Below are 115,343 nucleotides of genomic sequence, written 5' to 3'. Positions count from 1 at the left end.
GAAGAAGAAGGGATCCCCTTTGTGATTCAGGAGAGCCCGTCAACTGACGTTATCCACAACGCATGGCTGGCGGCTTGCCAATCGCCGCTGCTGGTTGGCATTGGCTGCAGTCGCGAAAAACTGGTCGTGCACTATAAAAACTTACCCACATCAGCGCCACTATTTACGCTGACGTATCAACAAGATAACCACGCCCGACGCAGCATTGGTAATAACGCTGCGCGGCTGGTTAAAGGCATTCCGTTTCGGGAATGCCACTCATAACCCACAGGAGAAAAGCAGTATGAATAACGCACTGGGACTGGTTGAAACAAAAGGGCTCGTCGGCGCTATTGAAGCCGCTGATGCCATGGTGAAATCCGCAAACGTGCAGTTGGTTGGTTACGAAAAAATCGGCTCAGGCCTTATCACCGTTATGGTTCGCGGCGATGTCGGCGCAGTGAAAGCTGCCGTAGATGCAGGAAGCGCTGCAGCAAGCGCCGTTGGCGAGGTGAAATCCTGCCACGTTATCCCGCGTCCGCACAGCGACGTTGAAGCCATTTTACCTAAATCCGCATAAGTCGTTGCAACCAAGGAGCACAGCGTGAAGCAATCACTGGGATTACTTGAAGTTAGTGGTCTGGCATTAGCCATCAGTTGCGCGGACGTCATGGCGAAAGCCGCCTCCATCACGCTGGTGGGCCTCGAAAAAACCAACGGTTCAGGCTGGATGGTGATCAAGATAATCGGGGATGTGGCCTCCGTCCAGGCGGCCATTTCCACCGGTGTCAGTTTCGCTGACCAGCGAGATGGACTGGTGGCTCACAAAGTCATATCCAGACCAGGGGATGGCATTCTGTCACATAGCGTCATCCCGGAGTCTGAGCCAGCGCCCGCCCCGACACCGGTCGTACCACATGAAGAGATGCCTGAGGACCATGCAGCGCCCGAAGTGCCGCAAGATGCAGAGTTGATTAGCTGCAATCTGTGTCTTGACCCTGCCTGCCCCCGTCAAAAAGGCGAGCCGCGCTCTCTTTGTCTGCACTCAGGCAAACGAGGTGAAGCGTGATGGATAAACAGCAACTTGAGACAACGGTCACCAAAGTTCTGGATGAAATGCGTGAGCGCCCTATTCCGCTAGGGATCTCTAATCGTCATATTCATCTATGCGCTGAAGATTACGACCGCTTGTTTCCCAATCACCCTATTAGTGAGAAAAAAGAGCTGCTGCAGCCCGGACAATATGCAGCAGACCAGACCGTCACACTGGTGGGACCAAAAGGTCAGTTAAAAAATGTGCGCTTACTCGGCCCACTGCGTAGCACCAGTCAGGTCGAAATTTCTCGTACCGACGCTCGTACGTTGGGAATTGCTGCTCCACTACGGATGTCAGGCAGTATCGAGGGCACGCCAGGCGTTCGCCTTATCAGTCCATTTGCTGAACTGGACTTAGCATCCGGGGTAATCGTCGCCCAACGCCATATCCATATGTCGCCGCTCGATGCCCTAATCCTGCGCGTTTCCCATGGCGATAAAGTCTCTGTTGCCATTAATGGCGATGAACGTCGACTGATTTTCGATAACGTCGCCGTACGCGTTTCGCCGGATATGCGCCTTGAGATGCATATCGATACCGACGAAGCCAATGCTGCGGGCGCAGATAATCCGCAGGCATTTGCCACACTGGTGAGCCCACGATGAACAACGAACTGCTGCAACGCATTATCGAGGAGGTTGTTTCCCGATTAAAAAAACGCGCGGAAAGCACGCTCTCGCTTAGCGTCGCGCAGTTACGCGAAATCGAACCACGGACATTGTGCTGCCAGTACTCGTCGCTCCACCTCCTGCAGGCGGACCTGCCATTGCTGGAGCAAATTGCCGAGGGCTGCGCGGACAACATGTCGGTGGTAACGATCCACGAAGCGCTGGCATGCGGAGTCCGCGTGAAAATTTCACTACAACACCGATTGTTACCCGCAATCCCCGTTAGAAAACTCGCGCGTCTGCCTCTGGAGTTCAGTGACGAGCTGGGGCGAATCATCGTTTTGCATCCTGACAAACTTCTCAGCTATGCCGACGTCGCCCAACTGAAGGGGGGCGTTCTGGTGCTACGTCGTCGATGTGTCGTGACGGCTCTGGCTCAGGACGCCGTCGGTACGCGAAATGTCCAATTAATTAAGCAGGAGTGAGCTATGCATCTGGCACGGGTTACAGGCGTTGTGGTTTCCACGCAAAAATCTCCATCACTGGTGGGGAAGAAACTGTTGCTGGTACGTCGGGTGAGTGCGGACGGAGAACTTCCCGCGTCCCCTGTGAGTGGAGATGAAGTCGCGGTTGATTCTGTCGGCGCTGGAACTGGAGAACTGGTATTACTCAGCAGTGGCTCCAGCGCCAGACACGTTTTTTCCGGCCCTAATGAGGCCATCGATCTGGCTATCGTCGGCATTGTCGACACGCTTTCTCGTTAGGAGGAACTATGGCGATTTATACCCGCACTGGCGATGCCGGCACAACGGCCCTCTTTACCGGGCAACGCGTGAGCAAAACGCACCCGCGCGTCGAGGCTTACGGTACGCTGGACGAACTTAATGCGGCGCTTAGCCTGTGTGTTTGCGCAGCGAAAAAACCGCAGCACCGCCAGTTACTCGAAAACATTCAACTGCAGCTTTTTTGGTTCAGCGCCGAGCTGGCAAGCGAAAGCGAACAGCCAGCGCCAGAGCAGCGCTACATCAGCTCAGAAGAAATTGCCGCGCTGGAGGCCGCTATCGATACAGCGATGGGAAGAGTCCCCTCCCTACGCAGCTTTATTTTACCTGGCCGCAGCGAAGCCGCCAGCCGTCTGCACTTTGCCCGCACGCTGGCCCGCCGCGCAGAGAGGCGACTGGTCGAACTCTCCACCGAGATTTCCGTCAGACACGTGCTGATGCGTTATATCAATCGCCTGTCCGACTGCTTATATGCGCTTGCACGAGCAGAAGATCATGACGCCCATCAAAACAACATTATTCAGAAAGTGGCGGAGCGTTATCTCGCAGCCATCCGTACATCAGCTACCAGGGAGCCGGCTATGTCTCTGTCTTTTCAGGAACTCCACCAACTCACTCGCGCTGCGGTAACGAGAGCAGAAGAACTTCAGGTTCCGGTCGTCATCAGCATTGTTGATGCGAATGGGACCCAAACGGTGACCTGGCGCATGCCTGACGCATTACTCGTCAGTAGCGAACTGGCACCGAAAAAAGCCTGGACCGCCGTGGCAATGAAAACCGCCACGCATGAGCTGACATCGGCAGTGCAGCCAGGCGCCGCGCTTTACGGTCTGGAAAGCCATATGCAGGGAAAAGTCGTCACCTTCGGTGGCGGGTACGCATTATGGCGTGAGGGGTTACTCCTTGGGGGTCTTGGCATCAGCGGGGGAAGCGTTGAGCAGGATATGGACATTGCAGAAACGGCCATTGCGGCAATTAACGTGAGAACACATCAATGAACACTTCAGAACTTGAAACCCTTATTCGTAACATTTTGAGTGAGCAACTTGCCCCGGCCAAAGCAGAAGTTAAGGGTAATGGAATTTTTCCGTCCGTTAGCGAAGCGATCGATGCCGCTCATCAGGCTTTTCTGCGTTATCAGCAATGTCCATTGAAAACCCGCAGCGCCATCATTAACGCCCTGCGAGAAGAGCTGACGCCTCACCTTGCTTCATTGGCTGCTGAAAGCGCTGCCGAAACGGGAATGGGCAACAAAGAGGATAAGTTCCTTAAAAATAAAGCTGCGTTGGACAATACCCCGGGCATCGAAGATCTCACCACCACGGCGCTTACCGGCGACGGCGGCATGGTGTTATTCGAGTATTCACCCTTTGGGGTGATTGGTTCCGTCGCCCCCAGTACCAACCCGACGGAAACCATTATTAACAACAGCATCAGTATGCTGGCTGCGGGAAATAGCGTTTATTTTAGCCCACATCCAGGTGCAAAAGCGGTCTCACTGAAGCTGATTACCATGATTGAAGATATTGCTTTTCGCTGCTGCGGGATTCGGAATCTTGTCGTCACGGTCACAGAACCAACTTTTGAGGCTACCCAGCAGATGATGGCGCACCCTAAAATCGCAGTTCTGGCGATTACCGGTGGTCCAGGCATTGTTGCTATGGGCATGAAAAGCGGGAAAAAAGTCATTGGCGCAGGCGCAGGCAATCCTCCCTGCATTGTTGATGAAACAGCCGACCTGGTTAAGGCGGCGGAAGATATCATCAATGGCGCATCCTTTGATTACAACCTCCCCTGCATTGCTGAGAAGAGTCTGATTGTTGTTGATGCCGTTGCCGAACGACTGGTTCAACAAATGCAGTCTTTTGGCGCGATGCGACTCAATAGCGAAGAGATAGACAAACTGCGCGCAGTTTGTCTGCCAGAAGGAATAGCCAATAAACAACTGGTAGGGAAAAGCCCGGCAACCTTACTGGAAGCCGCGGGAATACCGGTTCCGGCAAAAGCACCTCGATTACTGATAGGTATCGTCAAGGCTGACGACCCATGGGTTACCAGCGAGCAACTGATGCCAATGCTCCCCATCGTAACGGTGAGCGATTTTGACAGCGCGTTAACGTTGGCCCTGAAGGTTGAAGAGGGATTGCATCACACCGCCATTATGCATTCGCAAAATGTGTCACGTCTGAACCTTGCCGCGCGCACGCTTCAGACCTCCATTTTTGTGAAAAATGGCCCCTCTTATGCTGGGATTGGCGTTGGTGGTGAAGGCTTTACCACCTTCACCATCGCAACGCCGACCGGTGAAGGAACGACATCTGCGCGCACTTTCGCACGCTCTCGTCGTTGCGTGCTGACAAACGGTTTTTCTATTCGCTAATGGGGCCGTTATGAAAAGCTTTTCACTGCAAACTCGATTGTACAGCGGCCAGGGAAGCCTGGATGTGCTTAAGCGCTTCACGAATAAGCATATCTGGATTATCTGCGATGGTTTTCTCGCGCGTTCTCCCCTGATTGAAAAGCTGCGCGACGCGCTGCCAGCGGATAACCGCATCAGCATTTTCAGCGATATCACCCCCGATCCCACCATTAGCACGGTAGTACAAGGGATTGCGCAAATGCAGTCCCTACGACCGGACGTCGTCATTGGTTTTGGCGGTGGATCTGCACTGGACGCCGCAAAAGCCATCGTCTGGTTCAGCCGACAGTTCGGTATTGAGATTGAAACCTGCGTTGCAATTCCCACCACCAGCGGCACGGGATCGGAGGTGACCAGCGCCTGCGTGATTAGCGATCCGGATAAAGGCATTAAGTATCCATTATTTAATAATGCGCTTTATCCGGACATGGCCATCCTTGATCCGACGCTGGTCGTCAGCGTTCCACCAGCCATAACAGCGAATACCGGCATGGACGTATTAACGCATGCGCTGGAGGCTTACGTATCCACGAAAGCCAGCGACTTCACCGATGCGCTGGCTGAAAAAGCGGCACAAATTGTCTTCCAGTACCTGCCTGTCGCCGTCAGCAAAGGCGACTGCCTGGCAACCAGAGGAAAAATGCACAACGCGTCAACGCTCGCGGGAATGGCATTCAGTCAGGCTGGTCTGGGTATCAATCATGCGATTGCCCATCAGTTGGGCGGCCAGTTTCATCTGCCCCACGGACTTGCCAATGCGCTGCTGCTGACCCATGTCATTCATTTTAATGCCCGCGATCCGCGGGCTGCGAAGCGATACGCCCGTTTCGCTAAAGCCTGCCACCTATGTCCGGATAACGCGAACGATACGGCGGCACTGAATGCGCTAATTCGTCATATAGAGCTACTCAAAAAACAGTGTGCGTTACCTTCTTTTGCTGACGCGCTTAAAGACGGAAAGCAAGCCTGGTCACAACGTATACCGTCGATGGTTCAGGCCGCGCTGGCTGATGTCACGCTGCAAACCAATCCTCGTGTTGCCGACGCCAGCGCCATGCAGGAACTGCTTGAGGAATTATTATGAAGACAGCCATGACGGCAGAGTCCACGCTTTATGATGTGCAGACAATTCGCGAACGCGTTCGCGCAGCGGGTGTTGTCGGGGCCGGAGGCGCTGGCTTTCCTGCTCACGTAAAATTACAGGCGCAGGTCGATACGTTTCTGGTCAATGCGGCAGAATGTGAGCCGATGCTGAAAGTTGACCAGCAATTGATGGCCGTTCAGGCTGAGCGACTTATCCGTGGCGTTCAATATGCCATGACGGCTACCGGGGCCAGGGCCGGTATTATTGCGCTCAAAGAGAAATATCAAAAGGCTATCAATGCGTTAACGCCCCTTCTGCCTGCCGGGATCCGCTTACATATTTTGCCTGATGTCTACCCGGCTGGTGACGAGGTTTTGACCATCTGGATGGCAACGGGCCGGAGAGTTCCGCCTGCCGCGCTGCCGGTCAGCGTCAGCGTGGTGGTCAATAACGTCCAGACTGTACTCAACATCGCCAGAGCCGTTGAGCAGCAATACCCGGTTACGCGTCGTACCCTGACCGTTAACGGCGCGGTCGCCAGACCAATCACTCTTACCGTCCCTATCGGAATGTCTTTACGTGAGGTTCTGGCGCTGGCCGGTGGTGCTACCGTTGACGATCCCGGTTTTATTAACGGTGGCCCGATGATGGGCGGCCTGATTACCTCACTGGATACCCCAGTCAGCAAGACCACCGGGGGACTGCTGGTTTTACCAAAGTCTCATGCGTTGATTCAGCGGCGGATGCAGGATGAACGCACCGTGCTTTCCGTCGCAAAAACCGTTTGCGAGCAGTGTCGTTTGTGTACGGATTTGTGCCCAAGACATTTGATCGGCCATGAATTATCGCCGCACCTGCTGGTTCGCGCGGTTAATTATCAGCAGGCGGCCACACCGCAGTTACTGCTCACGGCCCTGACCTGTTCAGAATGCAATGTATGTGAAAGCGTAGCCTGTCCGGTTGGGATTTCACCGATGCGAATCAACCGCATGCTTAAACGCGAGCTACGGGCGCTCAACCATCGTTATGAAGGGCCGTTAAATCCTGAGGATGAAATGGCGAAGTATCGGCTTATTCCGGTGAAGCGCCTTATTACCAAACTGGGCCTTAGCGACTGGTATCACGATGCGCCACTGACTGAGACTGATTTTCCCACGGATAAAACGACGCTGTTGCTACGCCAGCATATTGGTGCCAGCGCCATCCCATGTGTACTGCAGGGCGAACACGTTGTTCGCGGTCAATGCGTTGCCGATGTGCCGTCCGGTGCATTAGGCGCACCTGTCCACGCCAGTATTGACGGTATTGTCAGCGAAATTACTGAGCAATCCATCACGGTAATAAGAGGTTAATCATGTCTCAGGCTATAGGGATTTTAGAACTCACCAGCATTGCCAAAGGAATGGAAGCGGGCGATGCCATGTTAAAAAGCGCGAATGTGAATTTACTGGTCAGCAAGACCATCTGCCCGGGTAAATTTCTGCTCATGCTCGGTGGTGACGTAGGCGCAGTACAACAGGCGATCGCCACCGGAACTTCTCTTGCTGGCGATATGCTCGTTGATAGTCTGGTACTACCCAACATTCACGCCAGCGTACTTCCTGCGCTCAGTGGACTTAACAGCGTGGATAAGCGTCAGGCCGTTGGCATTGTTGAAACATGGAGCGTTGCGGCCTGCATCTGCGCCGCCGACCGTGCGGTTAAAGCCTCCAATGTCACGCTGGTACGCGTCCATATGGCATTTGGTATTGGCGGCAAGTGCTACATGGTTGTCGCTGGCGATGTGTCTGATGTGAATAACGCAGTGACAGTTGCCAGTGAAAGTGCAGGTGAAAAAGGTCTGTTGGTTTACCGTTCGGTCATCCCTCGTCCGCATGAAAGCATGTGGCGACAGATGGTGGAGGGATAATGGAAAGACAACCCACCACGGATCGTATGATTCAGGAATATGTTCCTGGCAAGCAGGTTACGCTGGCGCATCTTATCGCTAATCCGGGTAAAGATTTGTTCAAGAAACTGGGATTACCAGAGTCGGTTTCCGCAATCGGTATTCTGACGATTACCCCCAGCGAAGCCTCAATCATCGCCTGTGATATCGCCACGAAATCCGGGGCGGTAGAGATTGGTTTTCTCGACCGTTTTACCGGCGCAGTGGTGCTGACGGGCGATGTTTCCGCCGTTGAGTACGCGCTGAAACAGGTAACCCGGACGCTGGGCGAAATGATGCGTTTTACCGCCTGTCCCATCACCCGGACATAATCTCATGAAACGCATAATGCTAATTGGCCCCAGCCAGTGCGGTAAAACGTCACTCACGCAGTGCATGCGGGGAGAGGCGCTTCACTATCAGAAGACCCAGGCCATTGTCTGGTCTCCCACAACGATAGACACACCGGGTGAGTATCTCGAAAACCGCTGCCTGTACAGCGCGCTGCTGGCCAGCGCCTGTGAAGCAGACATCATCGCGCTGGTTCTCAATGCTGACGCGCCGTGGTCACCTTTTTCTCCAGGTTTTACTGGTCCGATGAACCGACCCGTTATCGGCCTCGTCACCAAAGCCGATTTAGCCAGCCCGCAGCGTATTTCTCTCGTGGAGAGTTGGCTAGTTCAGGCTGGCGCGCAACAAGTATTTGTCACCAGCGCGCTGGAGAATACCGGGGTCGATGAGATGTTCATTTTTCTGAATGCAAAGGAACCTTCATGTCTCACAAAATAATGGCCATTAATGCAGGCAGTTCCTCGCTTAAGTCTCAGCTTCTGGCGATGCCGCAGGGTGAAATGATTTGCCAGGGACTGATCGAGCGTATCGGTATGTCTGATGCGCAAGTCACCCTAAAAACACCAGCGCAAAAATGGCAGGAGACTTTGCCCGTAGCCGATCACCGTGAAGCAGTAACGCTGCTACTGGAAAAACTGCTCAGCCACAATATTATCAGCAGTCTGGAAGAGATCGACGGCGTAGGCCATCGCGTCGCACACGGTGGAGAATCCTTCAAAGATTCCGCGCGGGTAACCGATGAAACACTGGCGGAAATCGAACGCCTTGCGGAACTGGCACCGCTTCATAACCCGGTTAATGCGTTGGGGATTGCGGTATTTCGCCAGCTACTGCCGAAAACGCCGGCTGTTGCGGTTTTTGACACGGCTTTTCATCAGACCCTTGATGAGCCTTCTTTCATCTATCCCCTGCCCTGGCGCTACTACTCAGAGCTGGGTATTCGTCGTTATGGTTTTCATGGTACCAGCCACAAGTATGTCAGCGCTCAGCTTGCTGAAAAGCTGGGCGTGCCGCTCAGTGCCCTGCGGGTTGTTTGTTGTCATCTGGGCAACGGTAGCAGCATCTGCGCTATCAAAGGCGGACACTCGGTGAATACCTCCATGGGCTTTACGCCGCAGTCTGGCGTAATGATGGGCACGCGAAGTGGCGATATTGATCCATCCATTCTGCCGTGGATTGCCCTGCGTGAAGGCAAAACCCCGCAGCAGCTCAACCAATTGCTCAACAATGAGTCCGGATTACTCGGAGTTTCTGGTGTTTCACCCGACTACCGGGATGTTGAACATGCCGCAGATACGGGCAATCACCAGGCAGCACTGGCATTGACGCTTTTTGCCGAGCGGATTCGCGCCACTATTGGCAGCTATATTATGCAGATGGGCGGTCTGGATGCGCTGGTGTTTACCGGGGGAATTGGTGAAAATTCAGCGCGGGCTCGCGCCGCGATTTGCCACAATCTGAATTTCTTAGGTCTGGCCGTTGATGAAGAAAAAAATCAGCGTAACGCCACCTTTATTCAGACGGAAAATGCGGTGGTTAAAGTGGCGGTGATTAATACCAATGAAGAGCTGATGATAGCCCAGGACGTTATGCGTTTAGCGATATCAGAAACTGTGACATTGGGCATTCCCGCCTGATATTGCCGCACCGCAAATTGCGGCAAATCATGGTAATAGCGCGATCGCCATGACACTATGCGCCGAGGATTGCTGAACACAAAGGTGAAGACGTGGCTGTTGCGCAATGTCCCGCATCGTGCGGAGAACTTATCCAGGGCTGGATTCTGGGCAGTGAGAAACTGGTCTCCTGCCCGGTCGAATGGTATAGCACCGTTGAGGTCACTTCAGGCTCACCGCTGACAGATGAACGTCCACTTTCTCGGGCAATGGTTGACAGGTTATTACAGCACTGGCAGTACCCGGCGCATCTCAGTCAGGATATCCGGATAGATGTTCAGTCAACCATTCCCATCGCGAAAGGAATGGCCAGCAGCACTGCGGATATTGCCGCCACGGCCATCGCTACGGCGCATTATCTGGGCCATCAACTGGACGAGCCAACACTGGCGCAGCTTTGCGTTTCGCTGGAGCCGACCGACAGCACCGTGTTTCGTAAGCTAACTCTTTTCGACCATAACAACGCCTCCACGCAAATTGGTTGTGAAGCTCAGCCTCAACTCGATCTGCTGGTTCTCGAAAGCCCTGAAACATTGCGCACCGCGGATTATCACCGTATTCCACGTCATTCCGGCTTGCAGGCGGGAGCTGCGGCCCTCCAACGGGCATGGGAAAAAGTACAGGAAGCCTGTATTAGCCAAAATCCTTACCGGTTGGGAGAAGCGGCTACGCTTAGCGCAATCGCCAGCCAACTGCTGTTACCAAAGCCAGATTTTGATTCACTATTAGCACTGGTGGAAGAATGTGATTTATACGGCGTCAACGTCGCGCACAGCGGCAGCGTAGTCGGACTGATGCTGGACAGAAATCGTCATGATGTGGATTACATTAAATGGATGCTGACGCAGAAAAAACTTACGATTCACTGGCCAGAACAGCATTTGTTACGCATGGTAACGGGCGGGGTCGAACTGCAATAAGGGTCGCCGCACGGCAGCGACCCGGACAAGCATAAAATCGTTACTCGGCTTTCGCTTCGCCGTTTTTCACTTCGCCCATGGCTTTCAGCTTTTTAGAGATATCGCGGCGTTCTTTAGAGATCTCGGCGTTTTTGATGATGTAGTCATCAACACGATCTTCATAATCGCTTTTCATGCTGGCAATGATGCCCTGAATCGCTTCCACGCTCATACCAGGCTTGATGTAGTCGCTCAGGTTGTCCAACAGCAGAACGCGTTTCTGGTTGTCACGGATCTTTTTCTCAACGTCCTGGATTTCACGTTGCAGTTTGTTTTTACGACGGAACAGACGAACAAATTCCAGCACGTCCTGGAAAGAAGGCTTGGTAGTTTCCATTTTTACACCCCTGATAATGTGAGATTCGGATTCGTTAAAACAACGGCTAAAGTGGGTCAACATTACTTTCATGCCCGCCATACTTCAAGTTGCATCTGCATCGACAATGCATGGTTGAAACCTGAGTTATCGAGGGTAAAGCCATTGCAGTTACCAATGGTTTTAGCCTTTTTCAGTATCATACCTCTAATCTTTGCTGAATCGAAGCAGCAGTAGAACCAATCCCCTCATCTGCTCTTTATTTGCGCAGTGCGCGACAGATTAAATGTGACAGTAACTCCAGCTGTCGAGCCATCTCCATGTTCAACCAAACGTAGCCGTGAATGGGCGTTTCTGCGACATTATCGCCTTTATGCTCAGCAATAAGCTGACGCAGCTCTGCCACGGTGTCATTGAGCTTTTCCGTATTGGCAAGCACCGGCTGCGGATTACCTTCATACAAGGCGTGGGTTATTGTCAGTAGTGCCTGCTGGGTCCTGAGCTGAGTTTCACGCAGCGTATGCGCATTCAACATGACAAAGTGGCTGGTACGGCTGGCCCACAGCGCATTAATTTGCAGCTCGAGCATGCAGACCAGATTGCGATTCACCGTCTGAATAGCCTCAAAGATCGATTTTTGAATGCGGGTTTCCTTGCTGGCAGGAGCGATGAGCCCACGCATTTTGACAACGTCGCTCAACAGTTGTTGTAAATGTTTTTCCAGCCGCGGTTGCTCGAGCAGATTGGGGGATAGCGCGGCCTGATACACCCGATTGTACCCCGTGACGCAATGCGCCAGTTGGATACGCCAGTGTATAAATGCCCGCTGCGGCCAGATGCCGGTAAACAGCATCGCCAGTAACGACCCCAGAATAACATCACCACCGCGCCATAACGCGGTATTCATATCTCCGGCAGGCGCACCCACGACCACAGCAAGCGTTATGCCAATCAGCAGCGCCTGATACGGCCTTTTACCCAGCGCCAACCAGCCGCAGAGAAACATCGCTACCGCGCACCATATCAGCATTAACGGCAGCGAGAAGAGTTCCAGACGCAGGGCAACCAGTCCCAGGACCGAGCCCAGGATCGTGCCGCCTATACGTTCAAAGGCCCTGGGAACAACGTTACCCCAAAAAGATATTGGCCCCATAATCACCACCAGCGTGATCAGAGGCCATGTACCTTCGGGAATGTTTAACAGGCGTACCAACAGAAAAGTAAGGAGAAACGCCAGCGCAATGCGAATACCATGCACCACACGATAATGACGATACAAACGAATTTCAAAAGGACTCAGCGATTTGTCTGCACGCACTCATGCACTCCGTCAGGGAATAGCAAAGAAGCGAATTGTACCTGTTTTTAGCGTGAAAAGATCATCCTGATTTACACCCCAAACAGTTACTTCGTCTGCACTGGCACGTACATTTCAATGTCCCAGTAACCGTCCTCCATGCCATTGTTCATATAAACTTCAAAGCAGGGTTTAGCGGCTATCGCATAAGTCGTATCCTGCAACAGGCGCTCGAAGAACTGATACCAAGGCGTCGCAAAATCGTGATTCTCAACGCGCGCAACGGCGACAGCATAGTCGCCACCCGCCAGTTCGGTGAGGATCACCCCTTCGCTGTTTTCCGGGATTTCAAAACCTTGAGGCACAGAAACCACGGTATCACAGCGCAGTTTTTCCGCAGGAACAACATCAGGGTTGTCGTAATAAACAGCAATCCATTCCAACGGCACAATCTGTTTACCGTCGACCCACTTCATTAATTGCTCAAACCCCTGCTTCACCGTTTGTTCCCACGGTCCAACCATATGGAAACCGGCAATCATGCGTTTTTCGACCAGCTTTATCTCGTACTCCATACAACCTCCACTGTTACACTGTATTTATATACAGTGTAATTTCTGGCTATGTCGGCCACAAGGAAATAGTGATTATTATGTGAGCAGATTCGCACTCTTGCCAGTCAGACGCATCAGGAAAAACTACGCCTTGTGGTGGAAATAATCGCTCAGGCGCGAGAAAACGCCGCCTTCGCCGACGGATTCCAGCGTAACCAGAGGCCAATGCGCCACCAGCTTATCCCGATCGTAGAGTTCAATTTCCCCCACACGTTGATGCGCAGCGATGGGAGCAACCAGCTCTTTCTTATCAAGGACATATTTTGCTTTGATGTTAGGGACTTCTGCTTTAGGCAGGGCCATCCAGAAATCCTGCTCGGTTCCGAGGCTGATTTTTTCTTTATCGCCATACCAGATCCGTTCAGTGCCAACCTGCTTACCGCTACGCAAAACCTGTACTGTATCGAAGTTGTGTTGCCCCCATTGCAGCAGTTTACGCGCCTGATCTTCGCGCCCCTTCGCACTCTCCGCGCCCATCACCACCGCAATCAGGCGGCGCTGACCATCGACGGCGGAAGCAATCAGGTTAAATCCGGCACCGGACGTATGCCCTGTCTTCAGGCCATCTACGTTCATGGTTTTATCCCACAACAAACCGTTACGGTTTTGCTGTGTGATGCCGTTCCAGGTAAGGCTTTTCTCACTGTACATATGGTAGAAATCCGGTTCTCCGTGGATGATAGCGCGGGACAGCACGGCCAGGTCGTACGCGGAGCTATGCTGACCCGGCGCATCCAGACCATGTACCGTTTCAAAATGGGTGTCCTGCAGGTTCAGTTTTTGCGCATAGTTGTTCATCATCGCGACAAACTGCGGCTGCCCTCCGGCGATGTAATCCGCCAGTGCCACGCAGGCATCATTACCGGAATCAACAATTAACCCACGGCTGAGGTCGCGTACCGAAACGCGATCCCCTTCTTTCAGGAACATCAAGGATGAACCGACAAATACCGGATTATCTTTTGCCCATGCATCGCGCCCGACGGTCACAATATCTGTCGGACTAATACGCTTGCTGTCAATTGCACGATCGACAACATAGCCAGTCATCAGTTTCGTCAGGCTGGCAGGATTGCGCTGCTGGTGTTCATTACCGGCTGTCAGGATTTGGCCCGTGGTGTAATCCATTAACACCCATGCCCCGGCAGTAATCGCAGGAGGTTGTGGGGCGAAGCTCACGGCATCGCTCGCCCAGGCGGGCGAAAAACTCATCGTTAATAGTGAAGCGGCAATAAACAAACGGCGTTTCAACAGCATGTCCTCAGGAAAGGGAGAAATAGCCGTTCTTTTTACGGAAGTTCTGTCGAAGAAACATGGATAAATTGCAAGAAAATGTGACATAAGGCACATTTTCTTGCTATCAGGAAAGGGTTTCAGAGACAAATCTCGCCGGAACTACCCTTTACGCGGCGCGGTCTCTGCGTGATGACTGCGATGGCGGTGATAACCATCGATCATACTGCGAAAAATTTGCCCTGGCGTGTCACCCAGCGTGCACAGGTAAATATGCGCGCAGATGAACAGTAAGCCCACAATCGCTAACGCCATATGCAGCACCAGCATCACCGGCCCCGCCCCTACCACCTGTGGGTAGAGACATAGCAACCCGGTGATGATCAGTAGTGGAACCAGTGCGTACATGATGGCCAGGTAGGCCAGCTGTTGCAGCGGGTTAAATTTGTCCTCTGCCGTTGCGGCAAACGGGTGCGGCTCACCTTTCATAATGCCATACAGATAAAAGCGTGTTTGCAGCAGGCAGCGTGATATCAACCCGCTAAATTTCACGCGATAATGGCAGCCGTTGCCGCTGGTTGCGTTTATTAACACAAAGCCAATCCAGAAGGCCAGCAATGCGAAGCCACACCAGGTATGTACCTGCACCATTAAGGCCACCGGTCCGACAGAAAAGTGCCCAAACAGGCCGCTTAGCAGAAGCAGGATAAAGAGCAGCGCATTACCCCAGTGCCAGCGGCGGACCGCCAGCGAATAAAGGTAGTCCCGATGCTCTTCCCCGGTTGCCGTTTTGGGCGCCAGCATCCGACGTAACAGCGCGTGCGTGACCAGGCCCGCAATCATCAGCACAATAATAACGCCTGCATAAATGAGCCACAGCGGCCAGTAGTCCGGCGCATAGTTAAGCTCTGCTCCCCAGATAGAATTCATACATTACCCTCCTGATGGATCTCTTTACGCCGATAGACACTTACCGGGCCGCTACGCGTATCCTGCTGGCGATAAACCTCTTTTTGATTAATCCAGTGCTGAATTTCCGGGTCATCGCGACGACCAAATTTCAGCGCATCCGTCGGACAAACGGAAACGCAGGCTGGCGATTGTCCGACCTCCAGGCGAGTATCAGCGCAGAAGTTACATTTGTCGGCAATCCCCGTTTGTGGGTTGAGGTAGCGGACATGGAACGGGCAAGCGGCAACGCAGTAGTCACAGCCAATACAGCGAGACTTATCCACTTGTACAATGCCATTTTCGTCACGAAATGAAGCGCCGGTAGGACAGACGCTGACGCACGGCGCATCTTCACAATGCTGACAGGAAACGCGAACAAACTGGAAGTGGGACAGCACCTCAGGTTCATGTTCGGGTGAACGGATCTGCACTTGTAGGCGACTAAATCCCTCCGGCACGTCATTCAGTACCTTGCAGGCAACCGTACACGCCTGACAGCCAATACAGCGTTTCTCGTCATGCAGCATGACATAAGGGTTTGTTGATTGATTCATGATGTTCTCCTTTCTCATGCCCGACGAAGCGTGACGCCAGCGGTGTGCACCACCGTACCGGAAACAGGACTGGTAACATGCGGAAGCAAATTACCGCAGTGAATACCGTGCGTCGTCGCCGCTGTTTTAGCTCCCGCCTTGGCGCCAAATCCCATATAAACGAACAGCGTATCGGGTCGTATTCCGGCAGTAACCAGCGCTTTGCCTTTTTCCTTACCGGTCGCATTTTCCAGCCAAATCTCATCGCCGTTTTTGATGCCTTTTTCACGGGCCGTTTGCGGGTGGATCCACACCGCGTTATCCCACATTAGCTCACTCAGCAGTGGTACATATTGCGTCGCGCCGTTGGTATGCACCGCCACTTTTCCCTGAATAAAATAGAGTTCATTGTCGCCTTTGAGGGCAAAATTGCGGGCGCGCGGAATACCGTAGCCAGGCAAAAGAGATTCCAGCTCTTCAGAGTAGAGTTCAATTTTTCCAGACGGGGATTTAAAGCGCAGTTGCTCGCCATAGGTACCGTCGCCATCAACCGCCACTGCGCCCGGATAACGCGCCACAAACTGACGCACTGCTTCAGGTTCCCGCAGCAGCAGCGGAACACCCCACTCCCGATATCCTTTCTGACGCAGTTCAGCGGAAAGCGCATGATCACCATTAAGCTGGTACAGCTGCCGCGTCTGCATATCCTGCCAGGGGTAGAACTGCCCAAGGCCTAACTGCACGGCCAGCTCTTTCCAGATTTGCCAGCTCGGACGCGCATCCCCAATCGGCTCTACAACCTGCTGGCGCAGGGCATAGGCCGGATTCAGGCCCGACATGTCAGAGACTTCTTCATCGCGTTCAAGGTAGGTGCATTCGGGTAACAGATAATCGGCATATGCCGCGCTTTCGCTTAAATAGACATCGCAACTGACCACCAGATCGAGTTGTTCGACGGTTTTGACCAGATCAGGCCGACAGGTCACGGTTTGGAAAGGATTGTGGCGGGACATAATCCATCCCTTCACCGGATACGGCGTCTGGTTTAACACGGCATCGATGATGCTTTGCACCACGCCGCCGCCCGCCGCGATGTACTTGAATTGTGGGGCAACCAAATCTATGCGCTGCGCCGTTGGCTTGGGCAATTTGGCATCAGGTTTTGCCAGCACCGGAGCGACCTTCTCTCCGGCCAGCTTATTGTAGGTCGCCGCGGCTTTTTTCTGGTACAAGCCGCCTTCACGCTCAATATTTCCCAGCAGCGCATTGAGGGTGAAAATCATACGCCGCATATCAATTTCTTCTTGCGAAAACGTCGCGCGATGGCCAGGGCTGACGATAGCATGAGGCGCACAGGCGGCCATTTCGCGGGTGACCCGAACAATAACATCGGCAGGCACATCAGCCTGCTTTTGCGCCCATTCCGGCGTGGTCTCTTGTACCGCTTCTGCCAGTTGGTCAAACCCTGTGGTGTAGCGCGCAACGAAGTCCGCGTCATACAGATGTTCATTAATCATGACGTGACACATGGCCATTAACACCGGCAAGTCGCCGCCCGGCTTGAGCGCATGCCATTCATCCGCCTTGCTGGAGAAAACTGACAAACGGGGATCGAAGCTGACCATTTTTGCGCCCTTTTCCTGCGCGGTCATCAGTTCATGCGTTTCGGCAACCTCAATACCTTCATAGAGATTGTGGCCAAAAGAGACCATATAACGGGTATTGGCGATATCCATAGCCAAATCGCCGCCCATCATCACTTTGGCGGCAATCGATTTTCCGGCAGGGCATGTCGACGCATGCGTAAAGGTGTTTGGCGATCCAAACGCCGTTGCCAGCTGAAATAAATGACCCGAAAGCGAACCGGATTTGGAAGAGAATACGACCCCCTGAGGGCCATGCTGCGCTTTTATTGCCGCCATTTTTTCGGCAATTTCTTTGTAAGCCTGTTCCCAACTAATAACCTGCCATTCTCCGCTCCCGCGAGGCCCTGTGCGTTTCATGGGTTTGACAATACGGTGCGGGTCGTTGACCAGGCTAACACCACTGCCTCCGCGCGCGCAGACACGCGTGCCTTGTTGAGGCGCATTAGGGTTCCCCTGAATAAAAACCGTCTTGTTATTAATTACCTGTGCCTGTATTGGGCAACGATAAGAACACATTTCGCACAAGCTTGGCGTCAGAGATGTTTTCCCCTTAATGCTCTCTGGAGAATTTCGCGCCAGTGCGCCTGGCGGAAAACTGCCTATCGCGCAGGCTGAGCAACCGATACCCACTCCTCGCAAAAAATTACGCCGACTAATGCTCATATAACCTCCTGTTATTAGATATATCCAATTATTATATGGTGTTTAAATTATTAATTTTTAACCTCACTCACATTTCATTAGAATATAGAGCAGCTAACCGCCAAAATAAAAACCCATTGTTTATAAAAGAATTTTAAAATTTCCAGAACACAACAAATCAGCACTAAATAACAATAATGGTTCTCATTTATATTATTTATCAGCTCATAGATTTCAGAAAATTTATTCCAGTAATTTCCCTTAACAGTGCAAAATTTATTAATCAATTCTATTAAATCCTGTTCATCTCAATTTTATTGCGTACATCATTCAGCATTGATAATCGCTTTGCTGATTACCTCGCTATTTTTTGGTATTCTTGGATGAGCGCTAAATTGATCCCGGACATAACTGAACAATGAATGACGGCAAGCAGCAACCTGGTTTTCTCTTTCACGATTACGAGACCTTTGGTACCCATCCGGCGCTGGACAGACCCGCGCAATTTGCGGCTATCCGCACAGATAGCGATTTCAACATTATCGGTGAACCTGAAGTCTTTTATTGCAAACCCGCAGACGACTATCTGCCGCAGCCTGAGGCGGTGCTGATAACCGGTATCACACCGCAGGAAGCGCGTGAAAAAGGAGAAAATGAAGCCGCCTTTGCTGCTCGCATCCACGCCCTGTTCACCGTGCCGAAAACCTGTATCCTGGGCTATAACAACGTGCGCTTCGATGATGAAGTGACGCGCAACATCCTGTATCGCAATTTCTACGATCCCTACGCCTGGAGCTGGCAGAACGATAATTCACGCTGGGATCTGCTGGATGTGATGCGCGCCTGCTATGCCCTGCGTCCTGAAGGAATTAACTGGCCGGAAAACGACGACGGCTTACCCAGCTTTCGCCTGGAGCATTTGACCAAAGCCAACGGTATTGAACATGCCAATGCCCACGATGCGATGGCCGACGTATACGCCACAATTGCGATGGCGCAATTAGTGAAGTCGCGCCAGCCGCGCCTGTTTGATTATCTCTACAGCCATCGCAATAAGCACAAGCTGGCCGCATTGATTGATGTCCCGCAAATGAAGCCGCTGGTCCATGTTTCGGGGATGTTCGGCGCATGGCGCGGCAACACCAGTTGGGTGGCGCCATTAGCCTGGCATCCAGAGAATCGCAACGCGGTGATTATGGTCGACTTAGCCGGTGATATTTCACCGCTGCTCGAACTGGACAGCGACGCGCTGCGTGAGCGGCTCTACACTGCTAAGGCTGATCTGGGAGATAACCCAGCCGTGCCGGTTAAACTGGTGCACATCAACAAATGCCCGGTACTGGCACAGGCGAATACCTTGCGCCCGGAAGATGCCGATCGCCTTGGCATTAACCGCCAGCATTGTCTGGATAATCTCAAAATACTGCGCGAAAACCCGCAGGTTCGCGACAAAGTGGTGGCCATCTTCGCCGATGCGGAACCCTTTACACCATCAGATAACGTAGACGCACAGTTGTACAATGGTTTTTTCAGCGATGCCGACCGTGCCGCGATGAAAATCGTCCTGGAAACTGAGCCGCGCAATTTACCGGCGCTGGATATCTCCTTTGTCGATAAGCGCATTGAAAAGCTGCTGTTTAACTACCGCGCACGTAACTTCCCTGGAACGCTGGATGAAGCCGAACAGCAGCGCTGGCTGGACCATCGTCGTCAAATATTCACGCCAGAGTTTTTGCAAAACTACGCCAATGAATTGCAGATGCTGAGCCAGCAATATGCAGATAACAAAGAGAAACTGATGCTGCTGAAGTCACTCTGGCAGTATGCGCAAGAGATTGTATAACTCCCACGTATAAAAAAACCGGAGAACATGTCTCCGGTTTTTTTTATCTAAATACAGCTATTACGCGATATCTTCGTCGTACTGTGGCACCGGGTTACGGAAGCTTTTGGTCACGCAAGCCAGGTAAATCAGACCAATAGCGGCCCAGATCAGACCCAGAACCATTGAGCTCTCTTCCAGGTTCACCCACAGCGCACCAACGGTCAGCGCACCGCACATTGGCAGGAACAGATACTGGAAGTGGTCTTTCAGCGTCTTGTTACGCTTCTCACGGATCCAGAACTGGGAGATCACCGACAGGTTAACGAAGGTAAACGCCACCAGCGCACCGAAGTTAATCAGCGCCGTCGCCATCACCAGGTCGAAGTTAATTGCCAGCAGAGCAATCGCACCAACCAGAATGATGTTCATGGACGGAGTACGCCATTTCGGGTGGACATAACCGAAGAAACTTTTCGGGAACACACCGTCACGCCCCATCACATACATCAGACGCGCTACGCCTGCATGCGCCGCCATACCTGACGCCAGTACGGTAATGGTAGAGAAAATCAGCGCGCCGACCTGGAAGAACTTACCAGCGACATACAGCATGATTTCCGGCTGCGAAGCGTCCGGATCCTTGAAGCGTGAGATATCCGGGAAGTACAGCTGCAACAGATAGGTGGAGACGATAAAGATCAGGCCACCAATCAGCGCGGTCAGGAAAATCGCCCGCGGGATCACACGTTCAGCGTCTTTGGTTTCTTCAGACAGGTTGCTGATACCGTCAAAACCGGTGAACGAGAAGCACAGGATAGTCGCTCCCGTGATCATCGGGATCACATGCGCATCACCTGACCAGAACGGACGGCTGCTCGCCAGCGTACCGGCACCTTCCCCTTCGAACACGCCATAAACGACCATGCCGAGGATCACTGCAATCAGCACCACCTGCAACAACACGATGACGGTGTTGAAATTCGCAACAGATTTCAGGCTGCGCAGGTTAAAGGCGGTCATAAAGGCCACCAGCGCCACCACGAATATCCATGACGGTATCGACGGCACCAGAGCTTCAAAATAAATTTTCGCCAACAGAATGTTGATCATCGGTGCGAACAGGTAGTCCAGCAGTGATGACCAACCCACCATAAAGCCAACGGTCGGGCTAATGGATTTCTGGGCGTAAGTGTAGGCAGAGCCTGCAGACGGATAGCGACGCACCAGTTTACCGTAGCTCAGTGCGGTAAAGAGGATGGCGATCAGTGCAAAGGCGTAAGCTGTCGGGACGTGACCATCGGTCATTCCTGATACGATACCGAATGTATCGAACAGCGTCATCGGCTGCATATAGGCAAGGCCCATCATGACAACCGGAACCAGCGTAAGCGTTTTACGTAATTCCACGCGAGAGGTGTTTGGAGTAGCGTTATGCGACATGGTTATCCCCCATTACGGCGAAAACCGTCGCGTAAGCAAAAAATTGCCCCATTTTTTGTTAATCCTCAGCGACAACAACTGTCGATTTTTAAGTAAGTATCTATCCGGTACGAAGCCCGGCCTCTTTTATGAATGATTGGTTTGATGCAAAAAAATAACCGACGCGTATTAAAACGTCGGTTAATGTCATTTTTTGCAAGCGGCGTATTTTGCACTAATTTGGAGAGAAATAACAAGAGATTGAAGCTACTACAAAAGAATATTTTTTCTTAACTGATTGATTTATCAGCAGCCGTTTTAACATACACCCCCGCAATAGCACTATTTGCTAAAATCTCATCCCGCCACCAGGCACTGGCCAACCCGGCAGTCTGTTCATTCCAACCTATCCACACGGGTTCAAAGATAATTTGTGCAACCACCTTTTTCTCAATCAGAGCGCCACTCTCCAGAAATCGCTGTGCCAGGTAGCGCGGAATATAGCCGCATCCCAGACCACTGATTTGCAGTTCCAGCTTGGTTTTGAAGTCAAAAACGGTGATGGCTTCCTGATCGTCAAGCACCTGGGAGCCGGAGACGTTGGCATGCTGTGCATTGTCGCCCACCACAATCGCGCGAAAACGCCGAATAGTGCGACGATTCAACGGCTCCTGTTCCTGCGCCAGCGGATGATGCGACGCAACCACAAACACCTGCTCCAGAACCCCTAGCTGCGCAAAGCCAAATTCGCTCGCGGCAGGCGGCTCATGCGTGGCGCCGACAATAATATCCGCCCGCCCCTGAGTGAGGGCATCCCAGGAGCCGCCCAGCACGCCATTGATAAATTTCAGGCGCGTCACACTGTGGTGTTGATAGAAAGATTCGATGAGAGGGGCCAGCAGCGAAAAGGGAAACGTATCATCTACGCCAATAACCAGTTCATTCTCCCAGCCTTCATGAAGTTTAATCGCCTGCTTTTCGAGTTCGCGGACGGTGTGCAACACCTCCCGCCCCTTTTCCAGCAGCATCTGTCCGGTACGGGTAAACTTAGCCCGATGGCCGCTGCGATCGAGTAGCTGAATATTAAGATCGCTTTCCAGCTTATGGACGGTGTAGCTAAGCGCAGACGGCGTCTTAAACAATTTTGCCGACGCCGCAGCGAAACTGCCCTCTTTTTCCAACGCATCGAGGATGATAAGAACGTCCAGCAGTGGTTTCATACTCGCCCCCTGGCGGTATCAGCGGCACTCTGCTGGTCTGTCACTCCATCGGCATCACCAGCGGGTCAGGATACTGGTACTCAAACCCAAGCTCGTTACAAATACGGTTGCCATCAATGACTTTACCTTTACCGTTATCCTCATTGCCACGAAATTCCGGCGGCTCCATCCCCAACTGGCGGGCCATCTGTGGATAGAACACATTGCGCGCCGGATGCATAGGCGCACATATATTATAGATGTGTCCCCCTTTTGGCGCTTGCAGCAGCAAAGAGATGGCGGCAACCACATCATCCAGATGCACCAGATTGACGCCATGGTGTCCATCTGGCGCCGTCTTGCCAGCGAAAAAACGACCGGGATGTCTTCCCGGGCCGACAAGTCCGGCCAGGCGCAAAATATCCACCGAAGTGCCGGGTAAATTGTGCAACCAGTCTTCAAGTTCTTTCAAAACGCGACCACTTGCCGTGACCGGGTTACGCGGAGTCCCTTCTTTCACGATGCCTTGTGCATCGCCATAGACCGACGTCGAACTGGTAAAAATAATCCGCGGGATACGGTACGCCAGCGCACTGTCGACCAGCTCCTGCATAGCCTGCAGGTAAAATGTCTCCCCCGGACCGCTACGGCGCGCAGGTAGCGTAATAACCAGCGCGTCGGCGTCCATCAGTGCGTCGAGATCGTCTGTCTCACAGACCAGTTCAGGCTCCAGGCGCAGCGAGTAGCTCTCTATACCACTCATGCGGGCCGCTTCCACCCCATCCAATGTGGTTTTGCTGCCGGTAACCTGCCAGCCTCTCGCCGCCAGCGACATAGCTAACGGCATGCCTAACCAACCTAAACCGACAATTGCGACCTTTTTCATGCCTTCTCTCCTGACTTTTGGCCTATAACGCAAGGCTACGCTAGCCCACAGTGGCTGACAATTCATAGTATCAATATGAAATGAATTAATGATCAAAAAAAGCCCTTGCTTTCCGTAGCTAAAGTGGTTTAGGTTAAAAGACATCAAATGAATAAACATTCATCGAGAAAATTTATGACACGCGCTCAATTCAAACACCATCATCACCATCATCCTGACTAGTCTTTCAGGCGATGTGTGCTGGGAGACATTTAAATCTTCCAGCGGTGCATGAGCGTATGAGAAAGCCCCCGGAAGATTTCTTCCGGGGGCTTTTTTTTGTGCGTGACCCAAACTGATTCAGACAGGATAACGAGGAATAAAGAATGTTAGATAACACCCGTTTACGCATAGCTATGCAGAAATCAGGTCGTTTAAGCGATGATTCACGCGAATTGCTGGCCCGTTGCGGCATTAAAATTAATCTTCACACCCAGCGCTTGATCGCGATGGCTGAGAATATGCCGATCGATATTCTGCGCGTGCGTGATGATGATATCCCGGGTCTGGTGATGGACGGCGTCGTAGATCTCGGCATCATCGGGGAAAACGTTCTCGAAGAGGAACTGCTCAACCGCCGGGCCCAGGGTGAAGATCCGCGCTATTTTACCCTGCGTCGTCTGGACTTCGGCGGCTGCCGTCTTTCGCTGGCTACCCCGGTTGATGAAGCCTGGGATGGCCCGGCAGCGCTGAACGGTAAGCGTATCGCTACCTCTTACCCACACCTGCTTAAACGTTATCTTGATCAAAAAGGGGTGTCGTTTAAATCCTGTCTGTTAAACGGCTCTGTAGAAGTCGCTCCCCGCGCAGGTCTGGCTGATGCGATTTGCGATCTGGTGTCAACCGGAGCCACGCTTGAAGCCAACGGTCTGCGTGAAGTGGAAGTGATTTACCGCTCTAAAGCCTGCCTGATTCAGCGCGACGGCGAAATGGCCGAAGCCAAGCAACAACTGATCGACAAACTGCTGACCCGTATTCAGGGGGTCATTCAGGCACGTGAATCAAAATACATCATGATGCACGCGCCGAGCGAACGTCTGGACGAAGTCATCGCCCTGCTGCCAGGCGCTGAGCGCCCTACCATTCTGCCACTGGCGGGTGACCAGCAGCGCGTAGCCATGCACATGGTCAGCAGCGAAACCCTGTTCTGGGAAACGATGGAAAAACTGAAAGCGCTCGGCGCCAGCTCAATTCTGGTGCTGCCGATTGAGAAGATGATGGAGTGATAGCCATGAGCTTCAATACCCTGATCGACTGGAATAGCCGTAGCCCCGAGCAGCAGCGCGAACTGCTGATGCGCCCGGCGATATCCGCCTCTGAAAGCATCAGCCGCACGGTGGCTGAGATTCTTGAGAACGTCAAAAATAACGGCGACCGGGCGCTGCGTGAATACAGTGCGAAGTTTGACAAAACCGAGGTCGGCGCGCTGCGCGTCACCGAAGAAGAAATTCAGCAAGCCAGTAGCCGCCTGAGCGACGAGCTGAAACAAGCCATGCGGGCGGCGGTACGTAATATTGATACGTTCCACACCGCGCAAATCCTGCCGCCGGTGGATATTGAAACTCAGCCTGGCGTGCGCTGCCAGCAGGTTACTCGCCCTATCGCCTCCGTGGGGCTGTATATTCCTGGAGGATCGGCACCGCTCTTCTCGACCGTATTAATGCTGGCGACCCCGGCGCGTATCGCTGGCTGCAAAAAAGTGGTGCTCTGCTCACCGCCGCCGATTGCCGATGAAATCCTCTACGCCGCGCAACTGTGTGGCGTAAAAGAGGTGTTCAACGTGGGCGGCGCGCAGGCCATTGCCGCGCTGGCGCTGGGTACCGAATCTATTCCTAAGGTCGATAAAATCTTCGGGCCAGGCAATGCGTATGTGACCGAAGCCAAACGTCAGGTCAGCCAACGTCTTGACGGCGCGGCTATCGACATGCCTGCGGGCCCGTCTGAAGTGCTGGTTATTGCCGACAGCGGCGCGACGCCTGACTTTGTTGCTTCCGACCTGCTTTCTCAGGCCGAACACGGCCCCGACTCGCAGGTTATCCTGCTGACGCCAGACGCTACGCTTGCCGAAGGCGTGGCCAAAGCCGTTGAACGCCAGCTTGCCGAGCTTTCCCGCGCCGACACCGCACGTCAGGCGCTCGCCGCCAGCCGACTGATCGTCGCCAGAGATCTGGAGCAATGCGTGGCCATATCTAACGCCTACGGCCCGGAGCATCTGATTATTCAGACCCGTAACGCGCGTGAACTGGTTGACGATATCACCAGCGCTGGTTCGGTATTCCTGGGTGACTGGTCTCCTGAGTCGGCTGGCGACTATGCTTCCGGCACCAACCACGTTCTTCCGACCTACGGCTATACCGCAACCTGCTCAAGCCTTGGGCTGGCTGATTTCCAGAAACGGATGACGGTACAGGAATTAACTCCCCAAGGTTTCTCTACCCTGGCCTCCACCATTGAAACACTGGCCGCGGCTGAACGACTGACTGCCCACAAAAATGCCGTCACCCTGCGCGTTAACGCCCTGAAGGAGCAAGCATGAGCACTGACAACTTTCTCAGCGTCACTGATTTAGCCCGTAAGAATGTTCGCGAGTTAACGCCCTATCAGTCTGCCCGTCGTCTTGGCGGTAACGGGGACGTCTGGCTCAACGCGAATGAGTACCCAACCGCCGTTGAGTTCCAGCTACGCCAGCAGACGCTGAACCGCTATCCAGAGTGTCAGCCGAAAACCGTAATTGAGAATTACGCGCAGTATGCTGGCGTCAAACCAGAGCAGGTGCTGGTCAGCCGCGGTGCAGATGAAGGGATCGAACTGCTGGTGCGCGCTTTTTGCGAACCCGGTAAAGATGCAATTCTCTACTGTCCGCCGACTTACGGCATGTACAGCGTCAGCGCCGAAACGATTGGCGTTGAATGCCGCACCGTCCCGACCCTGGATAACTGGCAGCTGGATTTACAAGGCATCGCGGACAAGCTTGATGGCGTGAAAGTGGTCTACGTATGCAGCCCCAATAACCCAACCGGCCAGCTGATAAATCCGCAGGACCTACGTTCACTGCTCGAAATGACGCAGGGTAAAGCCATCGTGGTCGCTGATGAGGCCTATATTGAGTTTTGTCCGCAGGCTACGCTGGCAGGCTGGCTGTCTGAGTATCCGCATCTGGCAGTATTACGCACGCTGTCCAAAGCGTTTGCTCTCGCCGGTTTACGCTGCGGATTTACGCTGGCGAATGGAGAGGTTATCAATCTGCTGTTAAAGGTGATTGCTCCCTACCCGCTTTCTACCCCGGTAGCGGATATTGCCGCCCAGGCGCTGACGCCACAAGGGATTTCCGCCATGCGCCAACGCGTAGAGCAGATCCTGCAAGAGCGTCAGTATCTGGTGGAGAATCTGAAAACCATTCGCTGTGTAGAGCAGGTTTTCGACTCTGAAACCAACTATGTTCTGGCGCGCTTCACCGCATCAAGCAGCGTATTTAAATCTTTGTGGGATCAGGGCATTATCTTACGAGATCAGAATAAACAACCTTCGTTAAGCGGCTGCCTGCGAATTACTGTCGGAACCCGCGAAGAGAGCCAGCGCGTCATTGACGCCTTACGTGCGGAGCAAGTATGAGCCAGAAGTATCTTTTTATTGACCGTGATGGAACCCTGATTTCAGAACCGCCAAGTGACTTTCAGGTCGATCGCTTTGACAAACTCGCCTTCGAGCCGGACGTCGTTCCCGTTTTGCTGAAGCTGCAAAAAGCCGGCTTTAAGCTGGTGATGATTACTAACCAGGATGGACTCGGTACGCAGAGCTTCCCGCAGGCCGATTTTGACGGTCCGCATAACCTGATGATGCAAATATTCACCTCTCAGGGCGTAGCATTCGATGAGGTGCTGATCTGCCCGCACCTGCCAGCGGACGCGTGTGATTGCCGTAAGCCAAAAGTGAAACTGGTTGAGCAGTATCTGGTTGAACAGGCCATGGATGTGGCAAACAGCTACGTCATTGGTGACCGGGCGACCGATATTCAGCTCGCAGAAAACATGGGCATTAGCGGATTACGCTACCACCGTGACACCCTGAACTGGGCGATGATCGGCGAGCAGTTGACCAAAAGAGACCGCTACGCGCACGTTGAGCGTAATACCAAAGAGACGCAGATTGACGTCAAAGTCTGGCTGGACCGCGAAGGCCGTAGCAAAATCAATACCGGCGTTGGCTTCTTTGACCACATGCTGGATCAAATCGCCACCCACGGCGGTTTTCGCATGGAAATAGCCGTCAAAGGCGATCTGTATATTGACGATCACCACACCGTTGAAGATACCGGTCTGGCGCTGGGTGAAGCCTTAAAGCTGGCATTAGGCGATAAACGCGGTATCAACCGTTTTGGTTTTGTGCTGCCGATGGACGAGTGCCTGGCACGTTGCGCGCTGGATATCTCGGGGCGTCCGCACCTGGAATACCGCGCGGAGTTTACCTACCAGCGCGTTGGCGATCTGAGCACAGAGATGATTGAACACTTCTTCCGTTCACTCTCTTACACCATGGGTGTCACCTTGCACCTGAAAACCAAAGGGAAAAATGACCACCACCGTGTGGAGAGCCTGTTTAAAGCCTTTGGTCGTACGCTGCGTCAGGCTATTCGCGTAGAAGGCGATACGCTGCCCTCCTCAAAAGGAGTGCTGTAATGAACGTGGTGATCCTTGATACCGGCTGCGCCAATCTGCACTCGGTGAAATCCGCCGTCGCACGCCATGGATACGACCCTGTTGTCAGCCGTGACCCGGACGTGGTGCTACGTGCCGATAAACTGTTTCTGCCGGGCGTCGGTACCGCCCAGGCGGCTATGGACCAGTTGCACGAGCGTGAACTGATTGAACTGATTAAAGCCTGTACGCAACCGGTACTGGGGATCTGCTTAGGCATGCAACTGTTGGGCCGCCGCAGCGAAGAGAGTAACGGTGTCTCTCTGCTGGGCATTATTGAGCAGGACGTTCCGAAGATGACCGATTTCGGTCTGCCGCTGCCGCATATGGGCTGGAATCGCGTCTATCCGCAGGCGGGAAATCGTCTGTTCCAGGGCATTGAAGATGGCGCGTATTTCTACTTTGTACACAGCTATGCTATGCCGGTGAACCCGTGGACCATCGCCCAGTGCCATTACGGCGAACCATTTACCGCGGCAGTACAAAAGGACAATTTCTTTGGCGTGCAGTTTCACCCTGAACGCTCAGGCGCGGCTGGGGCGCAGTTGCTGAAAAACTTTCTGGAGATGTAATGATTATTCCGGCATTAGATTTAATCGACGGCACGGTGGTGCGTCTTCATCAGGGCGATTACGCAACGCAACGTGATTATGGCAATGATCCTCTCCCCCGTTTACAGGATTACGCAGCTCAGGGTGCCGAAGTACTGCACCTGGTTGATTTAACCGGCGCGAAAGACCCGGCGCAGCGGCAGATCCCGCTGATTAAAACGCTGGTCGCTGGAGTCAATGTTCCGGTACAGGTTGGCGGTGGCGTGCGGACTGAAGCGGACGTTGCGGCGCTGCTTGACGCAGGCGTGGCGCGCGTGGTGGTAGGTTCGACGGCAGTAAAATCCCCTGAGGTAGTCAAGAGCTGGTTTGCCCGTTTTGGCGCCGACGCGCTGGTGCTGGCACTGGACGTGCGTATTGACGAGCGCGGTAATAAACAGGTAGCGGTTAGCGGCTGGCAGGAGGATTCCGGGGTTTCTCTGGAAGAACTGGTTGAGACCTATCTCCCTGTCGGCCTGAAACACGTGCTGTGCACCGATATCTCCCGCGACGGCACGCTGGCTGGCTCAAACGTCGCGCTTTATGAAGAAGTGTGCGCCAAATATCCGCAGGTAGCATTCCAGTCATCTGGCGGCATTGGCGGGATCGAGGACGTAGCAGCCCTGCGTGGAACCGGCGTACGCGGCGTGATCGTCGGACGCGCCCTGCTGGAAGGTAAGTTCACCGTTGAGGAGGCCATTCAATGCTGGCAAAACGCATAATTCCTTGTCTGGACGTTCGTGATGGGCAGGTGGTAAAAGGCGTCCAGTTTCGCAATCACGAGATTATTGGCGACATTGTCCCGCTGGCAAAACGCTATGCCGATGAAGGCGCAGATGAACTGGTGTTCTACGATATCACCGCCTCCAGCGATGGCCGCGTAGTGGATAAAAGCTGGGTATCTCGCGTGGCGGAAGTGATCGATATTCCGTTCTGCGTTGCCGGTGGCATTAAATCCATCGACGATGCGGCGCGCATCCTCTCCTTCGGGGCGGATAAAATCTCTATCAACTCCCCGGCGCTGGCCGAACCGGAGCTTATCACCCGCCTGGCGGACCGCTTCGGCGTGCAGTGCATCGTGGTGGGTATTGATACCTGGTATGACGCTGAAACCGGCAAATATCATGTTAATCAATATACCGGGGATGAAAGCCGTACCCGCGTCACGCAGTGGGAAACGCTGGACTGGGTGCAGGAAGTACAGAAGCGCGGCGCGGGTGAAATCGTCCTGAACATGATGAACCAGGACGGCGTGCGTAACGGTTATGACCTGGAGCAACTGAAAAAAGTGCGCGACGTTTGCCATGTACCGCTGATTGCCTCCGGCGGCGCGGGCACCATGGAACACTTCCTTGAAGCATTCCGGGACGCCGACGTTGACGGCGCGCTTGCCGCTTCCGTCTTTCACAAGCAAATTATTAATATTGGCGAATTAAAAGCGTACCTGGCAACACAGGGCGTGGAGATCAGGATATGTTAACGAAGCAACAATGCCGCGAGCTGGACTGGGAAAAAACCGACGGACTGATGCCAGTCATCGTGCAGCATGCGGTTTCCGGTGAGGTACTAATGCTGGGTTATATGAACCCGGAAGCACTGGATAAAACGCTTGAAAGCGGCAAAGTGACCTTTTTCTCGCGGACCAAGCAGCGTCTGTGGACCAAAGGAGAAACCTCCGGTCACTTCCTGAACGTGGTGAGCATCGCGCCTGACTGCGACAACGACACCCTGCTGGTGCTGGTTAACCCGATTGGCCCAACCTGCCATAAAGGCACCTCAAGCTGCTTTGGCGACGCCAGCCACCAGTGGCTGTTCCTGTATCAACTGGAGCAACTACTGGCCGAACGTAAAACCGCTGACCCGGCAAGCTCCTACACTGCGAAGCTGTATGCCAGCGGCACTAAACGTATTGCCCAGAAGGTAGGCGAAGAAGGCGTAGAGACCGCGCTGGCCGCAACCGTGAACGATCGTTTCGAACTGACCAATGAAGCCTCTGATCTGATGTATCACCTGCTGGTTCTGCTGCAGGATCAGGACCTCGACCTGACGACGGTGATTGAGAATTTACGCAAAAGACATCAGTAATCTGTAGACGTAAAAAAACCGGGCTCGCCCGGTTTTTTGTTGTCAGAATAAAACTGCTTTAGGATTACTGTGCTTTGGCTTTGTAACCGCGCAGCGCATTTTGCCCCAGCACGATCCCGGCACCAATCATCCCGCCGAGCAGAACCGCCAGCACCAGGGTGATTGCTTTTTTCGGACTGTCACGACGAATCGGTAACGTTGGTTTCAACACATAGCGGTAGGAGTGCAGTTTTGCCTTTTCAAGATTTAACGCCTCAATGTCCAGTAGGTTTTGCTTGGTCTGGTAGTAATTACCAGAGAAGATCAAGGGACGAGTCGCTTCGTGTTCAATCATTGATTTCAGTGCATCACTGCCCAGCAGTAGCATACTGTCCTGCGTGACATCCTCAGTTTGCTGAATTTGTGGCTTAATTACCCCAGCCTGTTCTGCATAACGCAGAGCTTCCTGAATTTGCCTAATTCGCAGATCTTTTTGTTCCTGGGCAACCGCTTCCTGAGTTTTCAGAGAATCTTGCTGCGTAGCTGTTTGCAACTTGACATTATCAGCAAGATCAAGCTCCAGTTCTTTGGCTACCTTTTCATCTGTTTGTTGAATATATTCAGCAAGTTGACGCTGAGCATCTTCTGGGGAAGCACCAACATAAGAAACCGCTAACGGCAGTTGTTGGCCTTTTACAGACTGCTCAATCGACAGTTTTTCCGGTTTTTCCTGATTATCCAGCGTTTCCGCCAATGCAGAGAAAGAGGTACTGAAACGACCAATAACGTTGGTCTGAAGTTCAATCACCTTAGGCGCGCTGGCACCATACAACACATTAAGTGCGTTGTTATACGTGGCAATCTGTCCAACATCCGGTTGAGTGATAATTGCTGTAGAGGTCCATTTCTCCTTAGCAACCGCTAAATAACCGACAGCACAGGCAATAGCAATAACGATAGCAACAATAATCGTCAATTTCCCACGCCACAGCTGCATCAATAAATCAATCAGATCAATCTGCTCCGGATCGTTACTGCGCCCGGATACGTTATTATCACTCACAGACATAGATATCCTAAATGAGGAAAGACTAAAACTGGCATTAGTTTAGTCATAAATATGTGTAATGCCATAGGATTATTGATAAAAAAAACAGATTATTTATGTGATTTTAATTGGCATCTTAATCACCACTAAAAAAAGAAGTAGTTTACTAAAAGAGTCAATACTCTGGGTTCCTACTCTGAGCAAAATATCGAACGACAGGTTAAATAGTGGTCAAGGGACATGCCTAACGCTTCCGTACGTTATTCACTCGCCCCCCGATGCATATGCAGACTCAAATCTCACAGGATTTCTAAACAGACTGGGAGGTTGTCGCCATAACAAAATTCAGTATTTACTCTATGCATCCTCCTGTCCGATATATGGCCTGAATCGCAAAATGCCTTTATCTACGGCTGATTCCGTCGATCACCCCGTATCTCTGTATGCGGTAACCTAAAAAAGCCAACGAACTGATTGCCCATACTTATTCCCATTTGTATGGATTGCCCACCACCGGCCTAAGTTTCTTTACCGTGTACGGCCCTTGGGGTCGCCCGGATATGGCGCTGTTCAAGTTCACCAAAGCGATGCTGGAAGGGAAAAGTATTGACGTTTTTAACTACAACAAAATGAAGCATGATTTCACCTATATTGATGATATCGCCGAAGCAGTCATTCGCCTGCAGGATGTCATTCCGCAAGCAGACGAGCAGTGGACCGTTGAAACAGGAACACCAGCGGCCAGCATTGCAACATATCGGGTTTACAATATCGGTAATAGCTCACCGGTTGAGTTAATGGACTACATCCAAGCCCTTGAAGATGCACTGGGCATTGAAGCTACGAAAAATATGCTACCGCTACAACCTGGCGATGTACTGGAAACCAGCGCAGAGACTAAAGCACAGTAGTGATATTATTGTTTTTGCGTCTGAAACAACAGTTAAAGTTGTGGTTAAGAACTTTGTTGACTGGCACCGTGATTGCTACAAAGTTTAATCACTGACCTGATTAAAAACAAAAAGGCCTTTTATAAGGCCTTTTTTATGGAGATGAGATTAATCACTACCAAACAAATCGCGGGTATATACTTTATCGGCGACATCAGCTAATTCTGACACCATGCGGTTAGAAACAATAATATCTGCTTCATTTTTGAACGCATTAAGATCACGAACCACCCGAGAGTGGAAAAATTCATCTTCCTCGATGACGGGTTCATAAATAATTACGGTAACCCCCTTGGCTTTTATGCGCTTCATGATTCCCTGAATAGAGGATGCTCGGAAATTATCGGAGCCACTTTTCATGATCAAACGATACACGCCAACCACTTTAGGTTTACGCGCAAGAATAGAGTCTGCAATAAAGTCTTTGCGCGTGCGGTTGGCATCGACAATCGCGCCAATGATATTATTCGGCACAGAAGCATAGTTTGCCAGCAACTGCTTAGTATCTTTCGGCAGGCAATAGCCACCATAACCAAATGACGGGTTGTTGTAATGATTACCGATACGCGGATCCAGACACACCCCTTCGATAATCTGGCGTGAGTTCAGACCAAGGCTTTCTGCATAGCTATCCAGTTCATTAAAATAGGCCACGCGTAACGCCAGATAAGTATTAGCAAAAAGTTTGATTGCTTCCGCTTCAGTCGAGTCGGTAAATAACGTTGGGATGTCCTTTTTCACCGCGCCTTCCTGCAGCAACGCGGCAAAATGCTCGGCGCGTTCGGAACGTTCACCAATAACGATACGAGACGGATGCAGGTTGTCGTATAGCGCTTTACCCTCACGCAGGAATTCGGGGGAAAAGATGATATTGTCTGAGCTATATTTTTGACGCATTGATTGAGTAAAACCGACAGGAACTGTCGATTTTATTATCATTAAGGCATCTGGATTTATTTCAATAACATCAACTATGACTGACTCGACGCTGCTAGTATCAAAGTAATTAGTTTTAGGATCGTAATCTGTTGGGGTTGCAATAATGACAAATTCTGCGCTCTGATAAGCGTAGTGTTTGTCTAGTGTAGCTTCGAATTTTATATCTTTTGATTGCAGAAACTGTTCAATTTCTTGATCAACTATCGGAGATATCCGATTATTTAGCATCTCGACACGTGAAGGAACAATGTCCAGAGCAATGACCTCATGATGTTGGGCGATAAGAAGACTATTTGACAGACCAACATACCCAGTACCAGAAATGGTAATTTTCATTTCATGCTCTCAGTATTATCTTAATATTTAATCATGATGTCGTACATCTTGATAAGAGGGTAATGTTTTAACGTTTTTTTGAATATTAGGTCAACGAAAGTTAAAACAATTCAGATTTTCTTTATCAGAGTACGCTAGAAATATTAAGTAAAGATTAAGCAATCAACTTAAATCAATAAAATTTGAGATAAAAAAAAGCCCGGTCAAAAAACCGGGCCAGTTCACGTCAGAAGACTTACTCCATCCATTCGGTGTGGAATACACCTTCTTTATCAGTGCGTTTATACGTATGTGCGCCAAAGTAGTCACGCTGGGCCTGGATCAGGTTAGCCGGCAGTACCGCAGAACGGTAGCTGTCATAGTACGCTACCGCTGCAGAGAAAGTGGGAACCGGAATACCGTTCTGCACAGCGTAAGCCACTACATCACGCAGCGCTTGCTGATATTCATCAGCGATATTTTTGAAGTACGGCGCCAATAGCAGGTTTGCGATACCTTTGTTTTCAGCATAGGCGTCGGTGATTTTCTGCAGGAACTGTGCACGAATGATACAGCCAGCACGGAAGATCTTGGCGATTTCACCGTAGTTCAGATCCCAGTTGTATTCGTCAGACGCGGCACGCAGTTGAGAGAAACCTTGTGCATAGGAGACGATTTTGCCTAGGTACAGCGCACGGCGCACTTTCTCAACGAACTCAGCTTTATCGCCCGCCAGCTTAGCCTGCGGTCCGGAAAGCACTTTAGATGCCGCAACACGCTGGTCTTTCAGAGAAGAGATGTAGCGAGCGAATACGGATTCGGTGATCAGCGACAGCGGTTCCCCAAGATCCAGAGAGCTCTGGCTGGTCCATTTACCGGTGCCTTTGTTCGCTGCTTCATCCAGAATCACGTCAACCAGGTATTTACCCTCTTCATCTTTTTTGGTGAAGATGTCTTTAGTGATATCGATCAGATAGCTGCTCAGCTCGCCCTCATTCCACTCGGTGAAGGTGGTAGCCAGCTCTTCGTTAGACAGGTTCAGGCCGCCTTTCAACAGGGAATAGGCTTCAGCAATCAGCTGCATGTCGCCGTATTCAATACCGTTATGCACCATCTTCACATAGTGGCCAGCACCATCAGCGCCAATATAGGTCACGCACGGCTCGCCATCTTCCGCAACGGCTGCGATTTTGGTCAGGATCGGCGCGACCAGTTCGTAGGCTTCTTTCTGACCACCAGGCATGATGGAAGGGCCTTTCAGAGCACCCTCCTCACCGCCGGAAACACCAGTACCGATGAAGTTAAAGCCTTCGGCGGACAGTTCACGGTTACGACGGATAGTGTCCTGGAAGAAGGTGTTACCGCCATCAATGATGATGTCGCCTTTATCCAGATACGGCTTCAGGGAGTCAATAGCAGCATCAGTGCCTGCACCTGCTTTCACCATTAACAGGATACGACGTGGGGTTTCAAGAGACTCGACGAACTCCTGTACCGTGTAGTACGGAACCAGTTTCTTGCCCGGGTTCTCTGCTACCACTTCTTCGGTTTTTTCACGAGAGCGGTTGAAAACGGAGACGGTATAACCGCGGCTTTCGATGTTGAGCGCCAGGTTGCGCCCCATCACGGCCATACCGACGACGCCGATCTGTTGCTTGGACATTACATACTCCTGTCAGGTGTGGTCACCGCGCGGCATGTGCGCGGCTTGAAATGTGGTATAGATGTTAACTCAGGTTAATGTCACTTAATAGGGATAGGTTTACTTATAGTGCTTTTTAACTTAAAACCTTACCGTCTGATAGATTAAATATCGGACATTAATAACGATAAAAATTCAATTCCTGAATGGCAATCTGATTTTGAGCTTATAAGCTAATTTTCTAAATACGTTACTAAATCTGTATTTAACTTTCTTTCCATCAAAAATAATATATTCATCCTTTACTGATAAAGTATGAATTCCATTATTGTAAGGAGATAATGGAAGAATCTCCATATACTCGTTTTCTTTATACTCGTCTGGGCTAAGATGCGATACCTCACTTACGACAATACTACCGCCATAAGTTTTAGTACAGTTCTGAGATACTCTGTACAGAGTATCATCACAGCAAAGCATACCCCCACCATTTCGCCCAACTCTGCTATTTTTTGCAATGGGGGACATTTTATGCTCGACAAAATCACTAAAAAGAGAATCAGAATAGAATAATCTCTGTTTGAAAGGTTCGTTTATAGTTGAAGTAAATAAATAATAGATGCCATTTAGATTATGAATAAAAGAGTCAATGTACATATCATCACACAATACCTTCCTAACAAATTCAAAATGACTCAATCCGTTATTAAATCGATATAAATAAAGACCATTACGATCACCTTCCTCAGGGAGACAATATAATTCACCTTCGGCCTCAAATACATATGGAAAAGACTTGTGACCTACATTCTTATTTATTTCTTCAAAAAAAGGATACTCATTGCCATTTAGATCTATACATTTTAACTTCGCATTACCTGAGACGTAGTTAAAATCCTCATACGCAATATAATATACTTCAGAAAATTTAAATATAAATGGGTCTGCCTCATAATCACTTTTAATATTAACATCAAGCCATTTAATCTTTTGCTCTGGCAGTTGTCCATCTAAAACAATCGACAAGTCACATGACGAGATACCTATACGCCAAATATCTTGTCCAAACAACTTATAGTAAATCTTATTTAAAAAACTCATAATTAGTTATCACAAGCAGCAAATGAGATGTAACGTCCGTTAGTACAAGGTGATTCATCAGAACTAAAATCTGTCATAAAATAATTTATTTTAGAGCCAATTCGTCTGTCATAAAAATACTTTTTATAACGATCATCCTCTTCCAAACCACTAAATGAGAATATTCTTGGATAAATCTTTGAATTGAAAACTTTACCTTCAGAGCCTGGAATCGCAATATAATGAAGAACCCTATCGATAATACCTTTATATTTTACATAAACAATAACACCAACAAGTTTATATTTATCATAAATAAATTCAATATTATATTTCCTAATTGGGTGATTTATATAACGCCATGTTAGAAAATCCATATCACTAGCAACGATTAAATTACCACTACTACAAAGTATATTAATTATATCTTCTCTTTCTGACTCTCTGACTTGTGAAGCGTCTGTAATAACTTTCCTTTTATTGCATAGAGATGGTTTAGACAAAAAAGAATTTATAACAGGTTGAAAGTTCATTTTTGTCCTTTTCCATCCTGGTAGCGAATTGCTGTTTGGATGACCAATAAGACAAGCATTTTTCTCTTTCAAATATTCAATGCCTCGACGAATCAATTTCACAAAAAGGTTTTTATCACGATGGTGCGGATGAGTTAAAACATCAGTAGCATAGTAAGCATACTTTTCACGGCCATCCTGAATTAGCCTAACAGGAATCAAGAACATATTTGCCACTAGCTCATTATCAATTTTTATATTTACACTCAAACCATCGCCATGCGGATTATTATACAACAGCCATGGCAAATACATCTCGTTAAAAAGCTTATTGTCTTCAGCATAATAATATTTATAAAAAATTTTAATTTCAGCAATTAGTTTTAAGTCAACTTTTTCTAATGCAGTTATCATATCCCCCCCCAAAATCAGGAATTACGAAGCATAAATAGCAATAGTAATAACCAAGCGATTATATTATTTACTTGCGTATCTCTAAAAATCAGCTCATAACTTTAGTATTAATATAGATAGACTCCCATTGCATCACTATATTATCAATGGAAAACTTACGCTCAATTCTATGCCTATTCATCATACCAATGTGCATAAATTCTTCATTATCTAAATTTAACATAGCCTTTATTTTATGCATCAGTAAATCCGGTCTGGATGGCGGAACTAAAAAATTAGCATCACCAACTACCTCTTCAACTCCACCAACATTTGTGGCAATAACTACCCTTTCGCATGCCATAGCTTCAGCAAGAACAATTCCAAAACCTTCCCATACAGAACTCAAAACAAACAAATCACATGCAGATAACCACTTTTCAATATTATCTTGTTTACCTAACCAGATAATATTATTGTCAACTTTCAAGCTTACAGCTAACTCCTTCAAGCTAGAATTTAGTTCACCATCGCCTATTATTGCAAGATAAGTAGAATTTTTGCACTCAAGCGATGCAAAGGCATTGATTAGATTCGGGTAGTCCTTTGCCTCTGTCAGTCTCCCAACGGTCATAATCAAACGAGCATCATCAGGCACATTCAGGGATGTCCTCATTATTGTACGATTTTCACTGCTATAATAAAACTTTTGAGTATCCACTCCATTATATATCGGCACCATTCGCCCTGGCTTAGATGCTTTCTTATCAATAAATTCAGCGACTGCTTTTTCACTAACATTAGTAGATAGCTCGGCCAGTGAATCAGTAAGCCGATATGCAAACATCCTTAAGGACCCGCCTTCATTATTGCTATGAGCGGTAGATATCAACTTTTTAAATGGTAACGTCAGACGAATAAAACGTGCGAAAATATTCGCATGAAACATGTGGCTATGCACAACATCGGGGTTGAATTCTTTTATTATTTTACGAACACCCCAATATGTTTTTATAATTGAAACTATTCCCTTGGTCATATTCATTTCAATGACGTTTACTTCTGAGGGAGTTTTCATTAATTTATCCCCAGTTAAGGAGATAATTAAAACATCATGTTGATTATTTGCTAGTTTTCCTGAAAGATCACTAACTATTTTTTCAGCACCGCCAATACCTAGTCCAGTGATAATCTGAATAATTTTCATCTCAGCATACCATAATATTTGCACTGTATATATCTCATGAGCATCTTTCCTTTTTTCAGCAAATCACTTTCACGATAAAACTGGTTTCGGTAATACTCAGAAAAACCTTGGTGATTATTTTTAAGTTGTTTTTTAAAATTCATGGTAAGACCATCATCAAGATAGTCATAAAGATAAATAACCTTGTTGATATAAAATCGTACACAAGCAAAATCCGTGATTTGCGTCCAAATCAAGCCTTCAGGTACAAATTTCTCACCAGCATGTAATGGAAATGGGATCTTCAGCATTAAATCTCTTTTGAAACAAAATGCCATTTCACCTTTTAGTAAATTTGAAGCATCCGTCGCATTAAGATATAAGGCATGATCAAGAGGGTGATTATCGAATGCTATTCCTGATAAAGTTCCGTTAAATTCGCTTTTTCTGAAGCCAACACCAGAATACTCAATTCCTTCAGCTTCAGCTTCTTTTATACCATTTAATACCCATTCAATTGCATCATCAGTTAAACAATCATCACTATCCACAATTAAAATATAATTACATCGCGAAAGTCTACATCCATGATTTAAAGCACTTGGTTTTCCTTGGTTAACCTGAAAAGCAGTTATTATCTCGAAATCGGAATTTTTTTTGTATTCTTCAATTTTATCTGAAGTATCATCAGTACTTCCATCATTAATAATGACCCACTCAAAATTATTATTGGTTTGCTGTTGGAGTGAATTATACAAATTATCAAGTGTGTTGGCTCTATTGTATGCGGGTGTTAATACCGTAATCATTAATGACACCTATAAAAATCCAAAATCGTCATCTATCTACGCCATGTAGGAACTATAGATAAATCCACCGTCAAACTGTGTTAAGAAGACATTCAATCTAACAGCACAGTACATAAATAATGCAACAAACAAAAGTACTTTATTGGTGATCTTATCTTGTCTTGATATATAGCTAACGGTCATTAATATATAGAAGAATTTAATATATTCGCTTAACCTAGCCATAACAGGAAGTAAGTATGAGATAAGTAGAATACCAATACCAAGAATAATTATAACCTGATAGATTTTATTCTCTTTTGCATGTATTAGCTCCCTTTGCTTTGCTGAAAGTAAATATATAAAACAAGCAAACAAAAAATCAATTAGTAAAGAACCGCTAATAAAAGGTGGTTCATTTAAATATGCGTCGATATTTCCATTGTGAAGAATGTTCTGATTGAGATAGAGGACAATTATCTTTAACCACCATAATGAAATAACACTAGCCAGTAGAATTTTAGCATAATATTTTGAATTTGTTTTGTATAAAACAACACCAGCTATTGCTATCACAACTGTAACTTCGTGAAACATAGTAGCAAAAATTAAAAATATAAGAGCAAGCAGGTTTTTCCTTCTAAAGAAAAAATCTGCTGCAATCAATAGCAAACCTGCAGCTATCGACTGTCTAATTAAAACCATATCGAGCCAGATAAAACTAACTGCATAAAACATCATCAAGCATAAAGTTGGCTTATTGGAGTTTTTATAAAAATACCACCCTTGCATGAGGGCAGCACACATACCAGAAACAGCGATTAAAAGATTGAAGTCATTATAGAAGAATTTAACAACATAATTTAAACCAAAATAACCAAGCCCATAAGAGTATATAGCATCAGGTATCGACTCGAAATATAACTTATACACGTCATAATCAGTTCCCCCAACGCTTCTAATACCAACAAAGATAGCCATAGCGACTAATGGAATTAAAAATATAACGAGATTTTTTTTACTACAGAATAGTTCCAGAACTGAAAAGAAAACGACCACTATAAATATAGTATTAACAATCATTTAATCAACCATCATTCCTTTTAGTGACCTTTGATATTAACGACATGATCTTCTCATCAAAATAAGATAATAGAAAGAGGTCAATAAAACCATAACTAAATAGTTTAAATTATAAATAACATAGATGCTTTTCTGGCCCATAAGACCAAGCCAAACATAATATGAGGTGCATGATAAAACCATCATGAAAGTCCATTTGAACAGTATAAATCCATTTTCTCTAAACCTATACATAATTTGCATCAGCACAAGATCAATGCCATAGAATGTAATAGCGGGTAGTAACATCAACGCCATTTGTCCTGACATTTGAAACTTCATACCAAAGATAAGTAATATTAGTTTACTTAAGACTAACAAACAGCCTAGTTGAATTGCAGTTGAAACAGCAACAACTGTCCATATGCACTTTTTAACATTAAGCTTTAATTTCATGCGATCAACTGTCGCAAATAAATATCTCGGAGCTACTGATTGGACAATTATACTTAAAAGTAAAAAGGCCTGTTCCAAGAATTGTACAGATACGCCATATATTGCAAGATAATCATAAGTTAAATAGTGCTCGATAAAAAATCGATCAACCCTAAGATAAATCATCATAGTTACCAAAGGCACCCATAGCTTAATACCTCTGAAGAATACTATTTTTAACACTGTTGGATTGAACGCGAATTTTAGTTTTGAAAACCAAAAAAGTGCAGCCAAAAACAAAGCTAGGGACAGTGTCTCGGCACTTCGAGAGAAATATATATAATAATTATTCACTGTATGAAACGCTAGCATAACAAAAAAAACACGAACAGCCAAAGCCACACAACGACTAATTACTGCTCTTTGTATTTTTATTATCGATTGATAATAATTGGTAACAACACCAAATGGTTCATTTAATAGGAGAACGAATGACAAACAATATAATATTTTTTTTATTTCTTCGTCAGCAACGAAAAACGCAGCATATGTCCATATAAAAATGAAAGCCAATAAAGCTCCTATCATCCTTATAATAAAGGCAGCACTGACAAGTTCATTGACTACTTTTTTATGACGGCTCAATGCTGGAATTAGAACTTCACTACCTGCAACAAGAGCTACGGATGATACAACCACAACCCAATTTACTGAGTAAACCCATTTACCATATTCTGTCACACCAAGACTTCGACTTATCATTGCCTCACTAAGAAAAACCAGAATAACGAAGTACATTTTCTCAATAATAAGCCATACGATATTTTTAAAAATATCTGAAGAAAAGAAAGTACGCTTAAGCATAGACTATCAACCTATTATTTTGATGTAATAATTATTCTAATAATAGTATTGTTTGCATAAAAGTAGCTAAAGGCTATGGACCTAAATGGAACCACAACAGAATAAAACTGTCAAAAGCACTCAACAATATATTACATGAAAATCATTAATAAAGCAGATTGAAACATTAATCTAATATTAGTTTCTTATATTCGTCTGCATATGAGTCAAAGACAAACTTCCCTTTTACCTCTCGTGAATTACGTAGGAAATCATCATAATTATCAAATATACTAATTATACTACGTTCAATATCCTGTTCGGTATTGACAATAAGAAGACCATTCCCTTCAATTAACTCACTACATCCGCCAACATTACTTAGGACAAGTGGGATTCCTGCAGTATGGGCTTCTAAACCTGACATCGGTAATCCTTCACTATCAGAGACCAAAACGAACAGATCATAATTAGAATAATTCTTAAATCCTTTAATTTCCCCCACGAAATTAATATTAGATACATTTTTGCTACTTTCCTTTAGAGCATCAAAGTATTCACCTCCACCTACTATATCCAACTTCATATCCGGATGCTTAGCTACTACATTAATAAGCAAATCAGGTCTTTTGGGGTAAGTAAGTCGTCCCACAAAGATAATTTTCTTCTGACATTCATTACCTTCTTTTACTTTCATCTGCACTACTGAATTTGTCAATGTTTTGATCTTGCGCTTGTTAATTCCAATAATACTTATAGCTTTTTCTTCATCGCTTCTAGAGACACACCAAATAACATCCGTTATGTATGACAGATACTTTTCTATTTTTATAAATATGGATTTCAGCATCCCACCATTGTATATGCATGACCATCCATGTGATACATAGATACATTTAAACTTGGAAAGTAACCTTGCCATTCTGGAATAAATACCGGCATTTGCTGAACTAGCGACCATAACGTTAATATTTTCCTTTCTTATATATTTAAGCAAGGAAATATATCCAGAGAAACTGAAATGTTTTTTGAGCTGAGGTAAAATTAATACCTTTTCAAAGTTACCTTGTTCAGTTAACCAACCATTCTCTGAGGTTATCAAATAAACTGAACCTTCATTTCTTACTAATTTCATCATCTCATTCGTCCAAGTCTGTGCTCCACCAATTTCAGACTTGGTAACAATAAAAGCTATTTTTTTCATGTGTGTTTTTTAAATATCGAGGTTAGTTGATTATATAGTATCTGTATGTGACTGAAATCTATTGTAGATTTCAAGTACTTAACTTATGGCACGCTACCGCCCTTGGCTCACAAGCTACCAGCGTGCTTCACTCATTGCCCTTCAATGTTCTGTTCTCATATCACACAGAACCTTTTAATACTACGCTTTAATTTTCTTACCAAATACATCACAAAACAGGAAGAATACTACATTCCGAAGGTTATTTCCTTAGCTTACTCTTTTAAGTAAATTGTGCAAAACAAAAACGGCAGCACCCCCTACGCAATAAAACTAAGATTCAGGGTGTTCACTACCGTTTTGTTTAAAAAGCTCATGATCAAACAGACATTTGATACTCTATTCTCTTAACAATTTCTCAATGCTCTTACGGAACTTCGGCCCTTCTTTCAAGTTACGCAGGCCGTACTTAACAAACGCCTGCATATACCCCATCTTCTTCCCGCAGTCGTAGCTGTCGCCCGTCATCAGCATCGCATCAACAGACTGTTTTTTAGCCAATTCCGCAATAGCATCCGTCAACTGAATACGTCCCCAGGCACCTGGTTGGGTATGCTCTAATTCTGCCCAAATATCAGCAGACAGCACATAGCGGCCTACGGCCATCAGATCGGAATCAAGAGTCTGCGGTTGGTCTGGTTTTTCGATGAACTCAACGATGCGGCTGACTTTGCCTTCGTTGTCCAAAGGCTCTTTAGTCTGAATAACCGAGTACTCGGACAGATCCCCATCCATGCGTTTTGCCAGCACCTGACTGCGCCCGGTTTCGTTAAAACGAGCAACCATGGCAGCCAGGTTGTAGCGCAGGGGATCTGCACTCGCATTATCAAGAACAACATCAGGAAGTACAACGACGAACGGGTTGTCCCCAACAATTGGGCGAGCACAAAGAATGGAATGACCCAGACCCAGCAGCTGAGCCTGACGAACATTCATAATTGTCACGCCCGGAGGACAGATAGACTGCACCTCAGCTAATAACTGGCGCTTAACACGCTGCTCAAGCAACGATTCGAGTTCATAAGAGGTGTCGAAGTGGTTCTCAACCGCGTTCTTAGACGCATGAGTCACCAGAACGATTTCTTTGATACCTGCAGCTACAATTTCGTCGACAATGTATTGAATCATCGGCTTGTCTACGATCGGCAGCATCTCTTTAGGGATTGCCTTCGTGGCAGGCAACATATGCATCCCTAGCCCTGCTACCGGGATAACTGCTTTCAAATTAGTCATTCTCTCTCCTACCTCCAAACGGCTGATAAAGTATAGACTTTAGCCGTACGTTAGCCAGTATTGCTGGCTCCATCCTCAACACGAAATAACCCGGTTAAGGTAAACCGAATGCAAACTCTACACTTCACCAGCACCGAGGTGAACTCGGATTCCTCGGAAACAAACTCATCTCGTCAATTTTATAACATTTCCGAAAAATCGTAGTTAACTATGCCCCAGACAATCTACAAACACCAATCACTCAGAGACAAACGTAATGTCATCTTTCTTATCATGCAGAAACTCATATTTTAAAGTGCGATCCAGTCCCTGGGACAATGTGTAAGGAGCGACAAAACCAGAGGAATGGACTTTTGTTGCATCAAACTGTGTTGTGGCACAGAACTTCTTCACGCGCACAGAGCTGACAGCATATTTTTTGCCTGTCACTTTTCCCAAAATATCAAAGCAATAGCCACCTAACATGCCTAAAGCGTAAGGTAAGTGTGCTGAGGGGATTTTTTTACTTAAGCTCTGTTCAACTTCTGTAACCAGTTGATTCATATTGAGATCAGGTTTATCAACGTAATTATAAACCTCATAACCAGCTGTCACATTCTTCAGTTTATACTTGATAAACTCAACAATATTGCCTACATAAGCCATTGATTTATAATTCGTACCAGCTCCAACCATCATAAACTTACCGCCAGCGATCTGCTTCAGCAGATTATAAACGTTGCCGCGGTTGCGTTCGCCAAAGATAACCGTCGGGCGGATAATGGTCAGCGAACGTTCATCTGGAGCTTTGGCATGCCATTCACGTAGAACTTCTTCTGCCTGCCACTTACTTTTACCGTAATGGTTGAAGGGATCGTGAGGATGATTTTCATCAGGGTTGGTTTTGTTCAGGCCATAAACCGCGACAGAACTGGTGAAAATGATGTTCTTTACATCATTTTTCTCCATAGCGGCCAATACATTGCGAGTCCCCTGAACATTCACATCATAGTAGAGTGAAGTAGGACTGACATCATCACGGTGTTCAGCCGCTAACAAAACGACTGTATCATAGCCTGAGAGCGCCTGATCCAGGGCTTGTTGGTCGCGAACATCGCCAATCTGCGTAATTTGTGGGTAGAAATGGCTCTGTTGTTTATCAAGATTCTTGATTTCAAAATCTGTAATCGCCGTTTCCAGGAGTCTGGTACCCACGAATCCGGATGCACCGATGAGCAAAACTTTATCGTTCATAAATCACTTTGTCAGTTCGTAACACAAGAAACATATGATAAAGATGAGCGTCTTCCCTGAGTAGTCAATGCTGCCCAGTCCCAGCTTTAACAGTAATTGTGTGATTATAATCTTTTAGCCAATGATATCCAGTAAGATTATAGTGAGGTTATCCCCCACGTCCCGGGAGTCGAAAATTCACCGCTTCGACATTCACCACCTGATGGTTTACCCGGTCTATGTCAACTGAGCTTTGCCCGCTTTCGTTTACCGCATGGACATTCGCCAGCGAGAGTAATGTGTCCTGTTTTGCCATAAACTTGCCGCGCACATCCTGACGGAGATCGAAGTGCATCTTGAGTGCGGGTCCCGTCGCGGATTGCTGCATAACCCTGATGTTACGTAAAAAAAGGTGCTGTGGTTGGTTATGCAACTCAAGCGTGGCATGCTTCATCTCCACGTTGGTGATCGCCACAAATGAAGTCGCATTACCAGAGGAGATCTGAATACCGCGCAATTTGTATTCACGTTTCGTATTATCCAGATGAATATTATTTAACTTAAAGTTTTGTGGAATGGATAAATAACGCCCTTTGATTACGCCGTAACCAATGAGCATACCTGCGCTATTCTCCATATTGATATTATCAATTACGAAATTATCACATCCGTAAATAGCGACCGTCGCATTATCAATGCCCGCTTTCTTACTGAAATCCGGGGTGATATTTCGCGCGGTAATATTACGAATAATAAAGTGTTTGCCGTTCTCCACATGGACTAACTGTCGGCAGTCGGTACCGGTGATGTTCGCTACCACGAAGTTTTTTACCGCCAGTTCATCGGGATAGGTATTGTCATAGGTACTCCCCGCCAGACCGATGCCAATTCCCCAGTTCACGTTGCCGTTGGTACAGTTGATACGTTCAATGACATGGTCAGAAATCAGAATGTTGCTGTCGTTTATCGCCACATTCCACTCGATAGCATCACCCTGTAAATCGCTAAAACGGCTGTTCGTGATCTTTACGCCGTCCATTCGATTATGAAAACCCTGACGCAAAATGCCATAGTTAGCGCGCGTGACGGTAATATCATCGATAGTCAGATTACGCATCAGCCTCGAGGTTTTACCGCCGATATAGATTTGCGTCACCGGACCGAAACCGCTCATGGCAATCCCTTTTATCACACAGTCCGACCCCCGCACATCGAGGGTAACGTTCCTCAGACTCCCGCCCTGCTCGCCCATCACCTTGCATCCATCCTGCAGAACAAAGCGCCCACGGCCATTGCCACTTATTCGCCCTTGCAGGAATAGCGTTTTGCCTGGTGGGATAACGATGGCGGTATTGAGATCCTTACATTCCAGCCCTGTTGGTACGACGACCGTTTGTCCTTCTTTGAACGCCTGCCTGAAAGAGGCCACCCAATCCTGTGGGTTGTAATCCTGAATGTTGACGCTGCCCGGTGATTCTAGCGCCCGAACAACGGGAGAATGCAGCACGACAAGCGCAGAACTTGCCGCCAGAAAAGTACGGCGTGAGAGCTTTTTCTCTGACATACAACCTCGATTTACATCGTTTGCAGCAGACTGGCTAACTGTTTATTGATCGCTAACTGATTAAATTCAGTTGCAATTTTTTCTCGCGCGCACTGCACAATCGGCTGCACCTGCTCACTGTCGAGCAGGCTAAATGCCGCTAACCGCTCGGCCAGCGCCTGCGCATCGTTTTCCGGTGCCAGCCAGCCAGACTTGCCCGACTCGACCAGTTCAGGGATCCCACTATGGACGGTGGAAATCACCGGGATGCCCACCGCCATCGCCTCCATCAGCGCCACCGGGATCCCCTCCATATCGCCATCCCTTCCGGTAATTGAGGGCAGCAAAAAGACATCGGCCTGCTCAAGCATTTCCTTCACCTGATGACTGGGTTTAAAGCCAGGCATCTCAATCACATCATCAAGTTGATATTGCTCGATTAGCGTACGCAGACGACGCTCCCAGGGGCCAATGCCAAGGATGCGATAACGGAATGCAACGCCCTGCTCTTTCAACTGACGACAGGCTTCGATGGCGACGTGCAGTCCTTTTTTCTCAGTTAACCGGGCGACAGAGATAATCTCCAGCGGTGCGGCTGGCGATTTCAACTGGCGTGGCGTAAAGCGCGTCATATCGATTCCCATGCGCGAGACCGCGATTTTCTGCGGCGGGCACCCCATATTTTTTAAACGTCCGGCCCAGAGATTGCTGATAGGTAACATCAAATCCCCACGTTCAAACAGTTGCTGATATTCAGGGGTGTAGTGGGCAAGCACATCCCGATGCGAAACATCAATGCCGTGAAATACCGTGGCGATTTTGCCGCGGATCATCCCAAGCTCACGCAGTTTGGCGGCCGTTACACCTGCGGGTCCAAAATGAGCGATAAACACATCCGCTTCAAACGCCCGCGGGTTCGCGCCACAAATGGCCGCCAAAATCAGATTGCGCGCCTCATCGCCATAGCGTGAAACATTCAGCGCTTTCCAGGTGGCTGAGCGGGTAATACCGCGCAGGGCCGCCACTGCCCTATACTTAAGCTTCGCCAGTTTGCTGTTCGGCTCATTCAGTAACCAGCGCGTTTTTTCACCCAGACGGTAGGTATTAAATGAAGCATGGGTATTTTCAAGATCGCCCTTGTGCAACGCGACAATTTCCACGTCGTAGCCCATGTCGATAAATGCGGTAATCTGATTGAGTACAAAGGTCTCGGAGGAGAGCGGAAATTTAAGCAGGAAAAAGCCAACCTTCATTTTTCCCCCTCAATACGCGTTAAAACCGATTGCACCATGTTCACCCCACGTTCACGCTCACGCCTAACCGCGTCGCCGAGACGTATGTTCAGCTCAGGTAGCTGTCCGAGAGCATCGGCGACCTTCCCTTCCAGGCTGCCATCGAGCAGATGGCGAATATCGACGGCCATCTCTGCTAACCCCAGTTGTTGCATGATCCCTGCCGATTTATGCTCATAATTAATGGCGATGGCTGGCGTCATAAAATTCATCGAGATGATGGCCGAGTGTAAACGAGTCCCCACCGTCAGATCGCATGCAGCCAAAATTTTCCCCATCTCCAGGTCGTTGAGTTCATCCATCACCACGTGATAACGGCCCGGGTCGTTAATATACTGGCGCAGGTTCAACGCCACCATGCGGTCATCTTTGTTGTAACTATCAATACCGGTACAGGTTGACAGCGCTATCACCTGGTAACCTTCATCAAGGATGCGGTTCACTACCCCAGCAAAAGCTTGCTCATAGGCCTGCTGCGTTGTCCCCAGACGCTTATCAAAAGGAGCCAGCTCACGCAGAGTAATGGCAACAGTCTTCTGTTTTGCCGCCATGTGTAACCAGTGCTGTACGGCATAACCAGGCTCATAATCCTCATCATGGTTATTTACCAGCCAGGCGGTATCTACCCCGGTTTCGACTTTATCCGTGTTTATTGCACTGCGCTTCATCAGATCCAGACTGACGGATTCACGCAAAATCAACGCATTACAGTGTCCAAAAACGTAGTTCGCCAGTTGATTAAACTGTTCATCCTGGAATGGCCCCACGCTGTGGCCAATCATGTACAGCGGTTTTTTCGCCATAAACGTACACAGGGCATGTTCAAACTGCGGTACGCCATACAAATCGACAAAAAACGATCCGCCGACCTGGATAATGGCGTCGTAGCGCGACAGCAGACGAACAAAATCGGTAAACCCCTGGGCGATAGCGATATTGCGCAGATTACCGGAATCGGTGACACGCGAGAGCAGCACCTGATGCTGATAGCGACGACGCAACACTTTCTTCACGCGTCCCATAACGCCCGCAGCATTATTGTGTTGCTTCATCTGCGAATACAGCGGATCGCCCATCACCGGGCGGTTCAGCAACCACGAAGAACTCACCGGATAACGGCTCATAACATCCACTTCAGTCTCAGGACGCAACGCGTTAATGGCATCCAGCAAACCGCGCAGAATCGCGCTATCCCCACGGTTCCCACAGGTATGGTTGCCTAAAATTAATAGTTTCATTATGACCTCTTAAAGCGTTGTTCTTATCCTGCACGAAGCAAGGTTTTCATTTTTTCACTGCGGCAGAGCTGGCGTTTTATTTCCACCACTAACGGATGGCGCGACACCACAATCATCGCCGCGAACGCCAGTGCTCCTGCCGCTACCTGGATCCCCAGCAACGCGCCTGGCGACAGTTGGCTGCGCAGCATTACGTCCAGCGCATAGCTCACCACAAGGGTAGGTAAAGAGAGATATAACGGCAGCCACAGACTGAGCATGTACTGGCGGTAGCTGGAGCCAAGAACAGGTTTGATCATCACGAAGTAACTGAGGATCGTGTTAATCACCTGGACCAGCAAAAAGCCCAGCGTCACGCCAATCGCCCCGGCCTGATGACCACCGATGAAAATGGCGGGAATAAACAGAAAGGTTTTGAACACATTGAATTTGAAGCTGATGTCGACCCGTGCTTTCGCCATCAGCAGTGAACCGATCGGATTCCCCACAGAGCGCAGCAGTCCAACAATGCACAGCAGTTGCAAGACGGGAATAATACCGTTCCACTTCTCGCCAAAAACCAGCGGCACCACATTGTTCGACACCACCATCAATCCCAGTAGTACCGGGAAGTTGATGATCCCGACCACCGACAGCAGCTTGTAAAAATTCACCCGTAGCTTTTCACTATCGTCCTGAATTTTGGCAAACGCCGGAAACAGGACACGGGTAATAATCGGGTTCAGTTTGATCGGGGGAACAACCGCCACGTTCCAGGCGAGATTGAATCCGCCCGCCACGCCAGCGCCCAACGTTCTGGCTAAAACCAACGTGGAAAGGTTGGTATTGAGGTAATTGATAATGCTGTCTGCCGTCAGCCACGCGCCAAAACGCAGATTCGACGAAACGGATGCCAGCGAAAAATGCAGCCCCGGACGGTAAATCCGGCGACCAAAATAGCCGAACAGCAGCGTTCGTAGCATACTGTTCACCAGATACCCGAGAATGGCCGTCAGCGCGAGCGGCCAGAAATGGGCGCTGACCACGGTAAAGGTAAAACCGGCCAACACCGAACTGGTTTCAATCATGCCAATTTTGTTGAAGGCCAGCTCTTTTTGCATCAGCGCGCGAAACTGCTGCCCGTGCGGTATCACCACAAACGCCAGCGATAAGGTTTTGATGAGTGGCGCCAGTTCGGGATTATTGAGCACGCTGGCAATCGTCCCGCTAAGCAGAAACATCGCCACACATACCACCATACCCAGCCCAACGTTGAGCCAGTACAGCGTTGTCAGCTCAAGATAACCGATGTCTTTGCGCTGAATAATTGAATTGGCGATACCGAAATCCGACAGCGTATCGGCCAGCGCAATGATCACCAGCGACACGGTTAACAACCCAAACTGGTGGTTATCAATAATCCGCGCCAGGACGGTCATCTGGATAAGTCCCAGACCAATAATGATCACCGTGGCAATCGCCGACCACTTTGCGCCATTAAGCGTTTTTTCTCGTAAGCTCATGTTAATACGCCGCTTTGTTCACAAAGCCTTTAAATACCGTCAGAAAAACAATTTTGATATCGAACCACACGCTCCACTCGCGAATGTATTCGAGGTCAAACTCCACACGTTTTTCCATTTTTTCCAGCGTATCGGTTTCACCGCGCCAGCCGTTGATTTGCGCCCAGCCGGTAATGCCCGGTTTCACCTTATGGCGTAACATGTATCCCTCGATCAGTTGGCGGTACTGTTCGTTATGCGCCACCGCATGCGGACGTGGCCCGACGATAGACATCCCCCCGGTCAGGACGTTAATAAACTGCGGCAGTTCATCGAGCGACGTCCGGCGCAGGAAATTTCCCACAGGGGTAACGCGCGGATCGTTTTGCGTCGCCTGCGTTACCACCGCGTCGTTCTCCATCACTTTCATCGAGCGAAACTTCCAGACTTTGATCGGCTTCCCGTCCATGCCATAGCGGGTCTGGCGGAAAATCACCGGACCTTTGGAGGTCAGTTTTACCAGCAACGCAATACCACACAGCACCGGGGAAATAAGCAGCAGGATCAGGGAAGCCAGCACGATATCTTCCGCGCGCTTTAACAGGCGATTAATCCCCGAAAGCGGCGTGTCATACAGCGGCACTACCGGAACGCCGTTCATCTCTTCAATCCGTGAATGCAGAATATTGAAGGTAAAGACATCAGGAATGAGGATCACCGAGCAGGTGGTGTCGGCCAACTCACGCACCAGTTTTTTTACGCTGGCGCCATCGCTCATCGACATGGCGATATAAACGTTATGAATGCGTGAAGCTTTGGCGTCGTCCACCAGTTGTTGCAGATTACCGGCCCAGTCGCGGGAGTTTTTTCCAGGGATTGGGTCGTGATAGACCCCCGCCACTTCAAATCCCAGCCACGGTTCATGGCGAAAACTGTCCAGCAGCATTTGTCCGGCGGGCAGGTCGCCAGCCACCGCCACCCGGCGGGTGTTGTAACCACGATTACGCAGCCACCCCGCACCGTAGCGAATAAACGAACGACTCAACACCAGGCCGACGCTTGAAAGCAGATACCATGCCAGCCAGACGGCGAGACGGTTATCAAAATCGTTATTAAAGGCGATCAGACCTGCGCTAAAAATCAGACTCAGCGTCCAGTTTTGTAGTAACAGCACCAGCTCAGTGGAAATTTTGACGCCGCGCCAGGAGCGATAAAAATCCGTTATGCCACCGAGCATCTGAAAAACGACCAGCGTGATCAGCGCCACCAGCAGGTGCATATACAGGAAAGGCAAACCGCTTAATTCGCAGATCACCCACAACCCGCCAAACATGATGGTGATATCTGAAAAGCGTTGCACCATCGAAATTAACGACGCATTGGTTTTGGCGCGTTCGCGCTTTTTTAGATGTGTCATCGTGGTTCCTGTTAGTCACCCTTTGCCCATAAGCGGGCAAAGGAAGCACCGGCGTTACTGATTCAGTAACGCCAGAAGAGTGCGCGTTCGCGCTTCCATCAACGGAATATCTCCGCGCGATTCCACGTTCAGGCGCACCACCGGTTCGGTATTGGAAGAGCGTAAATTGAAGCGCCAGTCGACAAACGCCATGCTGATACCGTCCGTTCTGTCCACCGTCAGTGCCTCACGGGAAAAGTGCTGCTCCACACGCGCAATCGCTGCCGCCGGCTCTGCCAGCGTGCTGTTGATTTCCCCACTCGCCGGATAGGCCACCATCCGGTCACGGACCAGTTCACCCAGCGACTGTCCTTTCAGACTCAGCAGTTCCGCCACCAGCAGCCACGGGATCATTCCGCTGTCGCAGTAAGCAAAATCACGGAAATAGTGATGCGCGCTCATTTCACCGCCATAAATGGCATCTTCATGGCGCATCCGCTCTTTGATAAACGCGTGCCCGGTTTTTGACATCACCGGTTTACCACCTGCCGCCGTCACCACGTCCACGGTATTCCATGACAGGCGCGGGTCGTGGATAATTTTCGCCCCCGGATTCTTCTCCAGAAACGCTTCCGCCAGCAGGCCCACAATGTAATAGCCCTCAATGAACTGACCTTTTTCATCGAACAGGAAGCAGCGGTCAAAATCACCGTCGAAGGCAATCCCCATATCCGCACCGTGTTCAATCACCGCATTGCGCGTGTCGGCCCGGCATTCCGGCAGCAGAGGATTAGGAATACCGTTGGGGAAGTTGCCATCCGGCGTATTGTGAATTTTGATGAACTCGACCGGCACACCCAGCGCCTGAAAACGGGCTTCAATGGCGTCAACCACCGGACCTGCCGCACCGTTGCCGGAGTTGAGCACCAGCTTCATCGGTTTCAGACTGCCGGGATTGATGTAACCCAGCAGGTGGTCGATGTAGGCATCGCGGGTTGTAATACGCTGGTAGTGGCCACGTTTTGTCACATCAACCGCCGGGAAGTCGTTGGCTTCCGCCAGGCGCTGCACGTCGCGCAGACCGGTATCACCGCTGATGGGCCGCGCCCCTTCCCGCACCAGCTTCATGCCGTTGTAATCCATCGGATTATGGCTGGCGGTCACTTCAATACCGCCGTCAATGCCAAGGTGGAAGGTGGCGAAGTAAATCTCTTCGGTACCCGACATGCCAATATCCAGCACATTCACCCCCGCATCCTGCAGCCCTTTCGCCAGCGCCAGCTTCAGCGTCTCGCTGGTCAGACGCACATCGCCGCCCAGAACGATAGATTTTGGCTTCAGGAACTCGCCGTAAGCGCGGCCAATGCGCCACGCAATCTCTTCATTCAGCTCTTCGCCCAGCCTGCCGCGAATATCGTAGGCTTTGAAACAGGTTAATTTCGTCATGATTTCCCCTTCTTCAGGCAACAGTTAGCCCTCTCCTGACTGGAGATATTTTTCACAAAATGACTAGCCGTTAGTTTTTAGGCCGGATAAGGTGTTCACGCCGCCATCCGGCAACGATGATGTTGTGTTACGCGCGCCCGTAGCGATCCGCAAACCGCACCACATCATCCTCATCGAGGTAAGATCCGGAGCGCACTTCAATCAGATCGAGCGGGATTTTCCCGGGGTTCTCCAGACAATGGGTCGCCCCCAGCGGAATATAGACAGACTCGTTTTCAGCAAGCAGCTTGATATCATCATTGATTGTCACCTTCGCGGTACCGGCAACCACAACCCAATGTTCAGCCCGGTGATGATGCATCTGCACAGACAATCCCTCACCAGGCTTGACGGTAATTCGCTTCACCTGGTAACGTTCTCCGGCATCAATTGAGTCGTACTTGCCCCACGGACGATAAACTTCGCGGTGAATATGATGCTCATGACGCCCGTCAGCCTTAATTTGCTCTACCACTTTTTTGACGTCCTGCACCGCGTTGCGATCGGCTATCAGCACCGCGTCTTTGGTCTGCACCACCACCAGATCTTTCACCCCGACGGTCGTCACCAGGCCGGATTCGGCATACACGTAACTGTTTTCCGTTTTGTGGCTTATGACATCGCCGTGATGCACATTGCCTTCAGCGGTATGGGCACTGATTTCCCACAGCGATGACCAGGAGCCAACATCGCTCCAGCCTGCATTCATTGGCATCACCACCGCATCGGCGGTACGTTCCATTACCGCATAGTCCACAGACTCTTCCGGGCAGGCGAGGAATGCCTGTTCATCAACGCGGATAAAATCGAGATCGGGGTCGACCGTACTCATGGCGTTCTCACAGGCTTCAAGAATGTCGGGACGATACTTTTTCAGTTCTTCCAGGTAACGTCCGGCCCGGAACAAGAACATGCCGCTGTTCCAGTAGTAGTCGCCGCTCGTCACGTAAGCCTGCGCGGTTTCCAGATTGGGCTTTTCAACAAACTGTGCCACTTCAAAAGCCACAGCGTCGGTATTCGTCGGCGAGACTTCCCCCCGGCGGATATAGCCATAGCCGGTTTCCGGCTGGTCCGGCACGATACCGAACGTCACCAGCTTACCCGCTCCGGCATAGGGCATCGCATTGCGAACCGCCTCGCGGAATGCCTCTTCGTCGGCAATCATGTGATCGGCCGCCAAGACCAGCAGCAGCGGATCCTCACCCGGACTTTGACGTTTTGCCGCCAGCGCGGCCAGCGCTATCGCCGGTGCCGTGTTACGCCCGGCAGGTTCGAGAATGATGTTCTCAGTCAGCTTGTGCAGTTGTCGTAACTGTTCCGCTACGATAAAACGGTGTTGTTCATTACAGATAACCACCGGGCTTTCGCACTCCACGCCATTCAGACGGCAAATCGTCGTCTGCAGCATGGTGAGATCGCCTTTCAGGCACAGGAACTGCTTTGGGTACAGCACGCGGGACAGTGGCCATAAACGGCTACCCGAGCCACCGGCCATCACCACCGGAAAGAGTTTGCTTTGACTCATCATGTACCCCGTATATCTGCAAGAAATTGACTCAGCACGTTTTCTTTATCCAGCGTGCGTTCGGCATAATCACGTGCCACCGTGTTTACTTTTGGCATCATCAATGCCCGTTTAATACCGCAAACCAGCGCGTTTACCGACTCCGGCTCCACGCACACCGCAATGCCAGGGTGAGCGTCACAAAGCTGACCCAGCTCGGTTTCAGGTTCGGCAGTAATAACTGCGTTACCACCAACAGCGAGGATATTGGTCAATTTGGAGGGCAGTACGGCATCAGCCGCACCACGCTTTTGCACGACCAGATGACAATCCGCAATCTTGAGCAACGCTGGCAGCGCGTCATATGATTGCAGCGGAAAGAACATCACGTTATTCAGGCCGCGTTCGCTGGCCATGCTCTCCAGCCGCGCTTTACCACCGCCCTGCCCGACAATCACAAACAGCCAGGGGTGTTCGCTCAACTCGACCGCTGCGTCTATTACGCTCTCCAGCCCCTGCTTTTCACCGATATTGCCTGAGTAAAGAACGATCTTTTGTTCGGCAGGCAATCCCAGTTGCTGGGACAACGCCAGGGCATCGGCGTCGCTCACATCACGAAAGCGCGTCACTTCTGACCAGTTCGGAAAGAAAATAACCTTGTGCGGCGCAACGCCTTTTTCCATGGCTTTGTGCATCATGGAACGGGAAATCGTCGAAATATGGTCCATATTCAACAGCCCACTGCGCTCAAAGGCGCTGGCCAGTTTTGCCACCATACCGCGCGTGCCTTTGCCCGCCATTCCTAGCCCCAACATGGCATCGACTTCGTAATCCTGAACGTGCAATAGCGTACGTGCGCCACAAAGCTTTGCCAGCAGGCGCATGCCCGGCGTGCAAAACAGCGTCGGCACTACGCCGATAATGCGATCCGGCTTCCAGCGACGTTGCGCCAGTAGTGGGAAAAAACTGCTCAGGGCGAAACTGCCCAAATGCAGCAGGCGCTTGAGCGTTGAGGGTTGCTCAGGCACATACAGCGGACAACGCCAGACGAGGGCGTCGCCCTCTTCACGACGGTAGCGCCAGGATGAATAACTGCCGTTTACCTTCCACTGGGGATAATAAGGCGGCGCGGTGATCACCCGAACGTCATGCCCCTGCTGCGCCATCCATTCCACCATTTCACCGGTGTATTTGCCGATACCGGTCAACTCCGGCGAATAGTTGATGCCATACACGAGGATCTTCATAGCCCGGGTACTCCGGCCTGACTTGTTTTACAGAAGTAAGCCCGACTGTTGTCGTGTACGTGGTCACTGACCAGAATCTGTGTAGCCGCCATCCATCGGTACGCATCATGTTGGACATTGGGCAGTTGCAAGTCGTTTTCCGACACCCGCAGACGAAATCCCAGCACGATGTAATGCGTTGAGAAATCATCCCCAGAAAAGTTGTCGTCATAGAAGTGCTGCCAGACACCGTAAAACTCCGCAGCGGACAGCGGTAAACGTAACCCCAGCTCCGTTTCGGTAAGCCGCTCAAAGGCCACGTGCAGCGGTTCATCTTTTTGCACCCGACCGCCGGGCACAAACCAGTAACCCTGCGCCGGACGATTGAGACGCTTACCGAGCAGAAATTCACCGTGGGTGTTTTCCACGATCAAATCGATGGAAATCAGCGGAGTTGAACGTACTACGGTGGCAAAATCCTCATGACGTAAAAACATGCTTACCCCCGGTAGCGCTGCTGGTTTTCAAGGAACCACTGCCAGGTACTGGCAAGCCCCGCTTCCAGTGATATCTCGTGATACCAGCCCAACTGATGCAGACGCGTAACATCGAGCAATTTGCGCGGCGTTCCATCCGGTTTGCTGGCGTCGAACACCACGCGCCCCTTGTAACCCACGACCTGCGCGATGGTTTGCGCCAGTTCGCGGATGGTGCAGTCCACGCCGGTCCCCACGTTGATATGCGACAGCATCGGCTGGGTATATTCCTGCAAGACTTCCTGATCCAGCTCCATCACGTGGATACTGGCCGCTGCCATATCGTCAACATGCAGAAATTCACGCATTGGCGTCCCGCTTCCCCAAACCACCACATCCGGCGTATTGTGCTCTCGAGCGTCATGAAAGCGGCGCAGCAGCGCCGGGATCACATGCGAATTACTCGGGTGGAAGTTGTCATGCGGCCCATACAGATTGGTCGGCATCACCGAGCGATAATCGCGGCCATACTGGCGGTTATACGATTCGCACAGCTTGATCCCGGCAATTTTGGCAATCGCATACGGCTCATTGGTCGGTTCCAGCTGCCCCTGCAACAGCTCGCTTTCAGCTATTGGCTGGGTGGCTTGCTTTGGATAAATACAGGATGATCCGAGGAACAGCAGTTTATTCACGTTATGCAAATGCGCAGCATGAATAATGTTGCTCTCAATCATCATGTTTTCATAAATAAAATCAGCAGGATAAGTATTATTCGCCACGATCCCGCCGACTTTTGCCGCTGCCAGATAAACCTGGTCAATACGTTCAGTGGCAAAGAACGCCTGCACCGCACTGGCGTCCAGCAGGTTAAGTTGGTCGCGGCTACGCAGCACCAGCTCGACATTATCTCGCTGCGACAATTGTCTGACGATGGCGGACCCCACCATCCCGCGATGGCCCGCCACAAAAATACGTTGTGTCTTCATCCTCAGTACTCCAGCGCGATGGCTACCTCGTAACCGTGCGACTTCAGCAGGGAATGCTTCTTCGCTGCTTCAAGATCGTTGGCAACCATTTCCGAGATCATCTGGCGCAACGTGATTTCCGGCTTCCAGCCCAGTTTTTCATGTGCTTTGGCCGGATCGCCCAGCAGCGTTTCCACCTCTGCCGGACGGAAATAGCGCGGATCGACGGCAATCATGACATCCCCAGGTTTCACACCCGGCGCGTCGTGTCCGGTTACGGAAACCACGATGCCTTTCTCATTCACGCCCTCGCCTTCAAAGCGCAATTTAATCCCCAACTGAGCGGCGGCCATTTCCACAAACTGGCGCACGGAATACTGCACGCCGGTGGCAATCACGAAATCTTCCGGCTTGTCCTGCTGCAGCATCATCCACTGCATCCTGACGTAATCTTTGGCATGCCCCCAGTCACGCAGCGAATCCATATTGCCCAGGTACAGACAAGACTCCAGCCCCTGCGCGATGTTGGCGATCGCACGCGTAATTTTGCGCGTGACAAAGGTTTCGCCGCGGCGCGGAGATTCGTGGTTAAACAGAATGCCGTTACAGGCATACATACCGTAAGATTCGCGGTAGTTGACGGTTATCCAGTAGGCGTACAGCTTGGCAACGGCATACGGCGAGCGCGGGTAGAACGGCGTGCTCTCTTTCTGCGGGATTTCCTGTACCAGACCGTACAGTTCAGAGGTGGAAGCCTGATAAAAACGGGTCTTCTTTTCCAGGCCGAGGAAGCGGATAGCTTCCAGTAAACGTAAGGTGCCGATAGCATCGACATCCGCGGTGTATTCCGGTGAATCAAACGATACCGCGACATGACTCATGGCGCCGAGGTTATAGACCTCATCCGGTTGCACTTCCTGTAAAATACGGGTCAGGTTGGAGGAGTCCGTCAAATCGCCATAGTGCAGATGGAATTTGGGATTGCCCGAATGCGGATCCTGATAGATGTGGTCCACTCGTTCGGTGTTGAATGATGAAGCGCGGCGCTTAATACCGTGTACTTCATACCCTTTTTCCAGCAGGAACTCTGCCAGGTAAGAACCATCCTGCCCGGTTACGCCAGTGATGAGAGCGACTTTTGACATGTTATTACCTCTTAAATGATCCCCTCAGGGAGTAACTTTCTCGACGCGTTCGCGTGTGACTATTGCGGGATTTCCCCGACAAACGACATTGGCTGGCAGCGATTTAAATACACTGCTGCGTGCTCCGACGACGGTGCCATCGCCAATCGTCACGCCAGGCGCGACAAAGACATCTGTCGCCAGCCAGCATTTATCACCAACTACAATTGGTGTGGCGTTAATATCAAAATGTTGACTGGCATAATCATGACTCCCGGTGCATAAATAACTTTTTTGCGAAATAACCGCGTGCGCACCAATCGTAATATCACCCAGCGTATATAAAACCGCGTCATCACCCACCCAGGAATAATCTCCCAGGGTTAATTTCCACGGATAAGTAATTTTTACTGAAGGTCGAATAACTACGTTTTTTCCTATTTTTGCGCCAAACATTCGTAATAAAAACGCACGCCAGCGATACATTACCTGCGGGGACCAGCGAAATAATGTGGCTTGCACTGCCCACCATAATTGCACTTTAATGGCACCGCCGCCGCGAAAACCTCCCGGCACGTTGAAGCCGCTTAAATCCTGCATAATGTACCCTTACGCTTTTCCATATAAGGTTTTTGTTTTACCGGTTGTGCGCAGACGTAAATATTCTGACAACCCGGTCCAAAAACCTGGCATGTGTAATATCTGGCGCTGTACCTTTTTTGCATCCCGGCACAATTCCAGATTATTCGTCGTTGACACCCCACCCATGGAAAACTCTGACACCAGCCCGCTCAGCTTTTTAAACGCGTAACCTGACTTGTATAATTTGGCTGCCAGTGCGTAATCAGACGATATCTTATATTGCAAATCATAGCGCCAGACATTCAGTCCAGAGAGAGGAAAGAAGATGGCCTGATGGCTGGCGGGAAGGCTGTGATAAATATACCAACCCGGCTTGGCCCGCCGCTTAATTTTGTTACCATTACCGAAATCCAGCAACGCATCGCCAATGACCATCGCTTTATCGCTCTGCGTTTTTAGCTGGCGGATAAAATGAGCCGCATCTGCATGCAGAATATCCCCGGAGTTGAGGAACAGCGCAAACCGCCCGCGCGCCATAGCGATACCTTTGTTCATTGCATCATAGATGCCCTTATCCGGCTCGCTGACAAACCGTAACCGGTGCTCTCCACTGAGCCCTTCAAGAAAGGCCGAGGTACCGTCAGAGGAGCCGCCATCAACAACAATCCACTCAAAACTGATATCACCCGCCTGCGCCAGATGAGCTAACGACGCGTGAGTTTTGACGATCCCTTCCAGATTACGAAAGGCGACGGTAATAATACTGAGCAGCATGCGTTCTACCTCGCTATATTCAGTGCCTTGCGCAAAATAAACGGACATACAATTAAAAATGCGTATTCCGGACTAAATACTGAACCTGTAAAAAACAGCGACAGCGGCGTAAAAAGATAAAGCTGCACCCGATAATTCTGATTATCACCAAACGCATTGATCATCATCTTCATGACTTTCCCCATGTACCACAGGGCTAATATCACCGCGAACCATGAAAAATAAATAATCAGCAGATACAAGCCATTGTCTATCGTTTTACCAACATCTGCACCGTTAAAAATTCCGAATGACGCAACATATTCATAAAGCGAGCCGAATCTCACTACCCCATCAACGTTAAGTAACGAATAACCGACCATTACTAATGGTCCCACGATACGATAATACGATGATGAGCCCTCAGTTCCTAAATCTCCAAGCCGTGTCGCGATGTACGGAAACGCAAATATCACACCAACAACAAACACGCTTAATGAGATTATCGCCAGCGGCAACTTCTTTTTTATCGCATCTTTATTCAGATACTGGAACGCCCACTCCAGGAGGTAAAACAAAATAAATGTCATTACCCCTGAAAACGATCCTGATAATATTATCCCTGCCAGAATCATAGCATCGGACTTAGGCGTTTTGATACCAAACTGTTTGATACTGAGCCAAATTGAGATTAACGCCAGAGCGAAGAATGCCGGTTCGAAATAGAGTGCAGTGGTACGCTTCCCACCAAACTTAATAAAGTTCAGAACATAGCTATTACTGTAAATAAGATATTTCGAAATAACTTCCATTAAACTGCTGCCGCCACTAAGAATTATCTGCGCCATTTCCACCGCAGCTAACCCCACCACCAGGCCCACAACCAGCCAGAAAAAACGCAAGATCTTAATGTAGTTATGCGGCGAAATGGTTTTGAAGCGAATACTCCACACCATACCGATAATCACCACGGTATAGACAAACAGCATTGCGGACGTCACGTACTTGCTGGCATCCAGTGATTGTCCGAACAGATAGTTAAACGCCGTCAGTCCGCCTCCTACGCCCAGCGCAATCATTAATTTTTTAATATTGATGCGCTCGACAAACAGCAACAGCAGAACGGGCAAAAACGTGACGATAGTTATCGGGAAGCTCTCGCCAAGCTGGGCGAGTTTGACGTTAACCAGCAGATAAAGCAGCGGTAGCACCAGATAGCTACAGATTCTGATAGAACGAGACATACTCCTCCAGCATCTGTTGCCCACTATATGCCACCCGGCTGCGCTGGCTGAACGCGGCAAGCGACGTGTCAAATACCGCCTGCGCAATGTCTGATCTTTTCAGTTGCACCAGGTGCAAAACATCCGCTTCGCTGAACGTTTTGCCGCCCGATTTCGCCAGCACTTCCTGCGCGGCATCGCTGTGCGTAGCAATCACCGGTACGCCGATGGAAAGCGCTTCGCACAGAATCAGCGGGTAGTTATCAACGCGCGAGCTGAACACCAGCCCATCCATCTCGTTAAGCGCGCTCATCAACGTGCGCTTATCGCTCTCAAACCCGTGATTGATGACGTTATCCCCGACAAACGGGGAAAATTTGCCGAAGGTATGCAGCTCAATTTTGTCTCCGAGCGCAATCATCGCTCGCACCAGTTGCTGACTGGTTTTTCCGTCATAGCGCAGGTCATGGGCCACCACGGCGATTTTCGGTCTGCCGCTTTCCTCATGCTTAGCGGGAAGTTCGGCAAGAATGGCTTCCGTTGCCACATCGATGCCGTTGTTAATAATGCGGCAACGACCGGCGCCATACAGACTGTTGAATGCATCGGCCACATGCTGACTGGGCGAGATGAACTGGCAGCCCAGCGCCAGCATGGCGCGAAACATCTGCCGTTTACCGGGCAACTGTTGATGGGCTTTATCGATTTTTACCGGCGGATAGTTACTGAGCGTTGGACATTTCTGACAGCCCGTTTTCCAGCTTTCGCAACCATCGGTAAAGGCACAGCGCCCGGTCACGCTCCAGTGATCGTGCAGCGTCCAGACGAAGGTGATATCCGGTTTATGCGCCTTCACTTTTTGGCAAAAGGCGACCACCTCTTCCAGATTCAACCAGTAGCTGTGCAACACATGAAAATGCAGTACCAGCGGGCCGGAAGTGCGGGTTACCGTACGGTATAACTTGTCGAGATTGCCAAACATGTCGCGGTTCACGAAACGAAACAGCGCAATGTTCGCCGCCGACGTCAGACGTGGCGTATGTTTGATAACCTGCGGGTAATTCTCGTGGCTGACGCTTTTCTTACCGCCTTTGCCATAGCCGTAGACAAAATGCGATGACAGCCCTTTCTCCAGCGCCCTCAGATGCAAATCTAACGCCACGCCTGCCGCCCCGCCTTCTGCGAGTCGCACATTAAACTGTAATATCTTCATTTTATTACCTTCACCCGTGCCTTCTCGCCCACGACCAGCGTATTGTCCGGGATGCTGTCCACTACGACGCTCCCGGCGCCAATCGTCACGTTATCGCCAATGGCAACGCCGCCAAGCAGAGTGACATTGGCCCCCAGCTCAACGCCGTTACCGATGACCGGACAGGACAGATCGTTGCCGCCAAGATTGCCGATGGTGACGCCATGGCGCAGGGTGAAATCATCCCCCGCCACCACGTGTTTATTGATCACCACCCCATAGCCATGATGGATGGTGAAACGACGACCAATAGATGCAGCGGCCTGGATTTCATAGCCAAACACGCATTCAGTGATAAGGCGATACATCACCAGCACCGGCGCCGCCCACAGGTTGTTCAAGACATTTTTTTTACGCCAGACGGAGCAAAAATGGGCAATCCGATAGGCCACCACCATGCAGCAGGGTCGCAGACTCCAGCCGTTCGCGCGTAAATCTTCCAGCATACTTAGCGTCCTCGCAGTCCGTCGGCCAGGCGCTTACTATTGCGAACAGAAAGCAGCGTCAGCAACGTGCGCCAGTTCATCCGTTTATTGCGGATTTGGTAGAGGGTAAACAGCTGATATTTCTTGCTGGCCCGGTCAAATTTGCCTTTGTGCTTACGGTAGAACTGAAAGTAGCCAGAGAATTTATGCGGGGATGAGGTAATACGTATTTCACCGTGATTCACATGCAGGATCTGCGTTGCCTCTTTTACCTTCCACGGTTTGCCATACGCCACCACCATGCGCAGGAAAATGTCATAATCCTGCGCCGCTTTCAGCGTGGTATCGAACAGGCATGCTTTAAACCGCCAGGCCCAGGTAAACACCTGATTACCAATAATATTGCGCTTATAAAATTTACGGCGTGAATAAACGGCCTTCGGATAGAGCGGCAAACTGGTCGGCTGCGAATATACTTCGCCTTCACAGACATAGTCATTGGCATACAGAAACGCCCGCGTCACCAGATGATGGCGATAATTGAGAAATACGCTCAGGCGGTTCGGCGTCCATTCATCATCATCATCAATACCCGTAATATATTGCCCACTGGCCTGCATGATGGCCTGATTACGCACCGCACAGGCTCCGGAGTTAGTGGGATTACGCGTATACGACACACGCGGATCGTTGAGCTCTTCAACAAATTGCTGCAGTTGCTCATACGAGGAAGAGCAATCATCCACAATGATCATCTCCCAGTGAGGATAGTCCTGGCGCAGTACCGATTTAATCGCCCGGATGGCCAGTTGCTGACGGTTCCAGGTGGGCATATAAATTGAAATTAGCGGGTTGTCTATCGTCATTTTCGTTTCCCAGATATCCCCGTCATACTTCAAGTTGCATCTGCGTTGGCTTTCCTGCAACTCGAATTATTTAGGGTATAAATATGTTTTTGTGGGCCGCTATCCGGCAATGTTCGTAATCTATTTCGTATCCGAGGTGTACTCGTATTCGTAGTAACCGTAATCCTGATACCCGCTGGCACGGCGGAAGATCGAGTTCAGGATCACCCCTTTCACCTGAATGCCGTTTTGCTCGAAGCGACTCAGGCTGGTTTCCACCTCTTTCAGCGTGTTGACCGCGTAACGCGCCACCATCAGCGTGGTTCCAACGTGACGACCCACGATAGCCGCGTCGGTCACCGCCAGTATTGGCGGGGTATCGATCAGCACCAGGTCATAGTGCGAGCTGGCCCATGCAATCAGTTCGCCAAAGCGTTCACTCATCAGCAGTTCGGAGGGGTTGGGGGGAATTTGTCCGCGAGGGATCAGATCGAAATGTGGAATCGATGTCGGTTTCGCGCTGGATGAGATATCCCCCTTGCCGATGAGGATCTCAGACAGACCGTTAACGTTATTGGTCCCCAGCAGCTCGTGGGTATAGCCTTTGCGCATGTCGCAGTCGATCAACAGCACGCGTTTGTTGGTCTGACTAACGACCGCCGCCAGGTTGGCGCAGACAAACGTTTTACCAATCGACGGGCTGACGCCGGTCAGCATCAAGACGTTGTTGCGCGCCTGCATCATGGCAAAGTGCAGGCTGGTACGCAGGCTGCGGACCGCTTCTATCGCAAGATCCGTCGGATTCCCCACTGCCAGCAACTGGCTTTGCTTGTAGCGTTTCACGCCTTTAATGGTTTGCACGTTATCGCGAGCTTTTTGCCATTCTGATAGTGGAATGCTGGCATACACGCTGATGCCATGCTCTTCCAGCGCCTGTGGGCTTTCAATGCCGCGATTAAACAGGGAACGCAGCAGTACGCCCACCACTGAAAGCATCAAACCAAGAATGATGCTGCCGAGAATAATCAGCGTCGTTTTCGGCTTCAGCACGCCTGGCTGGGCAATCGCGGGATCGACGATGCGTACATCTCCGACCGTACTGGCCTCGGTAATCTTCAGCTCCTGCTGCTTGTTCAGCAGCTGCATATAGACCTGCTGGCCGGACTCCACGTCACGCGTCAGGCGGACAATTTCCTGCTGCGTTTTCGGCATCGCCGTTACGCGCCCGTTCAGCTTGCTTTTCTCATCTTCCAGCGCCTGGCGTTTTTCCAGCAAGGTGCGGTACGCAGGGTGCGCTTTGGTGAACAGCTTGGAAATCTCCGCTTCTTTGAAGGTCAGCTCATTAAGCTGCGCATCAATATTCACCATGGAATCCAGCACCGCTTTGGCTTCCAGCGGCAAATCCACGGAGTCTTTGTCCTGACGAAAGGCATTCAGCTTGTTTTCGGCAACGTCCAGCCGGTTACGCACCTCGGGCAACTGCTTTGCCAGAAACGCCAGACTTTTGGCGGCCTCTTCAGATTTACGCTCCACGTTTTGTTGCAGATAGTTGCGGGTAATACTGTCAAGGATCTGGCGGATTTGCTCGCGGTCTTCGCCGGTAAAGGTCAGGCTCAGTACGCCAGTGTCTTTGCCGGTTTCCGTCACCATCAGATTATTTTGCAGGGTGTTGATCATGCCCAGCGTGGAGAATTTGCTGACGGTAAATTGGCTCTCAGGGCTGGCATGGATCGCCTCGACCAGCATCGTCACGCCGTCATGTTTCAGCACCTGCCCAACCTGCCCCTGGGCGCTAAAACCTCCGTCACTCACCAGCTGATAACTTTTGTCATTCAGCACGCTTAGCGTGAAGGTCTGTTCATTCATTGCCTTTGGCAGCGTGAAAGTCGTCACGTTAACCGTTTCGTTCTGGCGCCCCATCAACCGATCCCAACCCGCGCCAAAAATGGGGAACGTATCTTTGGTAACCGCGATATCCAGGTTGAGATCGTCTACCGTTTTCCCCAATACCAGCCGTGACTGGATGAGCTGAATTTCCGCTTCAGAGGCCGGAGGTTTGTTCGACAACGCCGAGCCAATATCCTGCACCAGTGAATTTCCGGTATTTTGCTCAATTTGCACCAGCGCGTCCGCACTGTAGATCGGAGTGGCAAACAGCGTGTAGACCGCTGCGCATAATGCAAATGCCGCAGTAATACCAAGCACCCACCAGCGGGCTTCCACCACCGTTGCCACCAGACGGCCAATATCAATTTCATCATTGCCCGTTACCGGCGCAGCAGACTGTTTTACTTTTTCTGTCATTGTTTTCCCTGCTCTGCGTTCAATGCCTGAGCCCATTGGCGTGCAGACCGTTCAAGTAATGCGTACACCGCGTCAAACGCATCACGACTTTTACGATACGGATCGGGAATTTCGCGCTCGCTGTCCCAGTGACCAAACAACATCACTTTGCCGCGCATCTCCGGCACCATTTCACACAGGGCAGAGATATGGCGTTTTTCCATGGTCAGGATCAGGTCATACTCCCGGCACATTCGTCCCGAGATCTGCCGGGCACAATGATTCTCCAGTGACAGGTTGTGCGCCTGCGCCACGCTGATGGCGCACGGGTCCGCGCCTTTGCCTACCAACGCCCCGAGACCGGCAGAAGAGACCGTCAACGCCGGGTGAAATTGCCTTAACAAGCGCTCTGCCGTCGGAGAGCGGCAAATGTTCCCCACACAGACAACTAAGATTTTGTTAAACATGACGATTACCAGTTGTGAAGGTCGCTGGCCGTGTCCGTCATATAGCGAACACCGCTAATAGTCGGCAGCAACTGATTGATCAAACGGTTCCAGCGAGCAACCGGCGCGGTAGTGACGTACACCACATCGTATGGCTGGAGTCGGAATGACGTCGCCATCACCAGCGATGTCGCATCGGACATATCAAGCTGATAGATATTGGCAATCTTGCCGTTGTTCCCGCCCTCGCCTTTCAATGGACGAATAACGAAAATGCCGCTGGCATTGGAGGTGGTCAGGTCAATACCTTCCGCGTTGCCGAGCGCTTCGGTGAGCGTCATGCCGCTGAAGTCCATTTTGAGGGTGCTCTGTTTTTTCACTTCCCCCATTACGAAGACTTTCAAATCGTCATTACGCGGAACAAACAGGATGTCGCCAGGATAGAGCAGACGGTTCTGGCTCAGGTCGCCATTTTGCATTAGCGCTTGCAGTGAAATACGTTGCTCCTGCCCTTTATGAGTCAGTACAACGTTGCGCCAGTCTGCCGCCTCGGTGAGACCGCCTGCGGCGTTAATGGCATCGAGAATGGTAAGCGGCACGTTGGTGATGGCCTGCTGGCCGGATTTGTTCACCTGCCCGGAGACATAGGCCTTCTGCGAACGGAAAGCGGCGATATTAACGTCCACCTGCGGGTCAGCAATGTACTTCGCTAAGCGCCCGGTAATATCACTACGAATTTCGGCCAACGTTTTCCCTGACACGCTAACTTTGCCGATGTAGGGGTAAAACATGGTGCCATCAGGCTGCACCCAGTTGCCGGCATCACTTGAGCTACGATACTGCCCGGCCGGCGTGGTGAGTTCAGGATGATCCCAGACGGTGACATTCAGGACATCGCCCGGGCCGACCCGGTACTGATACCCGGCAATCTCCTGGTCGAGAGACATATTAGGCTGCGCAACATTTGGTCGGGGACGTAATTGTTCGACCAGTCGTGGGGTGAGTGGATAAACATTCACCATGCGATCGATATCAAAATCAGCGTCCTGCTGTTTAATCACATCTTTGCCCATCGTAGACATATTGCTGCCCGGAAGCACGGTACAACCGTTTATCAAGATTACCGATACCAATACAGGCATCAATTTAAGTTTGGATTTCATCATTGATTATTTATCACTTTGGCAGAGTAATTATCACGTGCGATCTAAATAGCGACTTCGCCTGTACGCATTTACCTTGCCGTTAATTGAAAAGGAATTTAACTGGCATCTGTCCTAAAAAAAATGAATTCATCTGCGGTCTCTTGACAGAATAATTTAGGCTCGTCTCAGGCGACCAGACACGCTACCGCCCCTGGCTTCATTAGCTACCAATGCACTGATTAATTTAAATTTTTATCTTCCCCTTTATTTTCATCACATTCACAACGGGAACGCATCAGGAATAGCGCCGCTGGTTGATAAGGAAATATTTATCTTTTGATTATTACCGGAGGAATTGTTGCAGCTAAGCGAATATCAGGCAAGGTAACAAGTTACCGACAACTTGCTTTTAAGATTAATATTAAGCGTTGAATTTGTATATTTTTAGGATTTTATTGATATTGACAACATTAATATATAAATATCCCACCTGCGATATTTCTTAAAGAGCTTTGGATTAATAATATTATTTCCTGTAGTTACATTAAGGCTAATATCCCGTACCTGGTTGTAATAGGCTACAGAGAAATCCCTCCTCGCCATTGCATTTTTCGCCAGTTTTACCCATGATCGAATTGTGACAATTGTCATACAACTATGGGTATAGCATTTACTATGGAATGGATTGCCGATCCGTCAATCTGGGCCGGACTCGTCACGCTAATCGTGATCGAACTTGTTCTTGGCATTGATAATCTTGTTTTTATTGCCATCCTCGCGGAGAAACTGCCTCCTGCCCAGCGGGATAAGGCGCGTATTACCGGGCTACTGCTGGCGATGGTCATGCGCCTGCTGCTGTTGGCATCAATATCATGGCTGGTAACGCTGACCACGCCGCTATTCAGCATTCGCGGCCTGAGCTTCAGCGCGCGCGATCTGATCATGCTGTTCGGCGGTTTCTTCCTGTTGTTTAAAGCCACCATGGAGCTAAACGAACGGCTGGAAGGCAAAGACAGCGAGAACCCGACCCAGCGTAAAGGCGCTAAGTTCTGGGGCGTCGTCGCGCAAATAGTCGTGCTGGACGCCATCTTCTCCCTGGATTCCGTCATTACCGCCGTGGGGATGGTCGATCACCTGGCGGTAATGATGGCCGCGGTGATTATTGCCATCAGCCTGATGGTGCTTGCCAGCAAGTCGCTGACGCGCTTTGTCAACAGCCATCCCACTATCGTCATTCTGTGCCTGAGCTTCTTGCTGATGATTGGTTTCAGTCTGGTCGCCGATGGGTTTGGTTTCCATATTCCGAAAGGTTACCTGTACGCCGCCATCGGCTTCTCGGTCATGATAGAAGCATTGAACCAGTTAGCTATCTTTAACCGCCGTCGCTTCCTGTCAGCCAACCATACCCTGCGCCAGCGCACCGCCGAGGCGGTAATGCGACTGCTGAGCGGGCAAAAAGAAGACGCCGAACTGGATGCCGAAACCGCGGCAATGCTGGCAGACCATCATGAAGGCCAAATTTTTGCCCCTCAGGAACGGCGGATGATTGAACGTGTGCTGAACCTTAATCAGCGTACGGTCAGCAGCATCATGACCTCGCGCCATGATATTGAGCACATCGACCTCAATGCGCCGGAAACAGAAATCCGCGCTTTGCTAGAAAAAAACCAGCATACGCGTCTGGTGGTCACCGGCGAAGATGAGCAGGAAGACTTGCTGGGCGTGGTGCATGTCATCGACCTGCTGCAGCAATCTCTTCGCGGCGAGCCGCTCGACTTACGCGTCTTGATTCGCCAGCCGTTGGTGTTCCCGGAAACTCTGCCGCTGCTTCCGGCGCTTGAGCAGTTCCGTAACGCCCGGACGCACTTCGCTTTTGTGGCGGATGAATTTGGGTCAGTTGAAGGGATTGTTACGCTCAGTGATGTGATGGAAACCATCGCCGGTAACCTGCCAAATGAGGTAGAGGAGATTGACGCCCGCCATGACATTCAGAAAAACGCAGATGGTTCATGGACCGCTAACGGACACATGCCGTTGGAAGATCTGGTGCAGTATGTGCCTATCCCGTTAGATGATAAGCGTGAATATCACACCATTGCCGGACTGTTAATGGAGTATTTGCAGCGCATCCCGAAAACCGGGGAGGAAGTTCAGGTTGGCGACTATCGACTAAAAACCCTGCAGGTGGAAAATCATCGCGTGCAAAAAGTCCAACTGATACCGCTGCACAGTGAAGAAGAGATGGATTACGAGGTGTAAATCACGAGCCGGAGGCGGCATCGACCGCCATCCGGCAATATGAATCAGAGTTTATCCAGCAACTTTTTAACATCTTTACCGTTGCGGGAGTCTTTATTGCGATCGGCCCAATCGTTAAGGCGACGTTTCGCTTCATCCTGCAAATGCTTACGCAAAATCTGGTCGACTTGCAGACTGTAGTTTAGCGCCTGCCACTGACCGTAGACTCTGAGAGGAACCGGGGTAGCCTTCAGGAAGTTAATCAGCTTACTTTCGCCATCCCAGCCACCCAGCACGCGAATGTTAAACAGCGTGTCGCAATTCAGCTTCACCAGATCCAGCGTTCCCTTGCCGGTCAGCGCCAGCATCGCCGACTCACCCGCCATGTTATCCAGCGTAACCTCGCCGTTATCCAGCGTCATATCGGTTACAAAATGATCCAACCGGGTCACGTTATCCAGGTTTTGCTGAGCTTTAACATCCCCACCGCTACGTTCGACGGCCTGTTGTATCATCTGCTGGAAGTTCATTCCTTCCATTCGCGTATCGCTCATTTCGACATGGGCCTGCCCTTGCCAGCTATGACGAAACGCCTGGGCATCAATATCTGAGCCAGAGAAATCCCCTGCCAGTGACAGCTTACCGGTGAGGGCGATGGGGTAGTCGAAGGCTTTCAGGATAGTACCAATTTCTACGCCTTCCAGGCGCGGATGGAAGACCGCTCGCGGCTGTCCTTTTCTGGCATCCAGCATACCAGGAAGCGACACCAGCCCGCCGTCACTTTTCCCCTGCAACTGCGTAACGTTCAACAAGCCGAACTGGTTGTCAATTTTTGCCGAGACATTGTCAAACGCCATTTTCCGCCACAGCACTTTGTCAGCTTGCAACGCGATGTCTGCCGAAAATCCCTTCAGTCCCTGATACGAAACGGCATCAACCTGGGAAGCAATGACGGGGCGCGCCAGCGTTGACTGACTCTGACCTTGCTGAACCTCACCGTTCGTCGTCACAGCCTCACGTTGTACGAGCAGATTGTCCAGATTGAGCTGACCAAACTTCAGGTCGACGGCCCATTCTGGTTTATCCAACAATGTCACATGAACTTGCCCGGCGAGAGAGCTGTCGTTAGCGGTCAAATGAATCTGGCTAAACGCGAGCTGTTTTTTCTCTTCCAGCCACTGCGCCTGAAACTGTCCCTGGCCTTTGATCCCCTGCGCCGGTAGATCGGCCCCCTGCAATTGCCAGCTTAGCTGCTCAATATTCGCGGATAAGTTATGCGGATAGTCGGAGGCATCAACGCTGCCGTTGAAGGATAACGCGAGGTCACGCTGATCGCGGTTAACGCGCCCGGAGAAATCAAACGTGCCGCGGTGCTGGTTATCCTGTTCCATATCCAGACGAATATCGCGAACCGTGACCTGTTCATCGTCTTCATGCTGGAATACCAGAACGCTATCGGCAACACGCAGGCGGGCAATATCAAACGACCATCCTCTGTCTTCAGCCAGGTCGGGCAACGTATTGTCTTTTGGGGCAACGGGCGCATCTTTGCCGCGCACCGCTTCAGTTTGCGGGGTCAGTTGAATCACCGCGCCTTTGAGCATCACCTGCTTCACACTGAGCTGGTGACTCAACAGCGGCCACAACGCGACGTCAAGACGCATATTGTCGGCACGAATCAGGGGTTCGCTGGCGCCTTCAGCCGTTAACACCATGCGCCCCGAGAGGATACTCAGTTGAGGCCATACGTGCCAACGCAGAGGGCCATCCAACTGCAGCTGATATCCGCTACGCGCAGCAACCTGCTTGACCATATATGCGCGGAAATCATTCGGATTCACCAACAGTACTAACGCAGAAAAACCGGCCACCAGCACGACCAGTAGAATCATCAGCGTCGTCAGAAATCGTCTCATGCTATCCCCAATGGACTGAAAATACTCAGTCTTTATCGATCCGGCTGGCAACGGCGCCCTGCTGATCGCGATACTTTGCATCCTGACGACGGTTGTAAGGTCGCGCCGCCGGACCGGAAAGCGGTTCGAAGCTTAATGCGCCAATCGGCATGCCAGGACGCAGGGCCAGCGGTAGTTTTCCGGAGTTGTAAAACTCCAGTACGATGCAGCCAGACCAGCCCGGATCGATACGGTGTGCGGTGACGTGTACCATCAGTCCCAGACGCGCCAGCGAAGAGCGGCCATCTAACCAACCCACAAGATCGGAAGGCAGCGTCACGGATTCGAACGTCACTGCCAGCGCCAGTTCGCCCGGATGCAGGAAAAATGCCTCGCCGTCTTTGAGGACGATTTCATCACTCATCACGCGATCCAGCGCGGCGCTGACTTCATCTTTCGGTCCGCTCAGATCGATATACGCTGCCGTATGCCCGCGGAACGTACGGAATTTGTTGCCAAGGCGCACATCTACCGTGGCGCCGTTGATTCGCTCGACAGGAGGGCGTGGATTGATCGACAGACGACCTTGATCCAACCAGGCTTCAATATCTCGGTCACATAAACGCATGGCACTTTCTCCTTTCGTGCTTCAACCCCTTAATGCCAGGTGCATTAAGGGTGAACCAGGTTATCACTGAACGGTACACAATTCGCTGAACTTATTCAAAGAACTGACTGATTTTAGCCTTCAGAATATCGATGGCGATGCGGTTTTTACCCCCGCGCGGCACAATGATGTCGGCGTATTGTTTTGAAGGCTCAATAAATTGCAGGAACATCGGACGGACGGTTTTCTGATATTGCGCCATCACTGAATCCATTGAACGACCACGTTCGTTCACATCGCGCTTGATACGGCGCATCAGGCAAATATCCAGCGGGGTATCAACAAAAATAGAGAAGTTCATCTCATCACGCAAACGCGCATCCGTCAGCAGCAAAATGCCTTCCAGGATGATGACTTTCTTGGGTTCGATATGAATAGTGTCTTGCGTGCGCGTGTGCTCAACGTAGCTGTACACTGGCAGCTCAATGGCACTACCGCGTTTCAGCGTTTGCAGATGTTGGAACAGCAGGCTGTGATCCATCGCGTTCGGATGGTCGTAGTTGGTTTTTACACGCTCTTCCATCGATAGATGGCTTTGATCTTTGTAATAGCTGTCTTCGGGAATAACGCCAATATGTTCGTCACCGACTTGTTCACGCAATTCGCGATAAAGAGTACTGGCAATAAGACTCTTGCCGGAAGCCGATGCGCCGGCAATGCCGATAATGACGCACTGATGGGACTGATCAGTCATAAATTTAGCGACCTGATTAACCTGGATGTTAGGAAGGGCGGCGCCGAAACGCCAAACGCGGCAATTATAGGGATTTCAGCGGCGCGACGCCAGCCCAGGCTGCACCAATGCCTTCCCTGTCGCAAATTAAAACGGTCATATTTAAAGCATGCGCTACATTTATTCGCCAGCCTTAGTAATTAATAGCTTGAGAGTGTTAATTTATGAGCAGCTGGCGTATAAATTGTAAATTATTTGTACTAGCATAAACCCAGATTAAATGTGATGCGTCCGGCATCTCTACTGGGCGACAACGGCTATTTGGGTAGAGTGGTAATGAGTAAACAATCCCAACATGTTTTAGTTACCTTACCTCATCCTCTACTGCGCCTGGCCAGTTTAGGTCTGGTGGCTTTCATCTTTACGCTGTTCTCGCTGGAACTGTCTCGTTTCGGTGCGCAGCTGGCGCCGCTGTGGTTTCCGACCTCAATCATGATGGTGGCTTTTTACCGCCATGCGGGAAAAATGTGGCCGGGGATCGCGCTGGCGTGCTCATTGGGTAACATCGCGGGTTCTTTGCTCTTCTTCCCCGGCGAGTCGCTTAGCTTTACCTACACGGCCATCAACATTATTGAGGCTGTCGTGGGGGCAATGTTATTGCGCAAACTGCTGCCCTGGTACAATCCTTTACAAAATCTCAACGACTGGGCGCGCCTGGCATTCGGCAGCGCAGTGGTCCCTCCGCTGCTGGGCGGCGTATTACTCTGGTTATTATTACCGCAAGAAACGTCGTTAAATACCTTCCTCATTTGGGTGCTGTCAGAATCCATCGGCGCGCTGGCGCTGGTACCATTAGGTTTACTGTTTAAGCCACATTATCTGCTGCGCCACCGCAATCCGCGATTACTGCTTGAAACTCTGATTACGCTTCTGGTGACGTTAACGTTCAGTTGGCTGTCGATGATGTTCATTCCATGGCCGTTTACCTGCGTTATTGTCCTGTTGATGTGGAGCGCTGTCCGTCTGCCGCGTATGGAGGCGTTTTTAATTTTCCTCAGCACCGTGATGATGGTTTCGCTGATGTTGGCCGCTGACCCTTCGCTGCTCTACACCCCCAAACAGAACATGATGACCAGCATACCGTGGCTGCCGTTTTTGATGATCCTGTTGCCAGCCAATATGATGACCATGGTGATGTACGCGTTTCGGGCTGAACGCAAGCACATCTCAGAAAGCGAAGCGCGCTTTCGCAATGCTATGGAATATTCCGCAATTGGCATGGCGCTGGTCGGGACTGAGGGGCAATGGCTACAGGCCAATAAAGCCTTGTGCCAGTTTCTGGGCTATAGCCAGGAGGAGCTACGTTCGCTCACCTTCCAGCAATTAACCTGGCCGGAAGATTTGAACAATGACCTCGAACAGTTAAACATGCTGGCGCGCGGGGAAATTAACAGCTATTCCATGGAGAAGCGCTATTACACGCGCGCAGGCGAGGTGGTATGGGCCTTGCTGGCCGTTTCGCTGGTGCGCCATAGCGACACCACCCCACTCTACTTTATTGCGCAGATTGAGGACATTAACGATCTGAAGCACACCGAGTGGATGAACAAACGGCTGATGGAGCGCATTACGCTCGCTAATGAAGCCGGGGGAATCGGCATTTGGGAATGGGAGCTGCAGCCTGATGTGATCAGCTGGGATAAGCGTATGTTCGATCTCTACGAAGTCCCGGCACATATCAAGCCCAGCTGGCAAGTCTGGTATGAATGCGTTGTGCCTGAAGATCGCGAACACGCCGAAAATGTGATTCGCGATTCGCTGGCCGCACGAGCCCCGTTTAAGCTTGAGTTTCGTATCGCAGTAAAAGGTGGCATACGGCATATCCGCTCGTTGGCCAACCGGGTACTGAATAAAGACGGTGAAGTTGAACGCTTACTTGGCATCAATATGGATATGACCGAGGTGAAGCAGCTCAACGAAGCGCTGTTTCAAGAAAAAGAGCGTTTGCATATTACGCTGGACTCCATCGGCGAGGCGGTGATTTGTATTGATGTCGACATGAATGTGACCTTTATGAATCCGGTCGCTGAGAAAATGAGCGGCTGGCAGCAGGAAAACGCAATTGGCATTCCGCTCCTGACGGTACTGCGTATTACTTTCGGCGATAACGGTCCGCTGATGGAAAATATCTACAGCGCCGACATGTCGCGTAAGGCAATGGAACAAGAAGTCGTCCTGCATTGTCGCAACGGCAATAGTTATGACATTCAGTACAGCATCACGCCCCTCAGCACCCTTGATGGCGGCAGCATTGGCTCGGTGCTGGTCATTCAGGATGTCACCGAGTCACGTAAGATGCTGCGCCAGCTTAGCTACAGCGCTTCGCATGACGACCTGACGCAGTTGGCCAATCGGGTCAGCTTTGAAAACCATCTCAAACAGTTGCTGCATACGGTGCACGACGCGCACCAGAGTCATGTGCTGGTTTTTATCGATCTTGATCGTTTTAAAGCGGTGAACGATAGCGCAGGGCATGCCGCAGGCGATGCCCTGCTGCGCGAACTCTCTTCACTGATGCTAAGCATGCTGCGGTCCAGCGATATGCTGGCGCGCCTTGGCGGCGACGAGTTTGGTCTGTTGCTGCCGGATTGTAATATCGAAAGCGCCCGCTTCATCTCAGGTCGCATCATCAGTGCTATTAACGATTACCACTTCATGTGGGATGGCCGCTTGCACCGCATTGGCGCCAGTGCGGGAATTACGCTGATTGATGACAAAAACCATATCGCGACTGACGTCATGTCTCAGGCGGATATCGCCTGCTACGCGGCGAAAAACAGCGGACGTGGGCGTGTCTGCGTCTATGAACCCCAGCAAAGCCAGGCGCATGCCGCGCGTAGCCAACTGTCATTGGACGAACAAAAGCATACCATTATGCACAGCCCCATGCTGATGATCGCCAGAGGCGTGGCTTCTCCACGTATACCTGAGACGTTTAGCTTCTGGCTTATATCGCTACGCTTAGGGACCGCTGAAGGCGAAGTAATTGAAGAGCAAACATTCCGTACCGGGCTGGTCGATCCCACATTGAATCAAGCGCTCGACCGTCGGGTATTCAGCGAATTCTTCCAGAATGCGGCCCCGGCAGTCGCCAGCAAAGGCCTCAGTGTTGCGCTCCCCCTTTCCGCCGCCGGGCTGCTCAATTCAGAACTTGTTGATGAGCTGCTGGAACAATTGCAACATAGCCCGTTACCGCCACGCCTGCTGCACCTGACCGTTCCGGCCAGCGTCATCAAAACGAATCCAACGCAGGCGATATCCGCCCTGCATCGGCTACGTCAGTTCGGTTGTCGAATTGTGTTAAGTCAGGTCGGTCGTGATTTAGAGCTTTTTGACAATCTGAAATACCACATTGTCGATTACTTGTTGCTTGACAGCGAGCTAAGCGCCAGCGCTCACGGAGACCTGATTGACGAGATGTGGGTGTCCATTATCCAGGGCCATGCCCAGCGTCTGGACATTAAAAGCATCGCCGGTCCGGTGCAGTTGCCGCTTATTATGGATGCGCTTTCTGGCATCGGTATTGACATGATTTATGGCGACATTATTGCCAACGCCCAACCGCTGGATCTGCTACTGAATACCAGTAATTTCGCCATCAACTGACGGTTGCCAGCCATCCGTGTACCAGATATGCAAGAGTGCATAGGAGCGCCAGGGTTTCCAACGCTCTGCATACCGCCGGATCTGGGCTGGCGTCATGCCGGGAAAACGCTGTTTAATCAGATAATCATCCGGCAGAAAAACATCCTTCGCCTGCCAACCACGCAGCGCAAAATAGTTGGCGGTCCAGCGCCCTATTCCGGGAAACGTTTGTAGTTGCTTAACGCCTTGCTCAATATCGTCAGGCGCTACTGTCGCAAGCGTTCCTTCAAGCGTTGCACGCGCCAGGTGAATCAACGCTTCAGCGCGTTTGAGCGGCATCCCTAACGCTTTCAGGTGCAGAGGTTCGGCGTCAGCAAGCGCTTCAGGCGTGGGAAAAGAAACATACCCTGGCGCATCCTCCAGCGTGTCGCCATAAGCATGCGCGACTTTCGCTGTCAGTTTTGCCGCCATAGCCACGCTGACTAACTGCCCTAAAATCGCCCGTACCCCTTGCTCAAAAGCATCGACACATCCCGGCAGGCGCAGTCCCGGACGCGCCGCACCAAGGCTTCCCAGCGCGCTGACAATTTGCTGCGGGCAACAGGTAAGATCAAACAAGCGGGTTATTTTCGCCAGGCACTCGGGGGCGGCGGGTTGTAATCCCGAACTTAACGTCACGTGTAGCACATTGGCGTGCAAATCCGGTACGACGCGCACCAGACCCCGATGCTCCCCTACGGACAGGCTTCTGGTATAACTCAGTTCCTCCACCGTTTCGACACCGTCAACCGCACGGGCGGCAAGAAATCCCAGCATCCAGGGCCAGTCATAAGGCGGTTGCCAGCTCAGCATGAACATTCAGTTTTCCTTTTTATGCAAACCTACAGCATAAACGGTATTCAATCGATGCGCCTTGCTTTCATATTCCAGTTGTCGGAGCGTCAACATTTCGTTAAAGTCACGCCCCTTCTTCACTGGCATGGGGATTTTTACGGTGTTTATTGGTTTTGACTACGGTACGGCAAACTGTTCAGTGGCCGTTATGCGTGACGGGCAGCCTCACCTGCTCAAAATGGAAAATAACAGCACGCTTCTGCCTTCAATGCTGTGCGCGCCAACGCGCGAAGCGGTCAGCGAGTGGCTGTATCGCCATCACGACATCCCAACCACGGACGACGAAACGCAGGCGCTGCTTCGCCGCGCGATGCGCTATAACCGCGAAGAAGACATCGACGTTAACGCCAACAGCGTGCAGTTCGGTCTGGCATCGCTGGGTCAATATATTGAAGACCCGGAAGAGGTGTACTTCGTTAAATCGCCAAAATCATTTTTGGGTGCCAGCGGTCTGAAGCCGCAGCAGGTTGCGCTGTTTGAAGATCTGGTCTGCGCGATGATGCTGCACATCCGCAACCAGGCACAAAATCAGTTGCCGGAAGCCATCACCCAGGCCGTTATTGGTCGTCCCATCAACTTCCAGGGGTTAGGGGGCGATGATGCCAACGCCCAGGCGCAGGGTATTCTTGAACGTGCGGCCAAACGCGCCGGTTTTCAGGATGTCGTCTTCCAGTACGAGCCGGTAGCGGCTGGTCTGGATTACGAAGCCACACTGCAGGAAGAAAAACGCGTGCTGGTGGTGGATATTGGCGGGGGTACAACCGACTGTTCACTGCTGCTGATGGGGCCGCAATGGCATCAGCGCGCCGATCGCGAAAACAGCCTGCTGGGGCATAGCGGCTGCCGCGTTGGCGGGAACGATCTGGATATTGCGCTGGCGTTTAAACATCTGATGCCGCTGCTCGGTATGGGGGGAGAAACGGAAAAAGGGATCGCCTTACCTATTCTGCCCTGGTGGAACGCGGTCGCGATCAACGATGTTCCCGCGCAAAGTGACTTCTACAGTAGCGCCAACGGTCGCTTGCTCAACGATCTTGTCCGCGACGCGAAAGAAGCCGATAAAGTCGCCCTACTGCTTAAAGTCTGGCGCGAGCGTCTGAGCTATCGCCTGGTGCGCAGCGCAGAAGAGAGCAAAATCGCGCTCTCCGATCAGACCATTGTGACGGCGGCGATACCGTTTATCAGCAACACGCTGGCAACCGATATCAGTCAACACGGGCTGGAAGCTGCGCTCAATCAGCCCCTGGCGCGCATTCTGGAGCAGGTTCAACTGGCGCTTGAAAACGCGCAGGAAAAACCGGACGTGATTTACCTGACCGGCGGTAGCGCGCGTTCGCCGCTGATTAAAAAAGCCCTCACCCAGCAACTTCCCGGGATTCCGATCGCGGGGGGCGATGATTTCGGTTCCGTTACTGCCGGACTGGCCCGCTGGGCTGACGTTGTTTTCCGCTAAGCGGCTCGCATGCTGAAAAGTACGTGTATTGACATCACCATTGCTGTGGCTTAATTTCAGGAGTGAGGGTTAGGGAGGGCTTCCCCTCCTCCAGGTGTCTTAGTAAGCCGGTAAGCTAATCACTAAGAGTATCACCAGGATGATGACCTGCTTCATCATAACCCTTTCCCTATTTTGGCCCCTTCCTCGGGAGGGGCTTTTCCGTTCCAGCGTCCCGCTGAAATCTCTGGCTTTCCTCCTTTTTGCCTTGTCAGCACTCTAACGCACAATCACGTATTCGCTATCTTCACCACCGATTGTTGCGTAACGCTTCGCAAAGCCGCATCGGCATTCAGACGAATCCCGACAGTGTTTCATAATTCCTCCATTTTTCTCCCTTGTTCGCTGGCTAAACTAGTATCATTCCGCGAATCGTTTCAGGATGAGAAACTTATAACAATGAAAGGCAGTAAAAAATCCCGCTGGGTGATAGCAATCGCGATCGTTGTGGCCACTGTCGCCGCCATCTGGTTCTGGCAAAGCCGTAACGACGCCCAGGAAAACGCACCGGGCGCGACCAAACCAGCGCAGCACACCCCAGGTTCGGGACGGCGTGGAATGCGCTCCGGGCCGTTGGCTCCCGTTCAGGCTGCCACCGCCGCCATGGAAGCCGTTCCGCGTTACCTGACAGGACTGGGTACCATTACTGCCGCAAATACCGCCACGGTACGTAGCCGGGTGGATGGTCAGCTCATTGCCTTACACTTCGAGGAAGGACAGCAGGTAAAAGCCGGCGACCTGCTGGCAGAGATAGATCCCAGCCAGTTCAAAGTTGCTCTGGCTCAGGCGCAGGGACAACTGGCAAAAGATAAAGCCACGCTGGCAAATGCCCGTCGCGACCTTGCCCGCTATCAACAGCTGGTGAAAACTAATCTGGTCTCCCGCCAGGAGCTGGATGCCCAGCAGGCGCTGGTAAATGAAACATTAGGGACAATCAAAGCCGATGAAGCCAGCGTCGCCAGCGCCCAATTGCAGCTTGACTGGAGCCGGATAACCGCGCCTGTAGAGGGGCGTGTCGGTCTGAAGCAGGTCGACGTCGGTAACCAAATTTCCAGCGGCGATACCACCGGAATCGTCGTCATTACGCAAACCCATCCTATCGACCTGATATTCACCTTGCCTGAAAACGACATTGCCACCGTGTTGCGGGCGCAAAAATCGGGGACTCCGTTAAAGGTCGAAGCCTGGGACCGAACCAATTCGCAAAAACTGAGCGAAGGCGTCCTGCTCAGTCTCGACAATCAGATTGATGCCACGACCGGAACCATCAAAGTTAAAGCCCGTTTTGACAATCAGGATGATGCTTTATTCCCTAACCAGTTCGTTAACGCCCGCATGCTGGTCGACACGGAACAAAACGCCGTGGTGATCCCAACGGCCGCCCTGCAGATGGGCAATGAGGGCCATTTTGTCTGGGTGCTGAACAGCGAGAATAAAGTGAGCAAACATCTGGTTAAACCAGGTATTCAGGATAGCCAAAAAGTAGTGATCGCCGCCGGGTTGTCCGCAGGTGATCGGGTCGTAACCGACGGTATTGACCGCCTGACGGAAGGCGCAAAAGTAGAAGTTGTAGAGGCGCATGACGCCTCAGTTCAGGACGAGAAAACTGCGCCCCGCGGATACGGCAAAAAAGGAGCTAACTCCTGATGCAGGTGTTACCTCCGCACAACACAGGCGGGCCATCACGCCTGTTTATTCTGCGACCTGTCGCCACCACGCTGCTGATGGTCGCGATTTTGCTTGCCGGTATTATCGGTTATCGTTTCCTGCCGATCGCTGCCTTACCGGAAGTCGATTACCCCACGATTCAGGTCGTTACGCTGTACCCTGGCGCCAGCCCGGACGTCATGACCTCGGCGGTAACCGCACCGCTTGAGCGTCAGTTCGGACAGATGTCCGGCTTAAAACAGATGTCCTCGCAAAGTTCCGGCGGCGCATCGGTCGTCACGTTGCAGTTTCAACTGACACTCCCGCTGGATGTTGCCGAGCAGGAAGTTCAGGCGGCGATTAACGCCGCCACCAATTTATTACCGGGCGATCTGCCCAATCCGCCGGTCTACAGCAAGGTAAACCCGGCAGATCCACCGATCATGACGCTGGCGGTCACGTCCAGCGCCATGCCGATGACGCAGGTGGAAGATATGGTCGAAACCCGCGTCGCGCAGAAAATCTCTCAGGTTTCCGGTGTCGGTCTGGTAACACTTTCCGGCGGGCAACGACCGGCGGTCCGCGTGAAGCTTAACGCACAGGCTATTGCCGCACTCGGTCTGACCAGCGAAACCATCCGTACAGCCATTACCGGGGCTAACGTCAATTCGGCAAAAGGGAGTCTTGATGGCCCAACGCGTGCTGTCACCCTTTCCGCCAACGACCAGATGCAGTCCGCAGACGAATATCGCCAGCTCATCGTGGCCTATAAAAACGGTGCGCCGGTTCGTCTGGGCGATGTCGCCACCGTCGAACAAGGGGCAGAAAATAGCTGGCTGGGCGCATGGGCCAATAAGCAACAAGCCATTGTAATGAATGTTCAGCGCCAGCCTGGGGCGAACATCATCTCCACGGCAGACAGTATCCGTCAAATGCTGCCGCAGCTCACCGAAAGCCTGCCCAAATCAGTTAAGGTCAGCGTGCTTTCGGATCGTACGACCAATATTCGTGCCTCCGTTGCAGACACCCAGTTTGAGCTAATGCTGGCGATTGCGCTGGTGGTGATGATCATCTACCTGTTCCTGCGCAATATTCCGGCGACGATTATTCCTGCGGTCGCCGTTCCATTGTCGCTCATCGGTACTTTCGCGGTGATGGTATTTCTTGATTTCTCCATCAATAACCTGACCCTAATGGCGCTAACCATCGCGACAGGATTCGTAGTGGATGACGCTATCGTGGTTATCGAGAATATTTCACGCTATATCGAAAAAGGCGAAAAACCGCTGACTGCCGCCCTGAAGGGGGCTGGTGAGATTGGTTTTACCATCATCTCTCTGACATTTTCGCTAATCGCCGTGCTGATCCCGCTGTTGTTTATGGGTGATATCGTTGGCCGATTATTCCGCGAGTTTGCCGTTACGCTGGCCGTGGCAATTCTGATTTCCGCCGTCGTCTCGCTCACCCTCACGCCGATGATGTGCGCGCGCATGCTTAATCAGGCCTCGTTGCGCAAGCAAAACCGCTTCTCCCGCGCCTCGGAGCGTATGTTCGATCGCGTCATTGCCGGGTACGGTCACTGGCTGGCAAAAGTGCTGAACCATCCGTGGCTCACGCTGGGCGTGGCGCTCGGCACGCTGGCACTGAGCGTTATGTTATGGGTCTTTATCCCCAAAGGATTCTTCCCGATCCAGGACAACGGTATCATCCAGGGTACGCTGCAGGCGCCGCAGTCCAGTTCATTTGCCAGCATGGCCCAGCGCCAGCGCCAGGTTTCCGATGTCATCCTTCGAGATCCGGCGGTAGAGAGCCTGACCGCTTTTGTCGGCGTGGATGGTACTAATCCGGCATTAAACAGCGCGCGTCTGCAAATCAACCTTAAGCCGCTGGACGATCGCGACGATCGCGTGCAGAAAGTGATCGCACGCCTACAGGACGCGGTTGACAGAGTACCCGGCGTTGATCTCTATCTTCAGCCCACCCAGGACCTGACGATTGATACCCAGGTCAGCCGGACGCAATATCAGTTTACGCTGCAAGCAACGTCCCTTGATGCCCTCAGCACCTGGGTTCCACAGCTGTTAGAAAAACTACACCAGCTACCGCAACTGTCCGATGTCAGTAGCGACTGGCAGGACAAAGGGCTGGTGGCGTATGTGAACGTCAATCGCGATAGCGCCAGCCGTTTAGGCATCAGCATGGCGGATGTCGATAACGCCCTGTACAACGCCTTCGGCCAGCGACTGATTTCAACCATCTACACCCAGGCCAACCAGTATCGCGTCGTGTTGGAACATGACACCAATAGTACGCCGGGGCTTGCTGCACTGGACACTATCCGTCTGACCAGCAGCGACGGCGGCGTGGTTCCGCTTAGCGCAATCGCCAGCATTGAACAGCGTTTCGCTCCGCTGTCGATTAACCACCTCGATCAGTTCCCGGTCACCACCATCTCGTTCAACGTACCGGACGGTCATTCGCTGGGCGATGCGGTGCAGGCAATTCTGGATGCCGAAAAAACGCTCAATCTGCCAGCAAATATTACCACCCAGTTCCAGGGCAGTACGCTCGCTTTCCAGGCCGCACTGGGTAATACCATCTGGTTGATTGTGGCTGCGGTTGTCGCGATGTATATCGTCCTCGGCGTGCTGTATGAGAGCTTTATTCACCCGATTACCATTCTCTCCACGCTACCCACGGCGGGCGTCGGCGCCCTCCTGGCGTTAATGATTGCCGGCAGTGAACTGGACGTCATCGCGATTATCGGCATTATTTTGCTCATCGGTATCGTCAAGAAAAACGCCATCATGATGATCGACTTCGCCCTTGCCGCGGAGCGCGAACAGGGCATGACCCCACGCGACGCTATTTTCCAGGCCTGTCTGCTGCGTTTTCGCCCGATTCTGATGACTACGCTGGCGGCACTGCTCGGCGCGTTGCCGCTGATGTTAAGTACCGGCGTGGGGGCCGAATTACGTCGTCCATTAGGAATTGGTATGGTCGGCGGTCTGCTGGTAAGCCAGGTATTAACCCTGTTTACCACCCCGGTGATTTATCTGCTGTTTGACCGCCTGTCGCTGTACGTGAAAAGCCGCTTCCCGCGTCAGGAAGAGGAAGCGTAGATGAAATTTTTCGCGCTTTTCATTCATCGTCCGGTGGCGACCATTCTCATTTCGGTGGCCATCACCCTGTGCGGGATACTGGGCTTTCGTCTGCTGCCGGTAGCTCCGCTGCCGCAGGTGGATTTCCCGGTGATCATGGTCAGCGCATCATTACCCGGCGCTTCCCCTGAAACGATGGCGTCTTCGGTAGCCACCCCGCTGGAGCGCTCACTGGGGCGCATCGCGGGCGTGAACGAAATGACCTCGAGCAGTTCCCTTGGCAGTACGCGCATTATTCTTGAATTCAAATTCGACCGTGACATCAATGGCGCGGCGCGGGATGTTCAGGCCGCGATTAACGCAGCGCAAAGCCTGCTACCCAGCGGCATGCCAAGCCGCCCCACGTACCGCAAAGCCAACCCTTCCGATGCGCCAATCATGATCCTGACGCTCACGTCGGACACTTACTCGCAGGGTGAGCTGTACGATTTCGCATCAACCCAATTAGCACAGACCATCGCGCAAATCGACGGCGTGGGTGACGTCGACGTTGGGGGCAGCTCTCTGCCTGCCGTGCGCGTAGGGCTTAACCCGCAAGCGCTGTTTAATCAGGGCGTGTCGCTGGACGACGTGCGTAGCGCGATTGCTAACGCCAATGTACGTAAGCCGCAGGGAGCCATCGAGAATGATACCCACCGCTGGCAGGTACAAACCAACGATGAGCTGAAAACCGCCGCCGAGTACCAGCCGATTATCATCCACTACAATAACGGCGCTGCGGTGCGGCTGGGCGATGTTGCGTCTGTGAGCGACTCGGTGCAGGACGTACGTAACGCGGGGATGACCAACGCTAAACCGGCTATCCTGCTGATGATCCGCAAGCTGCCAGAAGCCAATATTATTCAGACGGTAGACAGCATTCGGGCCAAATTACCGGAGTTACAAACGCTGGTCCCGGCCGCCATCGATCTGCAAATTGCCCAGGACCGTTCACCGACCATTCGCGCCTCGCTGGAGGAAGTCGAACAGACGCTGATTATCTCCGTTGCGCTGGTTATTCTGGTGGTCTTTGTTTTCCTGCGCTCCGGGCGCGCGACCCTGATCCCTGCGGTAGCGGTTCCGGTCTCGCTGATCGGTACCTTTGCCGCCATGTATCTGTGCGGATTCAGCCTGAACAACCTGTCATTAATGGCGTTGACCATTGCCACGGGATTTGTCGTTGATGACGCGATCGTGGTGCTGGAAAATATTGCCCGCCACCTTGAAGCGGGAATGAAGCCACTGCAGGCGGCGCTACAAGGTACGCGCGAAGTGGGATTCACGGTGCTCTCAATGAGCCTGTCGCTGGTAGCGGTGTTCCTCCCGCTGCTGTTAATGGGCGGATTGCCTGGGCGCTTGCTGCGCGAATTTGCCGTCACGCTGTCAGTTGCTATCGGTATCTCGTTGCTGGTGTCGCTGACATTAACACCAATGATGTGTGGCTGGATGCTCAAATCCAGCGCCCCGCGTGAACAGTCTCGTAAACGCGGTTTTGGTCGTGTGCTGGTGGCACTGCAACAGAGTTACGGCACTTCGCTTAAATGGGTGCTGCGCCATACGCGACTGGTTGGCGTGGTGTTACTTGGCACCATTGCGCTGAATATCTGGCTTTATATTTCCATCCCCAAAACCTTCTTCCCGGAGCAGGATACGGGCGTGTTGATGGGGGGGATTCAGGCCGACCAGAGCATCTCTTTCCAGGCGATGCGCGGCAAACTGCAGGACTTTATGAAGATCATCCGCGACGACCCGGCGGTGAATAACGTCACCGGTTTTACCGGCGGTTCCCGGGTTAACAGCGGGATGATGTTTATCACCCTCAAGCCACGCGATGAGCGCGGTGAAACCGCTCAGCAGGTGATCGACCGCCTGCGCGTCGCGCTTGCAAAAGAGCCTGGCGCGAATCTGTTTCTGATGGCGGTGCAGGATATTCGCGTCGGCGGTCGCCAGGCCAATGCCAGCTATCAATACACATTGCTTTCCGACGATCTGGCGGCACTGCGCGAGTGGGAGCCGAAGATCCGTAAGGCGCTTGCCGCCCTGCCCCAACTGGCGGATGTCAACTCCGATCAGCAGGACAATGGCGCGGAAATGAACCTGGTCTACGATCGCGACACCATGTCTCGTCTGGGGATCGACGTTGCAGCCGCTAACAGCCTGTTGAACAACGCTTTTGGACAACGGCAAATTTCAACTATTTATCAACCGATGAACCAGTACAAAGTGGTGATGGAGGTCGATCGACGTTACACCCAGGACATCAGCGCGCTGGATAAAATGTTCGTCATCAACAATGAAGGTAAGGCAATCCCGCTATCGTACTTTGCCAAATGGCAACCGGCGAATGCCCCGCTGTCGGTAAACCATCAGGGCTTGTCCGCTGCCTCAACCGTGTCGTTTAACCTGCCAACAGGTTCTTCACTGTCTGAGGCGACAGAGGCTATCAACAGAACCATGACCCAGCTCGGCGTCCCCTCCACGGTTCGCGGTAGCTTTGCCGGCACGGCCCAGGTATTTCAGGACACCATGAACTCACAGGTGATCCTGATTATCGCCGCCATCGCCACGGTCTATATCGTTCTGGGTATGCTGTATGAAAGCTATGTTCATCCCCTGACCATTCTCTCCACGCTACCTTCAGCTGGCGTCGGGGCTTTGCTGGCGCTGGAGCTGTTCAATGCCCCGTTCAGCCTAATCGCACTGATAGGGATAATGCTATTAATTGGCATTGTGAAGAAAAATGCCATCATGATGGTCGATTTTGCGCTGGAAGCGCAGAGAAACGGCAAGCTGCAGCCAGAAGAAGCCATTTTCCAGGCCTGCCTGCTGCGCTTTCGCCCAATCATGATGACCACGCTGGCGGCGTTGTTTGGCGCGCTGCCGCTGGTGTTATCCGCCGGGGATGGCTCCGAACTACGTCAACCTTTGGGGATAACCATTGTCGGCGGGCTGGTCGTGAGTCAACTCCTGACGCTGTACACCACGCCCGTGGTCTATCTCTTTTTCGACCGTCTGCGTCTGCGTTTTTCGCGTAAAAACAGCAAACCGGTAGCAGAGTTATGACAGAACTTCCCGACAGCACCCGCTGGCAGCTTTGGATTGTGGCATTCGGCTTTTTTATGCAGTCGCTGGATACCACCATCGTGAATACTGCGCTTCCCTCGATGGCGGCAAGCCTCGGGGAAAGCCCGTTACACATGCATATGGTCATTGTGTCATATGTTTTAACCGTTGCCGTGATGCTGCCCGCCAGCGGATGGCTGGCGGACAAAGTTGGCGTGCGTAATATCTTCTTCACCGCCATCATCCTGTTTACGCTTGGCTCGCTGTTTTGCGCCGGGTCTAGCACACTCAACGAGCTGGTGATAGCGCGCGTCTTACAAGGCATTGGCGGTGCGATGATGGTGCCGGTCGGCAGGCTAACGGTGATGAAAATCGTCCCGCGTGAGCAATATATGGCGGCGATGACGTTTGTCACATTGCCCGGTCAGATTGGCCCGCTACTCGGACCGGCGTTAGGCGGTATTCTGGTTGAGTACGCCTCCTGGCACTGGATATTTTTGATTAACATTCCGGTTGGCATTGTCGGCGCGATAGCGACGTTAATGCTGATGCCCAACTACACCATGCAAACCCGACGCTTCGATCTCTTCGGATTTGCGATGCTGGCAGTCGGCATGGCGGTACTGACGCTGGCGCTTGATGGCAGTAAAGGAACCGGCATCTCCAGTCTCTCGCTGGCAGCGTTGGTTATCTGCGGAGTGCTGGCTATTGCGCTGTATCTGAAACACGCCCATCGTAATCCACGCGCGCTGTTCAGCCTGAATCTGTTTCGCACACCGACCTTCTCGCTGGGTCTTTTCGGCAGTTTTGCCGGACGCATCGGTAGCGGTATGCTGCCGTTTATGACGCCGGTGTTTTTACAAATAGGCCTCGGTTTTTCCCCCTTTCATGCCGGGCTGATGATGATCCCGATGGTACTCGGCAGTATGGGCATGAAGCGCATTGTGGTGCAGGTCGTTAACCGCTTTGGCTACCGTCGCGTACTGGTCGCTACAACGCTTGGCCTGTCGCTGGTCAGTCTGCTGCTGATGACCACCGCGCTGCTCGACTGGTATTACGCCCTGCCCTTCGTACTGTTCTTACAGGGAATGGTCAACTCAACGCGCTTTTCATCCATGAACACCCTGACGTTAAAAGACCTGCCTGACGATCTCGCCAGCAGTGGTAACAGCCTGCTGTCAATGATCATGCAGCTGTCGATGAGTATCGGGGTGACCATCGCGGGACTGCTGCTAGGCATGTTCGGTCAGCAGCATAGCGTCATCGACAGCGGAAGTACGCATACCGTCTTTATGTATACCTGGCTGTGCATCGCATTCATTATCGCGCTGCCCGCCATTATTTTTGCCCGCGTGCCGAACGACACGCAAACCAACGCGGTGATTTCACGGCGCAAGAGGAGCACCTGATGAAGTTCTGGCGGCCCGGTATCACCGGCAAACTGTTTCTGGCGATTTTCGCCACCTGCATCGTATTGCTGATCAGCATGCACTGGGCCGTACGCATAAGCTTCGAACGCGGTTTTATTGACTATATCAAGCACGGTAACGAACAGCGGCTGCAAATGCTCAGCGACGCATTAAGCGAGCAGTATGAACAGCACGGCAACTGGCGATTCTTACGCAATAACGATCGGTTTGTTTTTCAGATCCTGCGCTCTTTTGAACACGACAACGACGATGATAAACCCGGCCCCGGCATGCCGCCGCACGGCTGGCGTACGCAGTTTTGGGTTGTCGACCAAAATGCCCGCGTGCTGGTCGGTCCGCGTGCTCCGGTTCCCCGTGACGGTATGCGCCATCCGATCCGCGTCAACGGTAGCGAAGTCGGTGCCGTGATTGCCTCTCCCGTGGAACGCTTAACGCGCAATACGGATATCAATTTCGACATGCAGCAAAGGCGTTCCAGTTGGCTCATCGTCGCGCTCTCCACGATCCTGGCGGCGCTGGCAACGTTTACGCTGGCGCGCAGCCTGCTGGCCCCGGTCAAGCGGTTGGTAGAAGGCACGCACAAACTGGCGGCTGGCGATTTCACCACTCGCGTTGCGCCGACCAGTACGGATGAACTGGGCAAGCTGGCGCAGGACTTCAACCAGCTTGCCAGTACGCTGGAAAAAAACCAGCAGATGCGTCGTGACTTTATGGCCGATATTTCTCACGAACTGCGTACGCCGTTAGCGGTGTTGCGCGGTGAACTGGAGGCCATTCAGGATGGCGTACGCCAGTTCACCCCTGACTCTGTTGCCTCTTTGCAGGCTGAAGTGGGTACGCTCACCAAGCTGGTGGACGATCTGCATCAGCTCTCCATGTCCGATGAAGGCGCGCTGGCCTACCAGAAAACATCGCTGGATCTCATCCCCCTGTTGGAAGTGGCAAGTGGCGCATTTCGTGAACGCTTTGCCAGCCGTGGACTGACGATACAACTTTCACTCCCGGACAGCATGACGGTATTTGGCGACAGGGATCGTCTGATGCAGTTGTTCAACAATCTGCTGGAAAACAGTCTGCGCTACACCGACAGCGGCGGCGGGCTGCACATCAGCGCCGAACAACGCGAGCGTATGGTTTTATTAACCTTCGCTGATTCCGCTCCCGGCGTAAGTGACGACCAGTTACAGAAGCTGTTTGAACGCTTTTATCGCACCGAAGGCTCGCGTAACCGTGCCAGCGGTGGTTCCGGGCTGGGGCTGGCAATTTGCGTCAATATCGTACAGGCGCATAATGGTCTGATTCGCGCCGCCCATTCGCCTTTTGGCGGGGTTAGCATTACAGTAACATTACCGCTGGAACGCGATTTACAGAGAGATGTATGACTGAGTTACCCATTGATGAAAACACGCCGCGTATTCTGATCGTGGAAGACGAGCCCAAGCTGGGGCAACTGCTTATCGACTACCTGCGCGCGGCAAGCTACGCTCCTACGCTCATCAGCCACGGCGATCTGGTTCTTCCTTACGTGCGTCAGACGCCGCCCGATCTGATCTTGTTGGATCTGATGCTGCCTGGTACCGACGGCCTGACTCTGTGCCGGGAAATCCGCCGATTCTCTGAAGTCCCCATCATGATGGTAACCGCCAAGATAGAAGAAATTGATCGCCTGCTGGGGCTGGAGATCGGTGCGGATGATTATATTTGCAAACCCTACAGCCCGCGTGAAGTTGTTGCTCGCGTGAAGACGATTCTGCGCCGTTGCAAGCCGCAGCGCGAACTGCAACAGATGGATGCTGACAGCCCGTTGATCGTCGATGAAGGTCGTTTTCAGGCGTCCTGGCGTGGGAAAATGCTCGACTTAACGCCTGCTGAATTTCGCTTACTCAAAACGCTGTCGCATGAACCGGGAAAAGTGTTCTCCCGTGAACAGTTGCTCAATCATCTCTATGACGATTACCGTGTCGTTACCGACCGAACCATCGACAGCCATATTAAGAACCTGCGACGCAAGCTGGAATCGCTGGATGCGGAGCAGTCGTTTATCCGCGCGGTCTATGGCGTAGGGTATCGCTGGGAAGCCGACGCCTGTCGGATTGCGTAAACACTCCCGTCCTGCAGGACTCCGCGGCTTCGTGGAGTCCTGTTGACTAGCAACTCTCCAAATATCGCTCATACTCTTTGTGGCAACACTGTCGTCAATAACTGTTTGATATAAAACTTTAATCAAGGAGTTCATATGGCTGGTTGGTTTGAATTAAGCAAGAGTAGCGATGATCAGTACCGCTTTGTTCTTAAGGCTGGAAACGGGGAAACTATCCTTACCAGTGAGCTTTACACGACAAAAGGCGCGGCAGAAAAAGGGATCGCATCTGTCCAGGCTAACAGCCCTCTGGCCGAGCGTTATGAGAAAAAAACGGCAGCTAATGGCAAATTGCATTTCAATCTGAAAGCAGCAAACCACCAGATTATTGGTAGCAGTCAACTGTATGCGAATGAACAGTCGCGCGAGACCGGTATTGCTTCAGTTAAGGCCAATGGTGTAAGTCAGACGATAAAAGATAAAACCTGATAATGACTCGCTCAGCCGGGTAACGCCACGCTGTCGCCCGGCGTTTTTCTTTACCTGTCTTCCCCACAGCGCTACAATGCCCGCCCTTAATATGGGGGCACTCCCCTAACCGCCTCATTGAGTGAGGCGAGTCTGACCTGTCATCAGAACGAGAAAATTATGTTTAAACCGGAACTCCTTTCCCCGGCGGGAACGCTGAAAAACATGCGTTACGCTTTCGCCTATGGCGCAGACGCTGTATATGCGGGCCAACCGCGTTACTCACTGCGCGTACGCAACAACGAATTCAATCACGAAAACCTGCAGCTAGGCATTAATGAAGCCCATGAACTGGGTAAAAAATTCTATGTGGTGGTTAATATTGCCCCGCATAACGCCAAGCTGAAGACCTTCATTCGTGACCTGAAACCGGTGGTGGAAATGGGACCGGATGCACTGATCATGTCCGACCCCGGTCTGATTATGCTGGTGCGCGAAAACTTCCCTGACATGGACATTCACCTTTCAGTACAGGCTAACGCCGTAAACTGGGCGACGGTGAAATTCTGGAAGCAGATGGGATTGACCCGTGTGATCCTGTCCCGCGAACTGTCGTTGGAAGAAATTGAAGAGATCCGCACCCAGGTGCCGGATATGGAAATTGAGATCTTTGTTCACGGCGCGCTGTGCATGGCTTACTCCGGCCGCTGCCTGCTCTCTGGCTACATCAACAAGCGTGACCCAAATCAGGGTACCTGTACCAATGCCTGCCGCTGGGAATACAACGTGCAGGAAGGCAAAGAAGACGTGGTGGGCAATATCGTGCATAAGTACGAGCCTATCCCGGTACAAAATGTTGAGCCGACGCTGGGTATTGGCGCTCCGACTGACAAAGTCTTTATGATCGAAGAAGCCCAGCGTCCGGGTGAGTACATGACCGCGTTTGAAGACGAACACGGCACTTACATCATGAACTCGAAGGATTTGCGTGCCATTGCCCACGTTGAGCGCCTGACTCAGATGGGCGTGCATTCGCTGAAAATTGAAGGCCGTACTAAATCATACTATTACTGTGCACGTACCGCGCAGGTTTATCGCAAGGCCATTGATGATGCCGCTGCCGGGAAACCGTTCGACCCGCAACTGCTGGAAACGCTGGAAGGTCTGGCGCATCGCGGTTACACCGAGGGGTTCCTGCGCCGCCATACACATGACGACTATCAGAACTACGAATACGGCTTCTCTGTTTCCGAGCGTCAGCAGTTTGTCGGCGAATTCACTGGCGAACGTAAAGGTGAACTGGCGGCTGTGCTGGTGAAAAATAAATTCACCGTCGGCGACAGCCTGGAGCTGATGACCCCACAGGGCAACATCAACTTTACCCTCGAACAGATGGAAAACGCGAAAGGCGAAGCGATGCCGGTTGCGCCGGGCGATGGTTACACAGTGTGGATGCCTGTACCGGAGGATATCGATCTGAATTATGCATTGTTGATGCGTAATTTTGCCGGTGAGTCCACGCGCAATCCACATGCTAAGTAGTTAATTACGGTTATTTTTCAGCGTTCGGAAGATTCTTAGAAATCGATCACATACCGCTTCGTTCATTAAGGGTATTATCCCATCCGCTGAAAAACATAACCCATAAATGCTAGCTGTACCAGGAACCACCTCCTTAGCCTGCGTAATCTCCCTTACGCAGGCTTATTTTTTGCCTGCCGTTTCCCCCCCCCCTATTCAAATCACGACTTTCAGGCGAAAAAAAACCGGGCATTACGCCCGGTTGATTAGGTGATTAGATATCAATGTGCTGCTTCTGGCTTGTGCTTTTGCGCACTCTGGAAACCATAGGTCAGCTCATTTTTCTCTTTATCCAGCGCAACGGTCACCTGACCGCCATCCACAAGCGAGCCGAACAGCAGTTCGTTAGCCAATGGTTTTTTCAGGTTATCCTGGACAACGCGCGTCATCGGGCGTGCACCCATTGCGCGGTCATAGCCCTTCTCAGCCAGCCAGTCGCGGGCTTCCTGACTCACTTCCAGAGAGACACCTTTCTGATCCAACTGAACCTGAAGTTCGACGATAAACTTATCAACAACCTGATGAATCACCTCAGTAGAGAGATGATCGAACCAGATAATGTTGTCGAGACGGTTACGGAATTCCGGCGTAAACACTTTTTTGATTTCGCCCATCGCATCAGTACTGTTGTCCTGATGAATCAGCCCAATCGATTTACGCTCAGTTTCACGCACGCCGGCGTTAGTGGTCATGACCAGCACCACGTTGCGGAAATCCGCTTTACGCCCGTTATTGTCGGTCAGCGTACCGTTATCCATCACCTGCAGCAGCAGGTTAAAGACGTCCGGATGCGCTTTTTCGATTTCATCCAGCAGCAGTACCGCATGCGGATGCTTAATGACAGCATCTGTCAGCAAACCGCCCTGGTCGAAACCGACATATCCCGGAGGCGCACCAATCAGGCGGCTGACGGTGTGACGTTCCATATACTCGGACATATCAAACCGCAGCAGCTCAATACCCAGCGCTTTGGACAACTGCACCGTGACTTCGGTCTTACCAACGCCAGTCGGTCCGGCAAACAGGAACGAACCGACAGGTTTATGCTCGTGTCCCAGACCAGCACGGCTCATTTTGATCGCTTCAGTCAGCGCCTCAATGGCTTTATCCTGTCCGAATACCAGCATTTTCAGACGGTTGCCCAGGTTTTTCAGCGTATCGCGATCGCTCTGAGAAACGCTCTTCTCCGGGATCCGCGCAATGCGGGCCACGACGGACTCGATATCCGCCACGTTGACGGTTTTCTTGCGCTTGCTGACCGGCATCAGACGCGCCCGCGCGCCCGCCTCATCGATCACGTCAATCGCTTTGTCCGGCAGATGACGATCGTTAATGTATTTCACCGCCAGTTCGACCGCTGCACGCACCGCTTTGGCGGTGTAGCGAACGTCATGGTGCGCTTCGTATTTCGGCTTCAGACCGTTGATGATCTGCACGGTCTCTTCTACCGACGGCTCAGTGATATCGATTTTCTGGAAACGGCGTGCTAGCGCGCGGTCCTTTTCAAAGATATTGCTGAATTCCTGATAGGTTGTGGAGCCTATTACACGGATTTTACCGCTGGAGAGCAACGGTTTGATCAGGTTAGCCGCATCCACCTGGCCGCCCGATGCCGCACCCGCGCCGATAATGGTGTGGATCTCATCGATAAACAGAATGCTGTTAGTATCCTGTTCCAGTTGTTTCAGCAGCGCCTTAAAGCGTTTTTCAAAATCGCCACGGTATTTGGTACCCGCCAGCAGCGAGCCGATATCCAGAGAGTAAAGGGTACAATCAGCCATCACTTCCGGCACGTCGCCCTGGACGATACGCCAGGCGAGGCCTTCCGCAATAGCGGTTTTACCGACGCCAGACTCACCCACCAGCAGCGGGTTGTTTTTTCGACGACGGCACAGTACCTGAATGGCGCGTTCCAGCTCTTTGTCCCGGCCAATGAGCGGATCAATTCCGCCCACACGGGCAAGCTGGTTAAGGTTAGTCGTGAAGTTCTCCATACGGTCCTCCCCGCCAGCTTGCTCTTCGTTATTCGGCTGATTACCAGAGTCAGAGGACTGACTTGGTTCGTCTTTGCGCGTGCCATGAGAAATAAAATTCACCACATCAAGGCGACTCACTTCATGCTTACGCAGCAGATAAGCCGCCTGAGATTCCTGCTCGCTGAAGATGGCGACCAGCACATTAGCACCAGTAACTTCATTGCGCCCGGAGGACTGAACATGAAAGACCGCGCGTTGCAACACACGCTGAAAACTCAACGTTGGCTGCGTGTCGCGCTCTTCTTCACTGGCAGGCAATACGGGTGTGGTTTGTTCAATGAAGGCTTCGAGTTCCTGACGCAGCGCCACCAGATCCACAGAACACGCTTCCAGCGCTTCGCGGGCCGATGGGTTACTGAGCAATGCCAGTAGCAAGTGCTCGACGGTCATAAACTCATGTCGGTGCTCGCGCGCTCTGGCGAAAGCCATGTTTAAACTGAGCTCCAGTTCTTGATTGAGCATAGGCACCTCCCCCAATATTTATGCCTGCATTTAGGCTTTTTCTAGCGTACACAGCAACGGATGCTCGTTCTCCCTCGCATACTTGTTCACCATCGCAACTTTGGTTTCAGCCACTTCGGCAGTGAATACGCCGCAAATCGCTTTACCTTGATAGTGAACGGCAAGCATCAGTTGCGTTGCACGTTCTACATCATAAGAAAAGAATTTTTGTAACACGTCAATAACAAACTCCATCGGAGTGTAATCATCATTGACTAATATCACTTTATACATAGATGGCGGTTTTAGCGCGTCGCGCAATTTATCTTCCGCCAGCAGATCGAAATCCAGCCAGTCGTTAGTCTTACCCATTGTCAGTCGTCATCTTCAGTTACGGTTTCCGGCAGAAAATCTTGCCGCTGACAAGCAGCCTATGCGCACAATCAATCTACCTCAAGTATTAGATAACTATCATCTATTAGTGCCATCCGCGACATCTGTCACATAACCGACAATAGCGTTAACTGCTTCAAATTTTGATGCATTTTTACCCTATTCCGTCAGCCTGGCGCTTGACGCCTCGCCTGATTTCTCTAAATTGTAGTTTCGAGAGTTGGCGAGGTTTTGAACAGCCCCCACTCCGCCACCGGTTCATTCCATCTTACTTATATAAGATTTACGAAGGATGTCGAAGCATGGAAACGGGTACTGTTAAGTGGTTCAACAACGCCAAAGGGTTTGGTTTCATCTGCCCCGAAGGCGGCGGCGAAGATATTTTCGCCCATTACTCCACCATTCAGATGGATGGTTACAGAACGCTAAAAGCCGGACAATCTGTCCAGTTTGATGTCCACCAGGGGCCAAAAGGCAATCATGCCAGTGTCATCGTGCCTGTCATTGAAGCAGAAGCTGTCGCATAGCTCTTCTGTTTCATTGTGTACATCCCGCAGTCAAAATGCCAGCCTTTGCGGCTGGCATTTTTATCTCGATAGTATTATTCCCGCGCCAGAGCATCTACCGGATCCAGCCGCGCCGCATTTCGCGCCGGTAGCCAGCCAAACAAAATCCCGGTCGCAGTCGAACACAGAAACGCCGTCAATAAGGCTACGGGTGAGAAACCTATTTCCCAGCCAGGCAGGAATAGCTGAAGCGTAAAGGCGATCAGCATCGACAAGCTAATGCCCAACGCGCCGCCAACCAGACACACCAGCACCGCTTCAATTAAGAACTGCTGCAGCACGTCACTGGCGCGGGCGCCAACCGCCATACGAATGCCAATCTCGCGCGTTCGTTCGGTTACCGAAACCAGCATAATATTCATCACACCAATCCCACCGACCACCAGCGAAATCACGGCCACCAGCGTCAGGAAGAGTTGTAATGTACGTGTGGTCTTTTCGGCGGTTTTCAAGACACCGTCCATATTCCAGGTGAAGAAATCCTTCTTACCGTGGCGTAACGTCAGTAGCCGGGTGAGCTGCTGCTCGGCCTGGGCACTATCAAAACCGTCTTTCACCCGCACGGTGATCGAGTTCAGCCACGACTGCCCCATAATTCGCCCGGACATGGTGCTGTAAGGCAGCCAGACCCGCAGGATCTTGCTACTGCCAAACATCGACTGTTTCTCTTCTGCAACACCAATCACCGTGGCAGGCATATTCCCCACCAGCACGACTTCGCCGACAACTTTCGCTTTGTTGGGGAACAATTGACGACGGGTATTGCTATCGAGCACCACCACCTGAGCGCGCCCCGCCAGTTGTTCAGCGTTAAAAGTGGTCCCTTCGCTAAACGTCATGCCATAGACGTTGAAATAGTCGCCGCTAACGCCATTAGCACTGGCGGCCACGTCGATATTGCCATAGCGTAGCCGCAGGTTTTTCGACACCGCAGGCGTCACCGAACTGACCCAGGGCTGCTTCTGTAAAGCCGTTAAATCGTCATACTTCAGCGCCTGTTGATATTGTGGGTCGTCGTCGCCGAAATCTTTGCCAGGAAAGATATCGATGGTATTGGTGCCAATAGCGCGAATATCTGCCAGTACCAGCTGTTTAGCCGCATCGCCTACCACCACAATCGACACCACTGAAGCAATACCGATGATGATCCCAAGCATGGTCAGTAGCGTTCGCATTTTATTCGCAGCCATTGCCAGCCAGGCCATAGTGAGCGCTTCGCGAAAACCGCTGGCAAACTGCCCCCAACCGGACGCCGTTTTCACCGTCGGCTCCGCGATATCGCGCCCGGTAGAGGGTTTGTGCGACGGCGGATTGCGCACAATCTCGCCGTCACGAATTTCAATGACGCGTTCGGCCTGTGCGGCGACCTGGCTGTCGTGAGTGACGATAATCACCGTATGCCCGCGATCGCGCAGCTGATGCAAAATCGCCATCACCTCTTCGCCTGAATGGCTGTCCAGCGCGCCGGTGGGTTCGTCGGCGAGGATAACCTGTCCCCCGTTCATCAGCGCACGCGCAATACTGACCCGCTGCTGCTGACCACCGGAAAGCTGGGAAGGCTGATAGTCGACTCTGTCGCCCAGACCCAGTCGCTGCAGGAGTTCTTGCGCACGGGCCAGGCGCTGCTTACGTTCGGTGCCAGCGTAAACCGCAGGCACCTCAACGTTTTGCGCGGCGGTTAAATGCGACAACAAATGATAACGCTGGAAGATAAAACCGAAATGTTCGCGACGCAGCTGGGCTAACGCATCGCTATCCAGCGTGGAGACATCGCGCCCGGCAACCCGATACGTACCGCTGGTGGGTTTGTCCAGACAGCCGAGAATATTCATCAGCGTCGATTTCCCCGAGCCAGACGCCCCGACAATCGCCACCATTTCCCCGGCCTGAATGCTCAAGGATACGTCCTTCAATACCTCGACCTGGCCTTCGCCTGACGGATAGCTGCGGCGGATACTGCTCAGTTCAAGCAATGCCGTCATTTTGGCGCTCCAGCGTTGCCCTCACCGGTGATGACTTCATCCCCCTCTTCCAGCCCTTTCACGATCTCCACATCGGTGTCATTACGCGCGCCGATAACCACTTCACGTTCACGGGTTTCACCGTTACGCAGCAGCCTGACGTTATAACGATTGTTGCCAATAGGATCGCCCAGCGCCGACAGCGGGATCGTCAGGACATTTTTGACATCGGTGAGCTGGATATGGACCTGCGCGGTCATATCCAGACGCAGGATCCCTTTCGGGTTGGGAACTTCGAAGCGAGCATAGTAGAAAATCGCATCATTCACTTTCTCTGGCGTCGGAAGAACATCTTTGAGCTTACCTTCGTAGCGCGTCTGAGGATCGCCCAGTACGGTAAACCAGGCCTTTTGCCCGGGATGCAGGTGAATCACATCCGCCTCGGAAACCTGCGCTTTCACCAGCATGGTGCTCATATCTGCCAATGTCAGAATGTTAGGCGCCTGCTGGGCAGCAATAACGGTTTGCCCCTGAAGGGTAGTAATTTGCGTGACTTCGCCTGCCATTGGCGCGACGATGCGGGTGTAATCAAGGTTGGTTTTTGCCGTATCGAGAGAGGCCTGATTACGCTTAATTTGCGCATCAATTGTGCCGATTTGCGCCTGTTTGACCGCCATCTGAGTAGCCGCCGTGTCGAGATCCTGTTGCGAGACAGCCTGGGTTTTCGCCAGCTGTTGCTGACGGGAAAGCGTTACCCGCGCCAGCTTCCACTCGGCTTCAGCCTGTAAACGCTGAGCGCGTAATTCCATCAGCGTCGCTTCAACCTCTTTAATCTGGTTTTGCGCCTGTTCAGGATCGATAACGCCAAGCAGTTGATCTTTTTTTACTTTGTCGCCAATGGCGACCGACAGCGTTTTTAACTGCCCGCTTACCTGCGCCCCGACGTCAACTTTACGCAACGCATCCAGTTTGCCGGTTGCCAGTACGCTTTGCTGCAGATCGCCCGGACGCACAATTAACGTTTGATACTGAGGTAAAGGCGCATTAAGCGTTCGCCAAAGTGCAATTATCACCACAATAATGATGATGGCGAAGAGAAAATAGCGCTTTTTGATTTTTCCCTTGAGCTTCATAAATGTCCCAATTTCCCCCAATACGTCCACCAGAGTGGAGTGGTAAACATCAACGTTAAATAAATAACCGTTGAAAAACGCAAGAATAACAGAGTTATTGATGAATGGTTAAGATCCGCTGTGTTGAAATTAGTACCAGAGTATCCATCGGATTGTTATTATGAGCCAGCTAACTGACAGCACTTTTCATTCTTCAAAACCCGCCACAAGTTTTAGCCTCTTTTGTAGCCTGATGACCGGACATTGGCGCCCTGGAAAATTTTGGCATCAGCGTAGCTTCCGTCGTAAGTTTTTGTTGCGCTCAGCGCTTATGCCACGATTAATGCATGAATGGATGACTGAACTGGCGCAGTGGCCTGATCTCGATAGCGTACTGGCGCGCCAGCCTCGTCTGCCGGTTCGCCTACATCGCGCCTATCTCGCACAAAACCTTGATCGGAAGATGAAACTGGATGCTGTGCGTTTTCATTACAATGCTATCCGCAGCTCTTTTTCAGCCACTGAATATAAAGCTTATTTAAGTGCGGATGGATTACAACTGGCACAAATTGAAGGCAAAAATAGCGAAATATTTAGCGTAATACTGGGCTCATTTATCTCACTGGATAAAGAAGGTGAAAGTACCATTCTGGTACGCAATAGCGCTGGCGAGACTTTAGCGGAAATGACGTTTACGCTGTGCAATTATCAAGGAAGCAGCACACTGTTTATTGGCGGGTTACAGGGAGGCAGTCGATTACTGCCACATGAAGAAATTCAAAAAGCGACCAAATCATGCTACGGGATTTTCCCTAAACGTATTGTGATGGAAGCCATTTGCTGCTTTGCAGAACAATTGAATATTAAACAAATTCTGGCTGTCAGCAATGAACAGCATATCTTTCGCAGCCCGCGTTACCACGATAAAAACAAGGTGATACTTTCCGACTACAACGCATTTTGGGAGTCGGTTGGCGGTGAGTGCGACAGTCACGGCTATTACCATATCCCACGCACAATGGCGCGAAAAAGCGAAGCGGACATTGCCAGCAAAAAACGCGCGGAATACCGCCGTCGCTACCAGCTACTGGACAGCATCCACTCGCAGCTGTCGTCGATGTTTCGCCGCTAATCCGCTCTGCCGCGTGCCAACCACAGCACGCGGGAAAACATTTTTCGCAGCAGCGTTGGCACCGCGTCAACGCCGCGCCGACCGGCTTCCATCGCCACCTCAATGGCTAAATCTGGTTTTGACGACCGGTGAATCGCCTTCGAGATAATTTTGCGCATATTCATGGGCACGTTTTCGGGGATTTGCGCCACCCTGTGAAAAACGTCAGCGAACCCCTGGCGATACATAAAGTGTTCCATGTCCAGCGCGGGAAGCATGGTTAAATGATCGCGTTCTTCTTCTCTGTCGTTATTCAACAAACTCCGCACCGTAGCAGCATACTTTTTCCCGGCTTCATCACCATCAACCAGCACATGCCACTCGATACCCATCCGGCGGGCGAACTTAACCAGCGGCTTAAGGCCGGACTGGGCAAACTCAATGACTTTGATACCTTCCGCATCAAAGTGGTGCCCACACTGGCGGGCCAGTTCGTTAATGACCCAGGTTTCCGTTTCGCCTTCCACCAGCAGCCAACAGCGGGCAAACAACGACGATGCACGGTTAAAACGAATATGAAAGGCAATACGCCGACCATCTTCTGCGCTGATCCCACCTGGTCCAAGCCGCCAGGCGGCGACGCGGGAGGACTCACGCACCAGGCGGACAACATGTTCCACGGGGGTGAGGGACAGTAACTCACCTGAGTTGGTGGTCGCCACCCGTTGCAGTGGAAGCAAATTCAGCAGGTGCCAGGCAACCGACAGCATAATCGGATGTAAACGCGTTTCAGGATCTTCTACCAACAGTAACGGCCGGGCGTCTTTATCCAGCCTCAGCGTACCTTTGGCCTGTAACAGCGTCGAAAACAGTCCCAACAGGATCACGCGGTGCGTGCGTCCGCCCGGTCTATCAATCATACGGTTGATAATATCCAGATAGCGCCAGCTACGTTGTTCGTTATTGGAACGTCGACGCATCAGACGATAGCGGGACTGACTGGAACCCTGCTCAGAAAAATAGTGTTCCAATAGCTGTACCATGGCCGATAACCCCTGACGTATCTGCCCATCTGTCAGGTTTTGCGGTCGGGTAGCCAGTTCACGTGCCAGAAAATCCAGTTGCCGCGCGGTCACTTCGACATCCGCCGAATCCGGCACCGTACCGTTACGGATCCGTCGCATAAAACGCGCGTCGCGCAGGCGCAGTACTGGCATCAAACGCACGAGGTGCCGTGCCTGATCGTTAATGTCGTCGAGGGGAAGCTGATGGCCCTCGCCATCCAGAAAACTGCGTAACGTCAGAACGCTACCGTCGTCCGCACATTCACCTTCCAGCCGATAGAATATGCGGTGATAGCCATCCTGACACAGCGTCCAACTGGCTTCCAGAGGACGATACCTGCGCACGCGGTGGCGACCTGGTTGAGACTCACGAAACGTCAGGATGATATGCAGATGATGTTCCCGGCCTTGTATATCGCCCGGCGGGAACCAGAAATCTTCGCGGTCAAAGTGGTATAAATCAATTTCCGGCGACAGCAACAGGGTTAAAGCATCCAGCAGACTGGACTTACCCCACGCGTTCTCCCCAATCAGCACGTTGCTTTGCTCCAGCATCAACGACAGACGGTTAATACCACGAAATCCAACAATCTCAACGCGTTCGAGAATCATATAGCCTCCGGAAATGCTAACTTTTTCCTTCAAGTTATCAGGAGTATAACGGCAAGCGGGCGCTCAGGACACCCGATATGATCAGGAGGTTAGTCGCAGAAATCAAAAAATATAAGAATATTCTTCTTATGTTTTCCCCGGAATATTATTTCAGAACTCAATCATCGCCGTTTTGCTAATTGAACTATGCTTCATTCATCCAATATTCAAAAAGGAATCACAACATATTGCCTTAAATCAAATTTTTTCATCAATTTAACTGGCGAAGGGATGATGTTTTTTTCTAAAATACCGGCTCTTTCATCATCGTCCCTTTTAGCGATGAATTACCGGGTAAGGAACACGAACCCGGAACTTTTAATTGAGGTGGTTATGTTCAGGAAATTAGCAGCCGAATTCTTCGGTACGTTTTGGCTCGTCTTTGGTGGGTGCGGTAGCGCAGTTCTGGCCGCAGCATTCCCGGAGTTGGGTATTGGATTTGCCGGTGTCGCGCTGGCGTTTGGTTTGACAGTATTAACCATGGCATTCGCCGTAGGTCATATTTCCGGCGGACACTTTAACCCGGCGGTGACCTTCGGTTTATGGGCGGGCGGTCGCTTCCCGGCAAAAGACGTTATTGGTTATGTTATCGCTCAGGTTGTGGGCGGTATTGTTGCAGCAGCGGCACTGTATCTTATTGCCAGCGGTAAAGCTGGTTTTGACGCAACTGCCAGTGGTTTTGCCTCGAACGGCTTTGGTGAACATTCACCTGGCGGCTATTCAATGCTTTCTGCCGTCGTAATTGAAATTATTTTGACCGCTGGTTTCTTATTAGTGATCCACGGTGCGACCGATAAACATGCTCCGGCAGGTTTTGCACCTATTGCGATTGGTCTGGCGTTAACCCTGATCCACTTGATCAGTATTCCGGTTACCAACACCTCCGTTAACCCGGCACGTAGTACCGCTGTAGCCATCTTCCAGGGCGGCTGGGCATTACAGCAATTGTGGTTCTTCTGGGTTATGCCGATTATCGGTGGGGTCCTCGGCGGTCTTATTTACCGCACTCTGCTGGAAAAACGCGATTAATCGATAACAAAAAAGGCCTGGCGCAAGTCAGGTCTTTTTTTCCCCGCTATATTTCCTTTTATTTGCAACTTTACTCCCTTCTTTGCATTGAGTAGTGTGTGCTGGCGCATTTCGTCTTACTCTCAGCAAGGATCTGGTTTTCATGTTTTCAGGGCTGTTAATCATTCTGGTTCCCCTTATTGTGGGCTACCTTATTCCGCTTCGGCACAGGGCTGCATTAAAACTCATCAATCGCCTGTTGAGCTGGATCGTCTACCTTATTCTCTTTTTTATGGGTATCAGCCTGGCGTTTCTGGATAATCTCGCCAGCAACCTGTTAGCCATTCTTCATTATTCTGCGGTCAGCGTGACGGTCATTTTGCTGTGTAATATCGCGGCGCTGTTCTGGCTGGAGCGTTCGCTGCCCTGGCGACATAACCACAAGCAAGAAAAGCTACCCTCGCGAATTGCAATGGCGCTTGAGTCGCTCCAGCTTTGTGGCGTCGTCGTCGTGGGTTTTCTGCTCGGCCTCACCGGTCTTCCTATTCTGCAGCACGCCACCGAAGCCAGCGAATATACGTTAATCTTTTTACTGTTCCTGGTCGGGATTCAACTGCGCAATAGCGGTATGACCTTAAAGCAAATTGTGCTGAATCGCCGGGGGATGATTGTTGCGGTGGTCGTCGTCGCCAGTTCGATGCTGGCAGGGGTTATTAATGCGTTGATCCTCGGCTTACCGCTGAAAACCGCGCTGGCGATGGCATCAGGTTTTGGCTGGTATTCCCTGTCCGGTATTCTGTTAACCGAATCGTTCGGGCCGGTGATTGGTAGCGCCGCCTTCTTTAATGACCTGGCCCGCGAACTGATTGCCATTATGTTGATTCCTGGAATGGTGGGCCGCAGCCGCTCTACCGCGCTGGGGCTATGTGGCGCGACATCAATGGATTTCACCTTACCGGTGCTCCAACGCAGCGGCGGTCTGGAGATGGTTCCGGCAGCCATCGTCCACGGCTTTATTCTGAGTCTGTTAGTGCCTTTGCTGATGGCGTTTTTCTCCGCCTGAAGTCAGGACAAATACCTCTCTGGCGGTAGTCATCTACCGCCAAAATTGCGCTAAATCAATCTCCCTGCAAGTTGTAGCAGAAATCCCTTTTATCCCTTCGCGCACAGGCATAACCTTAAACATGTATATTAAATATAACTTTAAAAGGTGTGACCATGTTTTGTGTGCAATGTGAACAAACCATCCGTACTCCGGCAGGAAACGGCTGCTCTTACGCGCAGGGTATGTGCGGTAAAACGGCTGAAACCTCCGATTTGCAGGATCTGCTGATTGCTTCCCTACAAGGTCTGTCTGCATGGGCTGTTAAGGCACGTGAATACGGCATCATCGACCATGAGGTTGATAACTTTGCACCGCGTGCATTCTTCTCCACGCTGACCAACGTTAACTTCGATTCTCCGCGTATTGTTGGCTATGCCCGTGAAGCTATCGCCATGCGCGACGCCCTGAAAGCGCAATGCCTGAACATCGACGCGAACGCAGCGGTCGCTAACCCGATGGCCGATCTGCAACTGGTCAGCGACGATCTGGGCGACCTGCAACGTCAGGCCGCTGAATTTACCCCGAACAAAGACAAAGCAGCCATTGGCGAGAACATTCTCGGCCTGCGTCTGCTGTGCCTGTACGGCCTGAAAGGTGCGGCAGCTTACATGGAGCACGCGCACGTTCTCGGTCAGTACGACAACGACATCTACGCTCAGTACCACAAAATCATGGCATGGCTGGGAACCTGGCCTTCCGATATGAACGCTCTGCTGGAGTGCTCAATGGAAATCGGCCAGATGAACTTCAAAGTGATGAGCATTCTGGATGCTGGCGAAACCACTAAATACGGCCACCCGACGCCAACTCAGGTCAACGTCAAAGCAACCGAAGGTAAGTGCATCCTGATCTCCGGTCACGACCTGAAAGATCTGTACAACCTGCTGGAGCAGACCGAAGGTACCGGCGTTAACGTCTATACCCACGGTGAAATGCTGCCGGCGCACGGCTACCCGGAACTGCGTAAGTTCAAACACCTGATCGGTAACTACGGCAGCGGCTGGCAGAATCAGCAGGTTGAATTTGCCCGCTTCCCGGGCCCAATCGTAATGACCTCTAACTGCATCATCGACCCAACCGTTGGCGCCTACGATGACCGTATCTGGACTCGTAGCATCGTCGGTTGGCCAGGTGTAAGCCACCTCGAAGGCGACAACTTCGCTCCGGTAATCGCTCAGGCTCAGCAGATGGCGGGCTTCCCATACAGCGAAATTCCGCACCTGATCACCGTTGGTTTCGGTCGTCAGACTCTGCTGGGCGCGGCTGATACCCTGATCGACCTGGTAAGCCGCGAAAAACTGCGTCACATCTTCCTGGTTGGCGGTTGTGATGGCGCGCGTGGCGAACGTAACTACTTCACCGACTTCGCCACCAGCGTGCCGGACGACTGCCTGATCCTGACTCTGGCGTGCGGTAAATACCGTTTCAACAAACTGGAGTTCGGCGATATCGAAGGTCTGCCGCGTCTGGTCGATGCAGGTCAGTGTAACGATGCATACTCTGCCATCATCCTGGCAGTAACCCTGGCTGAGAAACTGGGCTGTGGCGTGAACGATCTGCCGCTGTCTCTGGTGCTCTCCTGGTTCGAACAGAAAGCGATTGTCATTCTGCTGACCCTGCTGTCTCTGGGTGTGAAAAACATCGTCACTGGCCCGACTGCGCCTGGCTTCTTCACGCCGGACCTGCTGGCAGTTCTCAACGAGAAGTTCGGTCTGCGCTCCGTGACCACCGTTGAAGAAGATATGAAGCAACTGCTGAGCGCGTAAGGAGTAAAGAATGACAATGCCAACTCATCAGTGCCCATGGCGGATGCAGGTTCATCACATCCATCAGGAAACGCCGGATGTATGGACGATTTCGTTGCTGTGCCACGACTATTATCCGTACCGCGCCGGGCAGTATGCACTGGTCAGCGTACGTAATTCAGCGGACACGCTGCGTGCTTACACCCTCTCTTCAACGCCGGGCGTTAGCGAATACATCACGCTGACCATCCGCCGCATTGACGATGGCGCAGGCTCACAGTGGTTAACCCGCGACGTGAAGCGCGGCGACTATATCTGGCTGTCCGATGCAATGGGTGAATTCACCTGTGAAGATAAAGCGGAAGACAGGTTCCTGATGCTGGCCGCTGGCTGTGGCGTCACGCCAATCATGTCAATGCGTCGCTGGTTGGCAAAATACCGCCCACAGGCAGATGTGCAGGTGATCTTTAACGTCCGTTCACCACAAGATGTCATTTTTGCCGACGAATGGCGCGAGTATCCGGTGACCTTAGTTGCTGAAAACAATGCCACTGACGGTTTTGTTTCCGGCCGACTGACCACCGAACTGCTGCAAAGCGTACCGGACCTGGCTTCGCGCACCGTGATGACCTGCGGCCCGGCGCCGTATATGGATCTGGTCGAGAAAGAAGTCAACGCGCTGGGCGTGACACGCTTCTTTAAAGAGCAGTTCTTCACCCCGGTAGCTGAAGCCGCCACCAGCGGTCTGAAGTTCACCAAACTGCAGCCGGCAAAAGAGTTTTATGCGCCGGTAGGCAGTACGCTGCTGGAAGCGCTGGAAAGCAATAAAGTGCCGGTTGTCGCCGCATGCCGTGCGGGCGTTTGCGGCTGCTGCAAAACCAAAGTGGTTGACGGTAACTACACGGTCAGTAGCACCATGACGCTGACCGACGCAGAAATTGCTGAAGGTTATGTGCTGGCTTGCTCCTGTCATCCGCAGGGTGATTTAGTGCTGGCGTAATTGGCCGATATCTGATGTACAAAAGGCTACCCGGTTATATCGGGTGGCCTTTTTTTATGTTGTCAGACGCTGCAAAATTCCGATTTTTTCACCCTCCCAGGCAAAATACCGTCCTCCTCCTGCGAATTATCGACCACACTTACCTGGCACAGGTTAAGCAAAACCCCGACTACCGCGTCGAACTTTCTACAAAGGATCCCCATGAAAAAAGTGGCCATCGTCGGCGTAGGTCCCACCGGAATTTATACGTTTCATGCCCTCGTTGAGCGCGGTGAACCGCTGGAGATACAGCTTTATGAGCAAGCTGAGGAAGCTGGCGTAGGCATGCCTTATAACAGCGACAACAACGCAGACCACATGCTGGCCAATATAGCCAGCATTGAGATCCCGCCGATTTATATCAGTTATCTGACGTGGCTACAGAATCAAAGCGATGAATACCTGGCGCAGTTTCGGCTTGAACGTACATCGTTGCATGAGCGGCAATTTTTGCCCCGCGTGATCCTCGGCGACTATTATCGCGATCGTTTTTTAGCCATTGTCGATAAAGCGCAAAGATCCGGGTTCACAATTCGCGTATATGAATCAAGTAAAGTCACCGACCTGCAAGCAAACCCGACTGGGGTCTCCCTGTGGATCAATCACGCGTCACAGCCCGTCGAAGTGGATTTCGCCGCTATCGCCAGCGGCCATCTGTGGCCAGAAACTGATGCTCAGGCACGCAAGTTTTTCCCCAGTCCGTGGACCGGCCTGATGGAGGCGCAGATTAGCGCTTGCAGGGTGGGTATTCTGGGCACCTCGCTAAGCGCTATCGACGCGGCGATGGCCGTGGTCAGTCAGCATGGTACCTTCACCACCAATACCGACCGTTCACTGCAGTTCACGCGTAAACCCGACAGCCAAAACCTGAAGCTGACCCTGATGTCGCGCAGCGGTGTGCTGCCTGAAGCGGATTTTTACTGCCCTCTTCCCTATGAACCGCTGAATATCGCGACGCAAGAAGCGATTGAAGACGCCATTGCCGAGGGCCAAAACGGATTACTGGACCGCATCTTCCGGCTTATTGTGCAACAACTGCAAGACGCGGCCCCAGGGTGGTGTCAACAGGTTGCACTTGCAACGCTTAACGCCGACACATTCCCCGAGGTCTATTTTGCCGACAGGCTCAAGCATGACCCTTTTGACTGGGCGAGGCGTAACCTGGTGGAGGTTGAACGCAACAAGCAGGAACAACATACCGTCGCCTGGCGCTATACCTTATTGCGCCTCCATGAGGTTATTGAAGAGATCGTTCCTCATCTTGATGCTCGCGACGAAAAACGTTTCAGGCACGGACTGGCGCGCGTCTTTATTGATAACTATGCGGCAATCCCGTCTGAATCTATCCGCCGATTGCTGGCTCTGCACGATGCCGGGCTGATTGAGATCCTCGCACTCGGCAAAGATTATGAGCGTACAAATGAGCAGGAAATGACGGTCATTTACCACCACGGTCAGCGCAGTGAATTTGATGTATTCATTGACGCCCGAGGGCAACGGGCATTACAGAGCAAAGATATTCCGTTCCCAACGCTACGCGATCAACTGCTGGCCTGTGGCGATGAGATCCCGGATATCGGCGAAGATTACACGCTGCAAGCGCCGGAAAACGCCCGCAACCGCATCGCCTTTGGCGGACTGCCGTGGTTGATGCACGACCGTCCCTTTATTCAGGGGTTGGTGGTTAGCGCTGAAATAGGCACCGCGATGGCAAAGGCATTGACGCAACGTGCACTGAGACGTCGGCACAAACTGTGGAGCAGTGTCGACATGGATTAGCGGCCAGATTTAATGGCGAGGCGGAGATAGGTTAACGCATTCCCGCCTCTGTATTGATTCTCGGATGGCAAACTATCGCCAGGCCGAGTTTCCGGCAACGGAGAATCGCCCCGCGCCCAAAAATGCCACGGCCAGAGCGCCGATGAAGAAATACACCAGACTTTCAATTGCCCATGCGCCGGTTTTATCCAGTGACCAGGTTTCACCCATCCCGACCATCAGCCATGCCACCACCATCGTAAACGCCAGCCCCAACGCCGCTGGACGCGTCAGGATCCCAAGAATAATCAGACACGGTGCCACAACCTCTCCCAGCAGAACGCCATACGCAATAAAGCCGGGGAAACCTTTCGCTATCAGCATGCCACCGATGCCATCAATACCCGCGAACAGTTTATGCAGCCCATGAAACAGCATTAATCCCCCCACGGCAATACGTAACAAAAACTTGCCAAAATCTTCATGAGTCAGTACCCGGTTAACTGTATTTAATAGTTTTATAACCATTTGAATTTATTCCTTGTTTCACCATGTCCAATAACAAACTACGCTTAATACAGGCTTAATGAAACCTGCCGGAAATAAGAGGTAATGATAAGCATAACTATTATCTTCATCTAAACTTGTAACCGGTATCACATTAAAGGAGAAGGAAAACCATGAAACAAACGGTTGCCGCTTTTATTGCTAAAACACTTGAACAAGCTGGCGTTAAACGCATTTGGGGTGTGACGGGTGACTCGCTAAATGGCCTTAGTGACAGTCTGAATCGTATGGGAACGATTGACTGGATGCCAACCCGTCATGAAGAGGTTGCGGCCTTCGCCGCGGGCGCTGAAGCGCAGTTGACGGGAGAACTGGCCGTCTGCGCTGGCTCGTGTGGACCAGGCAACCTGCACCTGATTAACGGCCTGTTTGATTGCCACCGCAACCACGTCCCGGTACTGGCAATTGCCGCACACATTCCATCCAGTGAGATAGGCAGCGGTTATTTTCAGGAGACCCACCCGCAAGAGTTGTTTCGCGAATGTAGCCACTATTGCGAGCTGGTTTCCAGCCCTGAACAGATCCCACAGGTGCTGGCAATTGCGATGCGTAAAGCGGTGCTCAACCGCGGCGTCTCCGTGGTGGTATTACCCGGCGACGTTGCGCTGAAGCCAGCACCTGAAAGCGCCAGCACTCACTGGTATCATGCGCCGCTCCCGGTGGTCACTCCGGAAGAAGAAGAGCTCAGAAAACTAGCGCAACTGCTACGCTACTCCAGCAATATCGCCCTGATGTGCGGCAGTGGCTGCGCCGGTGCGCATAAAGAATTGGTTGAGTTTGCTGCTAAAATAAAAGCGCCGATTGTGCACGCCTTGCGTGGTAAAGAGCATGTGGAGTACGACAACCCTTACGACGTGGGCATGACCGGGCTGATCGGCTTTTCATCCGGCTTCCATACCATGATGAATGCCGACACGCTGATCCTGCTAGGTACCCAGTTCCCCTATCGCCCGTTCTACCCCACCGACGCCAAGATTATTCAGATTGATATCAATCCGGCGAGCATTGGCGCGCACAGTAAAGTAGATATGGCGCTGGTAGGCGATATTAAATCCACACTCCGCACCCTGCTGCCGCTGGTGGAAGAAAAAACCGATCGGCAGTTCCTGGATAAAGCGCTGGAACACTATCGTGAGGCGCGTAAAGGGCTGGATGATTTAGCCAAACCCAGCGATAAAGCCATTCATCCGCAGTATCTGGCGCAGCAGATCAGCCATTTTGCCGCTGACGACGCCATCTTCACCTGCGACGTTGGCACGCCAACGGTGTGGGCGGCACGTTATCTGAAAATGAACGGTAAACGCCGTCTGATCGGTTCGTTTAACCACGGGTCGATGGCCAATGCCATGCCGCAGGCGCTCGGCGCACAAGCAACCGAACCGGGACGCCAGGTTGTCGCAATGTGCGGTGACGGCGGTTTTAGCATGCTGATGGGCGACTTTCTGTCGGTTGTGCAAATGAAGCTGCCGGTGAAGATTATTGTCTTCAACAACAGCGTGTTGGGGTTTGTGGCGATGGAGATGAAAGCTGGCGGTTATCTGACCGACGGCACCGAACTGCACGATACAAATTTCGCACGGATTGCCGAGGCTTGCGGCATTACGGGCATTCGCGTGGAGAAATCCTCAGAGGTTGATGAAGCGCTGCAAAGGGCGATGTCGATTGACGGTCCGGTGCTGGTCGATGTGGTCGTCGCGAAAGAAGAATTGGCGATCCCGCCGCAGATCAAACTCGAACAAGCTAAAGGTTTTAGCCTGTATATGCTGCGCGCAATCATCAGCGGGCGCGGTGATGAAGTGATCGAACTGGCGAAAACTAACTGGCTCAGGTAAAACAGAGGGCATTACCTCACTTAAAAAGGAATGCCCGTGATTGATTTACGCAGTGATACCGTCACCCGGCCAAGTCGCGCCATGCTCGAAGAGATGATGGCCGCCCCGGTCGGGGACGACGTCTACGGTGATGACCCTACCGTTAATGCCCTCCAGCAATACGCAGCCGAGCTTTCTGGCAAAGAAGCCGCAATTTTCTTACCCACAGGCACTCAGGCGAACCTGGTGGCTCTCCTCAGCCATTGTCAGCGCGGCGAAGAGTATATCGCCGGTCAGGGCGCGCATAACTATCTCTACGAAGCGGGTGGCGCAGCGGTGCTCGGCAGCATTCAACCGCAACCTATCGACGCCATGCCGGATGGCTCTTTGCCGCTGGACAAAGTGGCGGCAAAAATCAAAGCGGACGATATCCATTTTGCCCGCACGCGTCTGCTCAGCCTAGAAAACACCCACAACGGCAAAGTGCTACCACGCGAGTATCTGAAAGAGGCCTGGGAATTTACCCGTGAGCGCAATCTTGCGCTGCATGTCGACGGCGCACGTATTTTTAACGCCATCGTCGCCTATGGCTGTGAGTTAAAAGATGTCACGCAATACTGCGATTCGTTCACCATTTGTCTCTCCAAAGGTTTAGGAACGCCGGTAGGCTCACTGCTGGTCGGCAGCCACGAGTACATCAAGCGCGCCATTCGCTGGCGTAAAATGACCGGCGGCGGAATGCGTCAGGCCGGTATTCTGGCGGCGGCCGGACTGTATGCGCTGAAAAATAACGTGTCGCGTTTACAAGAAGACCATGACAACGCCGCCTGGATGGCGGAACAACTGCGCGAAGCAGGAGCGGACGTCATGCGCCACGACACCAACATGCTGTTTGTCCGCGTTGGCGAAGAACACGCTGCGGCACTGGGCGAGTACATGAAAGCACAAGGCGTGCTGATTAACGCCTCGCCGATTGTGCGTCTGGTGATGCATCTGGACGTATCGCGTGAACAGCTTGCTGAAGTCGTCGCCCACTGGCGCGCTTTTTTAACCCGCTAAGGAGATGGGCGTGCCGCAACGGATTTTGGTTCTTGGCGCCAGTGGCTACATTGGTCAGCATCTGGTACAGGCGCTCAGTCAGCAAGGGCATCAGGTGCTGGCTGCGGCACGCCGCATCGAGCGGCTGGAAAAGCAGCAGTTGGCCAACGTCAGTTGCCATAAGGTCGATTTGAATTGGCCAGATAACCTAACGCCGCTGCTGACCGGCGTTGATACGGTCTATTACCTGGTCCATGGCATGGGAGAAGGCGGTGATTTTATCGCCCATGAGCGCCAGGTAGCAATGAACGTGCGCGATGCGCTACGTGATACGCCAGTCAAACAGCTTATTTTCCTGAGCTCATTACAGGCTCCCCGGCATGAACAATCCGATCATCTGCGTGCGCGACAGATAACCGCGGACACCCTGCGCGAATCAGGCGTGCCAATGACCGAATTGCGCGCTGGTATTATCGTAGGGGCAGGTTCTGCCGCCTTTGAAGTGATGCGCGACATGGTCTACAACCTGCCGGTACTCACCCCTCCGCGCTGGGTGCGCTCGCGTACCACACCTATCGCGCTGGAGAATTTAATGTACTACCTGGTGGCGTTGTTGGATCATCCTACACGCCAACACCGCGTACTCGAAGCCGCCGGGCCGCAGGTATTGAGCTATCAGGAGCAGTTCGAGCATTTTATGGCGGTCAGCGGTAAACATCGCCTGCTCATCCCTGTCCCCTTTCCTACCCGCTGGATTTCGGTCTGGTTTTTGAACGTCATAACGTCAGTGCCGCCGACCACGGCAAAAGCGCTGATACAGGGGTTAAAACACGACCTGCTGGCCGATGACACCGAATTACGCACCCTGATCCCGCAAAAGCTGATTGCCTTTGATGACGCGGTGCGCAGCACGTTGAAAGAAGAAGAAAAGCTGGTCAATTCCAGCGACTGGGGTTACGACGCGCAGGCATTTGCCCGCTGGCGCCCCGAATATGGCTATTTCGCTAAACAAGCTGGCTTTAGCGTTGAAACCTCCGCCAGTCGGCAGGCGCTGTGGCAAGTGGTGAATCGCCTCGGCGGCAAAGAAGGCTATTTCTTTGGCAATATTTTATGGAAAACGCGCGCGGCGTTGGACCTGCTGGTCGGCCATAAGCTGGCGAAAGGCAGACCGCAACACTCTCTGTTGCAGGTTGGCGATACCGTTGACAGCTGGAAAGTGATCATCGTTGAGCCAGAAAAACAGCTGACGCTGCTGTTTGGGATGAAAGCGCCAGGATTGGGTCGTCTGAGCTTCACGCTGGAAGATAAAGGCGACCACCGACGCATTGATGTCCGCGCCTGGTGGCATCCGCACGGCATGCCAGGCCTCTTCTATTGGCTGCTGATGATCCCGGCGCATCTGTTCATTTTCAGAGGGATGGCGAAGCGTATTGCTAAACTTGCAGAACAAATCACAGACTCATGATAAAAAGAGCCTGTATTCTTTCATGTTTCCCATTGCATACAGACGAAATTCACGGAAGAATGCGCACGACGTTTTTTAAACACAGTGGATTGATATGAAGGTACTGGTTACCGGAGCCACCAGCGGCTTAGGCCGAAACGCGGTTGAGTTTTTATGCAGCAAAGGCGTCAGCGTCAGAGCTACCGGTCGCAACGAAGCGATGGGCAAGCTGCTGGAGAAAATGGGCGCAGAGTTTGTGCATGCCGATTTGACCGAGCTGGTCTCTTCGCAGGCAAAAGTGATGCTCGCCGGTATCGATACGCTGTGGCACTGCTCCAGTTTTACCTCACCATGGGGAACTCAGGAAGCCTTCGATCTGGCCAACGTTCGCGCAACCCGCCGTCTGGGCGAGTGGGCCGTGGCCTGGGGCGTTCGTAACTTCATTCATATCTCATCACCGTCGCTCTATTTTGATTATCACCACCATCGCGATATCAAAGAGGACTTCCGCCCCCAACGCTTCGCCAATGAATTCGCCCGCAGTAAAGCGGCTGGCGAAGATGTGATTGCGTTGCTGACACAGGCCAACCCGCAGACCCGTTTTACGGTATTGCGTCCGCAAAGCTTGTTCGGACCACACGATAAAGTCTTTATCCCGCGCCTGGCCCATATGATGTACCACTACGGCAGCATCCTGTTGCCGCACGGCGGAAGTGCGCTGGTGGATATGACCTACTACGAGAATGCGGTGCACGCGATGTGGCTGGCAAGTCAGCAAGCCTGCGATAATCTGCCGTCGGGTCGCGCGTACAACATTACCAACGGCGAGCATCGCACCCTGCGCAGTATTGTGCAGAAACTTATCGACGAGCTAAATATTGATTGCCGTATCCGCTCCGTGCCCTACCCGATGCTGGACATGATTGCCCGCAGCATGGAGCGGTTAGGCAATAAATCGGCGAAAGAGCCAAAGCTTACGCATTACGGCGTCTCGAAGCTGAATTTTGACTTTACGCTGGATACCACCCGCGCTCAGGAAGAATTAGGCTATCAGCCCGTTGTGACGCTGGATGAAGGGATTGAGCGTACCGCGGCCTGGTTGCGTGACCACGGCAAGCTGCCGCGTTAACCCTGCCCGTATTTCTCCAGTAACGCTTCGGCAATCGCCTGAGTTTCTGCATCCGCC

General features: G+C 51.5%; 101 protein-coding genes, 2 pseudogenes and 1 other annotated feature (2 of these 104 only partly in view). Of the genes and pseudogenes, 48 read left to right on the top strand and 55 right to left on the bottom strand.

All coding sequences use genetic code 11. The features are described 5' to 3' along the window. The 15 genes from OGV52_RS23230 to OGV52_RS23160 all read left to right on the top strand — a co-directional run. A protein-coding gene (locus OGV52_RS23230) for a glycerol dehydratase reactivase beta/small subunit family protein (RefSeq protein ID WP_016156873.1) crosses the window boundary here: on the top strand, window positions 1-264 show its 3' portion. Its footprint begins 87 nt before the window's first position; 264 of the gene's 351 nt are visible here — the last part of the coding sequence; the start codon falls outside the window, past its left edge; it ends in the stop codon at window positions 262-264. A gap of 19 nt (window positions 265-283) precedes the next feature. Continuing rightward, on the top strand, window positions 284-559 hold the full coding sequence (gene pduJ, locus OGV52_RS23225; RefSeq protein ID WP_001057752.1) for a propanediol utilization microcompartment protein PduJ: 276 nt from the start codon (window positions 284-286) through the stop codon (window positions 557-559). A gap of 24 nt (window positions 560-583) precedes the next feature. Next, window positions 584-1,048 (top strand): BMC domain-containing protein, encoded by a 465-nt coding sequence (locus OGV52_RS23220; RefSeq protein ID WP_200013592.1) that lies wholly within the window; start codon window positions 584-586, stop codon window positions 1,046-1,048. After that, entirely contained in the window at window positions 1,048-1,680 is a 633-nt protein-coding gene (locus OGV52_RS23215) for a phosphate propanoyltransferase (protein WP_016153533.1), read from the top strand. The genes OGV52_RS23220 and OGV52_RS23215 overlap by 1 nt, the downstream gene beginning before the upstream one ends. Then, a complete protein-coding gene (pduM, locus tag OGV52_RS23210) occupies window positions 1,677-2,168 on the top strand; it encodes a microcompartment protein PduM (protein WP_049040282.1) in 492 nt (163 codons plus the stop codon). Before OGV52_RS23215 ends, pduM begins: the two co-directional genes overlap by 4 nt. Before the next feature lie 3 nt (window positions 2,169-2,171). Continuing rightward, window positions 2,172-2,447, top strand: a complete 276-nt coding sequence (locus OGV52_RS23205) for a EutN/CcmL family microcompartment protein (RefSeq protein ID WP_003030211.1) — start codon at window positions 2,172-2,174, stop codon at window positions 2,445-2,447. Window positions 2,448-2,455: 8 nt separating this feature from the next. Then, entirely contained in the window at window positions 2,456-3,463 is a 1,008-nt protein-coding gene (pduO, locus tag OGV52_RS23200) for a two-domain cob(I)yrinic acid a,c-diamide adenosyltransferase PduO (protein WP_287109232.1), read from the top strand. Next, window positions 3,460-4,845 carry a CoA-acylating propionaldehyde dehydrogenase PduP gene (gene pduP, locus OGV52_RS23195; protein ID WP_047415486.1) on the top strand — a complete coding sequence of 462 codons (1,386 nt, stop codon included), beginning with the start codon at window positions 3,460-3,462 and terminating at the stop codon, window positions 4,843-4,845. The genes pduO and pduP overlap by 4 nt, the downstream gene beginning before the upstream one ends. A gap of 10 nt (window positions 4,846-4,855) precedes the next feature. Continuing rightward, entirely contained in the window at window positions 4,856-5,968 is a 1,113-nt protein-coding gene (locus OGV52_RS23190) for a 1-propanol dehydrogenase PduQ (protein WP_016156879.1), read from the top strand. After that, the gene (pduS, locus tag OGV52_RS23185) at window positions 5,965-7,320 is read left to right on the top strand and encodes a cobalamin reductase PduS (RefSeq protein ID WP_287109231.1); all 1,356 of its coding nucleotides are present in this window, start codon (window positions 5,965-5,967) and stop codon (window positions 7,318-7,320) included. The genes OGV52_RS23190 and pduS overlap by 4 nt, the downstream gene beginning before the upstream one ends. Window positions 7,321-7,322: 2 nt before the next feature. Further along, entirely contained in the window at window positions 7,323-7,877 is a 555-nt protein-coding gene (pduT, locus tag OGV52_RS23180; RefSeq protein ID WP_287109229.1) for a propanediol utilization microcompartment protein PduT, read from the top strand. After that, window positions 7,877-8,227, top strand: coding sequence for a propanediol utilization microcompartment protein PduU (gene pduU, locus OGV52_RS23175; RefSeq protein WP_016156881.1), 351 nt, complete (start codon window positions 7,877-7,879; stop codon window positions 8,225-8,227). The genes pduT and pduU overlap by 1 nt, the downstream gene beginning before the upstream one ends. A 4-nt stretch (window positions 8,228-8,231) precedes the next feature. Then, window positions 8,232-8,684 (top strand): propanediol utilization protein PduV, encoded by a 453-nt coding sequence (pduV, locus tag OGV52_RS23170; RefSeq protein WP_046275682.1) that lies wholly within the window; start codon window positions 8,232-8,234, stop codon window positions 8,682-8,684. Continuing rightward, a complete protein-coding gene (locus OGV52_RS23165; protein ID WP_287109227.1) occupies window positions 8,669-9,883 on the top strand; it encodes an acetate/propionate family kinase in 1,215 nt (404 codons plus the stop codon). The genes pduV and OGV52_RS23165 overlap by 16 nt, the downstream gene beginning before the upstream one ends. Before the next feature lie 92 nt (window positions 9,884-9,975). After that, on the top strand, window positions 9,976-10,842 hold the full coding sequence (locus OGV52_RS23160) for an L-threonine kinase (RefSeq protein ID WP_287109225.1): 867 nt from the start codon (window positions 9,976-9,978) through the stop codon (window positions 10,840-10,842). A gap of 40 nt (window positions 10,843-10,882) precedes the next feature. Here OGV52_RS23160 and OGV52_RS23155 read toward each other — a convergent pair whose 3' ends face one another. From OGV52_RS23155 to phsA, 7 genes are all read right to left on the bottom strand, one after another. Then, window positions 10,883-11,218, bottom strand: a complete 336-nt coding sequence (locus tag OGV52_RS23155) for a DUF496 family protein (RefSeq protein WP_003834176.1) — start codon at window positions 11,216-11,218, stop codon at window positions 10,883-10,885. 238 nt (window positions 11,219-11,456) lie between these two features. Beyond that, entirely contained in the window at window positions 11,457-12,515 is a 1,059-nt protein-coding gene (locus OGV52_RS23150) for an FUSC family protein (protein ID WP_016156885.1), read from the bottom strand. 86 nt (window positions 12,516-12,601) lie between these two features. Next, complete coding sequence (sbmC, locus tag OGV52_RS23145) at window positions 12,602-13,069, bottom strand: DNA gyrase inhibitor SbmC (RefSeq protein ID WP_047357930.1); 468 nt, start codon at window positions 13,067-13,069, stop codon at window positions 12,602-12,604. A 123-nt stretch (window positions 13,070-13,192) separates the two neighbouring features. Next, a complete protein-coding gene (gene dacD, locus OGV52_RS23140; protein WP_032931656.1) occupies window positions 13,193-14,365 on the bottom strand; it encodes a serine-type D-Ala-D-Ala carboxypeptidase DacD in 1,173 nt (390 codons plus the stop codon). Between the two features lie 138 nt (window positions 14,366-14,503). After that, the gene (gene phsC / locus OGV52_RS23135) at window positions 14,504-15,271 is read right to left on the bottom strand and encodes a thiosulfate reductase cytochrome B subunit (RefSeq protein WP_032319018.1); all 768 of its coding nucleotides are present in this window, start codon (window positions 15,269-15,271) and stop codon (window positions 14,504-14,506) included. Next, window positions 15,268-15,846, bottom strand: a complete 579-nt coding sequence (gene phsB / locus OGV52_RS23130; RefSeq protein ID WP_016153548.1) for a thiosulfate reductase electron transport protein PhsB — start codon at window positions 15,844-15,846, stop codon at window positions 15,268-15,270. Before phsB ends, phsC begins: the two co-directional genes overlap by 4 nt. A 14-nt stretch (window positions 15,847-15,860) precedes the next feature. Beyond that, window positions 15,861-18,134 (bottom strand): thiosulfate reductase PhsA, encoded by a 2,274-nt coding sequence (phsA, locus tag OGV52_RS23125; RefSeq protein WP_287109224.1) that lies wholly within the window; start codon window positions 18,132-18,134, stop codon window positions 15,861-15,863. Window positions 18,135-18,531: 397 nt separating this feature from the next. Here phsA and sbcB point away from each other — a divergent pair, with 397 nt between their 5' ends. Continuing rightward, window positions 18,532-19,956, top strand: coding sequence for an exodeoxyribonuclease I (gene sbcB / locus OGV52_RS23120; protein WP_016153550.1), 1,425 nt, complete (start codon window positions 18,532-18,534; stop codon window positions 19,954-19,956). A gap of 60 nt (window positions 19,957-20,016) precedes the next feature. Here the strand turns inward: sbcB and plaP are convergent, their stop codons facing one another. The 4 genes and pseudogenes from plaP to OGV52_RS23105 all read right to left on the bottom strand — a co-directional run bounded on the left by plaP (window position 20,017) and on the right by OGV52_RS23105 (window position 23,442). Further along, window positions 20,017-21,378 carry a putrescine/proton symporter PlaP gene (gene plaP / locus OGV52_RS23115; protein WP_016153551.1) on the bottom strand — a complete coding sequence of 454 codons (1,362 nt, stop codon included), beginning with the start codon at window positions 21,376-21,378 and terminating at the stop codon, window positions 20,017-20,019. After that, window positions 21,368-21,430, bottom strand: a complete 63-nt coding sequence (gene yoeI, locus OGV52_RS23490; protein WP_099045591.1) for a membrane protein YoeI — start codon at window positions 21,428-21,430, stop codon at window positions 21,368-21,370. Before yoeI ends, plaP begins: the two co-directional genes overlap by 11 nt. 162 nt (window positions 21,431-21,592) lie before the next feature. Beyond that, a pseudogene (locus OGV52_RS23110) lies at window positions 21,593-22,577 on the bottom strand (LysR substrate-binding domain-containing protein). Between the two features lie 40 nt (window positions 22,578-22,617). Continuing rightward, a complete protein-coding gene (locus tag OGV52_RS23105) occupies window positions 22,618-23,442 on the bottom strand; it encodes an SDR family oxidoreductase (protein ID WP_047498991.1) in 825 nt (274 codons plus the stop codon). 174 nt (window positions 23,443-23,616) lie between these two features. Here OGV52_RS23105 and hisL point away from each other — a divergent pair, with 174 nt between their 5' ends. From hisL to hisIE, 9 genes are all read left to right on the top strand, one after another. Further along, a complete protein-coding gene (gene hisL, locus OGV52_RS23100; protein WP_100250077.1) occupies window positions 23,617-23,664 on the top strand; it encodes a his operon leader peptide in 48 nt (15 codons plus the stop codon). Further along, window positions 23,640-23,762, top strand: a sequence feature (His leader region). (Overlaps the previous gene by 25 nt.) A 45-nt stretch (window positions 23,763-23,807) precedes the next feature. Continuing rightward, window positions 23,808-24,707, top strand: coding sequence for an ATP phosphoribosyltransferase (hisG, locus tag OGV52_RS23095; protein ID WP_003834191.1), 900 nt, complete (start codon window positions 23,808-23,810; stop codon window positions 24,705-24,707). 5 nt (window positions 24,708-24,712) lie between these two features. Continuing rightward, window positions 24,713-26,017, top strand: a complete 1,305-nt coding sequence (gene hisD, locus OGV52_RS23090) for a histidinol dehydrogenase (protein ID WP_049281926.1) — start codon at window positions 24,713-24,715, stop codon at window positions 26,015-26,017. Next, complete coding sequence (gene hisC / locus OGV52_RS23085; protein ID WP_259687018.1) at window positions 26,014-27,093, top strand: histidinol-phosphate transaminase; 1,080 nt, start codon at window positions 26,014-26,016, stop codon at window positions 27,091-27,093. The genes hisD and hisC overlap by 4 nt, the downstream gene beginning before the upstream one ends. Further along, on the top strand, window positions 27,090-28,157 hold the full coding sequence (gene hisB, locus OGV52_RS23080) for a bifunctional histidinol-phosphatase/imidazoleglycerol-phosphate dehydratase HisB (protein WP_016153556.1): 1,068 nt from the start codon (window positions 27,090-27,092) through the stop codon (window positions 28,155-28,157). The genes hisC and hisB overlap by 4 nt, the downstream gene beginning before the upstream one ends. Continuing rightward, window positions 28,157-28,747, top strand: a complete 591-nt coding sequence (gene hisH / locus OGV52_RS23075) for an imidazole glycerol phosphate synthase subunit HisH (protein ID WP_003030129.1) — start codon at window positions 28,157-28,159, stop codon at window positions 28,745-28,747. Before hisB ends, hisH begins: the two co-directional genes overlap by 1 nt. Beyond that, complete coding sequence (gene hisA / locus OGV52_RS23070; RefSeq protein WP_016153557.1) at window positions 28,747-29,484, top strand: 1-(5-phosphoribosyl)-5-[(5-phosphoribosylamino)methylideneamino]imidazole-4-carboxamide isomerase; 738 nt, start codon at window positions 28,747-28,749, stop codon at window positions 29,482-29,484. Before hisH ends, hisA begins: the two co-directional genes overlap by 1 nt. Next, window positions 29,466-30,242, top strand: coding sequence for an imidazole glycerol phosphate synthase subunit HisF (gene hisF, locus OGV52_RS23065; protein WP_019077116.1), 777 nt, complete (start codon window positions 29,466-29,468; stop codon window positions 30,240-30,242). The genes hisA and hisF overlap by 19 nt, the downstream gene beginning before the upstream one ends. Continuing rightward, window positions 30,236-30,847 (top strand): bifunctional phosphoribosyl-AMP cyclohydrolase/phosphoribosyl-ATP diphosphatase HisIE, encoded by a 612-nt coding sequence (hisIE, locus tag OGV52_RS23060; protein ID WP_000956425.1) that lies wholly within the window; start codon window positions 30,236-30,238, stop codon window positions 30,845-30,847. The genes hisF and hisIE overlap by 7 nt, the downstream gene beginning before the upstream one ends. A 64-nt stretch (window positions 30,848-30,911) precedes the next feature. Here the strand turns inward: hisIE and wzzB are convergent, their stop codons facing one another. Then, on the bottom strand, window positions 30,912-31,895 hold the full coding sequence (wzzB, locus tag OGV52_RS23055; RefSeq protein WP_141875397.1) for an LPS O-antigen chain length determinant protein WzzB: 984 nt from the start codon (window positions 31,893-31,895) through the stop codon (window positions 30,912-30,914). 228 nt (window positions 31,896-32,123) lie between these two features. On the opposite strand from wzzB, the pseudogene OGV52_RS23050 reads away from it, so the two are divergent. After that, a pseudogene (locus OGV52_RS23050) lies at window positions 32,124-32,873 on the top strand (NAD-dependent epimerase/dehydratase family protein); the annotation flags it as partial. Window positions 32,874-32,932: 59 nt separating this feature from the next. Here OGV52_RS23050 and ugd read toward each other — a convergent pair. The 31 genes from ugd to OGV52_RS22895 all read right to left on the bottom strand — a co-directional run bounded on the left by ugd (window position 32,933) and on the right by OGV52_RS22895 (window position 68,415). After that, window positions 32,933-34,099: a UDP-glucose 6-dehydrogenase gene (ugd, locus tag OGV52_RS23045; RefSeq protein WP_287109222.1), complete on the bottom strand. Its 1,167-nt coding sequence runs from the start codon at window positions 34,097-34,099 to the stop codon at window positions 32,933-32,935. 235 nt (window positions 34,100-34,334) lie between these two features. Further along, window positions 34,335-35,741, bottom strand: coding sequence for an NADP-dependent phosphogluconate dehydrogenase (gnd, locus tag OGV52_RS23040; RefSeq protein WP_141875399.1), 1,407 nt, complete (start codon window positions 35,739-35,741; stop codon window positions 34,335-34,337). A gap of 174 nt (window positions 35,742-35,915) precedes the next feature. After that, entirely contained in the window at window positions 35,916-36,821 is a 906-nt protein-coding gene (locus OGV52_RS23035) for a glucosamine inositolphosphorylceramide transferase family protein (protein WP_141875400.1), read from the bottom strand. 2 nt (window positions 36,822-36,823) lie between these two features. Continuing rightward, window positions 36,824-37,726: a GNAT family N-acetyltransferase gene (locus tag OGV52_RS23030; protein WP_049281932.1), complete on the bottom strand. Its 903-nt coding sequence runs from the start codon at window positions 37,724-37,726 to the stop codon at window positions 36,824-36,826. An 88-nt stretch (window positions 37,727-37,814) separates the two neighbouring features. Further along, a complete protein-coding gene (locus OGV52_RS23025; protein ID WP_049281933.1) occupies window positions 37,815-38,912 on the bottom strand; it encodes a glycosyltransferase in 1,098 nt (365 codons plus the stop codon). Then, on the bottom strand, window positions 38,909-39,700 hold the full coding sequence (locus OGV52_RS23020; RefSeq protein ID WP_049281934.1) for a glycosyltransferase family 2 protein: 792 nt from the start codon (window positions 39,698-39,700) through the stop codon (window positions 38,909-38,911). Before OGV52_RS23020 ends, OGV52_RS23025 begins: the two co-directional genes overlap by 4 nt. A gap of 36 nt (window positions 39,701-39,736) precedes the next feature. Further along, window positions 39,737-40,762, bottom strand: coding sequence for an EpsG family protein (locus OGV52_RS23015; RefSeq protein ID WP_049281935.1), 1,026 nt, complete (start codon window positions 40,760-40,762; stop codon window positions 39,737-39,739). A gap of 36 nt (window positions 40,763-40,798) precedes the next feature. After that, window positions 40,799-42,040 (bottom strand): lipopolysaccharide biosynthesis protein, encoded by a 1,242-nt coding sequence (locus OGV52_RS23010; RefSeq protein WP_049281936.1) that lies wholly within the window; start codon window positions 42,038-42,040, stop codon window positions 40,799-40,801. 166 nt (window positions 42,041-42,206) lie between these two features. Beyond that, the gene (locus OGV52_RS23005; RefSeq protein WP_049281937.1) at window positions 42,207-43,223 is read right to left on the bottom strand and encodes a glycosyltransferase; all 1,017 of its coding nucleotides are present in this window, start codon (window positions 43,221-43,223) and stop codon (window positions 42,207-42,209) included. Between the two features lie 378 nt (window positions 43,224-43,601). Then, on the bottom strand, window positions 43,602-44,495 hold the full coding sequence (gene galF, locus OGV52_RS23000; protein WP_049281938.1) for a UTP--glucose-1-phosphate uridylyltransferase GalF: 894 nt from the start codon (window positions 44,493-44,495) through the stop codon (window positions 43,602-43,604). Between the two features lie 237 nt (window positions 44,496-44,732). Continuing rightward, complete coding sequence (locus OGV52_RS22995; protein WP_049281939.1) at window positions 44,733-45,728, bottom strand: SDR family oxidoreductase; 996 nt, start codon at window positions 45,726-45,728, stop codon at window positions 44,733-44,735. A gap of 148 nt (window positions 45,729-45,876) precedes the next feature. After that, on the bottom strand, window positions 45,877-47,271 hold the full coding sequence (gene wcaM / locus OGV52_RS22990) for a colanic acid biosynthesis protein WcaM (RefSeq protein WP_287109218.1): 1,395 nt from the start codon (window positions 47,269-47,271) through the stop codon (window positions 45,877-45,879). An 11-nt stretch (window positions 47,272-47,282) separates the two neighbouring features. After that, window positions 47,283-48,503: a colanic acid biosynthesis glycosyltransferase WcaL gene (wcaL, locus tag OGV52_RS22985; RefSeq protein WP_019077128.1), complete on the bottom strand. Its 1,221-nt coding sequence runs from the start codon at window positions 48,501-48,503 to the stop codon at window positions 47,283-47,285. Next, window positions 48,500-49,780: a colanic acid biosynthesis pyruvyl transferase WcaK gene (gene wcaK, locus OGV52_RS22980; protein ID WP_016156912.1), complete on the bottom strand. Its 1,281-nt coding sequence runs from the start codon at window positions 49,778-49,780 to the stop codon at window positions 48,500-48,502. Before wcaK ends, wcaL begins: the two co-directional genes overlap by 4 nt. A gap of 23 nt (window positions 49,781-49,803) precedes the next feature. After that, window positions 49,804-51,282 (bottom strand): colanic acid undecaprenyl disphosphate flippase WzxC, encoded by a 1,479-nt coding sequence (wzxC, locus tag OGV52_RS22975; protein ID WP_049270709.1) that lies wholly within the window; start codon window positions 51,280-51,282, stop codon window positions 49,804-49,806. Between the two features lies 1 nt (window position 51,283). Further along, window positions 51,284-52,678 (bottom strand): undecaprenyl-phosphate glucose phosphotransferase, encoded by a 1,395-nt coding sequence (gene wcaJ / locus OGV52_RS22970; RefSeq protein ID WP_016156914.1) that lies wholly within the window; start codon window positions 52,676-52,678, stop codon window positions 51,284-51,286. Window positions 52,679-52,732: 54 nt separating this feature from the next. Then, window positions 52,733-54,103: a colanic acid biosynthesis phosphomannomutase CpsG gene (gene cpsG, locus OGV52_RS22965; RefSeq protein ID WP_287109215.1), complete on the bottom strand. Its 1,371-nt coding sequence runs from the start codon at window positions 54,101-54,103 to the stop codon at window positions 52,733-52,735. A gap of 127 nt (window positions 54,104-54,230) precedes the next feature. After that, a complete protein-coding gene (cpsB, locus tag OGV52_RS22960) occupies window positions 54,231-55,667 on the bottom strand; it encodes a mannose-1-phosphate guanyltransferase (RefSeq protein WP_019077131.1) in 1,437 nt (478 codons plus the stop codon). Continuing rightward, window positions 55,667-56,893 carry a colanic acid biosynthesis fucosyltransferase WcaI gene (wcaI, locus tag OGV52_RS22955; RefSeq protein ID WP_153690223.1) on the bottom strand — a complete coding sequence of 409 codons (1,227 nt, stop codon included), beginning with the start codon at window positions 56,891-56,893 and terminating at the stop codon, window positions 55,667-55,669. Before wcaI ends, cpsB begins: the two co-directional genes overlap by 1 nt. Further along, window positions 56,890-57,369, bottom strand: a complete 480-nt coding sequence (locus tag OGV52_RS22950) for a GDP-mannose mannosyl hydrolase (protein WP_153690222.1) — start codon at window positions 57,367-57,369, stop codon at window positions 56,890-56,892. Before OGV52_RS22950 ends, wcaI begins: the two co-directional genes overlap by 4 nt. Before the next feature lie 2 nt (window positions 57,370-57,371). Continuing rightward, window positions 57,372-58,337 carry a GDP-L-fucose synthase gene (gene fcl / locus OGV52_RS22945; RefSeq protein ID WP_049281948.1) on the bottom strand — a complete coding sequence of 322 codons (966 nt, stop codon included), beginning with the start codon at window positions 58,335-58,337 and terminating at the stop codon, window positions 57,372-57,374. A gap of 2 nt (window positions 58,338-58,339) precedes the next feature. Beyond that, a complete protein-coding gene (gene gmd / locus OGV52_RS22940; protein ID WP_016156920.1) occupies window positions 58,340-59,461 on the bottom strand; it encodes a GDP-mannose 4,6-dehydratase in 1,122 nt (373 codons plus the stop codon). 24 nt (window positions 59,462-59,485) lie between these two features. Then, window positions 59,486-60,040: a colanic acid biosynthesis acetyltransferase WcaF gene (wcaF, locus tag OGV52_RS22935; protein WP_016153587.1), complete on the bottom strand. Its 555-nt coding sequence runs from the start codon at window positions 60,038-60,040 to the stop codon at window positions 59,486-59,488. A 9-nt stretch (window positions 60,041-60,049) separates the two neighbouring features. Continuing rightward, window positions 60,050-60,796 carry a colanic acid biosynthesis glycosyltransferase WcaE gene (gene wcaE / locus OGV52_RS22930; protein ID WP_019077134.1) on the bottom strand — a complete coding sequence of 249 codons (747 nt, stop codon included), beginning with the start codon at window positions 60,794-60,796 and terminating at the stop codon, window positions 60,050-60,052. Window positions 60,797-60,801: 5 nt separating this feature from the next. Beyond that, window positions 60,802-62,019: a colanic acid polymerase WcaD gene (wcaD, locus tag OGV52_RS22925; RefSeq protein WP_016153589.1), complete on the bottom strand. Its 1,218-nt coding sequence runs from the start codon at window positions 62,017-62,019 to the stop codon at window positions 60,802-60,804. Next, a complete protein-coding gene (gene wcaC, locus OGV52_RS22920; protein WP_287109213.1) occupies window positions 61,994-63,211 on the bottom strand; it encodes a colanic acid biosynthesis glycosyltransferase WcaC in 1,218 nt (405 codons plus the stop codon). Before wcaC ends, wcaD begins: the two co-directional genes overlap by 26 nt. After that, a complete protein-coding gene (gene wcaB, locus OGV52_RS22915) occupies window positions 63,208-63,696 on the bottom strand; it encodes a colanic acid biosynthesis acetyltransferase WcaB (protein ID WP_016156923.1) in 489 nt (162 codons plus the stop codon). The genes wcaC and wcaB overlap by 4 nt, the downstream gene beginning before the upstream one ends. Window positions 63,697-63,698: 2 nt before the next feature. Beyond that, a complete protein-coding gene (gene wcaA, locus OGV52_RS22910; protein WP_287109211.1) occupies window positions 63,699-64,541 on the bottom strand; it encodes a colanic acid biosynthesis glycosyltransferase WcaA in 843 nt (280 codons plus the stop codon). A gap of 120 nt (window positions 64,542-64,661) precedes the next feature. Next, window positions 64,662-66,824: a tyrosine-protein kinase Wzc gene (gene wzc / locus OGV52_RS22905; protein WP_016156924.1), complete on the bottom strand. Its 2,163-nt coding sequence runs from the start codon at window positions 66,822-66,824 to the stop codon at window positions 64,662-64,664. Next, window positions 66,821-67,270: a low molecular weight protein-tyrosine-phosphatase Wzb gene (wzb, locus tag OGV52_RS22900; RefSeq protein WP_016156925.1), complete on the bottom strand. Its 450-nt coding sequence runs from the start codon at window positions 67,268-67,270 to the stop codon at window positions 66,821-66,823. Before wzb ends, wzc begins: the two co-directional genes overlap by 4 nt. Before the next feature lie 5 nt (window positions 67,271-67,275). Continuing rightward, window positions 67,276-68,415, bottom strand: a complete 1,140-nt coding sequence (locus OGV52_RS22895) for a polysaccharide export protein (RefSeq protein WP_016153595.1) — start codon at window positions 68,413-68,415, stop codon at window positions 67,276-67,278. Between the two features lie 654 nt (window positions 68,416-69,069). Between OGV52_RS22895 and OGV52_RS22890 the strand changes: the two genes are divergently transcribed. After that, entirely contained in the window at window positions 69,070-70,653 is a 1,584-nt protein-coding gene (locus tag OGV52_RS22890; protein WP_019077138.1) for a TerC family protein, read from the top strand. A gap of 44 nt (window positions 70,654-70,697) precedes the next feature. Here OGV52_RS22890 and asmA read toward each other — a convergent pair whose 3' ends face one another. The 3 genes from asmA to udk form a co-directional block, all read right to left on the bottom strand. Continuing rightward, a complete protein-coding gene (gene asmA / locus OGV52_RS22885; protein WP_103766506.1) occupies window positions 70,698-72,548 on the bottom strand; it encodes an outer membrane assembly protein AsmA in 1,851 nt (616 codons plus the stop codon). Between the two features lie 25 nt (window positions 72,549-72,573). Then, window positions 72,574-73,155 carry a dCTP deaminase gene (gene dcd, locus OGV52_RS22880; RefSeq protein ID WP_016153598.1) on the bottom strand — a complete coding sequence of 194 codons (582 nt, stop codon included), beginning with the start codon at window positions 73,153-73,155 and terminating at the stop codon, window positions 72,574-72,576. Between the two features lie 91 nt (window positions 73,156-73,246). After that, window positions 73,247-73,888, bottom strand: a complete 642-nt coding sequence (udk, locus tag OGV52_RS22875; RefSeq protein ID WP_003036776.1) for a uridine kinase — start codon at window positions 73,886-73,888, stop codon at window positions 73,247-73,249. Between the two features lie 315 nt (window positions 73,889-74,203). On the opposite strand from udk, the gene OGV52_RS22870 reads away from it, so the two are divergent. Further along, complete coding sequence (locus tag OGV52_RS22870; RefSeq protein ID WP_019077140.1) at window positions 74,204-77,533, top strand: diguanylate cyclase; 3,330 nt, start codon at window positions 74,204-74,206, stop codon at window positions 77,531-77,533. Here the strand turns inward: OGV52_RS22870 and alkA are convergent. Next, the gene (gene alkA / locus OGV52_RS22865) at window positions 77,501-78,370 is read right to left on the bottom strand and encodes a DNA-3-methyladenine glycosylase 2 (protein WP_287109209.1); all 870 of its coding nucleotides are present in this window, start codon (window positions 78,368-78,370) and stop codon (window positions 77,501-77,503) included. The genes OGV52_RS22870 and alkA overlap by 33 nt on opposite strands. Window positions 78,371-78,506: 136 nt before the next feature. Between alkA and yegD the strand changes: the two genes are divergently transcribed. Further along, the gene (gene yegD, locus OGV52_RS22860) at window positions 78,507-79,859 is read left to right on the top strand and encodes a molecular chaperone (protein ID WP_142417513.1); all 1,353 of its coding nucleotides are present in this window, start codon (window positions 78,507-78,509) and stop codon (window positions 79,857-79,859) included. A 99-nt stretch (window positions 79,860-79,958) separates the two neighbouring features. On the opposite strand, the gene OGV52_RS22855 is transcribed toward yegD, so the two are convergent. Then, window positions 79,959-80,018, bottom strand: coding sequence for a type I toxin-antitoxin system Ibs family toxin (locus OGV52_RS22855; RefSeq protein ID WP_109017525.1), 60 nt, complete (start codon window positions 80,016-80,018; stop codon window positions 79,959-79,961). A gap of 279 nt (window positions 80,019-80,297) precedes the next feature. On the opposite strand from OGV52_RS22855, the gene OGV52_RS22850 reads away from it, so the two are divergent. The 8 genes from OGV52_RS22850 to trhP all read left to right on the top strand — a co-directional run bounded on the left by OGV52_RS22850 (window position 80,298) and on the right by trhP (window position 93,268). Then, window positions 80,298-81,545 (top strand): MdtA/MuxA family multidrug efflux RND transporter periplasmic adaptor subunit, encoded by a 1,248-nt coding sequence (locus OGV52_RS22850; RefSeq protein ID WP_235116872.1) that lies wholly within the window; start codon window positions 80,298-80,300, stop codon window positions 81,543-81,545. Then, window positions 81,545-84,667 (top strand): MdtB/MuxB family multidrug efflux RND transporter permease subunit, encoded by a 3,123-nt coding sequence (locus OGV52_RS22845; RefSeq protein WP_094761710.1) that lies wholly within the window; start codon window positions 81,545-81,547, stop codon window positions 84,665-84,667. The genes OGV52_RS22850 and OGV52_RS22845 overlap by 1 nt, the downstream gene beginning before the upstream one ends. Continuing rightward, window positions 84,668-87,748 (top strand): multidrug efflux RND transporter permease subunit MdtC, encoded by a 3,081-nt coding sequence (gene mdtC / locus OGV52_RS22840; RefSeq protein ID WP_047501037.1) that lies wholly within the window; start codon window positions 84,668-84,670, stop codon window positions 87,746-87,748. After that, the gene (locus OGV52_RS22835; RefSeq protein WP_287109207.1) at window positions 87,745-89,157 is read left to right on the top strand and encodes an MFS transporter; all 1,413 of its coding nucleotides are present in this window, start codon (window positions 87,745-87,747) and stop codon (window positions 89,155-89,157) included. The genes mdtC and OGV52_RS22835 overlap by 4 nt, the downstream gene beginning before the upstream one ends. Then, window positions 89,157-90,560, top strand: a complete 1,404-nt coding sequence (gene baeS / locus OGV52_RS22830; RefSeq protein ID WP_016153606.1) for an envelope stress sensor histidine kinase BaeS — start codon at window positions 89,157-89,159, stop codon at window positions 90,558-90,560. Before OGV52_RS22835 ends, baeS begins: the two co-directional genes overlap by 1 nt. Continuing rightward, window positions 90,557-91,279 carry an envelope stress response regulator BaeR gene (gene baeR / locus OGV52_RS22825; protein ID WP_019077149.1) on the top strand — a complete coding sequence of 241 codons (723 nt, stop codon included), beginning with the start codon at window positions 90,557-90,559 and terminating at the stop codon, window positions 91,277-91,279. The genes baeS and baeR overlap by 4 nt, the downstream gene beginning before the upstream one ends. A 135-nt stretch (window positions 91,280-91,414) precedes the next feature. Further along, entirely contained in the window at window positions 91,415-91,747 is a 333-nt protein-coding gene (locus OGV52_RS22820; RefSeq protein ID WP_047501032.1) for a YegP family protein, read from the top strand. 159 nt (window positions 91,748-91,906) lie between these two features. After that, window positions 91,907-93,268 (top strand): prephenate-dependent tRNA uridine(34) hydroxylase TrhP, encoded by a 1,362-nt coding sequence (gene trhP, locus OGV52_RS22815; RefSeq protein ID WP_006683890.1) that lies wholly within the window; start codon window positions 91,907-91,909, stop codon window positions 93,266-93,268. A 260-nt stretch (window positions 93,269-93,528) separates the two neighbouring features. Here the strand turns inward: trhP and clpA are convergent, their stop codons facing one another. Together clpA and clpS are read right to left on the bottom strand one after the other, a co-directional pair. After that, complete coding sequence (clpA, locus tag OGV52_RS22810) at window positions 93,529-95,805, bottom strand: ATP-dependent Clp protease ATP-binding subunit ClpA (protein WP_016153651.1); 2,277 nt, start codon at window positions 95,803-95,805, stop codon at window positions 93,529-93,531. 30 nt (window positions 95,806-95,835) lie between these two features. Further along, window positions 95,836-96,156, bottom strand: a complete 321-nt coding sequence (clpS, locus tag OGV52_RS22805; RefSeq protein WP_003036810.1) for an ATP-dependent Clp protease adapter ClpS — start codon at window positions 96,154-96,156, stop codon at window positions 95,836-95,838. A gap of 323 nt (window positions 96,157-96,479) precedes the next feature. Between clpS and cspD the strand changes: the two genes are divergently transcribed. Continuing rightward, on the top strand, window positions 96,480-96,704 hold the full coding sequence (gene cspD / locus OGV52_RS22800) for a cold shock-like protein CspD (RefSeq protein ID WP_003036813.1): 225 nt from the start codon (window positions 96,480-96,482) through the stop codon (window positions 96,702-96,704). Window positions 96,705-96,778: 74 nt separating this feature from the next. Here the strand turns inward: cspD and macB are convergent, their stop codons facing one another. Together macB and macA are read right to left on the bottom strand one after the other, a co-directional pair. Then, the gene (macB, locus tag OGV52_RS22795) at window positions 96,779-98,725 is read right to left on the bottom strand and encodes a macrolide ABC transporter ATP-binding protein/permease MacB (RefSeq protein ID WP_287109205.1); all 1,947 of its coding nucleotides are present in this window, start codon (window positions 98,723-98,725) and stop codon (window positions 96,779-96,781) included. After that, window positions 98,722-99,837, bottom strand: a complete 1,116-nt coding sequence (macA, locus tag OGV52_RS22790) for a macrolide transporter subunit MacA (RefSeq protein WP_287109204.1) — start codon at window positions 99,835-99,837, stop codon at window positions 98,722-98,724. Before macA ends, macB begins: the two co-directional genes overlap by 4 nt. Before the next feature lie 160 nt (window positions 99,838-99,997). Here macA and OGV52_RS22785 point away from each other — a divergent pair, with 160 nt between their 5' ends. Next, window positions 99,998-100,948, top strand: coding sequence for a VirK/YbjX family protein (locus tag OGV52_RS22785; protein ID WP_049042464.1), 951 nt, complete (start codon window positions 99,998-100,000; stop codon window positions 100,946-100,948). Here the strand turns inward: OGV52_RS22785 and OGV52_RS22780 are convergent. Further along, window positions 100,945-102,603 (bottom strand): ATP-dependent endonuclease, encoded by a 1,659-nt coding sequence (locus OGV52_RS22780; protein ID WP_103766527.1) that lies wholly within the window; start codon window positions 102,601-102,603, stop codon window positions 100,945-100,947. The two genes, OGV52_RS22785 and OGV52_RS22780, sit on opposite strands and share 4 nt — an antisense overlap. Before the next feature lie 372 nt (window positions 102,604-102,975). On the opposite strand from OGV52_RS22780, the gene aqpZ reads away from it, so the two are divergent. From aqpZ to OGV52_RS22755, 5 genes are all read left to right on the top strand, one after another. Beyond that, window positions 102,976-103,671 (top strand): aquaporin Z, encoded by a 696-nt coding sequence (gene aqpZ / locus OGV52_RS22775; protein ID WP_003840208.1) that lies wholly within the window; start codon window positions 102,976-102,978, stop codon window positions 103,669-103,671. A 142-nt stretch (window positions 103,672-103,813) separates the two neighbouring features. Further along, on the top strand, window positions 103,814-104,713 hold the full coding sequence (locus tag OGV52_RS22770; RefSeq protein ID WP_016153656.1) for a LysO family transporter: 900 nt from the start codon (window positions 103,814-103,816) through the stop codon (window positions 104,711-104,713). 155 nt (window positions 104,714-104,868) lie between these two features. Beyond that, window positions 104,869-106,521 carry a hydroxylamine reductase gene (gene hcp / locus OGV52_RS22765; RefSeq protein ID WP_016153657.1) on the top strand — a complete coding sequence of 551 codons (1,653 nt, stop codon included), beginning with the start codon at window positions 104,869-104,871 and terminating at the stop codon, window positions 106,519-106,521. Between the two features lie 10 nt (window positions 106,522-106,531). Then, window positions 106,532-107,500, top strand: coding sequence for an NADH oxidoreductase (gene hcr / locus OGV52_RS22760; RefSeq protein ID WP_016153658.1), 969 nt, complete (start codon window positions 106,532-106,534; stop codon window positions 107,498-107,500). A 201-nt stretch (window positions 107,501-107,701) separates the two neighbouring features. Next, window positions 107,702-109,318: an FAD-NAD(P)-binding protein gene (locus tag OGV52_RS22755; RefSeq protein WP_047501024.1), complete on the top strand. Its 1,617-nt coding sequence runs from the start codon at window positions 107,702-107,704 to the stop codon at window positions 109,316-109,318. Window positions 109,319-109,390: 72 nt separating this feature from the next. Here OGV52_RS22755 and OGV52_RS22750 read toward each other — a convergent pair whose 3' ends face one another. After that, complete coding sequence (locus OGV52_RS22750; RefSeq protein WP_047501022.1) at window positions 109,391-109,825, bottom strand: DoxX family protein; 435 nt, start codon at window positions 109,823-109,825, stop codon at window positions 109,391-109,393. Between the two features lie 152 nt (window positions 109,826-109,977). Here OGV52_RS22750 and poxB point away from each other — a divergent pair, with 152 nt between their 5' ends. From poxB to OGV52_RS22730, 4 genes are all read left to right on the top strand, one after another. Then, on the top strand, window positions 109,978-111,696 hold the full coding sequence (poxB, locus tag OGV52_RS22745) for a ubiquinone-dependent pyruvate dehydrogenase (protein ID WP_016156946.1): 1,719 nt from the start codon (window positions 109,978-109,980) through the stop codon (window positions 111,694-111,696). A gap of 36 nt (window positions 111,697-111,732) precedes the next feature. After that, window positions 111,733-112,734, top strand: a complete 1,002-nt coding sequence (gene ltaE / locus OGV52_RS22740) for a low-specificity L-threonine aldolase (RefSeq protein ID WP_137352637.1) — start codon at window positions 111,733-111,735, stop codon at window positions 112,732-112,734. 10 nt (window positions 112,735-112,744) lie between these two features. After that, a complete protein-coding gene (locus OGV52_RS22735; RefSeq protein WP_016156947.1) occupies window positions 112,745-114,178 on the top strand; it encodes an SDR family oxidoreductase in 1,434 nt (477 codons plus the stop codon). A 94-nt stretch (window positions 114,179-114,272) separates the two neighbouring features. Next, on the top strand, window positions 114,273-115,286 hold the full coding sequence (locus OGV52_RS22730; RefSeq protein WP_016153664.1) for a 3-beta-hydroxysteroid dehydrogenase: 1,014 nt from the start codon (window positions 114,273-114,275) through the stop codon (window positions 115,284-115,286). On the opposite strand, the gene OGV52_RS22725 is transcribed toward OGV52_RS22730, so the two are convergent. After that, on the bottom strand, window positions 115,283-115,343 hold the 3' end of the coding sequence (locus tag OGV52_RS22725; protein ID WP_016153665.1) for an N-acetylmuramoyl-L-alanine amidase. It continues 770 nt past the right edge of the window; the window shows 61 of its 831 coding nt (coding positions 771-831); its start codon lies beyond the right edge, outside the window; it ends in the stop codon at window positions 115,283-115,285. The two genes, OGV52_RS22730 and OGV52_RS22725, sit on opposite strands and share 4 nt — an antisense overlap.

Origin of the sequence: Citrobacter sp. Cb041, assembly GCF_030336655.1 — a bacterium.
GTDB classification, from domain to species: Bacteria; Pseudomonadota; Gammaproteobacteria; order Enterobacterales; family Enterobacteriaceae; genus Citrobacter; species Citrobacter braakii.
Note: the sequence above shows the minus strand (reverse complement) of the source record. Positions and strands in the feature narration are given on the sequence as shown.

Bases quoted from the DNA above. Each gene is read 5' to 3' on its own strand.
- sbcB (WP_016153550.1), top strand. From the start codon at position 18,532: ATGAATGACGGCAAGCAGCAACCTGGTTTTCTCTTTCACGATTACGAG.
- clpS (WP_003036810.1), bottom strand. From the start codon at position 96,156: ATGGGTAAGACTAACGACTGGCTGGATTTCGATCTGCTGGCGGAAGAT.
- phsC (WP_032319018.1), bottom strand. From the start codon at position 15,271: ATGAATTCTATCTGGGGAGCAGAGCTTAACTATGCGCCGGACTACTGG.
- phsA (WP_287109224.1), bottom strand. From the start codon at position 18,134: ATGAGCATTAGTCGGCGTAATTTTTTGCGAGGAGTGGGTATCGGTTGC.
- mdtC (WP_047501037.1), top strand. From the start codon at position 84,668: ATGAAATTTTTCGCGCTTTTCATTCATCGTCCGGTGGCGACCATTCTC.
- hcr (WP_016153658.1), top strand. From the start codon at position 106,532: ATGACAATGCCAACTCATCAGTGCCCATGGCGGATGCAGGTTCATCAC.
- OGV52_RS23015 (WP_049281935.1), bottom strand. From the start codon at position 40,762: ATGATTGTTAATACTATATTTATAGTGGTCGTTTTCTTTTCAGTTCTG.
- gnd (WP_141875399.1), bottom strand. From the start codon at position 35,741: ATGTCCAAGCAACAGATCGGCGTCGTCGGTATGGCCGTGATGGGGCGC.
- pduP (WP_047415486.1), top strand. From the start codon at position 3,460: ATGAACACTTCAGAACTTGAAACCCTTATTCGTAACATTTTGAGTGAG.
- wcaM (WP_287109218.1), bottom strand. From the start codon at position 47,271: ATGTCAGAGAAAAAGCTCTCACGCCGTACTTTTCTGGCGGCAAGTTCT.
- OGV52_RS23215 (WP_016153533.1), top strand. From the start codon at position 1,048: ATGGATAAACAGCAACTTGAGACAACGGTCACCAAAGTTCTGGATGAA.
- hisG (WP_003834191.1), top strand. From the start codon at position 23,808: ATGTTAGATAACACCCGTTTACGCATAGCTATGCAGAAATCAGGTCGT.
- OGV52_RS22895 (WP_016153595.1), bottom strand. From the start codon at position 68,415: ATGATGAAATCCAAACTTAAATTGATGCCTGTATTGGTATCGGTAATC.
- OGV52_RS22750 (WP_047501022.1), bottom strand. From the start codon at position 109,825: ATGGTTATAAAACTATTAAATACAGTTAACCGGGTACTGACTCATGAA.
- pduJ (WP_001057752.1), top strand. From the start codon at position 284: ATGAATAACGCACTGGGACTGGTTGAAACAAAAGGGCTCGTCGGCGCT.
- phsB (WP_016153548.1), bottom strand. From the start codon at position 15,846: ATGAATCAATCAACAAACCCTTATGTCATGCTGCATGACGAGAAACGC.
- OGV52_RS22845 (WP_094761710.1), top strand. From the start codon at position 81,545: ATGCAGGTGTTACCTCCGCACAACACAGGCGGGCCATCACGCCTGTTT.
- OGV52_RS22730 (WP_016153664.1), top strand. From the start codon at position 114,273: ATGAAGGTACTGGTTACCGGAGCCACCAGCGGCTTAGGCCGAAACGCG.
- OGV52_RS22850 (WP_235116872.1), top strand. From the start codon at position 80,298: ATGAAAGGCAGTAAAAAATCCCGCTGGGTGATAGCAATCGCGATCGTT.
- pduM (WP_049040282.1), top strand. From the start codon at position 1,677: ATGAACAACGAACTGCTGCAACGCATTATCGAGGAGGTTGTTTCCCGA.
- wzzB (WP_141875397.1), bottom strand. From the start codon at position 31,895: ATGTCTGTGAGTGATAATAACGTATCCGGGCGCAGTAACGATCCGGAG.
- wcaE (WP_019077134.1), bottom strand. From the start codon at position 60,796: ATGCTGCTCAGTATTATTACCGTCGCCTTTCGTAATCTGGAAGGGATC.
- OGV52_RS23155 (WP_003834176.1), bottom strand. From the start codon at position 11,218: ATGGAAACTACCAAGCCTTCTTTCCAGGACGTGCTGGAATTTGTTCGT.
- wcaC (WP_287109213.1), bottom strand. From the start codon at position 63,211: ATGAAGATATTACAGTTTAATGTGCGACTCGCAGAAGGCGGGGCGGCA.
- hisH (WP_003030129.1), top strand. From the start codon at position 28,157: ATGAACGTGGTGATCCTTGATACCGGCTGCGCCAATCTGCACTCGGTG.
- OGV52_RS22770 (WP_016153656.1), top strand. From the start codon at position 103,814: ATGTTTTCAGGGCTGTTAATCATTCTGGTTCCCCTTATTGTGGGCTAC.
- dacD (WP_032931656.1), bottom strand. From the start codon at position 14,365: ATGCTGTTGAAACGCCGTTTGTTTATTGCCGCTTCACTATTAACGATG.
- pduV (WP_046275682.1), top strand. From the start codon at position 8,232: ATGAAACGCATAATGCTAATTGGCCCCAGCCAGTGCGGTAAAACGTCA.
- wzb (WP_016156925.1), bottom strand. From the start codon at position 67,270: ATGTTTAACAAAATCTTAGTTGTCTGTGTGGGGAACATTTGCCGCTCT.
- udk (WP_003036776.1), bottom strand. From the start codon at position 73,888: ATGACTGATCAGTCCCATCAGTGCGTCATTATCGGCATTGCCGGCGCA.
- clpA (WP_016153651.1), bottom strand. From the start codon at position 95,805: ATGCTCAATCAAGAACTGGAGCTCAGTTTAAACATGGCTTTCGCCAGA.
- wcaB (WP_016156923.1), bottom strand. From the start codon at position 63,696: ATGCTGGAAGATTTACGCGCGAACGGCTGGAGTCTGCGACCCTGCTGC.
- hisC (WP_259687018.1), top strand. From the start codon at position 26,014: ATGAGCACTGACAACTTTCTCAGCGTCACTGATTTAGCCCGTAAGAAT.
- OGV52_RS23165 (WP_287109227.1), top strand. From the start codon at position 8,669: ATGTCTCACAAAATAATGGCCATTAATGCAGGCAGTTCCTCGCTTAAG.
- OGV52_RS22780 (WP_103766527.1), bottom strand. From the start codon at position 102,603: ATGATTCTCGAACGCGTTGAGATTGTTGGATTTCGTGGTATTAACCGT.
- fcl (WP_049281948.1), bottom strand. From the start codon at position 58,337: ATGAAGACACAACGTATTTTTGTGGCGGGCCATCGCGGGATGGTGGGG.
- wzc (WP_016156924.1), bottom strand. From the start codon at position 66,824: ATGACAGAAAAAGTAAAACAGTCTGCTGCGCCGGTAACGGGCAATGAT.
- OGV52_RS22890 (WP_019077138.1), top strand. From the start codon at position 69,070: ATGGAATGGATTGCCGATCCGTCAATCTGGGCCGGACTCGTCACGCTA.
- plaP (WP_016153551.1), bottom strand. From the start codon at position 21,378: ATGTCGCATAACGCTACTCCAAACACCTCTCGCGTGGAATTACGTAAA.
- OGV52_RS22995 (WP_049281939.1), bottom strand. From the start codon at position 45,728: ATGAACGATAAAGTTTTGCTCATCGGTGCATCCGGATTCGTGGGTACC.
- wcaJ (WP_016156914.1), bottom strand. From the start codon at position 52,678: ATGACACATCTAAAAAAGCGCGAACGCGCCAAAACCAATGCGTCGTTA.
- pduU (WP_016156881.1), top strand. From the start codon at position 7,877: ATGGAAAGACAACCCACCACGGATCGTATGATTCAGGAATATGTTCCT.
- wcaA (WP_287109211.1), bottom strand. From the start codon at position 64,541: ATGACGATAGACAACCCGCTAATTTCAATTTATATGCCCACCTGGAAC.
- cpsB (WP_019077131.1), bottom strand. From the start codon at position 55,667: ATGAGTCAAAGCAAACTCTTTCCGGTGGTGATGGCCGGTGGCTCGGGT.
- wzxC (WP_049270709.1), bottom strand. From the start codon at position 51,282: ATGAGCTTACGAGAAAAAACGCTTAATGGCGCAAAGTGGTCGGCGATT.
- ugd (WP_287109222.1), bottom strand. From the start codon at position 34,099: ATGAAAATTACCATTTCTGGTACTGGGTATGTTGGTCTGTCAAATAGT.
- macB (WP_287109205.1), bottom strand. From the start codon at position 98,725: ATGACGGCATTGCTTGAACTGAGCAGTATCCGCCGCAGCTATCCGTCA.
- hisA (WP_016153557.1), top strand. From the start codon at position 28,747: ATGATTATTCCGGCATTAGATTTAATCGACGGCACGGTGGTGCGTCTT.
- hisD (WP_049281926.1), top strand. From the start codon at position 24,713: ATGAGCTTCAATACCCTGATCGACTGGAATAGCCGTAGCCCCGAGCAG.
- cspD (WP_003036813.1), top strand. From the start codon at position 96,480: ATGGAAACGGGTACTGTTAAGTGGTTCAACAACGCCAAAGGGTTTGGT.
- trhP (WP_006683890.1), top strand. From the start codon at position 91,907: ATGTTTAAACCGGAACTCCTTTCCCCGGCGGGAACGCTGAAAAACATG.
- hisF (WP_019077116.1), top strand. From the start codon at position 29,466: ATGCTGGCAAAACGCATAATTCCTTGTCTGGACGTTCGTGATGGGCAG.
- OGV52_RS22870 (WP_019077140.1), top strand. From the start codon at position 74,204: ATGAGTAAACAATCCCAACATGTTTTAGTTACCTTACCTCATCCTCTA.
- baeS (WP_016153606.1), top strand. From the start codon at position 89,157: ATGAAGTTCTGGCGGCCCGGTATCACCGGCAAACTGTTTCTGGCGATT.
- OGV52_RS22950 (WP_153690222.1), bottom strand. From the start codon at position 57,369: ATGTTTTTACGTCATGAGGATTTTGCCACCGTAGTACGTTCAACTCCG.
- sbmC (WP_047357930.1), bottom strand. From the start codon at position 13,069: ATGGAGTACGAGATAAAGCTGGTCGAAAAACGCATGATTGCCGGTTTC.
- hisB (WP_016153556.1), top strand. From the start codon at position 27,090: ATGAGCCAGAAGTATCTTTTTATTGACCGTGATGGAACCCTGATTTCA.
- wcaF (WP_016153587.1), bottom strand. From the start codon at position 60,040: ATGCAGGATTTAAGCGGCTTCAACGTGCCGGGAGGTTTTCGCGGCGGC.
- OGV52_RS23025 (WP_049281933.1), bottom strand. From the start codon at position 38,912: ATGAAAATTATTCAGATTATCACTGGACTAGGTATTGGCGGTGCTGAA.
- poxB (WP_016156946.1), top strand. From the start codon at position 109,978: ATGAAACAAACGGTTGCCGCTTTTATTGCTAAAACACTTGAACAAGCT.
- dcd (WP_016153598.1), bottom strand. From the start codon at position 73,155: ATGCGTTTATGTGACCGAGATATTGAAGCCTGGTTGGATCAAGGTCGT.
- galF (WP_049281938.1), bottom strand. From the start codon at position 44,495: ATGACTAATTTGAAAGCAGTTATCCCGGTAGCAGGGCTAGGGATGCAT.
- wcaK (WP_016156912.1), bottom strand. From the start codon at position 49,780: ATGAAACTATTAATTTTAGGCAACCATACCTGTGGGAACCGTGGGGAT.
- OGV52_RS22785 (WP_049042464.1), top strand. From the start codon at position 99,998: ATGAGCCAGCTAACTGACAGCACTTTTCATTCTTCAAAACCCGCCACA.
- OGV52_RS23005 (WP_049281937.1), bottom strand. From the start codon at position 43,223: ATGAAAAAAATAGCTTTTATTGTTACCAAGTCTGAAATTGGTGGAGCA.
- OGV52_RS23030 (WP_049281932.1), bottom strand. From the start codon at position 37,726: ATGATAACTGCATTAGAAAAAGTTGACTTAAAACTAATTGCTGAAATT.
- OGV52_RS23205 (WP_003030211.1), top strand. From the start codon at position 2,172: ATGCATCTGGCACGGGTTACAGGCGTTGTGGTTTCCACGCAAAAATCT.
- wcaL (WP_019077128.1), bottom strand. From the start codon at position 48,503: ATGAAGGTTGGCTTTTTCCTGCTTAAATTTCCGCTCTCCTCCGAGACC.
- OGV52_RS22820 (WP_047501032.1), top strand. From the start codon at position 91,415: ATGGCTGGTTGGTTTGAATTAAGCAAGAGTAGCGATGATCAGTACCGC.
- pduO (WP_287109232.1), top strand. From the start codon at position 2,456: ATGGCGATTTATACCCGCACTGGCGATGCCGGCACAACGGCCCTCTTT.
- OGV52_RS22755 (WP_047501024.1), top strand. From the start codon at position 107,702: ATGAAAAAAGTGGCCATCGTCGGCGTAGGTCCCACCGGAATTTATACG.
- aqpZ (WP_003840208.1), top strand. From the start codon at position 102,976: ATGTTCAGGAAATTAGCAGCCGAATTCTTCGGTACGTTTTGGCTCGTC.
- OGV52_RS23105 (WP_047498991.1), bottom strand. From the start codon at position 23,442: ATGAAAAAGGTCGCAATTGTCGGTTTAGGTTGGTTAGGCATGCCGTTA.
- hcp (WP_016153657.1), top strand. From the start codon at position 104,869: ATGTTTTGTGTGCAATGTGAACAAACCATCCGTACTCCGGCAGGAAAC.
- baeR (WP_019077149.1), top strand. From the start codon at position 90,557: ATGACTGAGTTACCCATTGATGAAAACACGCCGCGTATTCTGATCGTG.
- OGV52_RS23020 (WP_049281934.1), bottom strand. From the start codon at position 39,700: ATGATTACGGTATTAACACCCGCATACAATAGAGCCAACACACTTGAT.
- pduT (WP_287109229.1), top strand. From the start codon at position 7,323: ATGTCTCAGGCTATAGGGATTTTAGAACTCACCAGCATTGCCAAAGGA.
- wcaD (WP_016153589.1), bottom strand. From the start codon at position 62,019: ATGTCTCGTTCTATCAGAATCTGTAGCTATCTGGTGCTACCGCTGCTT.
- OGV52_RS23035 (WP_141875400.1), bottom strand. From the start codon at position 36,821: ATGAGTTTTTTAAATAAGATTTACTATAAGTTGTTTGGACAAGATATT.
- OGV52_RS23010 (WP_049281936.1), bottom strand. From the start codon at position 42,040: ATGCTTAAGCGTACTTTCTTTTCTTCAGATATTTTTAAAAATATCGTA.
- hisIE (WP_000956425.1), top strand. From the start codon at position 30,236: ATGTTAACGAAGCAACAATGCCGCGAGCTGGACTGGGAAAAAACCGAC.
- OGV52_RS22835 (WP_287109207.1), top strand. From the start codon at position 87,745: ATGACAGAACTTCCCGACAGCACCCGCTGGCAGCTTTGGATTGTGGCA.
- macA (WP_287109204.1), bottom strand. From the start codon at position 99,837: ATGAAGCTCAAGGGAAAAATCAAAAAGCGCTATTTTCTCTTCGCCATC.
- asmA (WP_103766506.1), bottom strand. From the start codon at position 72,548: ATGAGACGATTTCTGACGACGCTGATGATTCTACTGGTCGTGCTGGTG.
- cpsG (WP_287109215.1), bottom strand. From the start codon at position 54,103: ATGACGAAATTAACCTGTTTCAAAGCCTACGATATTCGCGGCAGGCTG.
- OGV52_RS23190 (WP_016156879.1), top strand. From the start codon at position 4,856: ATGAAAAGCTTTTCACTGCAAACTCGATTGTACAGCGGCCAGGGAAGC.
- pduS (WP_287109231.1), top strand. From the start codon at position 5,965: ATGAAGACAGCCATGACGGCAGAGTCCACGCTTTATGATGTGCAGACA.
- gmd (WP_016156920.1), bottom strand. From the start codon at position 59,461: ATGTCAAAAGTCGCTCTCATCACTGGCGTAACCGGGCAGGATGGTTCT.
- wcaI (WP_153690223.1), bottom strand. From the start codon at position 56,893: ATGAAGATCCTCGTGTATGGCATCAACTATTCGCCGGAGTTGACCGGT.
- alkA (WP_287109209.1), bottom strand. From the start codon at position 78,370: ATGTTCATGCTGAGCTGGCAACCGCCTTATGACTGGCCCTGGATGCTG.